The 88,983-nt window shown below is 65.0% G+C and carries 78 protein-coding genes, 1 tRNA gene, 1 rRNA gene, 1 pseudogene and 1 riboswitch; of the genes and pseudogenes, 22 read left to right on the forward strand and 59 right to left on the reverse strand.

Annotated elements, in window-relative coordinates:
* Positions 1 to 151 precede the first annotated feature (151 nt).
* The 4 genes from ACXR2W_RS11490 to ACXR2W_RS11505 are packed head-to-tail and all read right to left on the reverse strand — an operon-like array spanning position 152 to position 6,909.
* Entirely contained in the window at positions 152 to 1,480 is a 1,329-nt protein-coding gene (locus ACXR2W_RS11490; RefSeq protein ID WP_458815970.1) for a Wadjet anti-phage system protein JetD domain-containing protein, read from the reverse strand.
* Positions 1,477 to 4,866 carry an ATP-binding protein gene (locus tag ACXR2W_RS11495; protein WP_458815968.1) on the reverse strand — a complete coding sequence of 1,130 codons (3,390 nt, stop codon included), beginning with the start codon at positions 4,864 to 4,866 and terminating at the stop codon, positions 1,477 to 1,479. The genes ACXR2W_RS11490 and ACXR2W_RS11495 overlap by 4 nt, the downstream gene beginning before the upstream one ends.
* Positions 4,859 to 5,485, reverse strand: coding sequence for a DUF4194 domain-containing protein (locus ACXR2W_RS11500; RefSeq protein WP_458815966.1), 627 nt, complete (start codon positions 5,483 to 5,485; stop codon positions 4,859 to 4,861). Before ACXR2W_RS11500 ends, ACXR2W_RS11495 begins: the two co-directional genes overlap by 8 nt.
* Positions 5,482 to 6,909 (reverse strand): DUF3375 domain-containing protein, encoded by a 1,428-nt coding sequence (locus ACXR2W_RS11505; protein ID WP_458815964.1) that lies wholly within the window; start codon positions 6,907 to 6,909, stop codon positions 5,482 to 5,484. Before ACXR2W_RS11505 ends, ACXR2W_RS11500 begins: the two co-directional genes overlap by 4 nt.
* On the opposite strand from ACXR2W_RS11505, the gene ACXR2W_RS11510 reads away from it, so the two are divergent.
* Entirely contained in the window at positions 6,893 to 7,153 is a 261-nt protein-coding gene (locus ACXR2W_RS11510; protein WP_458815962.1) for a hypothetical protein, read from the forward strand. The two genes, ACXR2W_RS11505 and ACXR2W_RS11510, sit on opposite strands and share 17 nt — an antisense overlap.
* 111 nt (positions 7,154 to 7,264) lie before the next feature.
* Here ACXR2W_RS11510 and ACXR2W_RS11515 read toward each other — a convergent pair whose 3' ends face one another.
* The 3 genes from ACXR2W_RS11515 to ACXR2W_RS11525 form a co-directional block, all read right to left on the reverse strand.
* Positions 7,265 to 8,476, reverse strand: coding sequence for a HipA domain-containing protein (locus ACXR2W_RS11515; RefSeq protein WP_458815960.1), 1,212 nt, complete (start codon positions 8,474 to 8,476; stop codon positions 7,265 to 7,267).
* Positions 8,473 to 9,087, reverse strand: a complete 615-nt coding sequence (locus ACXR2W_RS11520; protein WP_458815958.1) for a helix-turn-helix domain-containing protein — start codon at positions 9,085 to 9,087, stop codon at positions 8,473 to 8,475. Before ACXR2W_RS11520 ends, ACXR2W_RS11515 begins: the two co-directional genes overlap by 4 nt.
* 63 nt (positions 9,088 to 9,150) lie before the next feature.
* Positions 9,151 to 9,501 carry a substrate-binding domain-containing protein gene (locus ACXR2W_RS11525; RefSeq protein WP_458815956.1) on the reverse strand — a complete coding sequence of 117 codons (351 nt, stop codon included), beginning with the start codon at positions 9,499 to 9,501 and terminating at the stop codon, positions 9,151 to 9,153.
* Here ACXR2W_RS11525 and ACXR2W_RS11530 point away from each other — a divergent pair.
* A complete protein-coding gene (locus ACXR2W_RS11530; protein WP_458815954.1) occupies positions 9,482 to 9,946 on the forward strand; it encodes an FGGY-family carbohydrate kinase in 465 nt (154 codons plus the stop codon). The genes ACXR2W_RS11525 and ACXR2W_RS11530 overlap by 20 nt on opposite strands.
* 55 nt (positions 9,947 to 10,001) lie before the next feature.
* Here ACXR2W_RS11530 and ACXR2W_RS11535 read toward each other — a convergent pair whose 3' ends face one another.
* The 9 genes from ACXR2W_RS11535 to ACXR2W_RS11575 all read right to left on the reverse strand — a co-directional run bounded on the left by ACXR2W_RS11535 (position 10,002) and on the right by ACXR2W_RS11575 (position 19,567).
* Entirely contained in the window at positions 10,002 to 10,883 is an 882-nt protein-coding gene (locus ACXR2W_RS11535; protein ID WP_458815952.1) for an ATP-binding cassette domain-containing protein, read from the reverse strand.
* Positions 10,880 to 12,910 carry a dipeptide/oligopeptide/nickel ABC transporter permease/ATP-binding protein gene (locus tag ACXR2W_RS11540; protein ID WP_458815950.1) on the reverse strand — a complete coding sequence of 677 codons (2,031 nt, stop codon included), beginning with the start codon at positions 12,908 to 12,910 and terminating at the stop codon, positions 10,880 to 10,882. The genes ACXR2W_RS11535 and ACXR2W_RS11540 overlap by 4 nt, the downstream gene beginning before the upstream one ends.
* A complete protein-coding gene (locus ACXR2W_RS11545; protein ID WP_458815948.1) occupies positions 12,907 to 13,854 on the reverse strand; it encodes an ABC transporter permease in 948 nt (315 codons plus the stop codon). Before ACXR2W_RS11545 ends, ACXR2W_RS11540 begins: the two co-directional genes overlap by 4 nt.
* An 83-nt stretch (positions 13,855 to 13,937) precedes the next feature.
* A complete protein-coding gene (locus ACXR2W_RS11550; protein WP_458815946.1) occupies positions 13,938 to 15,485 on the reverse strand; it encodes an ABC transporter substrate-binding protein in 1,548 nt (515 codons plus the stop codon).
* Positions 15,486 to 15,614: 129 nt separating this feature from the next.
* Positions 15,615 to 16,013, reverse strand: coding sequence for a RidA family protein (locus ACXR2W_RS11555; RefSeq protein WP_458815944.1), 399 nt, complete (start codon positions 16,011 to 16,013; stop codon positions 15,615 to 15,617).
* A 5-nt stretch (positions 16,014 to 16,018) separates the two neighbouring features.
* Positions 16,019 to 16,942 (reverse strand): fumarylacetoacetate hydrolase family protein, encoded by a 924-nt coding sequence (locus ACXR2W_RS11560; RefSeq protein ID WP_458815942.1) that lies wholly within the window; start codon positions 16,940 to 16,942, stop codon positions 16,019 to 16,021.
* The gene (locus tag ACXR2W_RS11565) at positions 16,939 to 17,409 is read right to left on the reverse strand and encodes a YybH family protein (RefSeq protein WP_458815940.1); all 471 of its coding nucleotides are present in this window, start codon (positions 17,407 to 17,409) and stop codon (positions 16,939 to 16,941) included. Before ACXR2W_RS11565 ends, ACXR2W_RS11560 begins: the two co-directional genes overlap by 4 nt.
* The gene (locus ACXR2W_RS11570; RefSeq protein ID WP_458815938.1) at positions 17,406 to 18,704 is read right to left on the reverse strand and encodes an FAD-dependent monooxygenase; all 1,299 of its coding nucleotides are present in this window, start codon (positions 18,702 to 18,704) and stop codon (positions 17,406 to 17,408) included. Before ACXR2W_RS11570 ends, ACXR2W_RS11565 begins: the two co-directional genes overlap by 4 nt.
* Positions 18,705 to 18,757: 53 nt before the next feature.
* Entirely contained in the window at positions 18,758 to 19,567 is an 810-nt protein-coding gene (locus ACXR2W_RS11575) for a dienelactone hydrolase family protein (protein WP_458815936.1), read from the reverse strand.
* A gap of 296 nt (positions 19,568 to 19,863) precedes the next feature.
* Between ACXR2W_RS11575 and ACXR2W_RS11580 the strand changes: the two genes are divergently transcribed.
* Both ACXR2W_RS11580 and ACXR2W_RS11585 read left to right on the forward strand, forming a co-directional pair.
* Positions 19,864 to 20,913 (forward strand): amidohydrolase family protein, encoded by a 1,050-nt coding sequence (locus ACXR2W_RS11580; RefSeq protein ID WP_458815934.1) that lies wholly within the window; start codon positions 19,864 to 19,866, stop codon positions 20,911 to 20,913.
* Between the two features lie 25 nt (positions 20,914 to 20,938).
* Positions 20,939 to 22,243: a DUF3500 domain-containing protein gene (locus tag ACXR2W_RS11585; protein ID WP_458815932.1), complete on the forward strand. Its 1,305-nt coding sequence runs from the start codon at positions 20,939 to 20,941 to the stop codon at positions 22,241 to 22,243.
* A 115-nt stretch (positions 22,244 to 22,358) separates the two neighbouring features.
* Here ACXR2W_RS11585 and ACXR2W_RS11590 read toward each other — a convergent pair whose 3' ends face one another.
* Positions 22,359 to 23,030: a GntR family transcriptional regulator gene (locus ACXR2W_RS11590; protein WP_458815930.1), complete on the reverse strand. Its 672-nt coding sequence runs from the start codon at positions 23,028 to 23,030 to the stop codon at positions 22,359 to 22,361.
* A gap of 68 nt (positions 23,031 to 23,098) precedes the next feature.
* Positions 23,099 to 24,031 (reverse strand): LysR family transcriptional regulator, encoded by a 933-nt coding sequence (locus tag ACXR2W_RS11595; protein ID WP_458815928.1) that lies wholly within the window; start codon positions 24,029 to 24,031, stop codon positions 23,099 to 23,101.
* Between the two features lie 123 nt (positions 24,032 to 24,154).
* Between ACXR2W_RS11595 and hpaD the strand changes: the two genes are divergently transcribed.
* Entirely contained in the window at positions 24,155 to 25,150 is a 996-nt protein-coding gene (hpaD, locus tag ACXR2W_RS11600) for a 3,4-dihydroxyphenylacetate 2,3-dioxygenase (RefSeq protein WP_458815926.1), read from the forward strand.
* 9 nt (positions 25,151 to 25,159) lie between these two features.
* Here the strand turns inward: hpaD and ACXR2W_RS11605 are convergent, their stop codons facing one another.
* From ACXR2W_RS11605 to ACXR2W_RS11625, 5 genes are read right to left on the reverse strand one after another with little or no spacing between them, the layout of a single operon-like run.
* Entirely contained in the window at positions 25,160 to 25,534 is a 375-nt protein-coding gene (locus ACXR2W_RS11605) for a cupin domain-containing protein (protein ID WP_458815924.1), read from the reverse strand.
* Positions 25,531 to 26,757 carry an alpha-hydroxy acid oxidase gene (locus ACXR2W_RS11610; protein WP_458815922.1) on the reverse strand — a complete coding sequence of 409 codons (1,227 nt, stop codon included), beginning with the start codon at positions 26,755 to 26,757 and terminating at the stop codon, positions 25,531 to 25,533. Before ACXR2W_RS11610 ends, ACXR2W_RS11605 begins: the two co-directional genes overlap by 4 nt.
* A gap of 57 nt (positions 26,758 to 26,814) precedes the next feature.
* Positions 26,815 to 27,579: an amino acid ABC transporter ATP-binding protein gene (locus ACXR2W_RS11615; RefSeq protein WP_458815920.1), complete on the reverse strand. Its 765-nt coding sequence runs from the start codon at positions 27,577 to 27,579 to the stop codon at positions 26,815 to 26,817.
* The gene (locus tag ACXR2W_RS11620) at positions 27,576 to 28,514 is read right to left on the reverse strand and encodes an amino acid ABC transporter permease (protein ID WP_458815918.1); all 939 of its coding nucleotides are present in this window, start codon (positions 28,512 to 28,514) and stop codon (positions 27,576 to 27,578) included. The genes ACXR2W_RS11615 and ACXR2W_RS11620 overlap by 4 nt, the downstream gene beginning before the upstream one ends.
* Positions 28,515 to 28,523: 9 nt before the next feature.
* Positions 28,524 to 29,303, reverse strand: coding sequence for a transporter substrate-binding domain-containing protein (locus tag ACXR2W_RS11625; RefSeq protein ID WP_458815972.1), 780 nt, complete (start codon positions 29,301 to 29,303; stop codon positions 28,524 to 28,526).
* Between the two features lie 297 nt (positions 29,304 to 29,600).
* Here ACXR2W_RS11625 and ACXR2W_RS11630 point away from each other — a divergent pair, with 297 nt between their 5' ends.
* Together ACXR2W_RS11630 and ACXR2W_RS11635 are read left to right on the forward strand one after the other, a co-directional pair.
* Positions 29,601 to 31,235, forward strand: a complete 1,635-nt coding sequence (locus ACXR2W_RS11630; protein ID WP_458815916.1) for a PucR family transcriptional regulator — start codon at positions 29,601 to 29,603, stop codon at positions 31,233 to 31,235.
* Between the two features lie 141 nt (positions 31,236 to 31,376).
* Positions 31,377 to 33,179 carry a hypothetical protein gene (locus tag ACXR2W_RS11635; RefSeq protein ID WP_458815914.1) on the forward strand — a complete coding sequence of 601 codons (1,803 nt, stop codon included), beginning with the start codon at positions 31,377 to 31,379 and terminating at the stop codon, positions 33,177 to 33,179.
* 165 nt (positions 33,180 to 33,344) lie between these two features.
* Here ACXR2W_RS11635 and ACXR2W_RS11640 read toward each other — a convergent pair whose 3' ends face one another.
* From ACXR2W_RS11640 to ACXR2W_RS11655, 4 genes are all read right to left on the reverse strand, one after another.
* Positions 33,345 to 34,529 (reverse strand): NAD(P)/FAD-dependent oxidoreductase, encoded by a 1,185-nt coding sequence (locus ACXR2W_RS11640; RefSeq protein WP_458815912.1) that lies wholly within the window; start codon positions 34,527 to 34,529, stop codon positions 33,345 to 33,347.
* A 38-nt stretch (positions 34,530 to 34,567) separates the two neighbouring features.
* Positions 34,568 to 35,371 carry an amino acid ABC transporter ATP-binding protein gene (locus ACXR2W_RS11645; protein ID WP_458815910.1) on the reverse strand — a complete coding sequence of 268 codons (804 nt, stop codon included), beginning with the start codon at positions 35,369 to 35,371 and terminating at the stop codon, positions 34,568 to 34,570.
* Positions 35,364 to 36,122, reverse strand: a complete 759-nt coding sequence (locus tag ACXR2W_RS11650) for an amino acid ABC transporter permease (RefSeq protein ID WP_458815908.1) — start codon at positions 36,120 to 36,122, stop codon at positions 35,364 to 35,366. Before ACXR2W_RS11650 ends, ACXR2W_RS11645 begins: the two co-directional genes overlap by 8 nt.
* 98 nt (positions 36,123 to 36,220) lie before the next feature.
* Complete coding sequence (locus ACXR2W_RS11655; protein WP_458815906.1) at positions 36,221 to 37,150, reverse strand: ABC transporter substrate-binding protein; 930 nt, start codon at positions 37,148 to 37,150, stop codon at positions 36,221 to 36,223.
* 110 nt (positions 37,151 to 37,260) lie between these two features.
* Here ACXR2W_RS11655 and ACXR2W_RS11660 point away from each other — a divergent pair, with 110 nt between their 5' ends.
* A complete protein-coding gene (locus ACXR2W_RS11660) occupies positions 37,261 to 38,079 on the forward strand; it encodes a MurR/RpiR family transcriptional regulator (protein WP_458815904.1) in 819 nt (272 codons plus the stop codon).
* Between the two features lie 2 nt (positions 38,080 to 38,081).
* Here the strand turns inward: ACXR2W_RS11660 and ACXR2W_RS11665 are convergent, their stop codons facing one another.
* Positions 38,082 to 38,723 (reverse strand): LysE/ArgO family amino acid transporter, encoded by a 642-nt coding sequence (locus ACXR2W_RS11665; protein WP_458815902.1) that lies wholly within the window; start codon positions 38,721 to 38,723, stop codon positions 38,082 to 38,084.
* Positions 38,724 to 38,817: 94 nt separating this feature from the next.
* On the opposite strand from ACXR2W_RS11665, the gene ACXR2W_RS11670 reads away from it, so the two are divergent.
* Entirely contained in the window at positions 38,818 to 39,708 is an 891-nt protein-coding gene (locus ACXR2W_RS11670; protein WP_458815900.1) for a LysR family transcriptional regulator ArgP, read from the forward strand.
* Between the two features lie 114 nt (positions 39,709 to 39,822).
* Positions 39,823 to 40,398 (forward strand): nitroreductase family protein, encoded by a 576-nt coding sequence (locus tag ACXR2W_RS11675; RefSeq protein ID WP_458815898.1) that lies wholly within the window; start codon positions 39,823 to 39,825, stop codon positions 40,396 to 40,398.
* A 146-nt stretch (positions 40,399 to 40,544) separates the two neighbouring features.
* On the opposite strand, the gene ACXR2W_RS11680 is transcribed toward ACXR2W_RS11675, so the two are convergent.
* The 8 genes from ACXR2W_RS11680 to ACXR2W_RS11715 all read right to left on the reverse strand — a co-directional run bounded on the left by ACXR2W_RS11680 (position 40,545) and on the right by ACXR2W_RS11715 (position 47,264).
* Positions 40,545 to 40,961, reverse strand: coding sequence for a hypothetical protein (locus ACXR2W_RS11680; protein WP_458815896.1), 417 nt, complete (start codon positions 40,959 to 40,961; stop codon positions 40,545 to 40,547).
* 2 nt (positions 40,962 to 40,963) lie between these two features.
* Positions 40,964 to 41,755, reverse strand: coding sequence for a uroporphyrinogen-III synthase (locus tag ACXR2W_RS11685; RefSeq protein WP_458815894.1), 792 nt, complete (start codon positions 41,753 to 41,755; stop codon positions 40,964 to 40,966).
* Positions 41,756 to 41,930: 175 nt separating this feature from the next.
* The gene (locus ACXR2W_RS11690) at positions 41,931 to 42,188 is read right to left on the reverse strand and encodes a DUF3618 domain-containing protein (protein ID WP_458815892.1); all 258 of its coding nucleotides are present in this window, start codon (positions 42,186 to 42,188) and stop codon (positions 41,931 to 41,933) included.
* The gene (locus ACXR2W_RS11695) at positions 42,185 to 42,646 is read right to left on the reverse strand and encodes a phage holin family protein (protein WP_458815890.1); all 462 of its coding nucleotides are present in this window, start codon (positions 42,644 to 42,646) and stop codon (positions 42,185 to 42,187) included. Before ACXR2W_RS11695 ends, ACXR2W_RS11690 begins: the two co-directional genes overlap by 4 nt.
* Positions 42,643 to 43,002 carry a YtxH domain-containing protein gene (locus tag ACXR2W_RS11700; RefSeq protein ID WP_458815888.1) on the reverse strand — a complete coding sequence of 120 codons (360 nt, stop codon included), beginning with the start codon at positions 43,000 to 43,002 and terminating at the stop codon, positions 42,643 to 42,645. The genes ACXR2W_RS11695 and ACXR2W_RS11700 overlap by 4 nt, the downstream gene beginning before the upstream one ends.
* Before the next feature lie 86 nt (positions 43,003 to 43,088).
* Positions 43,089 to 44,591, reverse strand: a complete 1,503-nt coding sequence (locus ACXR2W_RS11705) for a hypothetical protein (RefSeq protein WP_458815886.1) — start codon at positions 44,589 to 44,591, stop codon at positions 43,089 to 43,091.
* Entirely contained in the window at positions 44,584 to 45,756 is a 1,173-nt protein-coding gene (locus ACXR2W_RS11710) for a CPBP family intramembrane glutamic endopeptidase (RefSeq protein WP_458815884.1), read from the reverse strand. The genes ACXR2W_RS11705 and ACXR2W_RS11710 overlap by 8 nt, the downstream gene beginning before the upstream one ends.
* A 122-nt stretch (positions 45,757 to 45,878) precedes the next feature.
* Positions 45,879 to 47,264 (reverse strand): glycine--tRNA ligase, encoded by a 1,386-nt coding sequence (locus ACXR2W_RS11715; RefSeq protein ID WP_458815882.1) that lies wholly within the window; start codon positions 47,262 to 47,264, stop codon positions 45,879 to 45,881.
* A 120-nt stretch (positions 47,265 to 47,384) separates the two neighbouring features.
* On the opposite strand from ACXR2W_RS11715, the gene ACXR2W_RS11720 reads away from it, so the two are divergent.
* Complete coding sequence (locus ACXR2W_RS11720) at positions 47,385 to 48,704, forward strand: MFS transporter (protein ID WP_458815880.1); 1,320 nt, start codon at positions 47,385 to 47,387, stop codon at positions 48,702 to 48,704.
* 324 nt (positions 48,705 to 49,028) lie between these two features.
* On the opposite strand, the gene ACXR2W_RS11725 is transcribed toward ACXR2W_RS11720, so the two are convergent.
* The gene (locus ACXR2W_RS11725) at positions 49,029 to 50,405 is read right to left on the reverse strand and encodes an NAD-dependent succinate-semialdehyde dehydrogenase (RefSeq protein ID WP_458815878.1); all 1,377 of its coding nucleotides are present in this window, start codon (positions 50,403 to 50,405) and stop codon (positions 49,029 to 49,031) included.
* 131 nt (positions 50,406 to 50,536) lie between these two features.
* Entirely contained in the window at positions 50,537 to 51,487 is a 951-nt protein-coding gene (locus ACXR2W_RS11730) for a 2-hydroxyacid dehydrogenase (protein WP_458815876.1), read from the reverse strand.
* A gap of 48 nt (positions 51,488 to 51,535) precedes the next feature.
* On the opposite strand from ACXR2W_RS11730, the gene ACXR2W_RS11735 reads away from it, so the two are divergent.
* Both ACXR2W_RS11735 and ACXR2W_RS11740 read left to right on the forward strand, forming a co-directional pair.
* On the forward strand, positions 51,536 to 51,736 hold the full coding sequence (locus ACXR2W_RS11735) for a hypothetical protein (protein WP_458815874.1): 201 nt from the start codon (positions 51,536 to 51,538) through the stop codon (positions 51,734 to 51,736).
* A gap of 155 nt (positions 51,737 to 51,891) precedes the next feature.
* A complete protein-coding gene (locus ACXR2W_RS11740) occupies positions 51,892 to 52,446 on the forward strand; it encodes a hypothetical protein (RefSeq protein ID WP_458815872.1) in 555 nt (184 codons plus the stop codon).
* A 123-nt stretch (positions 52,447 to 52,569) separates the two neighbouring features.
* On the opposite strand, the gene ACXR2W_RS11745 is transcribed toward ACXR2W_RS11740, so the two are convergent.
* Positions 52,570 to 54,078, reverse strand: a complete 1,509-nt coding sequence (locus ACXR2W_RS11745) for an APC family permease (RefSeq protein ID WP_458815870.1) — start codon at positions 54,076 to 54,078, stop codon at positions 52,570 to 52,572.
* Between the two features lie 95 nt (positions 54,079 to 54,173).
* On the opposite strand from ACXR2W_RS11745, the gene ACXR2W_RS11750 reads away from it, so the two are divergent.
* A complete protein-coding gene (locus ACXR2W_RS11750; protein WP_458815868.1) occupies positions 54,174 to 54,635 on the forward strand; it encodes a tRNA (cytidine(34)-2'-O)-methyltransferase in 462 nt (153 codons plus the stop codon).
* On the opposite strand, the pseudogene ACXR2W_RS11755 reads toward ACXR2W_RS11750, so the two are convergent.
* Positions 54,615 to 55,155: pseudogene (locus ACXR2W_RS11755) on the reverse strand (transposase); the annotation flags it as partial. The gene ACXR2W_RS11750 and the pseudogene ACXR2W_RS11755 sit on opposite strands and share 21 nt — an antisense overlap.
* Positions 55,156 to 55,460: 305 nt before the next feature.
* Between ACXR2W_RS11755 and ACXR2W_RS11760 the strand changes: the two are divergent.
* Positions 55,461 to 57,359 carry an N-6 DNA methylase gene (locus tag ACXR2W_RS11760; protein ID WP_458815866.1) on the forward strand — a complete coding sequence of 633 codons (1,899 nt, stop codon included), beginning with the start codon at positions 55,461 to 55,463 and terminating at the stop codon, positions 57,357 to 57,359.
* A gap of 32 nt (positions 57,360 to 57,391) precedes the next feature.
* On the opposite strand, the gene ACXR2W_RS11765 is transcribed toward ACXR2W_RS11760, so the two are convergent.
* Both ACXR2W_RS11765 and ACXR2W_RS11770 read right to left on the reverse strand, forming a co-directional pair.
* Positions 57,392 to 58,483 carry a hypothetical protein gene (locus ACXR2W_RS11765; RefSeq protein ID WP_458815864.1) on the reverse strand — a complete coding sequence of 364 codons (1,092 nt, stop codon included), beginning with the start codon at positions 58,481 to 58,483 and terminating at the stop codon, positions 57,392 to 57,394.
* A 531-nt stretch (positions 58,484 to 59,014) separates the two neighbouring features.
* Positions 59,015 to 59,095: transfer RNA gene (locus ACXR2W_RS11770), tRNA-Tyr, on the reverse strand.
* Between the two features lie 91 nt (positions 59,096 to 59,186).
* Here ACXR2W_RS11770 and ACXR2W_RS11775 point away from each other — a divergent pair.
* Entirely contained in the window at positions 59,187 to 59,684 is a 498-nt protein-coding gene (locus tag ACXR2W_RS11775) for a GNAT family N-acetyltransferase (protein ID WP_458815862.1), read from the forward strand.
* A gap of 6 nt (positions 59,685 to 59,690) precedes the next feature.
* Here ACXR2W_RS11775 and ACXR2W_RS11780 read toward each other — a convergent pair whose 3' ends face one another.
* The 5 genes from ACXR2W_RS11780 to ACXR2W_RS11800 all read right to left on the reverse strand — a co-directional run bounded on the left by ACXR2W_RS11780 (position 59,691) and on the right by ACXR2W_RS11800 (position 67,593).
* Complete coding sequence (locus ACXR2W_RS11780) at positions 59,691 to 63,608, reverse strand: proline dehydrogenase family protein (protein WP_458815860.1); 3,918 nt, start codon at positions 63,606 to 63,608, stop codon at positions 59,691 to 59,693.
* A 177-nt stretch (positions 63,609 to 63,785) separates the two neighbouring features.
* A complete protein-coding gene (locus ACXR2W_RS11785) occupies positions 63,786 to 64,577 on the reverse strand; it encodes an ABC transporter ATP-binding protein (protein WP_458815858.1) in 792 nt (263 codons plus the stop codon).
* 4 nt (positions 64,578 to 64,581) lie between these two features.
* Positions 64,582 to 65,601, reverse strand: a complete 1,020-nt coding sequence (locus ACXR2W_RS11790; RefSeq protein ID WP_458815856.1) for an ABC transporter permease — start codon at positions 65,599 to 65,601, stop codon at positions 64,582 to 64,584.
* Positions 65,602 to 65,858: 257 nt separating this feature from the next.
* Positions 65,859 to 66,884, reverse strand: a complete 1,026-nt coding sequence (locus ACXR2W_RS11795; RefSeq protein WP_458815854.1) for an ABC transporter substrate-binding protein — start codon at positions 66,882 to 66,884, stop codon at positions 65,859 to 65,861.
* A 148-nt stretch (positions 66,885 to 67,032) separates the two neighbouring features.
* Complete coding sequence (locus ACXR2W_RS11800) at positions 67,033 to 67,593, reverse strand: YbhB/YbcL family Raf kinase inhibitor-like protein (protein WP_458815852.1); 561 nt, start codon at positions 67,591 to 67,593, stop codon at positions 67,033 to 67,035.
* Between the two features lie 68 nt (positions 67,594 to 67,661).
* Between ACXR2W_RS11800 and ACXR2W_RS11805 the strand changes: the two genes are divergently transcribed.
* Together ACXR2W_RS11805 and ACXR2W_RS11810 are read left to right on the forward strand one after the other, a co-directional pair.
* Complete coding sequence (locus ACXR2W_RS11805) at positions 67,662 to 68,495, forward strand: FadR/GntR family transcriptional regulator (RefSeq protein ID WP_458815850.1); 834 nt, start codon at positions 67,662 to 67,664, stop codon at positions 68,493 to 68,495.
* A gap of 49 nt (positions 68,496 to 68,544) precedes the next feature.
* Positions 68,545 to 70,047 (forward strand): carboxylesterase/lipase family protein, encoded by a 1,503-nt coding sequence (locus ACXR2W_RS11810; protein ID WP_458815848.1) that lies wholly within the window; start codon positions 68,545 to 68,547, stop codon positions 70,045 to 70,047.
* Between the two features lie 126 nt (positions 70,048 to 70,173).
* Here the strand turns inward: ACXR2W_RS11810 and ACXR2W_RS11815 are convergent, their stop codons facing one another.
* Positions 70,174 to 70,968, reverse strand: coding sequence for a MerR family transcriptional regulator (locus tag ACXR2W_RS11815; protein ID WP_458815846.1), 795 nt, complete (start codon positions 70,966 to 70,968; stop codon positions 70,174 to 70,176).
* Positions 70,969 to 71,214: 246 nt separating this feature from the next.
* Here ACXR2W_RS11815 and ACXR2W_RS11820 point away from each other — a divergent pair, with 246 nt between their 5' ends.
* Positions 71,215 to 72,150 (forward strand): tRNA uridine(34) hydroxylase, encoded by a 936-nt coding sequence (locus ACXR2W_RS11820; protein ID WP_458815844.1) that lies wholly within the window; start codon positions 71,215 to 71,217, stop codon positions 72,148 to 72,150.
* 201 nt (positions 72,151 to 72,351) lie between these two features.
* Here the strand turns inward: ACXR2W_RS11820 and ACXR2W_RS11825 are convergent, their stop codons facing one another.
* From ACXR2W_RS11825 to ACXR2W_RS11870, 10 genes are all read right to left on the reverse strand, one after another.
* Positions 72,352 to 73,125, reverse strand: a complete 774-nt coding sequence (locus ACXR2W_RS11825; protein WP_458815842.1) for an ABC transporter ATP-binding protein — start codon at positions 73,123 to 73,125, stop codon at positions 72,352 to 72,354.
* Positions 73,122 to 74,006: an ATP-binding cassette domain-containing protein gene (locus tag ACXR2W_RS11830; protein WP_458815840.1), complete on the reverse strand. Its 885-nt coding sequence runs from the start codon at positions 74,004 to 74,006 to the stop codon at positions 73,122 to 73,124. Before ACXR2W_RS11830 ends, ACXR2W_RS11825 begins: the two co-directional genes overlap by 4 nt.
* On the reverse strand, positions 74,003 to 74,944 hold the full coding sequence (locus tag ACXR2W_RS11835; RefSeq protein ID WP_458815838.1) for an ABC transporter permease: 942 nt from the start codon (positions 74,942 to 74,944) through the stop codon (positions 74,003 to 74,005). The genes ACXR2W_RS11830 and ACXR2W_RS11835 overlap by 4 nt, the downstream gene beginning before the upstream one ends.
* Positions 74,941 to 75,903, reverse strand: a complete 963-nt coding sequence (locus tag ACXR2W_RS11840) for an ABC transporter permease (protein ID WP_458815836.1) — start codon at positions 75,901 to 75,903, stop codon at positions 74,941 to 74,943. The genes ACXR2W_RS11835 and ACXR2W_RS11840 overlap by 4 nt, the downstream gene beginning before the upstream one ends.
* A gap of 6 nt (positions 75,904 to 75,909) precedes the next feature.
* Entirely contained in the window at positions 75,910 to 77,424 is a 1,515-nt protein-coding gene (locus tag ACXR2W_RS11845) for an ABC transporter substrate-binding protein (RefSeq protein ID WP_458815833.1), read from the reverse strand.
* 131 nt (positions 77,425 to 77,555) lie between these two features.
* A complete protein-coding gene (locus tag ACXR2W_RS11850; RefSeq protein ID WP_458815831.1) occupies positions 77,556 to 78,374 on the reverse strand; it encodes a DUF1684 domain-containing protein in 819 nt (272 codons plus the stop codon).
* A gap of 149 nt (positions 78,375 to 78,523) precedes the next feature.
* Positions 78,524 to 80,896, reverse strand: coding sequence for a bifunctional hydroxymethylpyrimidine kinase/phosphomethylpyrimidine kinase (locus ACXR2W_RS11855; protein ID WP_458815829.1), 2,373 nt, complete (start codon positions 80,894 to 80,896; stop codon positions 78,524 to 78,526).
* Complete coding sequence (gene thiM / locus ACXR2W_RS11860; RefSeq protein WP_458815827.1) at positions 80,893 to 81,732, reverse strand: hydroxyethylthiazole kinase; 840 nt, start codon at positions 81,730 to 81,732, stop codon at positions 80,893 to 80,895. The genes ACXR2W_RS11855 and thiM overlap by 4 nt, the downstream gene beginning before the upstream one ends.
* A riboswitch (TPP riboswitch) is annotated at positions 81,722 to 81,815 on the reverse strand. It overlaps the preceding gene by 11 nt.
* Before the next feature lie 35 nt (positions 81,816 to 81,850).
* Positions 81,851 to 83,200 (reverse strand): DUF4232 domain-containing protein, encoded by a 1,350-nt coding sequence (locus tag ACXR2W_RS11865; RefSeq protein ID WP_458815825.1) that lies wholly within the window; start codon positions 83,198 to 83,200, stop codon positions 81,851 to 81,853.
* 46 nt (positions 83,201 to 83,246) lie between these two features.
* On the reverse strand, positions 83,247 to 85,259 hold the full coding sequence (locus tag ACXR2W_RS11870) for a M13 family metallopeptidase (protein WP_458815823.1): 2,013 nt from the start codon (positions 85,257 to 85,259) through the stop codon (positions 83,247 to 83,249).
* Positions 85,260 to 85,345: 86 nt separating this feature from the next.
* Here ACXR2W_RS11870 and ACXR2W_RS11875 point away from each other — a divergent pair, with 86 nt between their 5' ends.
* From ACXR2W_RS11875 to nucS, 3 genes are all read left to right on the forward strand, one after another.
* Positions 85,346 to 86,698 carry an MATE family efflux transporter gene (locus tag ACXR2W_RS11875; RefSeq protein ID WP_458815821.1) on the forward strand — a complete coding sequence of 451 codons (1,353 nt, stop codon included), beginning with the start codon at positions 85,346 to 85,348 and terminating at the stop codon, positions 86,696 to 86,698.
* Between the two features lie 140 nt (positions 86,699 to 86,838).
* Positions 86,839 to 88,083 (forward strand): MFS transporter, encoded by a 1,245-nt coding sequence (locus ACXR2W_RS11880; RefSeq protein WP_458815819.1) that lies wholly within the window; start codon positions 86,839 to 86,841, stop codon positions 88,081 to 88,083.
* Between the two features lie 9 nt (positions 88,084 to 88,092).
* Entirely contained in the window at positions 88,093 to 88,785 is a 693-nt protein-coding gene (gene nucS / locus ACXR2W_RS11885; RefSeq protein ID WP_458815817.1) for an endonuclease NucS, read from the forward strand.
* 109 nt (positions 88,786 to 88,894) lie between these two features.
* Here the strand turns inward: nucS and rrf are convergent.
* Positions 88,895 to 88,983, reverse strand: a 5S ribosomal RNA gene (rrf, locus tag ACXR2W_RS11890); the annotation flags it as partial.

An 88,983-nucleotide genomic window follows, 5' to 3' on the forward strand; every position in this document is an offset into this window, starting at 1 on the left:
CTGCCCACTTGACAAATCGATCTCCATATCAGGATGACCAGGCGGGCCGTCGCGCAGGATGACCAGGCGGGCCGTCGCGCAGGATGACCCGGGCCCTATTCGCGCGAACTTTTAGTACGCCTAAATATTTAGGAAACTAAATTTAGGAGTGCTAAATCTGTGCGCCTGCGAGGCGGGCGAGCGCCCACGGCCAGTCGATGCGCTCTTGCTCGAGCCGCAGCGCTGGCGCGTAGCGGTCGGTCACGAGGTCTTCATAGAGTTCACGCTCGGCCTCCGTCAGGTGCGGCAGCGACACGTTCGCGGGCGACGTCTCGCTGCCCCACCGCGCCTCGTGGGCGAGCAGCGTCTCACGATCCATCAGCACCGAGCGCACACCGGGCAGTCGCCCCCGCACCCGATTCAAAATCGCGAAGCCGTGAGTGTCGAGGTCACCCCAGTAGAGCACATCACCGCGCTCTGCTGCGGGTTCGAGCCACGCCAGCGACGCGGGGGTCGCGGCGTCGTAACCCTTGCCCCACAGCACGACCCCGCCCGCGGGCACCGGCGCACTCAGGTAGCTCACCTCGTTCTCCACGATCAGCGCCCGCGTCACCTGCGCCCGCACCCGCGACAGCTCGTCGAGCCGCAACGACGCTTCGGTAAGCTCACGCGGCAGTCCCAATAGATCCGGATCGAAACGCAAGCGCACAAAGCTGGGTTTGGCCGCAAGCCCCAGCGCCGTCGTGAAGCCAGCCGCGCTCGCGGGCACCGCGAGCAGCTCGGCGAGGAGGCTGCGGTGCCGCTCGATCAGTTTGGTGTCGACGCCCGCCGCATCGACCTCGCGCAGGTACTTGCCCGAGCCGCGGTGCCAGTCGAGCCAGTCACGCGCGCGCAAGATCGCGGGCCACTCGTGCGCGATCTGCGTCGCGCGCAGCGGGTGCGCCAGAGCCCACGCGTGTGCCTCGGGCACGTTCGCGGCCAGCCGCAGCACCTCACCAAACGCTTCGACGGTGTGTCGCTGCTCGAACCCGGCAGTCTGCGCCTGCGCGAGCACGCGCCAGGCCTGATCGTAGCTCTCGATGATCGCGCGGCCGGGCAGGCTCGTGCGGCCGAGGCTGCGGCCGCCGACCACCGTCGTTTCGACCCTAAACGCGCGTCCGCCGTCTGCGGCGCGTTCGATGCGGGCGGCCCAGGCTCGCGCCGCCGACAGGTGCTCGGCAAGGCCTTGCGCCTGTGGGCCCTTGAGCGGCACCGCGATCGGGGTGAAGGGCGCGCCCATTGCGTGATCGTGCAGCAGCCGCCCGGTCTTCCACACGCGCTGCACGCGCGCTGCGATGTCGGCCGGCGACGTCCATGACACGGGGTCGGCGCTCGCGGCACCGGCTGCACGGGCTCCGGTGGCACGGGCCTCGGCGGCAGGGGCCGCGCCCGCGGCCCGATCCGCCGCGTTGCCTGCGCCACGCGCCCCGCCGCCCACAGACGCCCCGCCCACGGCGGTCATCGCTCGCTGGCCCCGCGCTTCGCCCGAAACTCTTCGACCGTGAGCGTGTGCACCCGCGACGCCGCCCCCTCGGGATTGTCGACGAAGCCGATCGAGTGCACGTAGGGCTCGATCACGTGCACTTTTTGCAGCGGTGTGACGATGAGCAGCTGCAGCCCGAGCTTCGCAAACAGTTCGAGCGCGTAGCGGGTCGACTGGTCAGAGCCGCGGCCAAACGCCTCGTCGATCACCACGAACCTGAAGTCCTTCGACTTGGTGACGCCCCACTCGAGGCCAAACTGGTACGCGAGCGACGCCGCGAGAATCGTGTAGGCGAGTTTCTCTTTCTGCCCGCCCGATTTGCCGTCTGAATCGGTGTAGTGCTCATACGTTTCACGGGTCTCACGGTCGCGCTCTGACGCCGCAAACGTGTACCAGTTGCGCACGTCGGTGACGCGGGCCGTCCAGGCGCTGTCGGCCTCGGTGCGGCCCTCGCGCCCGCGAAACCGCTCGATGATACCGCGCACCCGCTCGAACCGGGCCCCGCCGTCGTCAGCGCCCTCGTCGCCGCCGATCAGGTCGCCGGTCGCAGCGCGCAGGTCGGTTTTGAAGTCGCGAATCTCGGTGTTGACGGTGGGCTCTGCGACGAGCTCGATCACGCGGCCGGGGTTGTAGTCGATCGCCCCGAGGGCCTCGTTGATCGTCGCCACGCGCCCGCGAATCTCTTCGGCCTGCCGTGACAGCCAGTGGTTAAACCCGGCCAGGTCATTGATCGCCTCAGTGTTGAGTTGCCGTTTGAACTCGGCCTCAAACCTGGGCAGATCATCGTTCTTAACGCGCTCGTGCACCCGCCGAAACTCGCCGATCGCGGCGACGCTCGCGTCCATCTCGGCCGCGAACTCGGGCCACCTGCGCAGCACCTCGCTCATCTGCTGCTGCACGCGCGTCGTGTGCCCGTTCATCTCGCGCTGCGCCGCATCGATCGCCTGCGTCAGTTCACGGCCCAGCTTGGTGCGCAGCGCGTCACACTCTTCAACGGTGCCCACGCTGCGCTTGCCGGTGCGGCCCCGCAGCTGCGGGTATCGTTCGCGCGCGGCCGCCATGGTTTCGTGCCCGATGCCCGCCAGCTGCCCCGTCTCTTGGCGCAGCCGACCCCGCAGCCGGTCGAGCTCGGCTTCAAGCCGGCCGATGCGTTTCACGACCTCGTCATAGGCGTGATCGAGGCGCGCCTTCTCGGCGGCAAGCTCGTCAAGTTGCAGATCGATCTCTTTGAGCCGCGATGATCCGGCAAGAATGCGGTCACGCTCGCCCTGCAGCGCCGTGACCCGAGCATGCGCGCCTGCCACATCGAGCTCGGCCCACGAGGCGTACTCCTCGAGCCGCGCGAACGCCTGGATCGCATTCGACAGCGCGCGCTCCTCGCCGTCGAGCGTTTCGAGCTGGGCCGCGGCCGCTGTGATGCGGTCTTGGAGCTCGGTAAGCTCTGCGCCGAGGGCAGCGATCTTACGTTCGCTCGAGCGGCCGAGCACCCAGCGGCGGGCGTCGCCGACGCGATAGCGGTCGTCTTTCTCGTGCCGGTCGCGGTCGCGCACGAGCCCCTCGCGGGTGACGGCGCGATCTTCGCGGGCGAGCGCCTGCGCGCCCTGCACGAGCCGGTGCTCAGCGCGGCGCGCGAGCTCACCGCGCAGGTAGCCCGCGAAATCGCCCGGCTCAATCTCGAGCACGTCGAACAGCCTGAGCGCCCCGCCCACCGCCTCGGTGGGGGTGGCGCGCACCTGCCGCTCGGGCACGCGCAGGTAGACGAGCCGGGCGCCCAGATGCTGCTCATTCACCCACGCCGACACCTCGGCGTAGCGCGCCTGCGGCACGAGCATGCTGAGCGCAAATGGCCGCAGCACGCGCTCGGCCGCGCCCGTCCACTCGGTGTGCTCGGGCTGTACTTCGATCAGCTCGGCCGCAAACGGCAGCGCCTGCTCGTCGAGCCCGAGCGCCGCGCACAGCGCCTGCCGCACGCGCACGAGCTCGGGCGGCAGGTTGTTGCGCCGTTGTTCAAGGCTCTCAATTTCTTGCCGGATCTCGTTTCTGCGCGCACTGTCTGCCCCGTGTGCAAGCACGATCGGCCGACGCTTCTCAGCGACGAGCTTGCGTTCTTCTTCGGCGCGGGGCTTTGCCGTGGCGGCGAGCGTGAGGCGCTCACGAAAGGCCTGCTCGTTCGTGACCGCGTCGAGGCCCGCGTCTTGGAGCAGCCCCGCGAAGCGGTCGTGTTTGCGGGTGCAGTCACGCAACTGGGCTTCGGCCACCGGCAGCTCGGCATCGATCGTGCCGAGCCGGTCGCCGCCCGCCTGCATACGTTCAAGCTGCAGCGCCTCGCGCTTGGGAGTGATTGCCGTGCGGCGGGCATCAAGCGAGCCCTGCTCGGCCTGGGCGCTCGCGAGCTCGGCGTCGCCCGCCGTGATCGCGTCGGTGAGCACCTGTTGGGCGAGCTCTGAGATGTAGATCGCAAGTGCTTCGCGCTCGGCCTCGTGCTGGGCACGACGTGCGGCGGCCGCCTCATAGTTGCCCGCCGATTCCATCAGCGGGTCGAGCAGAGCGAGCTGTTCGGTCGCCTTCTGTACGGCCTCGTGTGACCGGGTGAGGTTCTCGAAGTGCTCGACGATCGTCGAAATCTTGCGGCTCGCATCGACCTGTTCGAGCATGTGGCTGCGCACGAAATCGTTGAGGTTGCCCACCGATTTCATCGACACGGTCTGGTGAAACAGCTCCATCGCCTGCTCTGACTTGATGCCGAGCAGGCGCCGCATGCGCCTGGCGTAGTCGGGGAACGTGGTGTCGATGTCGGCACCACCCTTGCGCAGCCTCGCGCGCAGCTGCTTCAGATCACTGCCAAAGTCGCTGAAGTCGCCCGCGACGCTCATGCGGCGCCCCTGGGTGACGTAGAACCGTTCGGGCTGCCCCGCCCGATCCTTCTGATGGAACACCTGCGCGATCGTGACCTCTTGGCCGAAGCCCTCGTTCACGAAGACACCCAAGATGACCGAGTACGAGCGGTGATCGCGCAGCCCCACGGGGCGAGAAGCGCCCGTCGCTTCGTTGCGCTCTGAGCGGTAGTGCCCCTCAACATAGCTGCGGAGGCTGCGCTCTTTCGTGCCGGCGCCCGCGGCCTTGTTGTACGAGATCTTGTTGGCCGGCAGCAGCAGCGTCGTGACCGCGTCAACGAGGGTCGACTTACCGCTGCCAATATCGCCGGTGAGCAGCGACGTCGCACCGTTCGGGCCGAGGCTCCACACGCGCTTATCGAACGTGCCCCAGTTGAGCACCTCGAGCTGGTGCAGGCGGTACCCGGTGCGGCCGGCGCCTCCTGCCTCGGGGGTGTCGAGCTCGAGCGACGAAAACAGGGCGTCAGTCATCGGTGTCTCCTGTCGTGGCGGCGCCCGCCAGTTCGCTGGCTACCGAGCCCGCCGCGTATTCCTCAAGCTTGGCTGCAAAATTGGCCATGGTTTCGGTGTCAACGTAGGCCTTGAGAATACGTCGCACCTCGAAGGATCCGGCGCCGTGTTTGCCGCGTAGCTCACGCAAGAAGCCGAGCTTCTCGACCTGCGAGATCGTTTGATCGACCTGCTGCAGCACGCGAGCTTCGTTCGTCGAGTCGGCTAGAAACAGCCGCAGCATCTCGAGGATCTGCTCGCGTTCGAGCACGAGCTTGCCCTCGCCGCCGCCCGCCTCAAACTCGACGAGCCGCTTGCGCATGAGCAGCAAGAGCAGGCTCACGGGGTAGGTGAGCGCGCGCCGCTTCACGAGCCGGGGCAGCGCGTCTTGCCCCTCGTCGACCTCGGCCGTTTTGAGGAACGCGTAGCCCTCGAGCGGGTCGATGACGACCCGCACGTCGATCGTGGCGAAGTGGTCTTGCACCTGCGCCTCGTGGCGCTCGAGCGTGCGCCACGCGTCTTCGTGGGTTTCGCGGTAGACGACGCCCTGCATGAGCTTGACGATGGCCGTCGAGACGGCCTGCTCCTCTGGTGCCCTCATCGCACGCTCACCGTCGCGCGGGGCAGCGTGACGCGTTTGGCCGCGCCTGCGAGGTCGGTGTAGTCGATGGTCATCTCCTGCTCGTCGTGAAGTTCGATGGTGAGGTCGTCGTCGCTGAGCGCGAGGTACCCGAGAATCTCGGCGATGCCCTGCTCGATCGGGTACAGCGCGAGGATCTCGTCGAGCTCGGCAGTCGCGCGGGGCGGCACGACGGCGCGAATGTTGCCCGCGAGGCGGGCCGCGTCGACGAACTGCTGCGACAGCAGCGCGTCGTACTCGACCGTCTCTTCTTCTACCGGCGCGAGCAGGCTGTCGACCTGCGCCTCGGGCTGCTTGCTATAGAGCGGCCGCTCAAACGGCAGATCGACCGGCAGGCCCGGCAGATCGATCTCGAGGCCCAGAGAGAGGGGCGGATCGGCCCGCACCTTAAGCGCCGCGACCTCGGCCGCGCGCACCAGGTCGAGCACCCGGCGGCTCTCAAGCCACTGCTGGTCTTCAAGAAAGCGGCGCAGCTGCTCTGAGAGGCTACGCACGGTTTGTTGGGTGCGCTCGGCCGCGTCGGCCCAATCGTGGTGAATAAACCTGATGCGCCGGTCGGCGTGCACCTGCGGCATGCCCTGCACCGACGTAACAAGCTCGGCGAGCTCAGACTGACGCTGCTCTGACAGCAGAAAGTCGTAGAAGGCGCGAAAGCTGCGACCCTGGTCTGACGCGGCGATGTCGGTGCGGCTCGCCATCAGTTCGTCGAGCAGTGCACCCTTGCTGCCCTCCCAGCCTGTAATGCGCTCGCGCGCCGACCGGTCGAGGCCGCGAAAGTTCTCTTCGACCTCGCGAAAGTCTGAGAGCAGTTCGCGCGCCGTCGACGAGAACAGCTGGTAGCGGTCACGCACGGCCGATTCGTCGAGCAGCTCGGCCCGGCCGTCTTTCACGGCGGCGATCTCTGCGTCGATTTCGACGCGACGGCGCTCGAGCTCGGCGATGCGGGCGGCCGGGTCGGTTTCGCTGCCGTGCACGATCTGGCGCAGCAGTTCGAAGAGTGTGTGCAGGCGCGACTCGGTGCCCACAAAGCTGCGCTTCTGCAGGTCTTGCACCCACCGGTAGGCCTTCTCAACCGCGGGGGTCGCGTCGTAGTGCACCTCTTCTGAGTCGACGGGGTAGAACTTGCGTAACCACCCGCGCTCGGGGGCCGCCCAGTCGTTGAGGTAAGCCTCGGGGGCGCGCGGGTACGACTCAGCATCGACCTGGTGAATCGCATAGAGGTGCTCATCGAGCGCATCGATGAGGCGGCTCGCGGGCGTCGCCCCGGCGTTCTGTTCGACGAAGTGTTGCCCCAGAAACGACAGCACGAGCGGCGCGCTGCCGGCGCTGAGCAGCCGCCAGGCCGGGTGCTGATCACGCAGCTTCGCGATGTCTTCGAGATTCACGTTCTCAGGGTATCTGGCACGTGCGACACGGCGCCACGCGGCCCGCGACAATGCGCACGATGGCAGCGACATTGACATTCTCGTTGAAATGGATCCGGCCGATGGCAATATCCTCATGCGCGCATCCGGCCTCATGGAAGAAGCACGGTTACTCTTTGGCCGGGACGACCTCGACATCTTTCCTGTTCAGCTGCTCAAGCGCCCAATTTCACAGGCTGCACTCTCTGACGCGGTTCGATTGTGAGCCGCAGCAATGAAGAGCGCGCTGCAGACATGCTGCAGGCTATCTCCCGATGCCAGCGGCTAACCCGACATGGCATTGCTCAGGAGACGTAGAGCACGAATGGCTCGTGGCCTAGCTCGAGCCGAGTATGCGGTCGACATTGCGCGATACGAATGCACGGGCGTGCTGCGCCTGATCGTGGTCGAGTTCGTTCCATGCGTGCGCATTCTGCTCGCCCACACGCTGAGCAATTGATCTGACACGAGCCTGCAGCTCATCGGCGTCCAGTCCGTTTACCATTGCGAATTTTCTCCAGTGTGGCAGGTTCACCGCTTGGGAGAAGCTTGCCCCCGCTATTTTCATGGCGAGTTTTTGGTCCACTTCTGGGTATAGAAACAGCGGCACGACATCGTAGATTGGCGCTATGGCACAGCCCCCTGGGCGCAAGAGAAGCGAATAATTCTTTGCGTGCGCGTCTGCGTTGCCCAGCAACACGTTGAAGATCAACTGATCCAAGAAAGCACGACGGAGCGCACCCTGCGGGTCCAGGCGCGCCAATAGGGCGAGAATCTTCGAAGCCGGTACTCCGTACTTGCGTTCAGGTGCCACTCCCAGGCTCTGGGCAAGATCTTCGACGTGTAGACGCCGCGCGAGCGGCGCCTGACCAATCAGGCGGTCGAAGCGGGTCACGACAAATGCGGTCTGTTGTTCATGGGTCTGCACCTCGGCCGTCGGTGCGTCGATCCCCGCGCGTTGAGCGAGGCGTAAGGCGGCGCATTCAGCTGCCTCAATTCCCCTAAATCTAGGGCTTCCCGGCTTCACAATATGGGTGGATGGCACGCTCTCATTGGGCCAGTACCAGTCACTCTCCACACGCGCGAGCGCGAACTTACCCTGCGCGCCGGCGAGTGAGAACCGCGCAGGTACGCCGCTCGGCACGGCGTCTGATGAGTCACGCTTAATGGCGGCGATGCGCTGCGCAATGTCACGGGGCAGTGCGGGAGCAAGATCTGCCGCGGCGATCTCGGGCTCTCGCCCCTCTGGGAGAAGCATGAGCCCACCAGCCAGGTCACCGCCTGCCTTGCTCAACAGCGCAAACAGTGAGGTGTTCGCAGCCCCGTACACGCTCGCCATGCGCGCACGGGTTTGCTGCTGCTCGGGTAGCAAGTTTTCGAGGAATCTCTGCGCAGCAGATCGGCTCGCTGGCCGTTGATCTCGTGGAAGCGAGAGAGAAATGGGGATTTGTGGCGCATTAGCGTCGTACACAAACGACACCCCACCACCTTCAAAGGTGAACCGACCCGCGTAGGCCCCTTCGAACCAGGCCTCCAAGTGTTCGCTCATGCGAGCGCCATCTCGGGTAACGAGGTTGCTTCGATGTTGAGCGCCCTCAGTACGCGCATGACCTGGCCCGGCGAGGAAAGCGGCTTCACTGATTCAATGTCGCTCACGAAAGGTGGGGTCACATCAGCCAATTCGGCCAACTCGCGCCGGCTGAGGCCTCGCACCGCGCGTTCTGCGGCGACAACCTGGGCAAGGTCTTCACCTCGGTGCAGGTACTCTGTGGGGCGCCGCAGCATGTTCCGCAGGTATGTATCGTCGCCACGGGTCGCGTGTGCGAACAGAGTGTCGCCCCACAAGTCTTGCTCTGCGTATTTCGGTCGCCAGTCGCGAAGCAACTGCGAGGGGGATTGAGCCTCGCGCAGGCTCCGAATTCGCGCGGCCGTACGCGCCCGCGCTTGCCCGGCAAGCCCCTCAAGCGTGCGCAGTTTGAGCGCGGTCGTCAGGCGCCGCCACGAGGTTTCAGAGAGCGCCCTACTACGTTTTGGTTGCGCCAGCTCGTCGATCACCCAGCGCGACCCCGCGCGTCGTGCAGTGATTCGCCCGTCGGCAATCATTGCGCGCACCCTGCGTGGTGTCACACCCAAGCTCATCGCAGCCTCGCGCACATCCATGACACAACTATACCGCAGTTTCAGCCGCGACCGCTCCGGTGGCAACAGAGCCTTGCGGCAGCGTCACCCCGCAGTCGAAGCCCGCACCACGAGCTCTGGTACAAACTCAATCTGCTGCTGTGCAATCGCGCCGAAGCCTGCGCCCGCACCCGCCGCGCCCGCCGCTTCGCGCAGCAGCAGTTCTACCGCGGTCGCGCCGATCTGCATCGCAGGCTGGCGCACCGAACTGATGGGCACGACGGCGGCACGCGTGAACTCAATGTCGTCGTAGCCGAGCAGCGCGATATCGTCTGGCACGCGTAGCCCGCCGGTCATCGCAAGGGCCTGCAGCACCCCCATCGCGATCAGGTCATTCGCCGCGAACACCGCGTCGGGCCGCTCACGGGGCGCAAGTGTGCTGGGCGAGCTGCTCACCGACGCCGCCCGCATCAGGTTCACGAGGCCAGTGTTCGATGTGAACGACCCCGTGTTCATGCCGCCCGGCAACATTCCGGGCCGGATCACGGCGTGGTACACCGATCGCGGTGAACGCCCACCCGGGTCTCCCGCCGAAATGGTGCGCTGCATCGTCGAGAGCCTCGCCCAGGCGTTTGCAGACGCGGTAGTCACGGCCGCGTCTCTCGCCGACCGCTCGGTGTCGGTGATTCACATTTTGGGAGGCGGCTCGCTCAATGCGCTCCTGTGCCAGCGGTTGGCCGACCGTGCGGGGCTGCCCGTGCTGGCCGGCCCAGTCGAGGCCACCGCGATGGGTAACCTGCTGGTGCAGGCGCAGGCCCTCGGTCAGATCGCTGACGGGCTGCCCGCGCTGCGCGCGGTGGTGGGGCGGTCGTCGCAACTCGTGACGTACACTCCGCGGTAGGGTGCGCGGTAGGTGCCCGCGACGACGGGCACCTACTTACTACGCCGCACACCCGCTACGGCACCGGCAGCTTGCCCGCGGCGTGGGCGTCGGCGAAATCTCGGCGCATCGCACGGCGTTCGGCCCGCCCCACAGGGGTATCGGCCGGGGTCGCCCCCAAGAGCCGCTTCGTGTACGGGTGCCCCGGGCGCTCAAACAGTTCGTCGGCCGCGGCGATTTCGACCATGCGGCCCGAACGCATCACCGCGATCCGGTCAGAAATATGACGCACGATCGCGAGGTCGTGCGCGATAAACAGATAGCTCACGCCGGTCTCTTGCTGCAGATCCATGAGCAGGTTGATGATTTGGCTCTGCGTAGACAGGTCGAGCGCGCTCACCGCCTCGTCGCACACGACGAGCTTGGGTCGCAGCACGAGGGCACGCGCGATGGCGACGCGCTGCTGCTGGCCGCCCGAGAGCTCACCGGGCAGCCGGTCGAGGTGGGCCTGCTGCAGCCCCACCTGGTCGAACACCTCACGCGCACGCCTGGCGCGCTCGACGCGGTCGCCAATGCCGTGCCGTGCGAGCGCGGTTGTGAGCGCCGCCTGCACCGGCTGGCGCGGGTTAAGCGACATGGACGGGTCCTGAAACACGGCCTGCACGTCGCGGCGGTACGACAGCGGGGTGCGTTTGCCGAACGAGGTGATGTCGGTCCCCTCGAACTCGACCGTGCCGGAGGCGGCGGGCAACAGCCGCAAGATCACGCGGCCGGTGGTCGATTTGCCCGAGCCCGACTCCCCCACGAGGCCGAGGGTTTCGCCCGCGCCAATGTCGAAGCTGACCCCTTCGACGACGCGCTTCTCGGCGCCGCCAAACAGGCCGCCACCGCCGTACGAAATCGCGAGGTCGCGCACCCGTAAAAGCGGGGCGCCTGCCTGCTGTTGTGAAGCACTCACTGTGCGGCCTCCAGTTCGTGGGTCAGGTCGAGCTCGGCTGCGCGTATGCAGCGCACACCGTTCTCGAGCGGAATCGTCGCCACCCGGCACTCCTCGGTGGCAAACGCGCACCGGCTCGCAAAGTGGCACCCGACGGGCCACTGGCCCGCGAGCGGCACGACGCCGGGAATTGTGGGCAGCCTGTCGCTCGGGCTGCGCGGGCCGCTCGCGGCACCGCTGCGAGTGGGGTTCGCCGACAAGAGCGCCGCCGTATAGGGGTGATGCGGGCGAGCGAACAGCCCCTCCACCGTGGCGGTCTCGACGATCTCACCGGCGTACATCACGGCGACACGATCGCACGCCTCGGCGGCCACCCCGAGGCCATGTGTAATGAGCAGAATCGACAGCCCAAACTCGTCGCGCAGGTCGAGCAGCAGGTCGAGCACCTGCGCCTGCGTCGTCACGTCGAGCGCGCTCGTCGCTTCGTCGGCAATGATCAGGTCGGGCTGTGACGCGAGCGCGATCGCGATCGCTACGCGCTGCGCCATGCCGCCCGAGAACTGGTGCGGGTAGTCGTTCAACCGCCGCTCGGCGTTCGCCACGCCCACGCGGGTGAGCAGCTCGGCCGCCCTGGCACGCGCCGCCGCCCCCGTCATCTTGAAGTGCACGCGCAGCGGCTCCATCAGCTGCTTGCCGATCGTGTGCACGGGCGACAGCGACGCCATTGGGTCTTGAAACACGGCGGCGAGGCGCGTGCCACGCACGGCGCGCAGGTCGCGCTCACCCAGCCCGGCGATGTTCTCGCCATCGAGCCGGATCTCGCCCGCACTCACCCCGATTCCTGCGGGCAGAAGCCCCAGGATGGAGCGCGCCAGCATCGACTTGCCCGACCCCGATTCGCCGAGCAGGCCGACAATCTCACCGCGGCCGATCGTGAGCGAGACGTCGCGCACGAGCGGCACGGGCTCGCCACCCGCGTAGAGCGCGACGCCCAGGCCGCGCACGTCGAGCACGGGCACGGCGAGGGCCGCGTCTGCTGCGGCCGGATCCGGAACAGCGGTTTCACGCACAGCAGCGGTCTCAGACACAGCAGCGGCGGCGAGCGCAGCGGGCGCCTCGCGCTTGCGGGCCTTGACCGGTTTGATGCGCTTGCGCTTGTCGCCGGCGAGCGCGTCATTGATGCCGTCACCGAGCATGTTGAAGGAGAGCACGGTGAGTACGATCGCGACGCCGGGGGGAATCGCGAGGAACGGCTGCAGCGCGAGCTTGGCGGCGGCGGTGCCCAGCAGCCCGCCCCAGGAGGGCACAGCCGACTGCAGACCGATGCCGAGAAAGCTTAGACCCGACTCGATGATGATCGCCGAGCCCGTGAGAATGGCGCCCTGAATGACGAGCGGCCCGAGCAGGTTGGGCAGGATCTGTTTGAACACGATCGCGCTCTCGCGCAGGCCCGACACCTTGGCCGCATCGATGTACATCTTGCCGCGCTCGGCGAGCGCGATGGCGCGCGACATGCGCGCGAAGTTCATGCAGAAGATGAGGCCGATCGCAAGCATCAGCGACGGCAGACCGCGCCCCAGAATCGCGATCACCGCGAACGCGACGAGCATGCCGGGCATCGCGTCGATGATGTCGACGAAGCGGGTGCCAATGCGGTCCCACCAGCCGCCGCGGTAGCCCAGCAGCAGGCCGAGCGGCACGCCAATGAGCATCGCGACGAGCACCGAGCCGATGCCCACCGCGAGCGCGATGCGTGCGCCGTAGAGCATGCGGCTAAACACGTCGCGGCCGTTGTCGTCGGTGCCGAACCAGTGCTCGGCAGAGGGCCCCTGCAGCACCTGATCGGGGGTGAAGTTGTTCTCGAGCGGGTCGTACGGGGCGATTGCGCCCGCAAACACGGCGCAGAGCACCACGATCGCGATCCACACGAGTGACAGCACGACGGTGGGCTGCCCCAGCAGGCGGCCAAGAAACTTCGACTTGCCGCGCGGCGCTTCGCGCTTGGTGAGGCGCAGCACCTGAGTCTTGGGAGGGGTGGGGTTACTCACTGGGGCCTCGCCTTCGGGTTGATCAGGCCGTAGCTGATGTCGACGACCAGGTTCACGGCGATGATGATCACGGCGATCACCATGACGGTGCCCTGCACGAGCGGAAAGTCTTTGCCGATGACGGCGTTGAGCAACATCGTGCCCACGCCTGGAAATGAGAAAACACGCTCCATGACGAGGCTCGTGCCAAACAGAATGGAGACGGCGAGCGCGCTCGAAGCGAGCACGGGCACCATCGCGTTCTTCAGCGCGTACACCCAGATGATGCGCAGCCTGGGCACACCGGCCGCGGTGAGCGTGTCGGCGTAGCGCGACTCTAAGGCCTGCGCGATCGCGGTGCGAGTCTGCCGCGCGATGAGCGCCGAGGCGCCCATGCCGAGCGCGATCGCGGGCAGCACGAGCCCTCTAAGCCATGCGGCCGGGTCTTGTTCGGGCGGGGTCCAGGCGATCACCGGCGCAATGTTGAATTGGATCACAAACACCAAGATCAGGATCAGGCCGAGCCAAAACTCGGGTACCGACTGCATGAACGAGGTGAAGGCGGTCACGCCGCGGTCGACCGCGCCGCGAGCGTGGGTGCCGGCCAGCACTCCGAGGGTGAGGCCAATGAAGATGGCGACGACGAGGCCGCCGGCCACGAGCGACAGGGTGGCGGGCAGCCGCTGCGCGATCAGTTCAGAGACGGGGCGCCCGTTTTGCAGCGAGACACCAAAGTCGCCCTGCACCGCGGCGGCGAGCCACTCGACGAGCCGCACGAAGAAGGGGCGGTCGAGGCCGAGCTCGGCCTCGACGCGCGCAATCTCCTCGGGGTTTGAGCCCGCATCGCCCAGAATCATGGCCGCCGCGCTACCCGGAATCAGGTAGACGAGCAAGAACACCAGCACTGAGACGATGACGAGCTGCGGCACGACAAGCGCGAGGCGTGATGCAATGAGTTTCAGCACGTATGCTCCCTGGCCCGGTTCGCTCGTGGTGCCATGTCGGTTCTCTCCTTCGAGTGTGGTGCGTGGGGGTGGGGCGGCGCGGGTTACGCGCCCGCGGGCTTGATCGCGTGGTAGTCGATCAGGTTCTGCTCCCACACCTGGGGTGCAGTTTGTACGTCGGTGACGGTGTCGGTGTTGTACCCGACTGCTTTCTCACCGGCGAGGAAGTTGCAGGCGAGCGCCTCGTCAGAGATCTGCTCCATCACGGCCTCCCATTTCGCGTCGGCCTCGGGGCCGCCGCCCGCCTTCTGTGCCTCGACGGCGAGGCCCTTGAGCTCGCCGCTCACGACCTTGGAGGGGTTGGCCGGGGCGGTCTCAGAGAACCAAGCACCGTACCAGTCGGCCGGCGTGATCTGCGGGTTGTTACCCATACCGAGCGCGTACTGTCCGCTGTTCCAGGTCGACAGGTACTGCGGCACGGTCAGCTCCTGCACCGTGATCGTCACGCCCGGCAGCTCGCTCATCTGTTCGGCCCGGATCACGGACTCCTGTTTGTTGAACGGCGCCGCGCCGATCTCGGCGTTCACCGTCGGGTTGCCGAGTTCTGCCCACAGTTTCTTCGCCGCGTCGAGGTCCTCCTGAAACCCGGTGATGTTGGCGCTGTAGCCGGGCTCGCCCTCCACAAAGTGCTGGTTGTGCGCGACGCCGCCCTTGAGGTCGCTCACCACGTTGGCGTCCATCGCGAGGCACAGCGCCTGGCGCACCTTCGCGTCTTCGAACACCCCGCCTTCGCCGCGGTCGAAGAAGGTGATGTTGTTGCGAATCGCTTCGTACTGCAGGTAGTCGGCGTTGGGGGCCGACTCGAGGCGCGGAATCTCGTCGTCTTCGATCGCGCTGACGTCGAGATCACCCGACAAAAGCGCCGCGGCAGAGGCCGTCTCGTCGACGATCGCGTCGACCTCGATGTTGGCGAAGTACGGCTTCTCACCCCAGTAGTCGGTATTCTCGCCGAAGAACGCCTTGGTGCCGGCGACCGACTTCGATTCGTCGTACGCCCAGGGGCTCGTACCCACAGGGTTTGTCTCGATCGAGCCGTCGGCGATCGCGGCGGGCGAGGCGATGGGCAGGTTGCGCTGACTCAACAGCGCGAGGAACGTGCCGTAGGGGCGTGTGAAGTTGAACTTCACGGTGTGATCGTCGACGACTTCGACCGACTCGACGCCGGCCTTCAGTGGGCCACCAAACTGGCCGCCCACCACGTCGCTCACGTACTCGGTGTTGGTTTTCACTGCTTCGGCGTTAAACGGGGTGCCGTCGTGAAAGGTGACGTCGTCGCGCAGCTTCATCGTGAGGTTCATTGCGCCCTCGCCAAACTCCCACTCGGTCGCGAGATTAGGCGAGATCGTACCGTCCTTGTCGCGCAGCACGAGCGTCTCGTATGGCACGCGCATGTGGCCCGGCTCCATCTCCTGGGTGCCCGGCGCCCAGCTGTCGGGCAGCGCCCCCCAGTTCACGCGCAGGGTGTCGCTTGCGGCCGCGGCACTTGATCCGGAGCCGCCGCTTGAATCACCGCCGCCGCTGCAGCCCGTGAGCAGCAGGCCCGCGACACTGAGCGGCACGAGAGTCTTCATGAGGATGGTTTTCTTGGACATGGACGCCTCCTTGCGTCTGGCTGTGCGAGTGGCACATCACCGCTGCACATTATTGCGAATATCGAACTACAGATGTTTTGAGTGTTGAGATCTATGAAGATTCTGCGGCGTGTTGTTCGTGGGGGCCGGTCAGAGAGCGCCCTCCCCTGCGAGCCATGCGACGAGGTCGCAGTGAATAAGTGCCCCGCCGTCGAGCGTGGCATGCATCACCTGGCGCGCCGGTCGCTGCGCCGGGTCAGGGAACATCGCCTCCCACGCGCGGTTGATCGCGTCGCGGTCGCGGTAACGTGCCACGTAGAACGTAAGCTTCGCGATGTCGTCGGTGGTGCCGCCCACCGCGCGCATCAGTTCGCGCACGTGCGCGAACACGTTTTGGCACTGTGCTTCGAGCGTCTCGGGCATTTCATTGCTTGCCGGATCGCGCCCCGTGAGCACCCCCGAGTGCACCAGCGGGCCAATCTTGCTGGCCACCGGCACCGGGTTCGCGTGCGCGAACCCGGTGAGGTAAATCGACTCGCGGCGTGCCATGGTCGCTATGCCTTTCGCTCGCTGTGTGCGTGGGGCTCGTTGGGCTCGTTGACGACCGTGTTTTCGATCGTGCCGAGCAGTTCGATCTCGGCGCGCACGACGTCGCCCGCGCGCAAGAAGTTACCCGTGGGGGCGCCAATGCCCGCTGGTGTGCCCGTCGCGATGATGTCGCCCGGCATGAGCGTCATCACGGTTGTCAGCTCGGCGATCTGCGCGGCGATGTCGTAGATCATGTCATCGGTGCGAAAGTCTTGTCGCACCTCGCCGTTGACCGTCAGCGTCATGCGCAGATTCTGCGGGTCGGGCACCTCGTCTGCCGTCGTCAGCCACGGGCCCATCGGCCCGTGGGTGTCGAACGATTTGCCGAGCGTAAACGTGGGCGAGCGCTTTTGCAGCCAGTCGCGCACCGACACGTCGTTCGTCACGAGATAGCCCGCGATCACGTCATAGGCGTCTTCTGCCCGTACGTGACGGCACTCTTTGCCGATCACGACGCCCAGCTCAATCTCGTAGTCGAGCGCGTCAGACACGAGCGGCTTCTCGATGTTGGCGTAGGGGCCGGCAATGCACGAGACCTGTTTGTTGAACCAGAACTGGTTGGTGGGAATGGTGATGCCCGCCTGCCTGGCCTCTTCGGCGTGCTCGCGATAGTTCATGCCGATCGCGAGGTACTTCTGCGGCGCGTCGATGGGCGCCTCGAGGGTCACGTCGGCGAGCGCGAAGCGTGCGCTTGCCGCGTTCGCGGCGGCTGCGGTAATCGTCGGGCGCACGTCGTCTAGCCGCGGCAGCAGTTCGCGCAACGAAGCGCCCACGCCGGGCACGAGCGACAGGTCGATGATCTCGTCGCCCTCGACGAGGCCGACGCGTGCGCCGGTGGACTGGGCCCCTGTGGACTGGGCGCCTGGCGGGGTGAATCGTGCCAGTTTCATGCTGTTGCCCCCTCTGCCGTCACACGCTCCTGCGCGGCCCGCTGTTCTGAGGGCAGGTCGCCCCAGGCCTTCTCGCCGTAGGGGGTCATGTGAAAACTCACGAACCTCCAGGCGCCATCGTCGCCGCGCACGAGCACCTGGGTGACCGGGCCGCTGAGCGTGCGCTCGCCCCCGCCCGGGGCGCGCATACGGTTGGTGAGGGCGCCGGTGATGATCGCGGTGTCGCCGGCGACCCGCAGCGTGAGCTCGCCGCGCGTCATCTCGAGGTACGGCCTGCGCACTTCGACGTGCTCGAGCAGCTCTGTCTTATTCTGTACGACGCCCGGGGCGTGCACGTGCACAATGCTGTCGTCGAAGATGTCGCGCAGCGTTTCGAGGTCACCGTCGATGAGGGCCTGCTGCCTGCGCCGCTCAACCTCGAGCAACTCAGCCCGCTGCGCTGGGGTGGCCGTGTCGATTTGGGTCACGCCAGTGCCCCCTCTGATGCAGCCTGCGTCTCCCACGTGCGAAACCCGCTCGAGTAGGTGTCGTGGCCCGGCCGCAGGGGCTGGCCGACGAGCCGGTGGTAGTTGCTAAAGATCTCGTCGGCCTCAGCGATCGGCAGCACCTCTTCGATCGCCTCGCGGTTGGGCAGCGGCTGGCCGTCGGTGCGTTCGGCGACCATGCGCCGCACCACCTCGTAGCCCTCGCCACGCATGTTCATGATGATGCGGTTGACGGGCACGCGGCGCTCGTCTTCGAAAGCGATGAACGCTTCGTGAATGTTCTCGTGGCGGGCGAGCTGCTCGGCCACGACTCGGGCGTCGAGAAAGGCCTGGCACACGCCGTTGCCGCCGCGGGGGTACATGGCGTGCGCGGAGTCGCCCAGCAGCACGACCCGGCCGTCGACCCACGTGTCGAGGGGTTCGTGGCGAATGAGGGGAAAGAGGTAGACCTCACGGGCGTCGCGCATGAGCTGCTGCACGTCAAACCCTTCGATCTTGACCGTGTCATACAGCGGCAAGAGGTCATCGACGGTGCCGAGCTGGTTCCAGTCTTCGATGGCCTCTTCACCCTCGACTTCGACCACCCAGTTGATGAGCTGTTTGCCCGAGCCCTCAAAGTCGTCGGCGATCGGGTAGATGATCATGGTCGAAATGCGCGGGTCTCCCACGTGCAGAATCGTGTGCCCGTCAAAGATTGGCTCGCGCAGCGTCGTGCCACGGTACATGGTGATGCCCGAGTAGTGCGGCTTCGCAAGATCTGGGTGCATCTGTGCGCGCACGGCCGACTTGATGCCGTCGGCCGCGATGACGCCCTCGTGGCGCACCTCTTCGGTGCGGCCGTCGCGGTGCTCAATGTGCAGGGTGACGCCGTCATCGTCCTGTGTGTAATGGGTGACCCGCGCACCCAGCACGACGGCGTCTTCGCCGAGCCGCTCAATCACCTTGCGGTAGAACATGAGCTGCAGGTAGCCGCGGTGCACAAACCGCTGCTCGTGCTGGTACCCCATGTGCACGCCGCACTTCTCGGCGTAGATTTCTTGTCCGTAGTGGTTGAAGAAGATCGAGTCGACGGCGTCGACCGACATCTCGCGAAACTCTTCGAGCAGGCCGAGCTCTTCGAGCTCTTTGACGCCGTAGACCTTAATGTCGACGCCCACCCCCAGTGGTTTCAGCTCGGGCACGGTCTCATAGATCTTAACCTTGATCCCCTGCTGCTGGAGGCGCAGTGCCGTGATGAGTCCGCCGGGGCCGGCGCCGACGATAGCGATGTCGTGCATGTGGGTTCTAACCTTCTTCTTCTCGGGGGTGCGTGTGGCGTGCGCGGTGCGCCCTAGCCAATCGGCACCAAGTGTGTGCGGGCGTGCTCGGATTCGAGTTCATCGAGAAACTCGAGGCTGGCGCGCCACGCGCGTCTGGCCAGCGCCGCGTCGTATGAGATTACGTGCGGTGCAGGTGAGTTCTTGGCGTTGATGCTGGTGAAGGCGTGCACGGCGTGCGCGTAGAGCTGGGTTTGCCAGTTGGCGCCCGCGGCGCTCATCGCCCGCTGCAGCAGCTCACGCTGCTCGGCGGTGGCCATGGGGTCGGCGTCGCCCGTGCACAGCAGTACGGGTAGGGCGTGCGCCTGCGTCCAGTCGAACTCGATCAGGTCGAGCCCCGCGTGAATCGCGATGACGCCCTGCAGGGGTGCACCGGTGCGGGCGAGCTCGAGCACAGAGGAGCCACCAAAGCAGTAGCCCAGGCCCACGACACGAGCGGGGTCGATCTCGGGCTGCGCACACGCCGCCGCGAGCGCCGCGGTGAGGCGGTCATGCCAGCTACTGCGGTTGCCCGCCATCGAGGCGATGAGCGGCCCAATCTCGTCTTGACTTGTGGGCGTGATGCGCTCAGACCACACGTCTGCCAGAAACACCGGGTACCCCTGGCGTGCGATGCGCTCTGCGGTGGCGACCATCTCGTCGCTAAGCCCAAACGCGTCGTGCACGAGCAGCACCGCGTGCGAACGCCGTGACCCTGCCTGCGCGATCAGCATGCCCCGCATCGAAACACCGTCGCCCGCATAGGCCACGTCGCGGCGCATGAGCGCCCGGCCCGCCGTGGGGGCGGTGCCCGCTAGGGCGGGGCTATGAGATACGTCGACCATGTGTGTCATTCCTCCTTGAACGCTGATCGGTATCGTACGCAGAATCGCACACGATTTCAACTGCGATTATGCAATTTATTCGAATGTTATCCAAAATCACACCAGGCCCATCCCCTTGTCGGCGGTGCGCGATCATCCAATCAACCAGGGGTTTAGCCACCACCACGCCACCACAACGCGACCACCCCTACCTTCCTGCCCCAAAATCACGTATGATTTCACACACGATCAGTTCGCGCTTTCGCGTGGAATTGCTCATCGGACCGCAACGAAGCAGCACCTAAGGAGCACTCGACATGACCGTTGTCGACATCAACATTCACCACCTCCCCGAAGACCTCTTCTCGAACGAGAAGATTCTGAACGGGTTTCTGAACAGCGCCCCGCGCGGGTTCGGCGAGATCGCCACCGTTAAGACGATGGAGAGCGGCAAGCAGCAGCTCATCCTCGAAAAGCCCCGCGGCTATCAAAACCTCAACTACGTCGAGGGCGACTACTCTGCCGAGGCGAAGCTCGCCGCGATGGACGAGGCCGGCGTCGATTACGGCATCATGCGCGTGCCCGTGTGGCAGGAGTGGCTCGACCTCGAGACTTGCAAGGCCGTCAACGACAACGCGGCCGACATCGCCGCCCGTTCAAACGGCAGGCTCTTCACTACCGCGTGTGTGCCACCGTGGGGTGGCAAGGAGAACATCTACGAGCTCGAGCGCAACGTGAAAGAGTTGGGCGCTGTTGGCGTGCAGCTCGCCTGCCACTACGGCCAGCTCTACCTCGATGACCCCGTATTTGAGCCCTACCTCAAGGTCATTGAAAAGCTCGACATTCCGGTTGTCGTGCACCACACGCCGCTGCCCGTGGAATACAAGTCGGTCATCGACTACACGAACCTGCGCCGCGAGTACGGCCGCGTCATGGACCAGGGCATTGCGGTCGGTCGCGAGCTGTTCAGCGGCATGTTTGACCGCATGCCCGGGCTGCGCTTCATTCACACGATGATGGGCGGCAACTGGTTCGCCAACCAGGCGTTGCTCACCCCGCACAAGACCAACAAGGCCGAGGCGATGCAGCGCCTCGACCCCACGGGCGGCGAAAAGATCAAGCAGTACCTCGAAGAGAACATCTTCTTCGACATGACGCACCCGCACTCGTGGGGCAAGACGCAGGTCGAGGCTGCGCTCGAAATTGGCGGCGCCGATCACTACCTCTTCGGCTCCTCCTTTCCCGTGTTCTACAGCTGGATGGGCCAGGGCGTCGAGTTCTTGAAGAACGAGATCGAGGTGAGCGACGCCGACCGCGAGCTCGTGCTCTCGGGCAACGCCAAGCGTCTCTTCAACCTGCCGATCTAACCCCGCCGAACGAAAGGACGCGATCGTGGCTGAGCCCCAATCCCCCAACGACATCGACGAGTTCTTCTCTACCGCGCGCACGAGCGCGCGTGACGAAGCCCTCGCGCTCTCGCAGCACGGCTTTCGTGAGTACCTGTACGACCTGGGGGACGACGTGCTCGCCCCGTATCGCGGCATGAGCTACGAGGAGTTCACGGCCGACCGGTACCAGGCGCCGTTCTTGCGCGAGCTGCTCGACTACTGGCGCGGGCTCTACGACGAGCCCTTCACCGGCATCACGACCGACGGGCGCGTGCGCGAGGGGCTCTACGCCCCCGCGCCGCTCGCGGCCGACGCCGCTCGGCCTGCGGGCGATCCGGATCCCTCGCACGCGGCCCGTCGCGTGCTTGACCTGCTCACGCCCGAGGCGCGTGAGCAGGTGCAGTACCCCATCGATGCGCCCGAGTGGCGCAGCTGGTCGAACCCCGAGTTTGTGTTTTTCAGAACCGGGCTGCGGCTCGAAGATCAGCGGCCTGAGGTCGTGGCGGCGGTGCACGAAGTGCTGCGCGCGAGCCTCAGCGAGACGGGGTATGCGCGGGTGCGCGAGGCCATGAATCTCAACGGATTCTTGGGCGAGCTGGTCGACCTTCCGACGATCATGAACCCCGAGAGCTACTGGTTCGCGTTGTACGGTGACCCGGAGCAGGAGGCCTGGGGGTGGCAGCTGTTTGGCCACCACGTCGCGCTCAACTTCGTGAGCGTGGCGGGGCGGCATGTCCTTGCACCCGTGTTCATAGGCGCCGAGCCAGCGCTCACCGAGGGTGAGCGCGAGCCGCTGTTTGACGAGCGCGAGCAGCTCGCGCTCGAGCTCGCCGCGTCCCTTGACGCAGATCAGCGGGCCCGGGCCGTCGTCTACGACTCGGTGCTCGACCCTGCGATGCCCGAGGGGCGGCTACACCCCGCCGACGAACGGCACGTGGCGGGCGCGTTTCGCGACAACCGGGTGGTGCCGTACGAGGGGATCCCGGCGTCGGCGCTCGACGCGGGGCAGCGGGCGCTGCTCGTCGGCATCGTCGCTGACTTCTTCGCGCTGCTGCAGCCCGAGCAGCGTGACCTCGCCGTCGACGAGGTCGTCGCTCACCTCGACGAGACGCACCTCGCCTGGTACGGCGCCACCGATGGCTCGCAGCCGTTCTACTTTCGCGTGCACGGGCCAACGGTTCTCGCCGAGCTCGATCACCACGCCGGCGTGTGGCTGGGCAACCGGCTGCCCGAGCGGTTTCACGTGCACACGACGCTTCGCCTGCCCAACGGCGGCGACTACGGCAAGGCGCTTATCGCGCTGTCGTAGGGGCCGAGGAGAAACCCCCGCCCAACGCCCCAGTGGGGCCACGGGTGGGGGTTATGCGTACTCATAACCCCCATCCGTGGCCCCGCGAGTCCCGCGAGTTAGCGCGGTGACCCGCTCAGGGCAGCGTCGAGTCTTCGGCGTGACGCTGGTCGTCGTGCGCACGCACCGCCTCGAGCGTGTTGATCTCGTGCCTGCGAGCGGCCGTCTCAATCATCTCGGCGTCGGCCTTCGCTTCGATCATGTCGAGCAGCGCGTCGTGCTCGGCAAGCGACGCGATCGCGCGGCCCGGCGCGTACCAAAACGCCGAGCGCCGAATGATGTCCATGCGGGTCCACTCGGCGTCGACCATGCCGATGAGCCGCTCGTCGTCACAGTGCGAGCAGATGAACTGGTGAAACTTGCGGTTGATGCGACCAAATCGGTTCGTGTCAAAGTTGGCGAGCGCGTCGCGCATCTCGTCATTGAGCGCGCGAGCCTGGGTGATGTGCTCGGCCGTCATGTTCTCTGCGGCGAGCGCGGTGGCGAGGCCTTCGAGCCTCGCAAGCAATCTGATTGTGCGCTTCCAGGCGTGGGTGTCGAACGTCTTCACGGTGGCGCCGGCATTGGGCACAATGTCGACCCAGCCTTCGGCCTCGAGCCGGCGCAGTGATTCGCGCCACGGCACCGAGCTGATGTCGTACTCGCGCGACAGCTGATCGATGACCAGTCGGTAGCCCGGTCCGTATGTTCCGTCCATGATCTTCGATTTCAAGATCGTGTAGCACTTCTCTGCTTTGGTGATTGCCATGCGTCGTTCTCCCGTCGCTCGATCTCACGGGAGTGTTCGATCTCAGCCTGCGATTATCCTATCTAATTTCACACACGATTTGGGTGTTGGTTTGTAATGATCCGGATCATTCTGCCGATCTCGGGTCTGGCCGCAGCTCCTTTGCGCGTGAGCACCAGCGCTCGTAGCGCGTCGGGGGCGGGGGTTAGAGAGCGGGTTTCGACGCGAAAGCGGGTGAGGCTCGCACGGTCGGCATCGGGCACGATGCCCCAGCCGAGGCCGGCCTCGATGAGTGACATGCCACTCTGGATCGTCTCGGCGACGCGCACCGTGGCGGGCTTGACGCCGTGCCGGGCGAGGGCCGCATCGACCGCCTCGGGTGCGCTCGGCACCGCGGCCGTGCGGTGCGGCTGCACGAGCGTCTGGCCAGCGAAGGCACCGAGCGGCAGCGGATCGGGCAGCTCGTGCAGCTCGGGCGGCAGTGCGGCAACGAGCGGAATGTCACCCCAGTCATAGATGTCGAACTCGGCCCGGTGCTGCCGAGCGAAGTGTGTGGCGTCTGCCACCGCGAGCGCGGCGACGTCGACCGTGCGGGCGTGCAGCATGTCGATTGCCTCCCACGGCGGCGGATCCCCCAACCGCACCTCAATGTGCGGCGCCTCGCGCGCGAGCTCGCGCAGCAGCGTAGGCACTCGCTGCCACATCAGGATCGGCACCGAGGCGACCGAGATCGTCCCCTCGAGGCCAGACGAGAAGCGGCCGATCGTTTCGATCATGGCGTCGACGTCACCGAGCATCTTGGACGCGGCACCCAGCAGATAGCGGCCGGCTGCGGTGGGGCGCACGCCGCGTGACGAACGGGTGAGCAGCTCGACCCCCAGCTGACGCTCGAGCCGCGAGATCGCGACGCTCAGCGACGGCTGCGCGATCGAGAGCGCCGTGGCGGCGGCAGTCAGCGAGCCCGCTTCGGCGGCGGCGACGAAGTATTTGAGGGCCCGGATCTCTAGCTCTGGCGTGACCATTGACACCCTTCCATAGCGTGCGTCTATGGCAAGGGTAGGCAAGATCGGGGTTCCGCGCCAGCGCCCCGCGCACGATGCTGAAGTGACATGCCCGCTTTGCCACCTCATGAACAGGAGTCACCGATGCTTCCCGTCACCAATGACCACCCCGAGTTTCAGATCACCCGCGCCAGCCACGTGTCGCTCGGCGTCACCGACCTCGAGCGCAGCCGAGATTTCTACCGCGATGTGGTGGGCCTCGTGGTCACGGCAGAGACCGATGACCGCGTGTATCTGCGCGGGCTCGAGGAGGCCGCGCACCACAGTCTCGTGCTCGAACGCTCTGACACGGCGCAGGCTCACCGCATTGGGCTGCGCGTGCGCACCGACGACGACATTTATGCGGCAGAGAAGTTTTTTGCTGCGGCGGGCATCTCGCACGAACGGGTGGAGGTCGACCACCAGGGCCCTACGCTGCAGTTTCGCGACCCCGTGGGCACGCTCATGGAGCTCACCTCGTCGATGGACGTCGTCGAGCGTCGCATGCAAAACTTCGACCAGTTTGTGGGCGGTGCACCGCAGCGTCTCGACCACTACCAGGTCGTCACCTACGACGTGCAGAAGGCGACCGACTTTTGGACGGGCCTCGGCATGCGCATGTCTGAGTACACCGCGAAAGACGGCACCGACGAGCTGTGGGGCTCGTGGATGGAGGTGAAGGGCAACACGCACGACCTCGTCTTCACAAACGGCCGCGGGCCGCGCCTGCACCACTTCGCGTTCGCGGTGCCCGACGGCTCGTCGCTGCTGCACGCGGCAGACGTCGCGGGGGCGCTGGGGCACGGCGACGAGATCGACCGCGGCCCCGGCCGCCACGGCATCAGCAATGCGCTGTTTCTATACTTGCGCGACCCCGACCAGCACCGGGTCGAACTGTTCAACACGCACTACCAGTTCATCGACCTCGAGACCCCGCCGATCCGCTGGGACATCTCGAACCCGCGCCGCGCCCAGCTGTGGGGCATGCCGGCCTCCAACCGCTGGTTCTTCGAGGCGAGTGAGTTTCCGGGCGAAGAGGTGCACGAACCGCTGCTCCAGGCGTCACCCGAAACACTCGAAGCTTACCTCGGGCTGCACTAGCGACCTGCACTAGCGGTCATCCACCGTGATGTAGAGCTTCCGCGTGGGCTCGTGCAGCTCCCAGCGCCCCACCCATCCTGACGGCATTGCGACGGTGTCGCCTGCCCGCAACTCGATGGGTTCAGCCCCCTCGGTGTGCAGTGTGGCGTGCCCCGCAATGATATGGCACATTTCGGTGTACCCGTCACGCCGCGCAGGAAATCCCCCCTCGGTACCTTCCCAGTACCCAAGCTCGATGCCTGAAGCCACACTGGTAAAGAACGGTCGATCCGCTTCGCGCATGTTAGGGGTGAGCGCGTTAGCGCGCTCACGAAACGGTCCGAGCCCGATCAGCTGCGGCTGATGGATCGCGGTCGCCACTGGGGTCTCGAGCTGTGCGCTCATGCGATCACCCGCTCAAAGGAGTGATCCATGTCGTTGGCCAGACGCCCCACAGCAGCCGGCGGGCTCACGGGCACACCGCGGCGGCCTGCTGCGCTATCGCGCAGCACATCGGCCGTAATCTCAGGGATGCGGGTTGCCCCGAGGAAGCCCATGGCGGCGCGCAGCTCGTCGGTGAGAATGTCGAAGGCCCCCGCCGCGCCGCGGCCTGCCGAGGCCGCGAGCCCGTAGGCGAACGGCCGCCCCGCCGACACCACATCGGCTCCCAGCGCGAGCGCTTTTGCGATGTCGGTGCCGCGGCGCACGCCGCTGTCGAACACGACAGTGCCGCGCCCGTTCACCGCGTCAGCAACCTCGGGAAGCGCCTCAATAGTGGCGGGCTGCGAGTCGAACTGGCGACCGCCATGGTTTGACACAAACACGCCGTCGAGCCCCAGTTCCATCGCAGTATTTGCGTCTGCGGCGCCCATCACCCCCTTCACGAGAATCTGGCCGCTCCAGCGCTTACGCAACCGGGCAATGTCGGTCCAGGTCGCAGAGGGGTTCTCGTTCGCCGCCATCCACGGGTCCATCTCGCGCATGCGCATGCGGCGCCCGCTCACACTGTAGGTGCCGAATGTCATGGGTCGACCAGTGACGAGGTTCCACAGCCAGCGCGGGTGCAGTGCCACATTGATCACGTCGCCAAACGGCGGCTTGGGCGGCATCCCGATGCCGTGACGCAGGTCTCGGTCGCGTTTGCTCGACTCGGCGACATCCCCCGCAATCACCAGCGTGTCGACCCCGAGCGCCTTTGCGCGGTCGATGTGCCGTTCCGTCTCGGCTTCGTCTTTCCAGAACGCAATCTGCGACCATACGCGGCCGGGCGCGGCCTCGACGACCTCTTCAAGCGAACAGCCCGACCATGGGCTGTGCGTAAAAATACTTTCAGCTTTTGCCGCGGCGCGCGCGATGGCCACGTCTGCCTTCGGGTGCATCAGTGTGAGCAGCCCCATGGGTGACACGATGAGCGGTGTCCCGAGGTACGTGCCAAACACGCTCGACGACGTGTCTCGTTCTGCGATGTCGACCATCACGCGCTGCTGCAGCATGATCTCATCGAGCGCCGCTCGATTTCGGTCAAGCGTCAGCTCATCGAGCGCGCCACCGTAAAGAAAGTCTGAGACCATCTTGGGTAGGCGCCGATGCGCAACCCTGCGCAGGTCCTCAATGCTGTGAATTTTCATACGAAATCGGTTTCCTTAGATTTCTGATGTTCCGGATCGGGTTAGCGCGTATGCGGGTTAAATGAACCGCGACAGAAAGGCTTGGGTGCGCTCGTGCTGCGGGTTACCCAGCACCTCTTCTGGTGGGCCCTGCTCAACGACAACACCGTCTGCCATGAACACGACCTGGTCGCTCACCTCGCGAGCGAAGCCCAGTTCGTGGGTAACGACGATCATCGTCATGCCGTCTGCGGCTAGGTCGCGCATCACTTCAAGCACCTCGCCCACGAGCTCTGGGTCGAGCGCGCTAGTGGGCTCGTCAAACAACAGCAATTTGGGCTTCATCGCGAGTGCACGCGCAATCGCGATGCGCTGCTGCTGGCCACCCGAAAGCTCTTGCGGGTACGCGTGCGCCTTATCACTCAGCCCCACGCGCTCAAGCAGTACGAGCGCCTCAGCGATCACGTCGGCTTTCTTGCGTTTCAGTACCTGCACCGGGCCCTCAATCACGTTTTCGAGGATGGTGCGGTGGGGAAAGAGGTTGAACCGCTGAAACACCATGCCCGTTTGGCGGCGGCTCTTCGCGATCGCTGTTTCTTTTGCTTCGACCAGGTGATCACGGTGGCGGGTCGCGCCCACCATATCGCCGTCAACGAGGATGAACCCCGCGTCAACGGTTTCGAGTCGATTCACGCACCGCAGCATCGTCGTCTTGCCCGAACCCGAAGGCCCCAACAGGCAGGTGACCGAACCTACTGGCACGTTGAGTGACACGTCCTTGAGTACCACGTTGTCACCGAAGGCCTTACGCACACCCCGAATTTCAACCATGTTCGCGTTCATGCTGCGATTTCCTTTCGCTTCGCGGAGCGCTGCTTACGCGGCGTAAATCCGCGCCCGTAGCGTTCTTCAAGTCGCGACTGCACGGCGCTGAGTGCAGTCGTCAGGGCGAGATACCAGGCACATGCCACCAACAGCAGCGGAATCACTTGGTAGTTGAGCGCATAGATCGACTGGGCCGCATAGAGCAGGTCAGAGATCGCAAGCACACTCACGAGCGAGGTGCTCTTGAGCATTGAAATCACCTGGTTACCCGTGGGCGGAATCACGACACGCATGGCCTGTGGCAAGATGACGCGGTTCATCAGCTTGCCACGGGTCATTCCGATTGCCCGGCCGGCGTCCAGCTGTCCCTCGTCGACCGACGAGATGCCACTACGAATAATCTCGGCCATGTAGGCCGCTTCATTCAACGCAAGCCCCAAAAATGCCGCCACCAGCGGGGTAATGAGCACGTTGGCTGAGCCCAGTTCAATACCCGGCCCACCAAACGGCAGCCCCAGCACGATCATCGGGTAGAGCGCCGCGATGTTGTACCAAAAGATCAGCTGTACCAGCAGCGGTGTGCCCCGAAAGAACCAAATGTAAGCGCGACTCGTCCATGCAAAGATTGCGTTGTTTGAAACGCGCATCACAGCGAGCACAACGCCTAGCAAAATACCGATTGTCATTGAGACGACCGTCAGCGCGATCGTCAGCAGCACACCCTGCAGAATCTGTGGGTTGAACAAATAGTCGAGCACGACCGGCCAACCAAAGTTTTCGTTAGTGAATACGTCTGCGACTACAAGGACTGCGATGAGGATCACCAGCACGCCACCGGCGAGCATCACGTTATTGCGTCGTTTACGTACTTCGAGCGTGCTCAGCGTACTCTGAATCTGGGTCGATGGACCCGCTTCAGAAGAAGCTACTTTTGAGAGTGTTGGAGTAGTCATTGCCCCGCCCTAGGCCTGTGGAGCGTTGATCAGAGCGTCGTCGATTGCCATCGATTCGAGCCCGTACGAGGTCAGCATGTCGAGGTATTCCGGCGACTCGATCACTGCGTTCATAGCTGTCGATACCGCATCGAGCATGTCGGTGTCCTTGGGAATACCAATTCCGACATTTCCAAAGGCATTCTCTTCCACGACTTCAAATCTCGCATCTTGGTCGGCCGCATACGCGATGATGGGGGCATCCGCGAAGACCGCGTCTGCCCGACCGCTCAAAACCGAGGACACAGCTTGCTGTGTGTCAGGAAACTGCAACACCTCAAGGGCACCAGCGCCGCTTTTAGCGCACTCCGCTACCATCTCAGGAACACGCGCTGTGAGCTGGTAGGACCCCTTGAGCACGGCCACACGCTTGCCGCACAGTGCATCGAACGCAACACCCTGTGGGTTGCCCGCTTGTGCCCCAAGGCCGTTGCCGACGCGCACATAATCGACGAAATCGAGCTGCTTAATACGCTCAGAAGTCGGAGTCATTGAGGAGACCGTGAGGTCAAAACGATTTGCGCTCAAGCCTGGAATAATGGCGTCGAAGTTGGTGACATCGATTTGAAGGTCAAGATCCAGCGCGCCTGCGAGCAATCGCGCAATGTCGGGGTTGAGCCCGGTCATCTCCTTCGTACCTTCGCGGTAAAACTGCGTGGGTGGCTCGTTAGTGGGAATAGCAACGACGAGCTGGCCCGTGTCGCGAATGCTCTGCGGCACCAGGGCCGCTGCAGCCTCCACTGGCGCCATCGTGGGTTCTGAGCTGGCCTGAGCGGGCTCGTCAGTGGGCGCTGTTGAGCAGCCTGCCAGCAGGGCGACAGCTCCAAGTGCTGCGCCAATAGTGGCGATAGCGCGCCGCGTTGCGCGCTGTCTGTTGGGAGTGTGAGGATTCAAGAGGCTCTCCTTTGAAATTCTCTTCGTTGAGAAAAGCGGTGGCCTTTCCCGCTTGCCCTAATCAGGGCAGCAACATCAGTGTTCCAAGAGGGGACACCAGAACCGATGGAGTATTCTCCAGCAGAAGCATCGAATAATTATCGAGGAGCACAAATGCGTCGTTTGTCGCACGCCGTACCCAGCTCGTTGGCCGACCTCATCGAGGCGCTGGCTCCTTACTTGAGCGCAGCTGAGCACAGCCCCTCTCACCTCGAGACGGGCTTCACCGGAGTCGCGTTTGTTGAAGCATCATTGCTTGGACCGCGGGCTCCCTCAGTGAGGGGTCAAGTACTACTCGCCCCCGGCCTCAGCGCGGCAGACATCTTCACCACTGCGTCTCAGCTTGCCCACTTCGGTGCGGCAGCTCTCGTCGTACGCGCACCAGGCTCTTCCGAGCTGCACAGCGAGCCGCCCGCACTGCCAGTACTTACCCTCGACGATGCGGGCGACTGGGGCCAGCTCTACTCGACCGCCCAGAGCATGATCCGTCCACGAGTGGGGGAGTATGTGGCGAGTGCGAAATTGGGCGACTTGTTTAGCGCGGCCAACTCGCTCGCGTCCATCGCGTTTGGCGCGGTCAGCTTCGTTGATGATGCTGGTCGAATTATCGGATATTCCACCCACGCTGACCAACCCATCGATGACACCCGGCGCGCGAGCACGCTGTCTCTTCGTGAGGCTGTCGCTCCATCGAGCGATGCCGAATATCGTGAAGTGATGCGCTCTCCGTTAGCGCTCCACTTCGCTGGCGAGTCAAACGAATATGGCAGGGTCGCTCGGGCAGTGCGCTATGCGAATGAGATGCTTGGCACGGTGTGGGTCGTGCAGATAGACCCGGCCTTGGCAGCCGTGACCATGGCACTTCTCGATGACGTTGCCCCGGTGGTGACCCAGCACTTTCTCCGCGCAAGAAATGAGGAGCTTGATGGGGGCCAGCGCAAACGGCAGCTGGTGCGCGCGATCCTCGAGAACTCAGCTGATGCTGCCACCGCGTACGCGCAGCTCGCACTGCCACCCAGCCAAGACACGGTGGTCGTGAGTTTTGGTGTGCGCGATGATTCAGAGGCCCACACTCAGTTTGGGCTACGTCGCTTGTTGCAACTGGTGAAGGGCAACGCTTCAACAGCCTTTGCCTTCTACGAGTGCGCGCTGCTCGAGAACCGTGTCGTGATTGTCATTTCGGGCGCTTCTGAAGAGCACATTATGTCGTTCGCTACTTGGGTCTGCCGCGCTGATGAGACCATCGCCGCAGGTATTGGGTCAGTCGCAGCGGGGCATTCACAGGTGCCACGCTCGCATCACGAGTCTGAGCTCGTTGTGTCGGCGCTCCTCTCAAGCACTGCCACGCTTGCAAGCCCGACGAGCCCCACGGGCGCTACTGGCCCGCTGAGCCCGTTACAAAGCGATGCAACGACACGCATTGCGACCTTCCGTAACGCACGCAATACGATCGCTTTGAGCCAGGTGGCCGAAGCGATGACGACGATGTCAGTGACGAGGGGAGACGCATTCGAGGCAATCACCCGTCACGATCGTCTTCACGGTACGCAGCTGCAGCTCACGTTGCGCACGTACTTCGACTGCGGCGGCAGCGTGCGCGACGCGGCTGCCACCTTGCACGTGCACCAAAACACGCTCCGATATCGGCTCACGAGTGTGACCGACACTTTGGGTATCGACATCAATGACGCCCACACTCGCTTATGGTTGTGGCTGCGCCTCACGGCCACGACATTCACCGGCAAGTAGGTTCCCGGTACACCACTTTACGGGGCACTACTCCCGCCCACTCCAATGCGTCGACGCTCACCTGTTGTCAATCGCAGTATCCTAACTTCGTGCACCGTGCGTGCCACGGTGAGAACGTCAAATGACCTACGGAGCGAACTGTTGCCTGACACCCCTACGTTAGTTTTCCTCCATGGAGTCGGAGATGGAGACCTCGACAATACCTGGCGCACGCGTCTCGACGCGTCGCTCGAACATGCTGGTTACCCCAGCCTCGAAGAAGTTCGCGTCATCACCCCCAAATACCCCTACACTCTGAAGGGAATAGACGACGAGCACGAACTACCGCCAGTCACCGTATCCACGCCTTCTCGCGATGCGGCCCGCCTCAATCGCCGTGAATTCGAGCGCCGCACAAGCGCCATCGAACACCGCATTCAACACATGAATGCCGGCAACGGCTATGTTGGCGCAGAGACCGTAGTGGGCGGTGGCCTGAGAGTGCTCAACCAGGCTCAGAATTATCTGAAGAACGACAATGTGCGCGCCGCTGTCCTCAACCTTGTACTTGCCGAAGTTCCGGCTTCTGGCAACATTATTATTGTTGGTCACAGTCTGGGCTCAGTGATCGCAGCCGACCTGCTTCGCAGACTTCCCGACAGCGTCACAGTCACAGCCCTCATCACGCTCGGTAGCCCTCTAGCCCACAACGAATTCGATGTCGACAACCTCAGAGCTCTCCTGAAGGAACCACCTGTCAACCTGGGGTGGTGGGTCAATTATTGGAACACCGCAGATTTCGTAGTTGGGTACCGCGGCCTTTCCTCGGTGTTCACGTGGATGCTAGATTCAAGTTATACATCCGGGTTGTTTCCCGCCTCGCACTTTGCTCAGAACTATCTCTCACAAGCTCGAGTTGCCGAAACCATAGGTTTTGCTCTCTTCGGGTCGCGATCGACTGAGCTCGTGAAGTCAGTGACAACCACTGATCTTGCACTCCAGCCAGAAGAGATCTCGCTGCTCATGTCGTTGCGCTTCGCGCACCTCATATCCATGCGAATGAAAGGCGACCGGGAGAACCGGTTCGCGGGAGCCTTGCGCTCGACCCAGGCGGCTGCAATCGATGCACTCAAGAGTCGCTATAGCGAAACGAAACGCCCCCTCCCCAGTGCCATTGCGGCGCTCACCGTTGACCTGGCCGACCCCGATTCCGTCCCTCCCATGCCGGCAGCGCACTCTCACCTCACGCGCTTCAATGCTGCGGTACTGTTCACGGTACTGGCCACGGAAAATCCAATTCGCCCCTTTGAGATCGCAGTCCCCAAGTCTGTACTACATGACTCATTGCGGGTTTTGGCTCGCGAGATGCAACTCCCTAGCAAGTTCGCGGACGACGCGGTATCCAACCTGAAGCTCGCGCGAGAGACTATAGCCGGGGGCCGCGCCGCCGCAATCATCAAGTGGAGTGCTGTAAGCCTTGGCGCGGTCGCGCTAGTGGCTGCCACGGGTGGGCTGGTGCTCGCTGCTGGAACCGGCCTTGCGGGCGCTGCAGCGATCACAAGTGCACTTGCGACCTTCGGGCCTGGCGGGATGATCGGTGGCCTACTTACCGCTGGTACCCTTGCGACCGCAGGCGGCGGTGGCATCGCGTTTGGGCTCGCCAGCCCGAGCACGTCGACGGAAACTTTCGAGCAGTTTTTTGCCAGCCAGCTGGCCAAGGAACTCCTCCTGAAGGACCAAGATATCGAAACCGATGGCGTGCTCTGGGACAACCTAGTTCAGACAGAAATGCAGGTACGACGCCAGTACGAGCAGCTCGACGAGTTCTCTGACAGTGGGTCACCGTTCCTCAAACAACTGAACGAAAAGCTCAGTGTCATCAAGCGAACCATCACTCTTCTAGAGGAGCACGAACTCTCGCCTGTGACCGACCCAGACCTCGACGAGAAACTTGGGAGCGTATAGCCCAAGCTGCGGCAGAGTCAGCTTTGCTCGTGGCCGAGCCTTGTGACCTCCCGGCGCATGGTGCCACCGTACTGCGGCCACACACAGCGAGACCACCTGGAACCTGTGCCTTCAGGTGGTCTCGCCATCTACTCGGTCCCCGTGCGCTGCGAAGCGGGCGGAAGCTCAGCCCACAGTTAGCTCTACACGCTGGGACGGCGCAACAAACTTAACGGCCGCGTCGAATCTCGCCAGGTGGAACGGCTCGAGCAGCGCTGGCTTCTGCCCGGTCTCGCACCACTGGGCAATAAGCTCGGCCACCGCAGGAGCTATCGCAAAGCCGTGACCGCTCCAGCCAGTAGCAAAAATTACTCCAGGCGCCGCAGGCACTGCATCAATTACTGGAATATCATCGACGCACTGCGTTTCGATGCGCGACGCATCTGTGAATGCAACCTCGGCGTCGGCGAACGCACCATAGATGCTTGCGGTCTCGCGCACAGAGGACTGCGCGTTGCCTGGCCGCGGCTGACCTGATTCTTCTCTTTGGTCCCAGATCCCACCCCGACCGCCTGTGAGCATAACCAGCCCATCTTCGATCGTCTTTGCCGCAAACGGCAGGGACTGATGCCCCATGAGGTGTGTGAAGGTGAAGTCTGTCTTTGTTTTGACCGCGGTCGCCTGGTAATTGTGCCCTGAAATAGGCAGCTCAACACCAAACAATCGGCTGAGGATCTGAGGAGTCTGATAGTTAGCGAGCAGCAGGACACGACCATCTGCCACAAACTTTTCTCCACTGGCTGAGACGACTTCGTAGCCGCTCGCTGTTGCCGCAATATCAACGACAGTGACGCCCTCACGCACGTCTGCGCCGTACAGCTGTGCGGCCCGTGCAAAGCCACGCGTGACTTCATTGTGTTCTGCTGTGCCGTCAAGCGCGCAATAGATTGCACCAGCAACGCTCTCCGCTGCCCCCGGCTCTAGCTCATCAAGAGCTTCTCGATCTAATAGCTCAGTCGGGATGCCAAACGCGCACTGTATTGCGACCCTGGTGCGCACGGCGTCAAGCCGACTCTGCTCTTCAAAAGTTTCGGCTCCCAGCAATTCAATACCGCCCACTCTGCGGTACCCCTCGTCCAGGCCAAGCTCATCGTTGAGCTCAGGCCAGATTTCGTAGGCCCGTCGCATCAGTGGGAGCTCTCGAATGTCACGCCCATTCGCGCGTACACCCCGAAGGCCGACACCCCCCGAGGCACCAGACGCCAACGTGTGCCGCTCGAGTAGAAGCACCGATGTGCCTCCCTTTGCAAGGTAGTAAGCTGCCGCGCAACCGTGAACGCCGCCCCCGACAATAATGTGGTCGTATCGCATGTTTTTTCTTGTCCTTTTCTGTTAGCGCACAACGCGCATTAGTGAATCCGAGAGATGAACTGTTGCGTTCTTAGCTCAACCGGATTTTCAAGCACCTGCTGCGGGCTACCCGTTTCTACGATTCGCCCGTCGGCCATGAAGACCACGACATCTGCGACCTCGCGAGCAAAACCAAGCTCGTGAGTCACAACCAGCATCGTCATACCAGAGCGCGCCAGCTCCTTCATTACGACCAGCACATCGTCCACAAGCTCGGGATCAAGCGCAGAAGTGGGCTCATCGAACAACATGACCTCTGGTCCCAGCGCAAGCGCACGAGCGATCGCGACTCGCTGCTGCTGACCTCCAGACAGTGACTGCGGATACACCTTCCCTTTATCGCCAAGCCCTACACGTTCCAGCAGCCTCGCAGAATTCTCATGCGCTTCTTGCGGCCGTCGACCCAAGACGTTGATCTGCGCAAAAGAAACGTTGTCGCGAACCGTGAGGTGAGGAAAGAGGTTGAACTGCTGAAACACCATTCCTACGTGGCGGCGCTGCTTGGCGGTACGAAACTCCGAAAGTTCGTGGAGCCCCGCCTCGTCTCTGCGGTAGCCGATGTATTCCCCACCGACATGAATCGAGCCACCGTCGATCGATTCAAGGTGATTCACGCAGTTGAGCAGCGTGCTCTTGCCTGAGCCTGACGGCCCAATAATGCACACGACCTGCCCACGGGCCACGTCGAGCGACACGTCATGCAACACCTGCAATGAGCCATACGACTTGGAAACCCGCTCGATCCCCACCATGACTTCGTCGTCAACACGAAGATCGACCTTCGCCGCTTGCTTGTTAACCATGGCTGTAATGCCTTTCCACAAAGTACTGCCCGACTGACAGCACCGAAACGATGACCAGATACCAAAGTGTGGCCACAATGAGCAGCGGGATCGTTTCGAACGTTCTCGAATAGATCAGTTGCGCAGAGTAGAGCAAGTCAGCGAGCGCAATGGTACTCACAAGCGCCGTGCCCTTCACCATCGAAATCAGTTCATTGCCAATCGGTGGGATGATGACACGCATTGCCTGCGGCAGCACAATTCGGAAGAACGCTAGCTGGGGCGACATTCCAAGTGCCTTGGCCGCGCGCAGCTGGCCAGCAGGCACAGCCTTAATGCCTGCGCGCACCACCTCGCCCGTGTAGGCTGCCTGACTCAGTCCGAATCCCAAGATCGCAGCGCTCCACGGCGTGATCAATGTGTTCGTGTCCCACGCAAAAAGCTCTGGTCCGAACGGCACCTTGACGACGATGTGTCGGTACAGCGCCGCAAAATTGAACCAGAAGATCAGCTGCACCAGCTGCGGCACGCTGCGGAAGAACCAGGTGTACACCCAGCTCGCACCCGATAGAAACGGGTTACCTGACAACCGCATAATGGCTAGTGCAACGCCAAGCACAAGGCCGATCGTCATGGCCACCGCAGTTAGCAGGACTGTGCGCCCGAGCCCCGAAATGATCTGAGGATGAAAAAAGTACTGCCCGACCACTGCCCACTGAAAGTTGGGGTTACGGAAGACGGAGCTAAGAGCGAGGCCACCAATCAGGATCACTACCCCGGCTAGTATCCAGGTCAGTCGCGACCTCTTCGGGAGTATCTTGAGCGGCTCGCGCTCTGTCTCTCGTTGCAGCATTAGTTGCACCATGATTTCTATTCGCTCTCAAGTTCGGGGTTCACCGTTGCCTCGGGAATCGCGTTGCCCTCGAGCCCCCACTTCGCCATAATTGCGTCGTAGGTGCCGTCATCGAGCAGTTGATTGACTGCGTCAGCAAATGGTTGCGATAGCGGTGATGCCTTTGGCAGGGCTGCCCCCATCGGGTAGGGCTCCAAGTACTCGCCGACGAGCTTCGCCTTGCCGTTGCTAACAGCCACAAAGTAGTTGATCGACGTGGCGCCGTTCCAGCTCACGTCTGTTCGGCCACTGAGCATTGCCATGTTCGTTTTATTACCATCTTCGTAAACCTGAAGGTCCACTGTTTTTCCTCCATCAGCAACGCACTTGTCACTCTGCTCTAGTGCAAAGTCTTGCTGCCTTGAGCCACGGTTCACTCCTACACTGAGCCCGCAGAGATCATCCAGGCTTTCAATCTTGATGTCTGATTCTGCGGGGGCTGCGATCCCCTGGTTTGTGAGCGCTGTGCCCACCTGATCCATAACTTCCATGCGTTCCCCGGTAATGCCGATCTGACCAAAGGCGATGTCGTATCGCTCCCCCTTCAGGCCAGGGATGATCGAGTCAAAGGAGATTTCATGAAACTCAGGCGTGAGACCTAATTTGTCGAATGCCGCTCGGGCGAGATCGACTTCCCACCCAACCAGTTTTCCGTTCTCGTCATGGAAGTCGTCAGGCGCAGACCCAACGGAGACGGCAATGCTCACTGCCCCGGAGTCGCGTAGCTCTGCTGGCAACTGCTCGGTCAAGGCATCGTCAACTTCAACGACGAAGACTTGGTCTGGGACCGGTGCCAGATCTTGCTCCGCGGCCCCGGCCCCTTCACTGCAGCTCGCCAGTAGTAGCGATGCGACCGCCGCCATGCCCACCGTTGACCCAACTCGTGCGAGTCGTGTTGTCACCCTCATTGGTGCCTCCTAGTTCATAAAATTTCGACACCCTTGTCGATTGGTGTAGCAATCATTACATAGATCGATAGAATGTAGCAATGACTACATCGCAACATTTCTCTGAGCGCGTGGCCGATGTCATAAACGACCTCACTCCGGCGCAGTCAAAGGTGATTCGCTACTTTCAAACGAATCCAACGTTGACGCTCACCCTGTCCACAGATCAACTTGCCGAGCGCCTGGGCGTGAGCTCGGCATCAGTAATTCGCTCGGCGCAATCACTCGGCTATGCCGGCCTGCCTGAGCTAAAACGCGACCTAGCCGTTGAGATCAGCCATAAAGGCGTGAGCCCTGGCACCCAATGGGAGGAGCGCCTCTACCAAAACGGCAAGGCCCCTAATAGACTCTTCGATCTACTCGGAGAAACCATCGGCCTCCTCGAAGAGGGGATAGCTGCCATCGACGCCACCACCTGGGCAAGAGCCGCCAACCGGCTCGCTTCTTCGACTCGCACCTTCGCCTACGGGTTCGAAGAAGCTGGCCACGTTGCTGACTTCCTCGCGCACGAGCTTCGATCATTTGGCTTCGATGCCATCGCCAACAACGCCACTGGCTTATCATTCGCGCCGTTCGCGTCTCTCATTCGAAACGCAGACTGTGTAGTGGTCATCTGCCCGTTGCGCATCATTCCTGAGGTGAAAGAGCTACTTCGAATCACCCATGAGGCTGGGGTCGACACGATCGTCATCACGGAAACGGTGGACTTGTCATTTGCTCATGAGTCTTCGATTGTTCTGCAAACCCCAAGCACGGTCCTGCGCAACAGTTCAAACGTCATCTTGCCGCTGCTAGTCGCATCATCGCTCGCACAAGAAGCGGCGGCTGCCGCGCCGTCGACCGCTGTCGCGGCGTACAACGAGATGCTCGACCGCCGCGACCGGCTGTAGCACTACACCCCCATGCCACCAAACGCGAGGCGGGCGGCGATGACCAGCATCACGGCGGCGACAATGCCGTCGAGAATCTGCCACGACCTGGGCGTCGCAAAGAACCTCGTCAACATGCGCGCGCTGTAACCAAGCACGAAGAACCACACGATGCTCGCGAGGGCGCCGCCCAACGCAAACCACCATTTTTCAGGATCACCCTGCGCGTTACCGATCGACCCCATGAGCACCATCGTGTCGAGGTACACGTGCGGGTTCAGGTAGGTGATCGCGAGGCACGCGAGCACCACGCGCTTCAGCGACCCCGAAGACCCAGCGGCTTCAGAAGCACCCGCACCGCCCTGGTCGACGATCATCGCCTCGGGCTTCATCGCCCGCCGCACCGCGGTCCACGCGTACCACAGCAGAAACGCGACCCCGCCCCAGCGCACAATCTCGAGCACGAGCGGCGCTCGCTCGACCACAAACCCAATGCCGGCAACGCCCAGCGTCTCAAGCACCGCATCGGTGAGCCCGCAAATCAGCACGACCGGCAGCACGTGCTCGCGCCGAATCCCCTGCCGCAGCACGAACGCGTTTTGCGCACCGATCGCCATAATCAGCGACAGCCCGCTACCAATACCGATGAGAATGGGAAGGATCACTCTCGTACGCTACGGCCCGGCGGCCCCCAACGCCTAATTGAGCGGCCCTAAACTTACTGAAGCTGCATTAGTATTGCTTCACTTAGGAGTCGCCGTGGACCTACCGATCGAGCACCTCGCCACCTTCGCCGCCATCGCGCGCGAGGGCAGCTTCGAGGCCGCCGCCGCCCGGCTGCACATCACTCCCTCCGCCGTGAGCCAGCGCGTTCGCGCAATGGAGCAGCGCGTCGGGTCCGTGCTACTGCAGCGCACACGCCCCGTGCAGGTCACGACGGCGGGCGCGACGATCTTGCGCCTCGCACGGCAGTTCGAACTGCTCGCGAGCGACGCTGCGCGAGAGCTCGGGGGCGATCCCGGCTCCGGATCGCCCATCGCCGTCGTCGTCAACGCCGACTCCCTTGCAACCTGGTTTGTGCCCGCCCTAGCGCGAGCGTCGCACCTCACCGGGGCGCGGTTTGATGTGCTGCGCGCCGACGAATCAATCTCAACCGATCGGTTGCGCAGCGGTGAAGCGATGGCGGCGCTCACCGCTACCGCCGAGGCCGTGCCCGGCTGCACCTCGACCAGGCTCGGCGTCGTGCGGTACCGCGCTGTCGCGAGCCCCGAGTTCGCGGCCGCGCACTTCACCCAGGGCACCGTGAACCGCGAAACCCTCGCGTCGGCGCCCATCGTTGAGTTCGACCGGTACGACACCTACCAGCGCAGGTTCATCGCGCTGGTGACGCGCGCCCAGATCGACCCGCCGCGCCACTTCATCCCCTCCTCTGCCGAGTTCGCGCTCGCAGTCGAACACGGCCTCGGTTGGGGCATGCTGCCCGACCTGCAGTGTGCGCAGGCACTTGCCGCAGGCCGTCTCGTCGAGCTCGTGCCAGGAAGAACGTTAGACGTGCCGCTCTACTGGCAGCGCTGGAACTTAAGCTCCCCCATGCTCGACACCCTTACCCGCGTGGTCGAAGAAGAGGCAGGGGCGGCGCTTGCGCCGTGATCCGGAGCGAAGAAACCGGGGAAGACACGCGGCCAGTGAACGGCCGCGGGAATATTATGCCGACCGGGGCGTTACATTACTCGGCATATTGTTTTGACACTCATAAGGAGCCACGTGAACCCGCGTATCGCCCAGACCAGCGCCCCCGTTCTGCCCGTTCTCGCCGAGCGCTGGAGCCCCCGCGCCTTCGACGACAGCCACACGCTGCCCGAGGGCGCACTGCGCGGCATCTTTGAGGCTGCGCGCTGGGCACCGAGCGCTGCGAACACGCAGCCGTGGCGATTCATCCTCGCGCGGCGCGGCACCGAGAGCTTCGCAAAGATTGAAGAGCAGCTCATGGGCTTCAACAAGGCGTGGGCTGGCAATGCCGCCGCGCTCATCGTGAACGTCGCCGAGATGCTCGACGACGAGGGCAAGGAGCGCACGTGGGCCGAGTACGACCTCGGCCAGGCCGTCGCGCACCTGAGCGTGCAGGCGCAGAGTGAGGGCCTGCACCTACACCAGATGGGCGGCTTTGATCGTGACGGCATCGCGGCCGCATTTGACCTCGACGCGCGCTTCAAGCCGGTGTCGATCACCGCTGTGGGGGCGCTGGGTGCCGCCGAGTCGCTGCCCGAGCCGCTGCGCGAGCGCGAGCTTGCACCGCGCACCCGCTTCGAACTCGAAGACATCGTGATCGTGCGCGACTAGCGCGCTGCTCGGGGTGCTCGGAGTACAGTAAGTCACTTCAGGCACCATTCACGCTTCAAGCATCAATACTTCACGAAAAGTGATGCTTGAAGCGTGATTGATGCCCCGGGTGCGGGCGCGAGGCGCGGCTGCGAGGCGCAGGCGCACTAGCCCGCGGTAAAGTCAGCGTCTGTGTCTTCGAGGCGCAGTGCGCGCACCAGTTCGGCCGCGTGCACGGTCGACAGAATGACGCGTGAATACTGGTCGAACTCACCCACCCAGCCGCGCTCTTCATCGGGGTGCTCAGGCCGCTCGAAATCGATCACGACGGCGTCGCGCCCCGCGCGAGCCAGTACAAAATCTCGGCCGGTGAGGTTGCGCCAGGTGCCGGCAGCGTACTTTCCGGGCACGTGCGTGCCGGGAGCTCGCACGCCGTGAATCCAAATCCACGGGTCGTCGGTGATGACAGCCGAAGCAATTGCAGCGCGCTCGAGCGTCACATCACGGCGACGCATCGTCGCCACCTTCTCGGCCGTGGTGAGCTTCACCACCACCCGGTCTTCGTAAACCTCGACGCGCGCCATCTCTAGTCCAGCGTGTCGCTCTGGTCGATGACCGACTCAACCGCCGCGATCATGGCACGCTTCGTCTCGTACAGCGGGTGCCCCAGCTCGTCGGCTTCCACCGGCAGGCCGAGCGCTGCAGCGGCTTCGACGGTGTTCTCGCCCACGCAGGCGAGCAGCGTGTCGTCGGGCAGCGTCGGAAACTGTGCAGCCACCTCTTGTGCGATCTTCGCCGACGCGACAACGATGGCGTTGATGCGCCCCGATTCGATGTCCTCGCGAATGTGCACCGAGGCGGGCACGCCAACCGTGCGAAACGCGAGCACCTGCGTTACATCGTGCCCGCGACCGATGAGCCCCTGTGTGAGTACCGGCACCGCGACGTCTGAGCGCAGCGTGAGCACGCGCAGCACCTCGCCCGTGTCGATCTCGGGCCACTCGCGCAGCAGCGCGTGGGTACTGTTTTCTTCGCTCGGCGTGCGGGTGATCCCGTAACCTGCAGCGCGAAACGCGACCGCGGTGGCCTCGCCAACAATGGCGATCTGCGTATCGGGGTGAATCACCGCGTTGTGGTGCTGCAGCACGTCGGCGACCGTCGAACTCGTGGCGGTCATCCAATCGAATTTGCCCGCTTCAAGGTCTTTCAGCGCGGCAACGAGCTTGTCTTCCTCGCGCGTGTGAGCGAAGTCAACGAGCGGCGCGATGACAGTGTGCGCGCCCTGCTCTCGAAGCGCTTTCGAGACCAGATCGCCCCAAGTTCCTCCGCGCGGGACCAGCACTCGCAGGCCACTGAGCGGTTTCGCCTCAGCCGACATAGACCCCACTCACTCGACGTTGTACATTGAATTCAGCGGTCATAAACAGCTACAACTGACCCGGCTGACGACGGAAATCCGTTGTCCCTATTCTTACCCTGCCGACCCGTTCACGCAAAACTGGGGCACGCCGAGCGTCAAACAGTAGCCGAACCGTGACCTCTCACACTGTGAACTATACGCGCTTAGAGACCGCGCGTACGACTCCCCACACCCCGAGCCCGACCACAGCTGCGACCCCCGCAACCGACGCAGCGAACACGACGGGGCGCGATCGCTTCACCTCGGCCATGCGGCGACGCGCATCGTCGATCGCTTCGTCGACGCGTCGCGCGTAGTTGAGCTGGTGGGTGAGCTGGCCAAGGGTGTTATAGAGCTCTGCCCGCGCTTTGGCGGCGTCGGCGATACCCTGCTGTTTCTCGTGCGCGTTCATCGCCAGTTCCCCTCACCATTGGCATGCGGCATATCGCCGCGCGACGCTGCCGTGTCTGCTTCAGAGTTGACGCGCACCTGCGCGAGCGCCGCCGCGTCACCCTCGAGCCGCCCGAGCGTCTCGCCCGGCACCGGGTTGCCCCGCTTGATCAGCCACACGCCACCCGCGATCGCGGCCGCCGCCAGCAGCAGCAGCGCCGCTGCGACCGTGAGCGCTGCGAGCCACCACGGCCACACGAGCGCAAGCGCTGCGATAGCTGCGATCACGAGCGCCTCGAGCATAAAGAACACGAAGAACAGCGCAATGATGATCGCGCCAATACCGATTCCGGCTTTCTTAGCCTTCGAGACAATCTCGCGCTTTGCGTTCTCGTACTCAACCTTGGCGAGGTTGATGATCTGCTGTGGCAGCCGGGCCAGCAGTTCGAAGGTGCCCGGTTCACCCTTCTTGCGGCTCACGCGTCACCCGCTTCTGTCTTGGTGGGCTTCGCCTGCTCGGCGGGTTTCGCTGACTCGGCGGGTTTCGCTGGCTCGGCGGGCGTCGCCCGCGTCGCCGCAGCGCCCGGCTTCGCAGCCCCGCCTTCTTGCATGAACGCGTTGAACGCACCCTTACCGGCGCGCGCCGCGGCAGCCTTCACCGCATCAACGCGCTCCTGTGCGGCCTCGCGCACGATGCCCACTCCGCGCTGCACCGGTGCCGTCTCCCACACAGCCTGTGCACCGCGCTTGATCTGCGCGTAGCGTTCGCGCCCTGCTCGCGTGCCCAGCACGTAGCCAACCGCAGCGCCAAAAACGAATGCGACTTTGCCCTTCATAATGCCTCCCGCCAATGGCGTTTCGTGAGTTGCAGCCAGCCTACTCGCCCAGCCTCGGGCTCGCATGCCAACTACGGAATATGTACTTACTCGGCGATTCCTGTGAGCCTTCGGCGCAGCTGCACGCTGGCCTCACGCGCGTCACCGACAGCTTCGGCAAGGGCGCCCGCGTGCACACCGCGCCCGACGAGCAGTTGCCACGGGCTCGCATCGCGTCCCTCGGCAATCTCTGCCGCGGCCGCGTCGCGCTCGGCGGCCTGCGACCACGGCGCGAGCCGCCACGACGACTGCGCCTGCGCGAGCGCTGGCACCTGCCGCCGCACGGCATCCACGCTGCTCGCCTGCGCTGCGGTAGCCTCGCTGCGCGCGAGGCCGGCGGCACCCGCGGGGCCCGCCGCCGTGACGCGCCAGCGATCCGGCGCGAGCTGCTCGTAGCGCACGGTCCAGTCACCCGCAGGGCCCTCGAGCGCTTCGATCGCTTCGATACCCGCAGTTCCGGATCCGCCCGCAGCATCCTCGAAAGCCGCAGCCGCGGCCTCAGCGAGATCGGCGGGCACTCCCGCAGCGCTACCGGTTACAGTCGCGGCAAGCACCTGCCGCCAGCGACCCTTCACCTGTGCGTCTTGAGCCACTCCGTCGTCACCCACCACGATGGCGGCCGCTTCGTACACTTCACCCTGCCGCTCGGTCACGCGCCACCGCGGCTCACCGCCGTGGCCTCCGCTCGCGGCCGCATCAGTCTGTGCGGTAGGCAGCGGAGCGACCTCTACAACCTCGCCGCCAAACTGCACGCCGTAGAGCGCAAGCCGCTCGAGCAGGGCGTCACGCAGCGCCGCCCAGCCGCCCGCGGGGGCCACCAGCGTCTCGCGCGCAACGTAGTCTTCCGCCGTCGCGAACACGGCCCCCGACAGCGACCCCGCGGTCGTGAGCGCGCCGTTGAGGCCCGGCGCTGCAATCGCTACGTCGAGCTCGCTGGCAGCGACGCCAAAGCGGTCTCGCACAAGCGGATCGACTACTCGGTCGAGCATCTGCTGCCCCATGCGGCTGCGCACGAGCGCCCCTAGTTTGGGGGTCTGGCCGATCGTGAGTACGGGGCGAATGCGGTCGACAGTGGCGCGCAGCGCGCCACGGCCTCCGAGCAGTGCGATCGAGTCGCTCGCCATCGGAACCGCGGGCAGGCCCCACACGTTCGTCGCGGGCAGTGGCAGCCAGCTTCCCGCCGCCCCGCGCAGCAGCGTGTGCGCGGGCGGCGTTGCGACAGGGGCGGCCGCCGGGAACCCGGCTGCTGTGACGGCATCCTTTTCGGGGGCGATGGGAGCAGCGACGTGCTCGAGCAGTGCGCGCAAGAGTCCCTCGGGGTCGCGCACGCCACGATCCGGAGTTGACGCAGCCGCAGCATCGCCCGCAGCCGCAGCATCGCCCGAAGCCAGCGAGCCATCGCCCGAAGCCAGCGAGCCTGCCGCCTCGGCAGGGCTCACGGGCGCGGGCCCTGCGTGCGGGGCGACGCGCACGCGCAGCCCCACCTCGGCGAGCTCGAGGGCGGCGGCGAGTTCGGGGATCCCGTGGCCTAAAACGTAGGCGTCAAGCATGGTGAGTTCCGTTCTGTGACGAGGTGGCGGCGACGGGCACCTGCACCTTGATCAGGTCGATGCGTTCGCGGCCGTGCCCGCCCTTGGTAAAGATGCGCTCGGTGAGCCAGATAAACAGGGCAAGGCCCGCCACCTCACCGATGACCCCGCCGGGGCCACCGCTCGCTTCGGTCTGCGCGGTTGAGCCGGCGAGACCCGAGGCCATGAACCCAAACGCGATGATGTTGTTGACGATGTGAATGGCCATCGCGGCCTCGAGGCCACCGGTGCGCCAGGTGAGCCACGCGGCGACGCCGCCCATCAAACCGACAGCGGCGAGACCCCAGATGTCGTAGATGTGCGCGAGCGCGAAGCCGATCGACGGCAGCAAGATGGCGAGCCACGGCGTTTTGACCCACGCTCCCAGCACCTGCATGAACAGGCCGCGAAACACGACCTCCTCGGCCGTCGCCTGAAACGGCACGAGCAGCACAACGAGCGCCATCGAGATGGCGGCCATCTGCCAGCTGTAGGAGTCGGGCAGCCCGGCGTCTGCCGCCCCCGCGACGGGCGGTTCAAGCGCCAAGCCCGCAGCGATACCCACTACGTTCATCGCGATCACCGAGAGAACGGCAGCCCCCATTAGCCTGCCCAGCAGCCCCCAGCGCAGTCGCCCGGCCACCGACCAAATGCGGCCCACCGGCTTCATGCCGAGGGTGAGCATGCCGAGAGTGACGGCGGGAATCATCACGATGATCGAAGCCATCGCAATGAACACCGAGACCGGCCGCTGCGTGTCGAGCACCGCGTCGGGGTTTACGACGATGTCGTCGAGGTAGGTCGGGTCGAACGCGAAGATCAGCGGCAGCGACAGCAGCACCACCGCGACACTAAACACGCCGAAGTAAACGCCCGACACGATCAGCAGCACAAGCGGCTTCCACCACCGGTAGTTCTCGATGCCGCGCAGCAGTCGGTGGTATTCGAGCGGCTCGGTCTCGCGGGTCTGCCACGTGAACCTTTGCGCCCAGGCCCACCGGGCCTGCTGGAGCCGCTCAACCTTTGGCGGCATCGGCGCCGCGGGCTGAAATGGCTGCGCGGCGGGCTGCTGAGGCTGCTGGGGTGCCGGATCGGGCTGGGCGGGCTGATGCTCGGGCGCCGGGTCTGCCGGAGTGCTGCTCGTCATAACGTCAATCTTCTCACCCGCATCAGGTGTAGCGGGTGAGAAGATCGGCGTGTGCCCGGTTCACGGGCGTGGCGTTACGCGTGACACAACGCGTGGCGTTACGCGTGACGCAACGCTTGGCGTTACGCGCCGCGCAGGCGCTCTGCCAGGTAGGCGTACAGGTTTGCGACGGGCACGCGCTCCTGCTGCATGGTGTCGCGCTCGCGCACGGTGACCGCGTTATCGTCGAGCGAATCGAAGTCGACCGTGACGCAGAACGGCGTGCCGATCTCGTCCTGGCGACGGTAGCGGCGGCCAATCGCGCCCGAGTCGTCGAAGTCGATGTTCCAGTCCTCGCGCAGGTCTGCGGCGAGCTCGCGCGCCATGGGCGAAAGCTTCTCGTTGCGGCTCAGCGGCAGCACGGCGACCTTGATGGGCGCAAGGCGGGGGTCGAGGCCCAGCACGGTGCGCTTATCGGTGCCGCCCTTCGCGTTGGGCACCTCTTCTTCACGGTACGCATCAACGAGAAACGCCATGACCGAGCGGGTCAGACCCGCCGCGGGCTCGATGACGTAGGGCGTGTAACGCGCATCGTTGGTCTGGTCGAAGAAGTTCAGGTCTTTACCCGAGTGCTCCGAGTGCGTCTTGAGGTCGTAGTCGGTGCGGTTCGCGATGCCCTCAAGCTCGCCCCACTCGCTGCCGGTAAAACCAAAGCGGTACTCGATGTCGGTCGTCTGCTTCGAGTAGTGCGACAGCTTCTCTTTCGGGTGGTCGTAGAAGCGCAGGTTCTCGGGGTTGATGCCGAGGCCGGTGTACCACGCCATGCGCTCGTCCATCCAGTACTGCTGCCACTCGTCGTCGGTGCCGGGCTCGACGAAGAACTCCATCTCCATCTGCTCGAACTCGCGGGTCCTAAAGATGAAGTTGCCGGGCGTGATCTCGTTTCTGAAGCTCTTGCCGATCTGGCCGATGCCAAACGGGGGCTTCATACGCGACGCCTGCAGCACGTTCGCGAAGTTCACAAAGATGCCCTGCGCGGTCTCGGGGCGCAGGTAGTGCATGCCCTGCTCGTCGTCGACGGGGCCGAGGTAGGTCTTCAAGAGGCCCGAGAACGCGCGCGGCTCGGTCCACTGGCCACGAGTGCCGCAGTTGGCGCACACGATGTCGGCCATGCCGTTCTCGGGTACGCGGCCCTTCTTCTCTTCGAAGGCTTCAAGCAGGTGGTCTTCACGCTGGCGCTTGTGGCAGCTCAGGCACTCCACGAGCGGGTCGCTAAACACCTCGACGTGGCCCGAAGCCTCCCACACCTTCTTCGGCAAAATGACGCTCGAGTCGATACCGACAACGTCATCTCGCTTCTGCACCATCGTCTTCCACCACTGGCGCTTGATGTTCTCTTTCAGCGCGGTGCCGAGCGGGCCGTAGTCCCACGCCGAGCGAGATCCACCGTAGATCTCACCCGCCTGAAACACGAAGCCGCGGTGGCGGGCGAGGGCGATGACCTTATCGAGGCGGGACTGTTCAGCCATGTGTTTTATCACTCCAAGGGGCAAGCGGGGATCTTGGGAACGCGCGCCGAGACTTCGGCGCACTCCCGGTCAAGTCTACCCGCGCGCGCTCATGCCCCTGGGTATTAGCATGGAAGGCCCATGAGCACACCCATCGGCCGCATCCTGCTGCGCTTCGCACCCGCGATCTACGGCCCCACGGTGCTGTTCGCCGTGGGTGAGGGCGCCATCATTCCGGTGCTGCCGGTGCTGGCGACGCGGCTCGGGGCCGACGTCGCCCTCGCGACGCTCATCGCCGCGATGCTCGTGATCGGCCAGCTACTCGGCAATCTGCCCGCCGGATGGGCCGTCGCCCGCTTCGGCGAGCGCCGCTCGATGGCCGTATCGGGTGTGCTTGCGCTGGTGGGCACGGCGGGCGCGGCTGCCGCCCCCACCCTGTTTTTGCTCGCTGCCTCAACGCTTGTTATCGGCCTGAGCGCTGCCGTGTTTGGCCTCGCCCGGCACGCCTTCTTGACGATCCACGTGCCCGTGCAGATGCGGGCGCGCGCCCTCGCGGTGCTCGCCGGCACCTTTCGTTTTGGCACGTTTACGGGCCCGTTCATCGCGGCGGGGCTACTGGCGACAATGGGTAGCCCCGCATGGACCATGTGGTTCTTCGCGGGGTGCCTCGCGCTCACGATCGCGCTCGTTCTGATCGCGCGCGAGCCCGACATGCCGCCGCAGGCTCGGGGGCAGGCTGCCCCCGCGATTCTCGATCCGGATCACGCCTCGCCATCGCCGCAGCATCGCCCGCGCGCGAGCTCCGAGCAGGCAGCCGCCGTCGCGGGTGCGCCCGTCGGCCCCGAGCCTGACAGCCCAGAGCCCACGGGCGTGTTTGCGACGATGGCGCGCCACCGCGGGGTGCTCGCCAGGCTCGGGCTGTCGGCCGCGGCGCTCGCGGCGCTGAGGTCGGCGCGGCAGGTGCTGATTCCAGTGTGGGGCATTGCGATCGGCGCAGACGCCGGCACCATCGCGCTCGTCACCGGGATCTCGGGGGCGTGTGATTTCGCGCTGTTCTACGCGAGCGGGCAGATCACCGACCGCTTTGGCCGGTTGTGGGCGACGACGCCCGCGATGGTGTTGATGGGCGCAGGTCTCATCGTGCTCGCCTTCACCGCCGACCTGGCGAACGCGACGGGCTGGTGGCTGGCGATCGGCGCCGTGCTGGGCGTGGGCAACGGTCTCTCAAGCGGGCTGCTGCTCACCCTGGGCTCAGACCTCGCGCCGCGCGGCAACCCTGCCCCGTTCTTTGGCTCCTGGCACACGATCAGTGACGCGGGCGGCGCGGCAGCTCCGCTGATCATCGCGGGGGTGGCGGCCGTGTCGCTGCCCGCCGCGGCTGCCGTGATGGGCGCCGTGGGGCTGCTCGGTGCGGTTGGATTCTTGCGCTGGATCCCGCGCTACGTGCCGCGCCGCCGGTAGCGGCCGGTAGCCGGCGGTTGTCGGGCGCCGGCCTGGCCCGTGGCTCCTGGCCGCCGCCGAAAATATGCGCGACAATTTCCGTCTAAGGCAGGGCGTAAAACGGAACTTGTCGCGCATATTTTCGATGGTGGACGCTGCTGCGTGGATTCAGCGACTCCCCCGTCGCGCAGAATGACGAGAGGGGGTGAGACCATCGCGCAGAATGACGAGGGGCGCCCGCCCCTCCCCCGTCATTCTGCGCGAAGCGAGCCTGCACACACCCACCCGTCATTCTGCGCGGAGCGAGCCTGCGAGCGCAGTCGCAGAATCCAGAACCGAGAGCGGCTACTCGGCGACGAAGTACATGCGCTTATTAGCGAACTCGCCGATGCCCAGTGGGCCCATCTCGCGGCCAAAGCCCGAGCGCTTCACGCCGCCGAAGGGAATTTCGGCGGCCTCAGCGGCGATCGTGTTGACGTGCGACATGCCCACCTCGAGACGCGAGGCGATGCGCGCCGCGCGTGCCTCATCGGTCGAGAACACCGAGCCGCCCAGGCCCAGTGCGCAGTCGTTCGCGAGTTCAAGCGCCTCTTCGTCGCTCGATACACGGTAGACCGTGGCGACGGGGCCGAAGATCTCTTCGCGGTACGACACCGAGTCGCGGGGCACGTCGACGAGCACGGTCGGCGAGTAGTACGCCGCGGGGCCGTCTGACAGCACGCCGCCGGCGAGCACGCGAGCGCCCTCTTCGACAGCCTTCCTGACCTGCGCGTCGACCGTCTCGGCCGCGGCGCGGGTCGACATCGGCACGTACTCGCCCTCGCTCAGGTTCAGCTGGTCGCCGGGCGTCAGGCCGTCAGCGAGCTTCACGAGCTCGGCCACGAACTCGTCGTAAATGTCGTCCATCACGATCATGCGCTTGTTCGAGTTGCACACCTGACCGACGTTGTAGGTACGAAACTCCCACGCGGTCTTGGCGATCTCGGCGACGTTGTCTGAGTCGAGTACGACCATCGCGTCGATGCCGCCGAGCTCAAGCACGGCCTTCTTCAGGTTCGCACCCGCCTGCGCGCCAATGATCGAGCCCGCACGCTCGGAGCCGGTGAGCGAGACGCCCTGCACGCGGGGGTCTGCGATCATGGTGGCGATCTGGTCGTGCGAGGCAAACAGTGCCTGGTAGCCGCCGACGGGCACGCCCGCCTGCTCCATGATCTCTTGCATCACAAGGTTCGACTTCGCGCAGATGTCGGCGTGCTTGAGCAGAATCGTGTTGCCCAAGAGCAGGTTGGGGGCAGCGAAGCGTGCCACCTGGTAGTACGGAAAGTTCCAGGGCATGACGCCCAGCAGCGCGCCCACCGAGACGTGCTCGATGATGGCTTTGCCGGGGATCGTACTGGGAATCTCGTAGTCGGTGATGAGCGCGGGGCCGTGCACCGCGTAGTACTCAATAATGTCGCGCGCAAACTCGACCTCGTCGATCGACTCTGCGATCGACTTGCCCATCTCGAGCGCGATGATGCCCGCAAGCTCGTCCTTGCGCTCCTCGAAAATCTCGGCGACGCGCTTTACGACCTGTGCGCGCTCCTGCACGCTGCGCTCGCGCCACTCGCGGTAGACGGCGTCAGAACTGGCAAGCGCCTGCTCGATCTGCGCGTCGGTAGCCTGTTCGAAGGTCTCGACAATCTCGCCCGTAGCGGGGTTTTGAACTCGATACTTCGCCATTGTTTATCGTTTCCTGTCTCAACTGTGACAGCGCACGGTCATCGTGGCTGCCCCTCTATCGTGACACCACAGGCTAAGAAATGGCAGTGCGAAAGCATCGTCGGGGCGTCGATTCGCTACGAATCCGTGCCCTAGTTGCCGAGATCAATGAGGTTTTCGGGGGTTTCGCCCGCCTTCAACCGTTCAATCTGGCGCACAATCAACGCAGACATGCGCGGCATCATCGCGTTCGAATCGCCGCCAACGTGCGGTGTCACAATGAGCCCCGGGCAGTCCCACAGCGGGTGCTCGGCGGGCAGCGGCTCGGGGTCTGTGACGTCGAGGGCCGCGCGCAACCTGCCCGAGTTCAGCTCGGCGATCAGCGCGTCGGTGTCGACAACCGGGCCGCGGGCCACGTTTACGACCAGCGCACCGTCGGGCAGCGCGGCGAGCTGCTCGGCGCCGACAAGCCCCTTCGTGTCATCGGTGAGCGGCACCCCAATGATCACGATGTCGGTGTCGCGCAGCCGCTCGGTGAGCTCGCTCAGTGGATACACGGGCACGAGCTCACCCGCGGGACCGGGTTGCTGGCGCGCCGAGCGCGCTACTCGGATCACCTCGACCTCGAAGCCCTGCAACCGGGCGTCAACCGCCTTACCCACCCCGCCGTAACCGAGGATCATCACGCGGCGATCGGCGAGGCTGGGGAGTGAGTGCAGCTGCCAAGTGCGCTTGTCGCCCTGGCGAATAAACGTGTCGAGCCCGCGCTGCGATGCGAGGGTGAGCGCGAGGGCGAGCTCAGCGGTCGATCCCTCGTGCACGGTGGCGGCGTTCGCGAACGGCAGCCCCGCGGGCAGGTGCCGCGCGACTCCGTTGTAGCCGATCGACTGCCACTGCACGAGACGCGCCTTAACACTGCCGAGGTTCGCCAACCTGCGCGCGCCGCCCCAGTAGGGCGGCACAACGATATCGATGTGCGCCTCGGGGGCGGGGCCGTCGACATTCCACTCGATAAACCGCACTTCGGGCGACTCCCCCAGCCGCTGGTGCAGGGCCTCGACAAGGCTCGGATCGCTCGGCAGTGACACGACAAACTCGCTCATAAATTTGAGTCTACCGACCTGCTCTGTTGATCAGGTATTCTGGTGGTTATGGATACATCGAGTTTTCACCGTCTCCCCGAGAGCGTGCAGCGCCTCGTCACCGATGGTCTCGACAACGAGGTACAGGGTGGGCTTGAACGCCTCGACAAGGCTAAGAAGTCAGGCACGTTCTCAGAAGAGCAGGTCAACTCGCTTGAGGGCGACATTCGTCACGCGGCTGAACTGCTCGGCCGCTTCACAACCGACTAGGTGACCTAAGACCCTTCGTTTTTCTACTCACCAGACCCCCTTGTCACGCGCTTTTTGCCCGTGATAAGGGGTTTTCTGTTACGATCCATCGCAACTGTCTTCTGATTTGCCCTGCGTGGGCTGTGCGCCCTCGCTCTGACTGAGATGAGGATCTCGTGCACGCTGTCATTCGTTTCGAGCAGGTTCCACGGCGGCCGAGACCCACCCGTTTTGTCGCTGCGGTGTTCGGTGCCTGCGCGCTTCTCGCGCTCGGCCTGTCTGGGTGTGCACCCGAAAGCGTCACGGACGCGGCCCCCGGCGATCACCCCGAAACATCAGACGGTGCGAACACGCCGGCCACATACGAGATCGGCACTGCCACGTTCGCAGTGGGCGATGTCACGTTTACCGCTGACCTCGAGTTGTGCTCGCTGTACGACGGCAACGACGCCCTGTTTGGTGGGCCCGTACACGACGACGGTGGCGAGGTGATCGGATACCTAGACGGAGATTTCACCAACAGCTCTGGCGAGCTGAACGGAGAGGCGCGCATTGATCTCGGCGCCACGAGAAAGTTACAAAGCACCGACATGTTCGTGGCGATGGGCGCGCCCATGGGCCCGATCGACGTGACCGAGTTCACCAGCGACAACTTAGCGCTCACCGCCACAGCGTGGGACGATGAAGGCGCAGACCGAGGCACAGCCACCTTAAGCGTGCGCTGCGCCTAGCCTCGCAGCTCAAACCAACCGAGCTGCGAAGCCAGGAACGCGACGCCATCCACGCGACGACGCCCGCATGCCGGGCGAAAGCTACCACGCGGGCATTACCGCACGGAATCTACCGCAGGGAATCTACCGAACGTCGATCTGGCCCGTGCGCCTGCGAATCTCGTCGGCGACCTGCTTGGCGTCGCCCTGCGGGGCGTCAGACTTACGGTCTGGGCGTGCCACAAACAGGTAAATGAACCCCAGCACCAACACCACGACAAGACCGATCAGTACGACGTGATCTGCAAAGAAATCACCCGATTCGCCCGGGGTCGCCAGCAGCACCATCGCGAAGATGCCATAAGCCAGAGCCACTACGTTGACCACGAAGCCCATGCCCCGCAGGTTGAACGGCCCCGCCGGTCGCCAGCCCTGGAACCGCTGCTTCAGGCTCGCAAACACGACCATCTGGAACGACAGGTAGATGCCGAGGATCGCAAACGACGTGACCGCCACGAGAATGCCATCGTTGACGTAAATCAGCACACAGATCAGCGCGGGCACCGTGCACGCGACGATGAGCGCGTTGGTGGGCACCTTCGTGGTCTCAGACACCTTCGACAACCAGGTGTGACCCGGCAGCATGCCGTCGCGTGCAAACGAGTACAGCAACCGGCTGGCGGCAGCCTGCAGGCTCAGCACACACGAAATGAACGCGAGCACCGCGACCACCAAGAACACCTTCGCGCCTGCCGCACCCAGCGTCGCCTCGAGGATCGCGGGGATCGGGTCGGCGACCTTACCATCGACAATATCTTGCAGGTTGGGGGCGGCAAGCACGTACCCACCAAACGAGAACAGCGCAGACACCGCGCCCACCAGAATCGTCATCATCATGGCCTTCGGAATACGGCGAGCGGGGTCAGAAACCTCCTCGGCCACGTCGCCGCACGCCTCAAACCCGTAGAACAAGAACAGGCCGGCGAGCGCAGAGCCCATGAACACCGGCAAGTACGACCCGTCGCCCGCTTTGCCCATCGTGTCGAAGAACACCGAGAAGTCGTGCACCCGCTGAAAGAGCAGCAGGTACAAGCCCAACCCAATCACGCCAATCAGCTCTGCAAACAACCCGAGACGGGCGATCCGGGCCAGCCATTTGGTGCCCGTAAAGTTGATCGCGAGCGCGAGCAGCAGCAACCCGAGTGCGGTGAGCAGCGTCGAAAGAGGCGTGAGTTCGATGCCCAGCAGGCTCGTCACGAAACCGGCGCCGAACTCGGCGACCGACGTGATCGTGACGATCAGAGCCCAAATGTAGACCCACGCTGCCATCCACGCGTAGCGCCTGCCCCAGAGCCTGCGCGCCCACGGATAAATGCCGCCGTGAATGGGAAATTGCGACACGACCTCGCCAAATACGAGCGAGACGAGCAGCTGGCCGCAGGCAACGATCACGATCCACCAGATCGAGGGCGGGCCGCCCGTTGACAGCGCGACAGCAAGCAGCGAGTAGACGCCCACGAGGGGCGAAAGATAGGTGAAGCCGAGCGCGAAGTTCGCCCACAGGCTCATTGAGCGGTCGAACTTGCCCTCATAGCCGAGAACGGCGAGGTGTTCATCATCGGCCAGATGGGCCGGTTTGGGGGTGTCAGACATGATCTTCCTTTCGGATCAGCGTTGATCCATGGGCACGCGACGTTGCGTGCTTTCGTCGAAAGCATAGTCCTTATGACGCGCGGTAGGCTCGTGTGGTGACTCGCGTACTTTTCTTTGAACCCCGGATCGCCGGCAACACCGGCAACGCCATACGCATGGCCGCGGGCAGCGGTGCCGAGCTGCACCTCGTGAGCCCGCTGTTCGACTTCGAAGACGCAAAGCTCAAGCGCGCAGGCCTCGACTACCACGACCTCGCCGTCGTCACCGTGCACGACTCCTTCGACGCCGCGCTCGAGGCGCTTGGGCCCGCGCGCATCTTCGCGTTCACAGCTCGCACTGAGCGCCGCTACACCGATGTCGCCTACGAGCCGAGCGACGTGCTGCTGTTTGGGCCAGAGCCGACCGGCCTCCCCGACGAAATTCTGCACCACCCTGCCATCACCGACTCACTGCGGGTGCCCATGGTGCCAGGTCGCCGCTCTATGAACCTCGCCAACTGCGCGGCCGTGGCCGTCTACGAGACCTGGCGCCAGCAGGGCTTTCCCGGAGCGCAGTAGGGCGGGTCGCCGGTCGCGGAGAGCCCTGCACCCACCTCGCCGCTCCAACGCAGCCGTGTTGATGACACAGCCGCCCTCACACACCTTCATGGTGGGAGCGTCACGGGCCACAAGCGTGAACGGGCCCGCATCGTTCAAGGATCGGGTGCGAAACTCGCGTACGTGCTCGTCCAGATCGGTCGCCATGCGAGAGACCTGTGAGTTCGAGGGCGAGTGGATACCGAGGGTCTTCACGAGTTTGTCCACACGGCGGGTAGAGACACCGGCGAGGTAGGCGAAGACGGTCATCATCGCGGCTGCTGAACGTTTGCGGCGTTCGAGGAGCCATTCAGGGAAATAGGTGCCCTGCCGCAGCTTAGAGATGGCGACGTCGATGGTGCCGACGCGGGTGTCGAGTGCCCGGGTTGCGGTATCCGTTACGAGAGTTCACCCCGTTAGGGGAAGGCGCACCGTATTCTGCGCCACAGATTTGATCCACCGCGTCGGAGAGGAGCGCGTTGATCCTGGTTTGCAGGAGTGCGTATCGGCGCGACCACTAGGAAGGAAATTGAACTCTAGCGGCATGGCTGCATTCCTCTGAGCTATCGGCATTGGGTACGTCTCGTTGAGCTATGTCGCGAGGTTTCTCAGTGCAGCAATACGCCTAGTGGTTCAGACTATGTACTGAAATGTTGTTGTGGTGGCGCGAGTCTGAGTGGTGAGGTGAACTGAGCGACTGGGAATTCATTACGATTGATCTGGACAACGCGACTGAACTCAGGCCTGGTGTCGGGTGTCGGGGGTGTGTGATTCCATTGGAAATGGAACTTAAAGGAAGGTCAAATTTTGGCTGAACACCGTGAAATTTACCGTGATCTAAGAAACTACCTGGCGGGACAGCAGGTCGGAGCGACCCATGATGAAGCACTTCTGCAGTTGGCGCTGAAAGCGCTACTCTGCAGCAGCTACATTCAAGCAGGACGGGTTGAAGCTTTTGGGATCATTGAATCATACAGGCGGGCTTGGCTCCTAGTTCGGGGAGACTTTCCAGACCTTTTTGGACCTGATGATGAACTTGAACTTACCGACGAGACCATTGTCGAGGTTGACAAGATGGTGTCAAGATTGAATGTCCATTCAGGCCAATATGATCCCTTTGGTGACCTTTACGAGGTGTTTGCGAACGGTACCTTTCGGGGTCAAGCAGGTCAGTTCTTTACTCCGCAAAATGCTGTGAATTTGTTGATCGATCTGGTCCAGCCGGCACGCGATGCAGTAGTTATTGATCCCGCCTGCGGCGCGGGCGGGTTCCTCGCGGCCGTTGCGCTTCGCCGAATCGAGGATGGTGTTGAGCCAACCGAAGCGACTAAAGGGCTTGTTGGTATCGACAAGGACGCTTACTTAGCCAGATTAGCTGCTGCGCGCTTAGGACTTATTTCTGCTTCTGACCCCGTAATCGTCGAAGCTGATTCAGTTGCTTGGGACGAAGCAAGGACAAAAGAGCTTCCCCTCCTCGGGACCGCGGATGTTGTTCTAACGAACCCGCCATTTGGTGCAAAGATTGTCGCAGCGAATAAGGATGTTCAAGCCGCATTCGAACTGGGCTATGTGTGGAAGATGGATAAGAAGACCCAGGAATTTGTTCAAGGCAATCGGTTGCAGGCATCACCGTCGCCACAAGTACTTTTTATTGAACGAAGCCTTAGCCTTTTGCGGCCAGGGGGAAAACTGGGAATCGTCGTTCCCGAAAGTTTGATTTCCTCGCGTGGCCATCGGTACGTCGTGGAGTATCTCCGAACCCGTGCTGAGATCGAAGCGGTCATCGGCATGCCAGAAGAGCTCTTCAAGACTTCGGGTAGCGGGGGGACTCACACTAAGACGTGTTTGGTTGTGGCACGGAAGTACGAAGCGGGAGAAGTGGGAAGACTAAGTAGCATCTTCATGGCCGAAGTTAAGAAGTGCGGGAACGACAGTCGGGGTAGAAAAGTGTTCCCTGATGAGCTGCCGACCGTGGCTGAGCGATGGGCGAAGAGGGATACGAAAAGCGGCCCGACGGACCATTTGGGGTATGAAGTCGAAATCTCGGACATCGTTGCAGGCAATCTTGCACCTCGGTATTACAATCCTGAGATCGCAGCCGAGTTGGATGCTCTTTCGAAGACTCATGATCTAGTCAAGATAGGTGATCTGATCGAAGCAGGCGCGCTCTCCACGTCAACCGGGAACGAAGTAGGAAAACAGGCGTACGGCACCGGCACAATTCCATTTGTCAGGACTTCTGACATCTCGAATTGGGAAGTGAAGCTGGATCCCAAGCATGGCGTTTCTGAGGAAACTTATGAGACTTACCGTCAGCGACAAGACGTTCAAGCCGGAGACATTCTAATGGTCCGTGACGGGACCTATTTGATCGGTACCTGTGCGATGATTACGGAATATGATACGAATATTGTCTATCAGAGTCACCTTCTGAAAATTCGCGTGCATGATCAGGGCGTGATTGATCCGTATCTGTTGCTTGCCGCGCTAAGCTCGGCTCCCGTGAAGAGACAGATCACAGCGAAGCGCGCTACCCAAGATATTATCGACACTCTGGGAGACAGATTACCAGAAATTGTTCTGCCGCTTCCTAAGTCTCCAACTAGACGAACTGAAGTGGCTAACACTGTTCGACGGGCCGTGATGGATCGTATTGAAGCTCGAGAATTGGCCCGCAAAGCGGTCCTAGATATCGTCGGATATTAGTGCGGCAGGGAACACCCGCCGCCGTTGAGAAACTAGGTGAGCACGGCGTAGTTTTCGGCAATGCGATAGAGCATCGAGCGCACCTCATCGATGCTTAGATGACCTTGGATTCGATTTCCGTCTTGTGAGATCCAGGAGACATTCTGTGCCGTGTGGCCCCGACCGAGATTGTGATCAGGGCTCCCTTTCAAGGGGTTCATATGGCCCACTTGAAAAGATGAGCGACCATGATCCGCATCGAGCATTTCTGCTTCAAATTCGGTCCACTTCAAATGATCAAGAGTGATGGGACACCGTTGCGGTTCGCGATCCGGCTGAGCCAGATTGGTCTCGAGTAAATAGTCTCGAAGGTTGGTCGGGAGTCCGCTCAAATGACAGAGCTGAGCGACAAGGACCCGTTCAATCCGCATACAATCTCCACGGAACGCAAAATGTACGGATTCTGGATGGACTTCCCAGCGAAGTTCACGGTTAGTCTTATGGGAGCCAGTAAGTACCCGATCGGTCTTGTATGTTTTGACACGAAGTTTTGCGTAGGCTTTCTCGAAAGTTCCATGTGCTGGATTTGTTTGACGATCAAGCAAGGCACTTCGTTGTTCGACAAGATCATATCCAAGCTTGGACTCCAAAAGCACAATGTTGTCGGCGGCATGAAGTCGGGGAATAAAGCGCTCGCGATAGTCAATCGGAAGACCATCCTGTATGCGATTTGCTTTCGCCAGCTGTTCCAGAACGGCACGGCCTCCCTCAAGGGCCATGAATTCCACGATGAGTTGTGCAGAATACTCTAAGATTTGCATGCACTCTTCGGGGGAAGCGAACCGGGGATCACTCTCGCCAAGTACTGGAGTCCACCGGACGTGATACCAGGTTGTGGTTATGTCTTGGGTCACAAATTCGCCGAACAACGCAAAGCGGACAAGGCACTTCTGGACGTATTTCTCCGCTTGACGAGAAAGCAGCGAGAGGTGAGTGAGTGTAGGCGCCAGCTGTTTAAACTCATCATCTAGGAGCAAACGTTCTGTGACCCGATTCAAATTGAATGAGACCTTGCGTTCCTTCCCAGAAGGATCGACGCGGAAATCGACTTTCGCCGCCAATTCACAAATATCTCGAACGCCCATTATTCACCCTTCAAGTTCAAGCAGAACTATCAGTATGCCTGATTCAAGGAGGCCGAAGGATTCTTTACAGTTCATTACTTAATTAGTGCCTGTAGTGGTGCCCCGTAGAGTGGTGTAACGGGCCCGGACAAACCAGTCCCGCTGAAAGACCAGCGTGGCCACCGGGGAACCCTTCGAGGAAACCTTCACATCCCACTCGAAAGGATCACACCGGTGACCACTCCCTCTATTGTCGACCCTGCCACCCTGCTGGCCCAAGCCCTGGGCGACGCGTCGCCAGATTTGATGCGCACTGGCGCCAGCAGGGCTTTCCCGGAGCGTAGTAGGGCGGGTCGCAGGTCGTCAGCCGGCGGTCGTCAGGTTGCCGGTCGTGACGAGTCGGCATCGAAACGACGAGTCGGCATGGTAAAAGCGTATTTTCGATGCCGTCTCGATATTTCGATACCGTCTCGTCGATACGGCAGCAAGTACGGCGACAAACACCGCCCACGAATCACAAAACCCCCGGGTCTAAGACCCGGGGGTGATATGTGGCGGATGCGAGATTCGAACTCACGTAGCTTGCGCGGCTGATTTACAGTCAGCTCCCTTTGGCCGCTCGGGCAATCCGCCTTTGTTCATGCGAACACGAACAAGAATAGACACTACCGGCTCGCATCCAAGAACGGAAATCGAGCGCGCCTCGGCGTGGCACACTGGCTTCATGAGCACCCCACGCCCCCAAAGCACCACCGACCAGGCGCAGCTGCCCGCAGGCCTTACCCTGCGCACGGTCACGAGCTTCGACGACCTCAGCGCGCGCACATTCCACGCGATCGCCCGCCTTCGCCAAGAGGTATTTGTGCTCGAGCAGAACTGCGTCTACCTCGACCTCGACGGCCGCGACACCGAGCCCGACACTGTGCAAATGTGGCTCGAGGAGCCGGCGGGCGAGGTCGCAAGCTCGGTGCGCGTGCTGTGCGAGCACCGAGACGAACCCGGCCTCGTGAGCATCGGTCGCGTCGTCACCGCGCCCGCCTGGCGCGGGCGGGGTGCGGCGGCCGCTCTCATGCGGGCCGCGGTGGCACGCTGCGGCGAGGCACCGATCCGGATCCATGCGCAGGCCCACCTCACCGCCTGGTACGCGCAGTTTGGGTTTCGCCCCGTGGGTGACGTGTTCTTGGAAGATGATATTCCGCATCAAGCAATGCGGATCAGATAGCCGCTGCTAGTCGAGCCCGGGCACCGGCACGGCGACGCCGTGACGGTGCGCGCGGGCCGACACTGCCTGTTCGCGCACGAGCGCGAGTAGCTCGACGGGGCCCGCCATGGTCACGGGCTCGGCCCACATTGAGACGCGGTCACGCCCGCCAAACCATTCGGCGGTGCGCACCGCGTCGCCGCCGATGAGCCGCAGGCGCCTTGCAGCGCCAAGCCCCGACGCCGCGACGCGCTCGAGCCAATCGTCGTCACGCTCAAGCGACACCTCGATGCCGAGCTTCTCGAGAAACTCGGCGAATTCCTGAGGCAGCACCTCTCCCGTCGAAATCGTCACGTCGGCCCGCACCAAAAGCGCCGCCGCGGTCACGCGCGCGAGTTCGACAATGGGTGCCCCCTCGGCGAGCCGAATCTGCGTGTCAACGGGGTGATAGCGCAACAGGTTGCGTTCGATGCCGAGGCCCGCGACGTCGCGATCGGGCGCGAACGTCGTGCGCCAGGTGAGCGAGTCGGCGAGGGCTGCACGGCGCAGCTCATCGAAATCGGTGTACGACATCGCGGGCTGCAGCACCTCGATGAGAGCCTTCACCTCTGGCTCGAGGCCGCGCAGATGCAGCGTGCTGCTGGGGGTTCCCTGTCGCAGCCGCCACGATCCCAGCGTCACGAGGCGGTTCGGGCCCGCGGCGAGCGCTGCGGTGCCCAGCGCTGCATCGTTCCATGCACCCACGGGTTGCCGCTCGACGCGCACGTCGCTCGTGGGCCGGTTCAGTGCGAGCGTCGCGGCTTCGGCACTGCCCTGCCACTGCTCGATCTCTCCCGCGGCGGTCGCCTGCAGGCCCGCGACCGCGCCTGTGCCGCTGTCATTTTGATGCCGGATCGCTTCTGTCAGCGTGTGCGCATGGGTGACGCTGATCACGGGCAGCCCCGGCAGCGCGTCAGCCGTTTGAGTCGCGGTGCGCTCGGCGTCGAGCCCGCGAGCGCCGAGACCGGTGCGCCCCGCACTGAGGCTGGCGCCGATACTGGTGGCGAGGCCTGCCAGGCGCACGCCTGGGCGCCACAGCTGGCCGCGTTCGTCGAGCTGCAGCGGTGGGAGTGCCCAAAGGTGTCCGCGGCCCGGCTCGGTGAGTGCGCGCAGCTGCGCGGGGGTGGCCGGCGCTGGCAGCGGACCCACTTCGATCGCGATTGGGCACACCTCGATCTGGGCATCGATTCCGAGCGTCGGCGCCGTGCTGCGCGACGGGGTCGCATCGCGCTCATACGCTCGGTCGTTACTCGGCTCTGCGCCGGGTGAGACGCCGGTGTCGCCGATGCGCAGGGCTGCGACAGCGTCGGTGAGCGCCGCCGTGAACCGGCGCACGCGCCCCACGCTGCCCACCACGATCACATTGTTTGCCCGGGCGAGCGGGGAGCCTTTGAATGCCGAGCTGACCACGTCTTCGACCGCGCTCGCCAGCTCGGCTGTTGGCGACACGATAATGCTGCCGCGTGCGAGAAATCTGCCGTCGATGCTGAGGTCTGGGCGGCGACGTGCGACCGCACGCGCGATGGTGCGATCGCCCAGCACGATCGCGCGGTCCACGTCGTGCGTAATCGCGAGGTCGATCGCGTGGTCGTTGCCGACGCCGACCTCGGCCTCACCTGCGTCGCTCACGGTGACGCTAGGTTCGGCAGCGTCGACCCTAGCAGTGGCTGTGATTTCAGCCCCAGGATCCGTTCCGACCTCAGCTTCAGCAGCCAAATCTCGCACGGTGAGCGTCACGCTCCCCACCGGAAGCCCCGCCGCCGCCCACTCTTCAACGAGCGCCCGAGCCGCCCCCGCGAGCGCGGCGGGCGCACACCACAGCACGCCACTGCCCGCTCCCAGCGCGGCGAGCACGGCCTCGGCGTGCGCGGCAAGCCCCGCCCACGCATCGCCGGCGACGAGCGTGAGGTCACCCGGGGTGAATGTTGCTCCGCGTACGGCGGAGAGCCCCTCAGCTAGCTGCCCGGTGTAGCGTGCCGCATCGACGATGCGGCCGACCTCGGCGTCAATTTCGGGCACGGGCGCGCCCGTCTCGGCAACGAGTGTGCGCAGCAGTCGATCGCGCGCCGCTACGGCGCCGAGCGCGAGCCTGCGCAGGTGGATCGCTCGCTGACCGTGCCCGAGGGCACGCCACCGCGCTGAGCAGGCCAGCACCGACGTGCTCGGCGCCGACACGGCATGATCCTGCGCTCCGGGCGCAGGGGCGTTGGGAGCAACGGGCACACCGCGTTCGGGTGATTCGGCATGATCCGGATCGAACGCAGCAGCCGCGCCGCCCAGCTGCCGGGCCGCGGGTGCTGCCGTAGAGACGTCGTCACGGGCGAGCGCGACGAGCCTGCGCGCCCAGTCGCGGTTCTCGGTGAGCGAGGCGTCGGTGTCGGGCTCGTTCGCGAACCCCGTCTCTGACACGAATGGAATCGCACGGTTTGGTGCGACCTCAGTGAGTTCGACCTCGCCGGTTTCACCGCGGGTGAGCCCGAGCACCGCGGCGGTGAGCCCGCCGGTATCGAAGCGTGCGGGCTCGTCGGGGGCGCGGTAGAACAGCGCGCTGTCGAGCTCCGTCGGATCCCACTCGCGGCTGCGTGACTGGGTGCGGTGTGTCGACGCGGGGCCCTGGCCGGCGAGCGCCGCGGCCGCGCGAAGTACGCGTGCGGCCTCAGCTGCGTCACCAGGCCGAGTCGCGGTCTCGAGTGCGAGCGGCACGAGCAACTCGATCGCGCCGTCGTACTCGCGGGGGCGCACGACCGGCAGGCAGACCCGCACCTCTGGCAGCTCACCCACCAGCTGGGCCGCGAGCCCATCGGCCACGCCCGCCCGCAGCCTGATCGAATACAAGTGGCTCGCGCCGAGCTTGTGCGCGGCCGCCACGGTCGCTGCGACGATGAGTGGCTCTTCGGTGGCAATGACCGGCCGCAACGCGGCTGCACGTCCGGGGTGCAGCGCTAACTCTATGAGGTTCAAGACCTGTGCGGTGAGCGTCGGTTCGTCTTCGATCACGGGCACGGGCAACCCCGCGCGCACCGCTTCAATGCGTTCTCGCGCCGCCACGCCGCCGACACCGATCACGGCTTCGACGGGAGCCCCGCCGTCGGCTACGCGGCGCAGCGCCCAGCGGCTCACACGGCTGTAGAGCTCGCGCGACTCGGGCAGCTCGGCGAGAAATGCGGCCCCCACCTGCACCCGGTCAAGCTCTTGATCGGCGAGCGCGAGTTCAAGGATCTCGGGCACGAGCCGCGCCCAGCGCACGCTTGTCGGTTCGACGAGCACCGTCGTGTAGTGCTCGGCCGCGGCATCGAGCACGGGGCGCAGCGTGTGGGCGGCCTGGGCAACGTCTGCGTCTGCGCTCCAGTCGCTGCCACCCGGCACGAGTCTCGCCGGGTCGACGATCAAGTGTGTGACGCCGGGAGCTTTGGCGAAGGTCACCAGCCGTTCGACTTCACGGGCGACGCCAGCGGGGCCGAGCACGCGCTCCCCAATCGGGCGCACCACCGGCATGGTGCCAGACTCGGTGTGGCGGCGCAGCGCCTCGGTGAGCGTCGCCTGCGACTTCGACGACAGCACGATGTGCGACAGTCGGTCGCGCAGCCAGCGCTTGGCGACGGGCATCACGGCCCAGGGCAGACCGAGCGATACTTTGCCGCTCGCCTGTAATAGCAGCCGGTCTGGCGTCCGCATCGACGTAGGTGCCTCATGTGCGAGCTGTTTGAGTTCGAGCGCCGCCGACACGGCGTCTGCGTCGCCGAGCACGAGTTCGAGCAGGCGCCTCGTGAACTCGGCCGACGCGGGGTCGGCGCCAATGCCATGCAGGAGGCCAGTTTCGACGCCGCCCCACTCGGCCGCCCGCGCTTGGGCGCCAGCCACAAGATCGTCCCAGAACGGTTCGGCAGGAATCGAGACTGGGGGCATATGCCCACTGTATGACGCGCAGCCGCAAACCCGCTTGAGGCGCGCGTCGTTCCGAGCGCCCTCGCTAGGGGAACTACAAAATATGCGGGGGTAATTCTGCTTATGAACCAACCTAAAGCAGAATTACCCCCGCATATTTGCGCGAAGCTGGGCGAAGCTGGGCGAAACTACGAGAAACTACGCAAGCAACGCGCGGTCGTCGAGCTGCGCACCCTTAATCTTTGCGAACTCGGCGAGCAGCAGTGGCACGGTGAGCGCCTTCTTCTGCTCGGCCGACGCCTCAAACACAATGCGCCCCTCGTGCATCATGATGAGGCGATTACCGAGACGAATCGCCTGCTCCATGTTGTGCGTCACCATGAGCGTGGTGAGCCCGCCCGCCGTCACGATGCGGTCGGTGAGCTCGGTGACGAGCGCCGCGCGCTGCGGGTCGAGCGCCGCCGTATGCTCGTCGAGCAGCAGAATGCGCGGGTGCGTAAACCCGGCCATCAGCAGCGACAGCGCCTGCCGCTGACCGCCCGACAGCAGCCCCACCTTGGCGGTGAGCCGGTTCTCAAGCCCGAGCTCGAGCGTGGCGAGCTCCTCGGCAAACCGCTCGCGCAGCGGCTTCGACAGCGCAGGCCCCAGCCCCCGGCTCTTGCCGCGGCGCACCGCGAGTGCCAGGTTCTGCTCGATCGTCAGCTCGGGCGCTGTGCCCGCCATCGGATCCTGAAACACCCGCCCAATAAACTTCGCGCGCTGGTGCTCGCTGAGCCTATTAACCCGCGTGCCATCGATCTCGATCGTGCCCGCGTCGACCGAGTACCGCCCCGAAATCGCGTTCAAGAGCGTCGACTTACCAGCGCCATTCGACCCGATAACGGTGACGAAATCTTTCTCCTCGAGCTTCAAGTCGAGGCCCGCGAGCGCGCGCCGCTCGTTGATCGTGCCCGGAAAAAACGTCTTCTCAATGTGATCAATGTTGAGCATGTCTCTACCTCTCGCTCGCACGATCGGGGGCGGCGGCAGGTGCTGCCGCAGCTTCCTGGGCCGTAAGTGCCGGATCCGGAGCTGCAGTCGCAGCCTGGGCCGTGCCGTTCTCAAACACGACACTGCCGCCGCGCCTGCCGAGCTTGGGGAGCTTGCGCAAGAAGCCCCAGCGCGGCAGCAGCAGCGCCGCCACCACGAGCACCGCGGTGACGAGCTTCATGTCGTTGGGGTCGAGCCCACCGCGCAGCGCGAAGAAGATGATGAGGCGGTAGAGCACCGCGCCCAGCACGACGGCGAGCGTCGCGACCCAGATGAAGCGCTGGCCGAAGATGGCCTGGCCGAGGATCACCGAGGCGAGGCCGACGAGAATCAGGCCGACGCCCATGCTGATGTCCGAGAAGCCCTGGTACTGGGCGACGAGCGCGCCGCAGCCGCTCACGAGCGCGTTCGACAGCGCCAGCGTAAGAATCTTGGTGCCGTCGGTGCTGACGCCGAAGCTGCGAATCATCGGGCCGTTGTCGCCGGTGGCCTGGATCGCGAGGCCCAGGTTCGTCGACAGGAACCAGTCGACGACGAGCTTGAGCACGAGCACGCCCGCCGCGATGATCGCGACGCCGCCCCAGGTGCCGAGTAGTCCAGCGTCGCGCAGCGGCGTGAACACGGTGTCGGCGCGCAAAAGCGGCAGGTTTGCGGCGACCGCGGAGTTCTCTTTCACCGTGCCCATGATGCGCAGGTTGATCGACCACAGGGCGATCATCGTGAGAATACCGGCGAGCAGACCGTCGATCTTGCCCTTCGTGTGCAACAGGCCCGTGACGGCGCCCGCTACAAGCCCCACCGCGGCACCCGCGAGCGTAGCGAGCACGGGGCTCTGGCCGGCCGTGATGAGCGCGGCGGCCGTTGCCGCGCCGGTCGTAAAGCTACCGTCGACCGTGAGGTCTGGAAAGTTGAGCACCCTGAAGGTGAGATAGACGCCGAGCGCCATCACTCCATAGATGAGGCCTAGTTCAAGCGCACCGATCATGCGTGTATGTGTTCCTTGCGTTCATTCGCGTTACTGCTGTGGGCTGATGGCCCCAGCTTAGCTTTTGCATGCTGCCGCCCGTCAGCGGGTTGCGCGCCCGTCATTCCGCGGGAACGGCACCCTCCCCGTCATTCTGCGGGAGCGGCACCCTCCCCGTCATTCTGCGGGAGCGAAGCGAGTCGCAGAATCCAGCGTGGATCCTGCGACTCCTTCGTCGCGCAGGATGACGGAGGGTGTGTCGCTGCTAAGCGTCGGGGTTACTCGACGATCGTGGCCTTGTCGAGAATCTCCTTGGGGATCTCGACGCCCATGCGCTCCGCAGCGGCCGGGTTCACGACGTAGCTGAGCTCGCTCGGGGTCTCGACCGGCGTGGTTGCCGGGTCTGCGCCCTCGAGCACGCGAATCGCCATCTCGCCGGTCTGCTTGCCGAGCTTCGTGTAGTCGATGCCGTAGGTCGCGACCGCGCCGCCCTCGACGGTGCCGGGCTCAGCGCCAATCACGGGCGTCTTCGTCTTCTCTGCCACCTGCACGAGCGAAGCGATACCGTTCACGACCATGTTGTCGGTGGGCACGTAGATCGCGTCGACGTCACCGAGTGCCTCGGTCGCCTGCGCAATGTCGTTTGCCGTGGTGACCGTCTTCGTGACGATCTTCAGGTCGAGCTCCTTCGCGACCTCTTCGGCCGCCTTCACCTGCACTTCAGAGTTCACCTCGCCCGAGGCGTACACAATGCCCACGGTCTTGGCGTCGGGGTTGAGCTCTTTCACGAGCTCGAGCTGAATTTTGAGCGCGTCGGCGGGCACCGCGTCGACCGTGCCGGTGACGTTGGCGCCGGGCTTCTCGTTTGAGTCAACGAGCTCTGCAGCAACCGCGTCGGTGACGGCGGTAAAGAGCACCGGCTTGTCGAGGATCGCCTGCGCGGCAGCCTGCGCGGCAGGCGTTGCCACGGCAAGCACGAGGTCTGCGTCAGACGAAGCAAAACTCTGCGCGATCGTGACCGCGGTCGACTGCTCACCGTTGGCGTTCTGCAGGTCGAAGTTGACCGTCTCGCCCTCGACATAGCCCGCGTCAATGAACGCCTGCTTGAAGCCCTCGGTTGCCGCGTCAAGCGCGGGGTGCGGTGCGAGCTGGCTAATGCCAATGTTGACCGTCTCGACGGCGTTGCCGCCGGCGTCTCCCTTGGAGTCGGCGGGGGCCGACGAGCAGGCGGTCAGTGTGAGGGCTGCAGCCGCGGCGATACCCGCGAAGGCAAGCGCGCGGCGGCGAAACGAGGTCTGGCGCATGTGCTATCGAATCCTTACGATGCTGGCCGCGGCTGCTGTGCCGCGGCGATACGGGAAAACGGCGCAGCAATACGCCGTTTCCAGCATCGTAACTGGCGCGCGACCGTTTCACCCAAACGTGTGGCGGTTCGTGACCGAGCTGTTGCGGTTACGCCGCCCCGCCAAACTCGCCCGTCGACACAATGATCGCGCGCGCGAGCACCGCGTCACGCATCATGAACCCGAGCACGGCAGGAGTCGCCTGCGGGTCAATGTCGATGTGCGCCACGTCGAGCGCGTGCACCACAAACCAGTAGTGGTGCACCCCCGTGTGCTCAGGCGGGCCTGCCCCGGTGAACGCCGGCTCGCGCATCTCGTTGGGCATCGTGATCGCCCCTTCAGGCAAGAGCTCGATGGCGCCCGCGGCGCCCGCACCCGCCGACAACTCGGTGACGCTCGCCGGAATGTTCGCGACGGCCCAGTGCCAAAAGCCCGATCCCGTGGGAGCGTCGGGGTCGTACGCCGTGACCACGAAGCTCTTCGTCTCGGCCGGAAATCCCGACCACATCAGGTGCGGTGAGCGGTTCGCCCCGCCCGCGTAGTCGGCGTATACCTCGGCCGGCAGCGGTTCACCGTCTTGAATGTCGTCGCTTGTCAGCGTAAACCCGGGCACCTGCCGCATACCCGCGTAGGGGTTCAAGGCGCCGCGCCCCAGTGTCTCGTGTGCCATATTCGTTCCTCTCTCGTTATACTCATGAGCCTAGGCTTCGGCGCAATTTAGCGCCAGACAGGGGCAACATGGCTGGCACCACCGGATCAGAGCGCGCACGCGCGACCCTCGCGTACCTGCGCCGCAAGATCACCACCGGTGAGTGGGAGGTCGGCAGCCGGATCCCGATCGAGCCAGAGCTCGCTGAGCAGACCGGCGTGGGTCGCTCGACCGTGCGTGAGGCGGTGCGGTCGCTGGCGTCGGTGGGCATGCTCGAGACGCTGCCGGGCCGCGGAACGTTCGTGCGCTCGGCCGCGCCCACGAGCGCGCTGCTCAACGAGTTCTTGAGCGACTTTTCACTCGAGGAAATTTTGAGCTATCGGCGCGCCCTCGAGATTGAGGCTGCCCAGCAGGCGTCGATTCACCGCACCGACGAAGACGTGCTGGCGCTCGAGCAGGCCGCCGCTGATGAGATCGGTTGCACCAGGTGCCCCGTGCTCGGCTTTGCGGGCGGCGAAGACAACGCCTTCGACAGCAAGTTTCACCGTCTCGTGTTTGACTCGGCCAAGAATCGACTGCTCTCGTCGCTGTATGCGGGCATCAACGATCAGCTGCGCACGCCCGAGCACCGCGGCCGCCTCGCGAATGTCGCCACCGGCGCCGAGATGGAGCGCGACCACGCCCGAGTACTCGACGCGATTCGTCGCCGCGATTTTATCGACGCGGTGCACGCGATGGTCGATCACGTCGACCACGACGTCGTGATCGTCAACGACCAACACGAAGTGGTGCCGCCCCTCACCCGTACGCCCGAGCAGCAGCAGCGCATCGAAGACGCGTGGGAAGCACAAGAAGCACAAGAAGCACAAGAAGCACAAGAAGCACAAGAAGCACAGCAATCGCAGGGGCAAGAGAAGGCGTAACCCCAGCGATCTCTTCCCTTGAGCCACCCGCGCTCGATAACATGCAGTCATGTACCGCTGCGATCCGTGTGATCCCGAGGCGCCTGTCGCGCTGACGCCGCTGGGCCGCGCGCTAGGCACGTGGCACGAGGGAGCCGCAGTGTTTCGTGGCATTCCCTACGCGGTCGCGCCGGTGGGGCCGCTCAGGTTCGCGGCCCCCATGCCGCGCGGGCCGTGGGCGGGCATTCTCGATGCGACCGCGTTTGGGCCGACCCCGCAGCGCGGCGAATCGGGCATGACCCTCATCCCCGAGCACTCGATCGCGGGCGGCGACACCCTCAGCGTCAACGTGTGGACCCCGGCCCCCGATCCGGCCGCGAAACTGCCCGTGGTCGTGTGGATTCACGGCGGCGGATTCATCTCGGGCTCCCCGGCGAGCCCCTGGTATGACGGCACCGCGTTCGCGCGCGACGGGGTCGTGCTCGTCACGCTGTCATACCGGCTCGGGTTCACCGGCTTCGGCTGGATCCCCGGCGCGACGCCCAACCGTGGCGTGCTGGACTGGGTCGCCGCCCTCGAGTGGGTGCAGCAGAATATCGCCGCGTTTGGCGGCGATCCCGGGCGCGTGACCATCGCGGGCCAGTCGGCGGGCGGCGGCGCGGTGCTCACTCTGCTGGGGGTGCCCGCGGCGCGCGGCCTATTTCACGGCGGCTATGCCATGAGCGCGGCGATCGCTGACCCCTCGGTCAATGCCGCTCTCGAGCGCACACGGCGGCTCGCGAAGCTCGCTGGCGTGACTCCGGATCGCCGCGGGTTTGCGTCGTTATCTGAGGCGCGCGTCCTAGAACTGCAGCCCCACATCACCTCACCCTCGGCGCCGCGGCTCGTGCGCGAGATTCACGGGCTCTTGCGCGACGGTCTGATGCTCGGGCCCGTCGCCGACGGCAGCACCGTCACCTGCCCGGTCGACGTGGCCGTCGCGCAGGGTCCGAGCGCTGCGGTGCCGCTCGTGCTCGGCACCGCCGACGGCGAGCTGCTGGGGCTGTTCAAACCAGGCACCGTGTTCGACCGGGTGCCACGTCGGGCCGCGCTGCGGGCGCTCGGCGCGTCGGCGCTCGTGGCCGACAGGTGGCTGGCCGGGCCGCTCGCGCAGTCGACGGCGAGCACCGTGGTATTGCTTGGCCGTTACGCCACCGACTCGGTGTTTCGTACGTGGGTGCCGCGCATCGCCGCCGCCCGCACCGCCCGCGCCGAGGCCGGTGCGACGTGGAGCTACCGTTTTGCCTGGCACGCAGACGAGCCGCCGCAGGCGGGGCACTGCATCGACGTGCCCTTCGTGTTCGACCGGCTCGACGCACAGGGTGTTACACGTGTAGCGGGCGAACACCCGCCCGAGCAGCTCGCACGAGCGGTGCACGGCGCACTCGTGCGCTTCGCACAGCGTGGCGATCCCGGCTGGGCGCACGATGTCGGCGGGCAGGGCCCAAGCCGCGTGTTCGACGTGCCCGTGCGTGACATGCCCGACGCCTATGCGGGAGCGCGCGCCCTGATGCCCGCCGCGGTCGAGGCTTAGCCTTCGCCGACCGCTGGCCGCTGGCCCCGACCCCTGTGTATAAAATATGCGCGACCAATTCCGCTTAATACTCATCCATAAGCAGAAGTAGTCGCGCATATTTTTCGTTCCCGCCGCGGTCGAGGCTTAGCCCGCATCGAGGTGGGCCAAGAGCGCCGCCCGCACGAACTCAGCCCCCGCCGTGCCACCGTAGTTCGCGGCGAAGCGTTCGTCTTGTACGTACATGTCGGCGAGCCCTCGCACGTAGCCCTCAAAGTCGGCCGGGGTGCCGGGCACGCTGCGCAGCCAGTCGAGGTGGCGGGTTGCAAGCGCGCGGGCCACCGCAGAGTCTGGCGACGCACCCTCACGAGCAAGTGCCGACCAGTCGGTGTTCAACGCGTGCACGCGATCCTGCATTGATTCTTGCTCGTCGGTCGTTTGGGATTCCCACCAGCTTGCGCTCCGGGCGTAGGCGTCGGCGCCCCAGCGCCGCTCGACCTCGTCGCGGTGCTGCGTGTGATCGAAGCCGTCAAAGATGTTCTCGGTCATGATGGTGTGTTCCTGTTCTGTATGCGCTGATGTTGCCTCGCCTGCGGGGGCGAGCGCCACGATCGTGCGCTCGACGGAGGCGATTTGGGCGGCGACGCGAGCGGCCTCGGCCTGCAGCAGCGTGAGGTGCGTGCGCAGGATCCGCGCCTCTGCAACAGGGCCCGCGCCGCCCGCGTCTTGCGCGTTGAGCACCTCACCGATGGCGCCGAGGCCGAGCCCGAGCTCGCGCAGCAGCAGCACCCGCTGCAGCCTGACGAGGGCGCGGTCGTCGTAGTAACGGTAGCCGTTGGCGCCGATGTGGCTGGGCGTCACGAGGCCGAGCTGGTCGTAGTGGCGCAGGGTGCGCGCGGTGGTGCCGGCGGCCTTTGCGACCTGCTGGATGGTGTGCTGCATAGTGCGTCTCTCGTGTTGGGTTGGTGGTGGGTTGGTGTTGGCGCGTTGTTGGCGGCCGCATTCTCACTCTAAAAGTTGACGTTACGTTAATGTCAAGCCCTCACTCCCTGTCCATTCGCTGCACGGTGAAACTACTTGGTCCTTGTTGCGGTTTTGGGCCCGAGAAACCACAACAAGGACCAATTACTTTGGCTGCCTTCTCGACCGCTCAGCGAAGCCAGGCTCTGTGGCGCGTACGATGGTCGGGTGAGCCACCCCAAGATCTTGCTGTACTACGTGTTTGCCCCCGTCGCCGACCCCGAGTCGGTCATGCTGTGGCAGCGTGAGCTGTGCGAGTCACTCGGACTGCGTGGCCGCATCATCATCTCGAAGCACGGCATTAACGGCACCGTCGGCGGCGAGATTGATGCATGCAAGCAGTACCTCAAGCGCACCCGCGAATTCAGCGCGTTTAAGGGCCTCGAGGTGAAGTGGAGCGACGGCACCGGGTTTGACCCGGTCGCACCTGAAACCATGAAGGGTATCGACCGCACTGTGCCGTGGCGGCGCATCAGCGATTTTCCGAAGCTCAGCGTCAAGGTGCGTGACGAGCTTGTCGCGTTTGGTATCGCCGACGAAACGGTTGTCGACGCAGACGGAGTCGTCGGTGGCGGCCAGCACCTGTCGCCCCAGGCGGTCAACGAACTCGTGGCCGATCGCGGCGACGAGGTTGTGTTTTTTGACGGCCGCAACGCATGGGAGGCCGAGGTCGGTAAGTTCAAGGGCGCGATTGTGCCCGACGTCACCACCACGCACGATTTCATCACCCAGATCGAATCGGGCGCCTACGACGACCTCAAGAACAAGCCCGTCGTCACGTACTGCACGGGCGGAATTCGCTGCGAGATTCTGTCGGCCGCAATGATCAAGCGCGGTTTTGGCGAGGTGTACCAAATCGACGGCGGCATCGTAAAATACGGCGAGGCCTACGGCAACGACGGCCTCTGGGAGGGCTCGCTCGCCGTGTTCGATGGCCGCGAGGCCACCGACTTCGCGCCGGGCGCCGCCGTGCTCGGCAGCTGCTTTGTGTGCGGCACCGCCACGAACCGGCTCGATAACTGCGCCGACCAGACGTGTCGCGTGCGCGTCGTCGCGTGCGCAGCCCACGCGGGCTCGGCCTGCCCCGAGCACGCGGCCGCGTAACCCGCGGCCCCGCGATCCAGGCTTGGGTGCTGCGACTCGCTTCGTTCGAGCAGCCGGACGGGGGAACACCGCGGCCCCCACACCGCGAAACGCATCAATCACGCCAATGGCATCAGTGTTCGCGAATTATTGATGCTTGACGCTGGATCGATGCTCGAGACGCTGGCTCTGCCCGCTGCCTGCACTCGGCCGGAGGCGCGGCTACGCGGGCAGGCGGGGAATCGCCGAGATGAGCGACCGCGTGTAAGCCTCGCGGGGTGATACCAGCAGCTCGCGCGTCGGCCCCACCTCGACCAGTCGACCCTTCTCGAGCACCGCCGTGCGGGCGCAGGTCGCCGCGACCGAGCCGAGGTCGTGCGACACCATCACCAGCGCGAGCCCGTGCGTCTCGCGCAGCGAGTTCACGAGTTCGATCACCTGCGTGCGTGTGCTCACGTCGAGCGCGCTCACCGGCTCGTCGGCGATGAGCACGCGCGGCGCCACCACCGTCGCCCGCGCGATCGCGATGCGCTGCCGCTGCCCACCCGAAAACTCGTGCGGGTACCTGTTGCCCGCGTCTGCGGGTAGCCCCACCGATTCGAGTGCGGCCAGCGCCCGACTGCGGGCGGTAGCACCGCGCGCGAGTCCCAGGGACTCGAGCGGCTCTGACACGATGCGGTCAATGCGTTGCCGCGGGTCGAGCGACGAGTACGGGTCTTGAAACACGGCCTGCACCGACCCGCGAAACCGCCGCATCAGTGCACGATCACGCAGGTTGAGCGGCGCCCCCTCAAACAACACTTCGCCACGGCTGGGAGCCGCGAGCCCCAAAAGCAGCGCCAGAAGCGTCGACTTGCCCGCGCCAGACTCCCCCACGATGCCCACCGAGTCACCAGCGCCAATCGCGAGGTCGATACCCGACAGTGTCAGCTGTTTACCGTACGAAAAGTCGACCCCGCGGGCCTCTATCAACGGCTGGGCCGCAATCGTGGTCATCGTTCCTCATCACCCTCTGCATCAGTGTTCCCGGCAGCTTCGCCCGCACCAGCGTCACCCGCCGCATCACCAGCAGCTACCCCGTCGAGGGCTGCATCGAGCGCCCGCGCGTGCGCCACGAGCTGCGCGGTGTACGGGTGCGACGGGGCCCGCAGCAGCGCGCCCACCGCCCCCTCTTCGACCACGTCGCCGCGCTGCAACACGAGCACGCGGTCGGTCATGCGCGACACCACCGCGAGGTCGTGGCTCACAAACAAGAGCCCCATGCCGCGCTCGGCCACCAGCCGATCGAGCAGGGCGAGCACCTCGGCTTGCACGGTCACGTCGAGCGCGGTGGTCGGCTCATCGGCGACGAGCAGGCGCGGCCCAGCAGCGAGCGCAATAGCAATCGCGACCCGCTGCCGCTGCCCGCCCGAGAGTTCATGCGGAAAAGCCCGTGCGAACCTCGGCTCAAAAAGACTCACCTCGGCGAGCGCCTTCGACACCGCGGCGCCGAGGGCGGCACCGCGCAATCCGAGGTGGCGGCGCATCGGCTCAGCGATCTGTTTGCCCACCCGCATGAGCGGGTCGAGCGCGGTGAGTGGTTCTTGAAATACCATGCCAGAGACTGCGCCCCGCAGCGGCTTCAGTGCGCCCTCCGAGGCGCCCACGGTTTCGACGCCGTCGAGCCGCACCGACCCGGTGGCGGTGAGCCCGGCCGGCAGCAGGCCGGTCAGGGCAAGCGAGGTGAGGGATTTGCCTGATCCGGATTCGCCGATGAGCCCCACTCGCTCGCCGGGCGCGACCGTGAACGACAGTGAGTTCACGAGGCGGGCCGCGCCCGCATCGATCGAGAGGCCGTTCACCCGCAACAGTTCGGGCGGAGTTGCAGCGGCGCTCATGCGGCACTCCCCTTTCGGCGGGTGGGGTCGGCGACGTCGCGCAGGCCGTCGGCTATGAAGTTCACGCCGAGCACGAGCACGACGAGCGCGATTCCGGGTGCGATCGCGGCGGCGGGAGCCACGAGCACGGTGCCCTGTGCCTCCTGCAGCAGCCGCCCCCATGAGGCGTTGGGCGGCGGCGCGCCGAGCCCCAGGTACGACAGGCTCGCCTCGGCGAGTACCGCGGCGCCAAACTGCAGCGCGAACGTGACGTACAGCGTGGGCGCCATGTTGGGCAGCAGGTGCCGGCGCACGATGCCCCAGGTCGAGGTGCCGCTCGTGCGGGCGGCCGTCACGAACTGCGCCGACACGATGCCCTTCGCGAGGATGCGGGCGATGCGGGCGACGACCGCCGACATGGCGAGGCCGATTGCGACGATCGCTGATCCCAGCGACGGCGGCTGCAGCGCGACGATAAGCATGGCCGTGAGCAGCACCGGGAAGGCGATCGCGACGTCGATGAACGCCGAGATGGCGTCGTCGACCCACGCGGTTGCAAGCGCCGCCACGAGCCCAATCGCGACACCCAACACGGCCGCAATCGCGACCGACCCGGCGCCGACCGCGAGCGCGATGCGGGCACCGACCATCAGCTGGCTCGCGAGGTCGCGGCCCAGCTTGTCGGTGCCGAACAGGTGCTCGAGGCTGGGGCCCTCGAGCCGCCCGCCCGACGTATCGTCGAGCGCGTACGGCAGCCACACAAGCGACACGAGGGCCGCCAGCACGACGAGGCCCACCATCGCGGCGCCCGCCCACAGGGTGATGCTGCGCGGGCGCTTTTTTGATCCGGATCCCCCTGCCGCGATGCCCGCGGCAGCGAGGGAGCTCACGGCGTGCTGGCCCGTGGTGCGCTCGCCCGTGGGGCCCGTCTCGCCCTGGCCAGTCATGGGCGCGGTCATGCGCTCACCCCCGCGGTCTTGCGCAGGCGGGGGTCGACGAGGCGCTGCGCGAGATCGGCGGTGAAGCCGACGAGCAGCACCATGAGCGTGGTCACCACGAGCACTCCTTGGATAGCGGCGAAGTCGTGCTTGGCGATGCCGTCGACGAGGTAGCTGCCGAGCCCCGGCAGCGCGAACACGCTCTCGACGACGACCGCGCCCAGCAGGGTTGACGCGAGCTCGATACCGAGAATCGAGATCACCGGCACCGAGCCGTTGCGCAGGCCGTGGCGCCACAGCGCCTCACCAAACCCCGATCCGTGCGCGCGGGCCGTGCGTAGGTAGTCGCTGCCGAGCACGTCGAGCGTGGCCGAGCGCACGTACCGGGTCAACGATGCTCCCATGACGATGGCGATCGAGATGGCAGGCAGTGCGAGCGATGAGAGCGCGTCTTGCGGGTAGGCCCAGTCGTCGGTCGGAAACCCTCCGGTCGGAAACCAGCCGAGCATGAGGCCGAAGATCCACACGAGGATCATGCCGATCCAAAACACGGGCACCGCGATGCCCAGCTGGGCGACGCCCGAGAGGGCGACGCCGTACCAGCGGTCGGCGCGCACGGCGCTCGTAACACCCGCGACGAGGGCAACGATCACCGCCCCCACGAACGCGATGAGTGTGAGCGGGATCGTGACCTGCAGCCGCGCCGCCACGTCGGGGCCGATCGCGGCGCCGGTGATGACCGATTCACCAAGATCGAAGCGCAGCATTTGCGCTGCCCACGCACCGAACTGCACGAGCAGCGGCTTATCGGAGCCGACCTGTGCCTGGGCGGCCGCGATCTGCTCATCTGTTGCGCCCACCGAGAGCAGCGCGTTGGCGGGGTCGCCCGGCAGCATGCGCAACAGTACAAAAATCAGCACCATTGCGATGGCGAACGACCCCAGCAGCAGCGCGCCGCGCCGCAGCACGTATGCGAGCATAGGCGACTACTTCTTCACAATGTCGTACGCGAAGAACTGCGAGTTGAGACCGTTGACGGGATACCCCGACACTTTGTCAGACGCGACGACGATCTGCGGGTAGAGGTACAGCCAGACACTCGCCGCGTCGGTGGCGATCTGACGGTTGGCCTTGCGCAGCAGGTCGGTCTGCTCAGCCTCGGTGGCGGCCTGCTCGGCCTCGCTGATCCACTTGCTCACTTCAGCGTTGTCGTAGCCCCAGTAGAAGTCGGGGTTGCCGTACCAGACGACGTCGCGGTCATTGACGTGCTCTTGCAGCGTCGCCTCGAAGTCGCGCTCCTTGAACACCTTCGTGTACCACTCGTCGGCGCTGATCGTGTTGATCTTGACGTCGATGCCCACCTTTTTGAGCTCTGACTGCAAGAGCTCTGCGACCGCGGGGTGCGGGTCATAGCTGGGGGTGTCGAGCGTGAACTCGAAGCCGTCTGGCAGGCCCGCTTCTTTGAGCAGCTTTTCTGAGCGCGCCGGGTCGTAGGGGTTGAGGTCGTTCAGGTCTTCATACCAGGGGTCGCTCGGCGGCACCATCGAGCCGATCAGGGTGCCGTAGTCGCCCCAGATCGCGTTCAGCAGCTTCTCGCGGTCGATCGCCGAGTAGACGGCCTGGCGCACCTTGGCATCGTCGAAGGGCGCAACGCGGTCGTTGAACGCGAGCAGCTCCTTGGTGGTCGACTGGCCCTCGCTGATCGTAAACCCGCCCTCTTGCTCGAACTGCGGCAGCGAGTCTGGGTTCTGCACGCTCGTAATCAGGTCGACGCGGCCGCTGCGCAGCGCGGTGTCTTCGGCCGTTGCGTCGGTGAAGTAGTTGAACACGACCTGCTTGTTGGTCGCTTTGTCGCCCCAGTAGTCGTCCCAGCGGTCGAGCGTGAGGGTTGAGCCGCGCTTCCACTCACCGAGCGTGTACGGGCCGGTGCCGTCGGCCTGCTTCTCAATGTCGGTGGCATCTGCGTTAATGATCCACACGTACGAAAGGAGGTACGGCAGCGAGATCGACGGCTGGTCGAGCGTAAACACGACCGTGTGCTCGTCGGGGGTTTCGATGCCCGTGATGACCTCGAGGCTTCCCTTGCGCGCCGACTGCGAGTCGGGGGCGAGTACGGCTTCGATGCTGGCCTTCACGTCTTCGGCGGTGAGGGCCTTGCCCGACTGAAACTTCACGTCGTTGCGCAGCGTGTACGTGTAGGTGAGGCCGTCATCGCTGACCTCGTGGCCCGTCGCGAGCAGCGGTGTGACCGTGCCGTCGTCGTTCAGCTTTGACAGGCTCTCGTACACATTGCCGGTGAGCGCCTCGGTTACGCCCTGGCCGCCGCCCGCGGTGTTACTCAGGTTCACCGGCTCGTAGAGTGAGCCGATCGAGATCGTGGCGTCTGGGCCGATCGCCCCGCCGCGGTCTTGGCCGCCTGACCCTGCGCAGCCTGTAAGGGCGAGCGCCGAGACGGCGAGCACGCCTGCTGCGGCGAAGAGGTGCTTCTTGAACGAGGGCATCGGGGTTCCTTTGGAGTGCGTTGGGTTTGGGGCTTGGGTGACTGCGGCCTGGGTGACTGCGGCTGCTTGCTTGGGCGCTGCGACGAACGAGCCCCGTTCCGGATCAGGGCCTGCGCGTCAGATGAAGCGCGTCACACCAGCGCGTCGTAAATGTCGAAACCGCCCGAGAAGACGGGCAGCTTCTCGCCCGCGGTGACCGGCCAGGGGAGGCGGTTTTGCGGGGGCGGCATGGGGCAGTTGTACTGCGCCGAGAACCCGCACGGGGGCACGAAGGCGCGGTTGAAGTCGAGCCGCACCGGGCGCGCTGACGCCCGCGTGATGGTGTTGGCGTCAGCGTCAGCTTCAGCTTCAGCTTTCGTCTCGCCATCGGTGAACTCGACGAACAAGAACCGGCCAGAGCCGTACGTCTGGGTGTCGTCGGTCGCGGTGTTCGTGGGGTCACCGAAGACGAGTAGCAGCGTGCCGTCGTCGTCGAAGGCAGCGAGAGTGAAGCTCTGCCCGTCGCGCTCAAACGTAATATCGCCGGGCACCACAAGGTCGCGTGTGCCACCGGCATCGCGAATGTGCTCAAACGGCACGGTGCGATCGGCCGCAACGGGGGTAAAGGTCGCGTCGACCACCCAGTCGGGGTTGTAGTCAAACGTGTCGACGTGCTCGAAGGCTCGAATCGCCTGCGAATGCGCATCCCAGACCCGCAGGCCGTACTCGGGTTCGCCGGTGCCGATGTTGCGGCGCGACAGCTCAGTGACAGTGACGGCGTCAGTCGTGCGCGCCTGAGCCACCTGCGCGGCCGCGTCTTCGGCGGAGGTGCCGGTGGGCAGCCACCGCGTCAGCGTGAGGCTCAGGTTGCCGGTGGGGGCGATCAATGCTTCGTGGCGACTCTCGCGCCATACATCGTGCGCGGCCTGGGGTGTAGCGGTCGTCAAGTCGGTGTCCTTCGTCGCGCTCATTACTCGATTATTGCAATACGAGCTATTCACTTACTGAAAGCATGGCGCATAACCCCTACCGCGCACGAATCGGCCGCACCACACCCGACACACAGCGTCACACAGCTGGCGGTCGCCCCGCCAGCTGTGTGTCAGCCCTCCAGTATTGATCAGCGGGCCCGGGTTTGCCCAAAGAAGTCGCGCTCCCACTCGGCCGACACGGCAAACGCACGCCACGCTTCGGCCCTCGTCTGCTCGTGTGCAGCGGTCACTGCCGCAGCCACGTAGCTGATCGCTTGCTCGGTGGCGACGGCAAATGCGGGGTCATCGTAGGTGTCAAGCCACTCGGCGTACGGGTGATCGCTCGAACGCGCATACTCGCCGAGATGCCCGCCCTTGAGGCGCGTGCCAATATCGGTGTACATCCAAAAACACGGTAGCGCCGCCGCTGCGGCCACCGCGTACCCCCTCGTAGTGGCCGCGAGCAGATGCGAGATGTAGCCGTCTGTAACGCGCGAACGCTGGGTCGCTCCCCCGAGTCGAGTCGACGTGCCGGCCTGGGCCACCCCACCCGCAACCGGTTCGCCAGCAGCCACGCCAACACCGGCAGCAACACCGGCAGCGACACCGGCGCTCAGCCGCTCCTCGTGCAGCGCATATTCACCCGCGATTGCGCCCTTGGCGCTGTCGGCCCAGAACTGCTGTTCTTGCGACGACGGCGCCAATGCTGAGATGCGCGCCAGCACGCGGGCATACTCACGCAAGTACAGCGCATCTTGCGCCACGTAGAACAAGAAGTCTGCGCGGTCGAGAGTGCCGTCGGCGAGCTGCGTAATGAATCCGAGTTCGTCTGTCTCTTGACGCACCCGAGCGATGCCCTGCCACCAATCCTCCCGCAGCCGCTTAGTGGCGACCCCGCCAGCCCCACACTCAGACCCACCAACACCAACGCCAACACCCACACCCACGCCCACACCCACGGTCGCCAACCCGCCGCGCTGCCACATCCCGGCGAAGTGGTGCACGGGCCCTGCCCCGCCGCCAACGTCGAGTGAGTCAGCGGCTTCGATCGCCTCGCGTAACCACTGTTTTGACTCGGCGACAGCGTCGCTCCAGTCGATGCCCCGGGCCGCTCGGGCCGCGATGCCCGCCGACAGCGAGCACCCGGTGCCGTGGGTATTGCGGGTCGCGATCCGGCGCCCCGCATACTCCTGCGCCGCCCCCGATGGCAGCACAAGCGCGTCGGGCACCGCGTCCCCCGCGAGGTGCCCGCCCTTCGCAAGCACGCGCACGCCACACTGCTTCGCCAGTTCTGCGGCCTGTGCGAGCGCCGCCGCCCAGTCTTCTGCTTCAGGCTCGCCCACGAGCACTGCCAATTCGGGCAGATTCGGAGTCACCAGGTCTGCCAGCGGCAGCAATCGTCGCAGCGCTGCTACAGCCTGCTCGTCAAGCAGCGCGTCACCGCTCGCTGCGATCATCACGGGGTCAATCACCACGCGCGGCGGCCGCACCCGCTCCAGCCACGCCCGTACCGTGTCAATCACGGCGTCGTTCGCGAGCATGCCAATCTTGACCGCATCGATGCGCACATCGTCACTCACGGCGTCAAGCTGTGCCGCCAAGAACGCTGTGGGCGGGATGTGCACCTCACGCACGCCCCTGGTGTTCTGCGCCACGAGCGCCGTCACCACGGCCATGCCATAGCCGCCGCCCGCCGCAATCGCCTTCAGGTCGGCCTGCACTCCAGCACCGCCCGTCGGGTCGGTGCCCGCGATCGACAGCACGTTCGGCGTCGAACTCGCTCGCGCACGCTTCGTGGGCCCCGCGGCAGGCAGCGCCTGCTCGCGCAGCGCTTCTGCGGACGGTTCCTGCTCGCACCGCGGAGACGCGGCCAACTGCCACGCGCGTACAAACTGCCGTGCTGCCGCCTCGGCATCGGGCGCGGCCGCGATCGCCGACACTACTGCAAGCCCCGCGGCCCCCGCGCGCCGCAGTGCGGCGGCGTCCCCTACTTCAACGCCGCCAATCGCCACACACGGCAGACCCAGCTGCGCAGCGCGGGCCGCGAACCGTTCAAACCCACTCACGCCAAGCGGCTCAGGGTGATCGGGCTTCGTGCTGGTGGGCCGGATCACGCCCACCCCCAAGTGATCAACAGTTCCCGCGGGCAACGCGGCTACCGCGTCGAGATGCTCGGGGGCATTGGCGGTGAGTCCAATAACGGCGTCGGGCCCGAGCGCCTCACGCGCGCCCAACACAGCGGTGTCGCCCTGCCCCAGGTGCACACCATCGACGCGGATTCCACGCTTGCGCGCTTCGAGCACTACATCAAGCCGGTCGTTGATGAGCAGCGGCACTCTACCCGCGATGGCAGCGGCGACCCGCTCGGTTTCGTCAAGCAGCTCGTCAAAGCTTGCGTGTTTATCGCGCAGCTGCACGATCGTGGCCCCTCCATCTACCGCCTGACGCACCGTTTCAGCTACGCCGCGGGGGCCGCTCAGCGCTCTGTCGGTGATGAAGTAGACGTCGAGTTGCACGTTCACGCTGCCACCTCAAATCGAGCCTGCGCGGCCACTGCTGTGGGCGTCACTGCGGCGAGCGCGTCGAGAAAGTGCGCGGCGAATGTGCCGGGACCTTCGCACGCGAGCGCGGCATGCTCGGCAGCAACGCTGTAGACGGCGTGCGCGGCCGCGACCGCAGTGAGCGCAGGTATGTCTGCCCGCACCCCCAAGAAGGCCGCGATCACCGAACCGAGTGCGCAGCCGCCTCCCGTCACCCGCGTGAGCAGTGCGCTTCCGCCCAGTACGCGCACCACGGTTGCACCGTCAGTGATGAGGTCACGGTCGCCCGATACCGCAACGACGGTACCGGGCTGGCGGGTGGCGATCCGGAGCGCTGCGGGCAGTGCCTGATCGACGTCGTCAGCTGCGTCGGTGCCGCGCCCGCCGTCGCCGAGCCCCGCGAGCGCAATGATTTCTGATGCGTTGCCGCGCACCGCCGTGGGGCCGGCCGCGAGAAGTTCGTGGGCGAGGGCCGTGCGAATGGGCAGTAGGCCCACCGCGACGGGGTCGAGTACCCAGGGCGTGCCGCCTAAAGCGGCGCCCGGCACGGCTTCGGCGATGGCGCCGCGCTGCTCGGGGGTCGGTGTGCCCAGGTTGATGAGCAGACCATCGGCGACCTCGGCGAACGCTCCGGCTTCGCCCACGATGTCGACCATGGCCGGGGCCGCTCCCAGCGCCAGGAGCACGTTGGCCGTGAAGTTGGGCACCACATTATTGGTGATGGAGTGGGTGAGCGGGCTGCGCCGTCTCACCTCCGCCAGCAGCTGGTGGGTGGCCGTGGCCAGGTTTGCGGGTGTACAAAATAGACGATCGCTCACGCGACATCCCTTCGCTAGTACGAACTAGATCAGGTTCGACGGGTGTGGTCTCAGCCGCTTACGCGGCACCCCGTGTCACTTGCAGTGTGAGCCTATCGCACGGTGCGCGTCGACCGCATCAATCAGGCTGCGGCCCGTCGCTGGGCTCCCAGGCGCTCACTGCCACGCTCGCTCCCGGCACGATGTCGAGCGGCGTGCGCGGCGGCCATGCGTGCCGTTCGTCTCCCGGCACGAGCGCGCTGTACACCTGAGCTGCCACGAGCTCACCCTGCGTCGAGTTCGCATTCCAACCGATGCCGCTCGATGCCCAAGCTCCTGGCTCGAGCGTGATCGCCGCGGGCCCCGCATCTTGCCGCATGAAAGAGCCCCCGCGTGACAGCTCTGCATCGAGTAGGTGGCCATTTTGATCGGCGAACGCAATGTCGGGATACCCCTCGAGCACGCACGACTCCTCACCGCCGTTCACGACGCGCAGCGTCAATAGGCGATGCCCCGTCGCTGCATCGGGGCCATCGAACATGAGCGTCGTGTCTGCGGCGCTGCACCACGCTGGGTCGCGCGGTGGCGCGCCCTCGTCGCGGCTGGGCACGGGATCTCCCTCGGCAGTCGAATCTGGCAGGGCACCAACGCTTAAAACCCCGGCTGCTTCTGCCGCGTCTCGCTCTGCTTGGGCCAGCTCGGCCTGCGTGACCCGCGTGTGCACGCGCGCGCCCTCGCTCGACACCGCCGTGTACGCGACGGCGAGCGCTACCGCCGCCAGCACGGGCAGCACCGCGCCCACAAATGCGCCGGGGCGGCGCGGCGGCGCGATGTTTCTGGGCCCGGGCGCTCCAGGGGCTCCGGGCCTTTCACCGGCACCGGCACCGGGCCCTTCGCCGGCACCGCCGCTGTTCACCTCTTGATCCGGATCAAGCCCAGCGCCCGCAGTAGCCTCGAGCTCCGCCTCGAGCTGTGCCGCCCGCACCGCCTCGCGCAGCGTGACCCGATCGAGCGACCGGGCCACCAGCGCCGCAACCCACCCGTAGAGCACCCCAAAGTAGGCGCCCAGTGCAGCGTACGAGCCGAGGCTGGCGATGGATAGCTGAGACCTGAGCCCCTCCCCCACGCTGGGGATCGGGCCAAAGCCCAGCAGCACGCCTACGTCGGTCGCGATGCCCACGACGGTCGAAGCCAGAATCATCGCGAGCCAGGCACGCCCGGCCCCCACCCAGCCGAAGGAGGGGCCGCGCGCCTGCAGCAGCAGGATCGCGGCGGTACCAATGCCGACGGCGAGCGCGCCGAGCAGTGCGCTGGTGTAGCCCCACACGCCGGGCCACATCCACACGGCGCCGGGCATCGTGTGCGGCACCACCGCCTGTAGCAGCCACCCCACGCTGGTGAACCAGGTCAGCGCCTGCGCGACGCCCCCAACCACCAGCCACAGGAGGCCCGCGGTTGCGCTGGGCCAGAGGACGCTACGCCGCATCATGTTCATCGTCGCCCTACATCACCAGGTCGGGATCACCAGGTCTGGATCACCAGATCGAGACGCGCTCGGCCTCGTCGAGCCACAGCCCATCGCCGGGCTGCGTCTCGAACGCGGTGTGAAACGCCTCGAGGTTCTTGACGATCTGGTTGCAGCGAAACTCGTTGGGCGAGTGCGGGTCGATCGTGAGCAGTCGCACGGTCTCTGCGGGGCGCGACTTCTGCTGCCACGCCTGCGACCAGGCAAGGAAGAAGCGTTCGGCTCCCGTGAGGCCGTCGATCACCGGCGACTCGGCCCCGGCGAGCGAGCGCAGATACGCCTTCCACGCGATCTCGAGGCCAGAGAGGTCACCGATGTTCTCGCCGATGGTGAGCTCACCGTTGACCTTCTGGCCGTCTGCGCCCTCGGGTGACAGCTCGTTGTACTGCTCGATCAGCGCGCCGGTCAGCTTCTCGAACGCCTCACGGTCGCCCTCCGTCCACCAGTCGACGAGCTTGCCGTCGCCGTCGTAGCGCGAGCCCTGGTCGTCGAAGCCGTGACCGATCTCGTGCCCGATCACCGCACCGATCGCGCCGAAGTTCGTCGCCGCGTCCCACGCCACGTCAAAGAACGGCGGCTGCAAGATGGCGGCGGGGAACACGATCTCGTTGAAGCCCGGGTTGTAGTACGCGTTGACCGTCTGCGGGGTCATAAACCACTCGTCGTGGTCGATGGGCTTGCCGATCTTGGCGAACTCGCGTGCGAACTCATACTCAGCGACGTGGCGCGAGTTGCCCAGCAGGTCACCCGAGTCTGCGGCGAGCGCCGAGTAGTCACACCACTTGACGGGGTAACCAATCTTGGGCGTGAACTTGTCGAGCTTGTCGAGGGCGCGCTCGCGGGTTTCGGGGCTCATCCACGACAGTGAGGTGATCGAGTCGCGGTAGGCCTCGATCAGGTGGCCGACGAGTTCGTCCATCGCGCCCTTCGAGTTTTCGTCGAAGTGACGCTCAACGTAGAGCTTGCCTACCGCCTCGCCCATCGCCCCCTCAACAAACGAGACGCCACGGCGCCAGCGGTCGCGCTGCTCGGGTGCACCGGTGAGCGCGGTGCCGTAGAAGTCGAAGTTGGCGCGTGAAATCTCTTGCGACAGAAGCGCCGCGGCCCCGCGCACGATCGACCAGGTGAGCCAGGCCTTCCATGCTTCGAGCTCGCTATCGACGAGCAGCGCAGCAAGCCCGGCGAGGGCCTCAGGCTGGGCGGCGACGACCTCGGCGAACGCAGACTCGGGGGCGCCCATCGCGGCAAGGTAGGTGGGCCAGTCAAGCTCGGGAGTGATCTCGCCGAGCCCCTCGAACGTGCGCAGGTTGTACAGCTTTTGAATGTCGCGGCTGGCGACCTTGTCCCAGTGAGACTCGGCGATGCGCGCTTCGAGCCCGTAGGCGAGCTCGGCGACGCGTTCGGCGTCAGCCACGCCCGCGAGCGCCAGCATGCGCGCAATGTGGGCGCGGTACTGCTCGCGAATCTCGGCGAACTGCTCTTCGCGGTAGTACGACTCGTCGGGCAGGCCAATGCCGCCCTGCATCACGAACACGATGTAGCGCTCGGGGTTACCCGGGTCGTTGTCGATGAACATACCGTAGAAGCCGCTGAGCCCCTGCCGCTCGAGCTCGGCCACGAGCGCCACCAGCTCGGTGATTGAAGTGACCTCGGCCGCACGCGCGAGATCCGGCGCGATGGGCTGGGCCCCCAGTGCGTCGACGCGCTCCGTGTCCATGAAACTCGCGTACAGGGCCGCGACCTTGTCGGCCTCGGTCTGGGCGGGGGCGCCGGCCGCGGGGGCCTCAGTGCCGGTGATGATGTCGCGCACAGCGGCCTCGGCGTTCTCGGCGAGAACGGCGAAGGAGCCATAGCGAGCCTTATCGCCGGGAATCTCGGTGCGGTCGATCCAGCGGCCGTTGACGTGACGATAGAGATCGTCTTGCGGGCGGGTCGCGGGGTCGAGTTCTGCGAGGTCGATGCCTGAGATTTGACCTGAGATGCTGCCTGATACGGGGCCGGAGGCGGGCGCTGCGTTGCTCATGCGTCAAGCCTAGCGGGCGCCCCGGGCCGCGTGGCGAGAGTCAGCTGGCGGCGTAGCGGCGGGCGCAGCCCGGTAGCGTTGCGTGTATGCCCCGCACGCCCCAGTCCCCGCGCGACCGCGCTCAGCGCGCCGTCATCGACCGCCGGATCGCGCACCTCGCGCTCCCCGCGCTCGGCGCGCTCATCGCCGAGCCACTGTTTCTCATTGCCGACTCGGCGATGGTGGGGCACCTGGGCGCCGCCCCGCTTGCGGGGCTCGCGGTCGCGAGCGCGATTTTGCAGACCGCGGTGGGGCTGATGGTGTTTCTCGCTTACTCGACGACTCCGCTCGTCGCCCGGCGGCGGGGTGCGGGCGATCTCACTGGTGCAGTACAGGCGGGCATCGATGGGCTGTGGCTGGCGCTCGGCATCGGTGTCATCGTGGGCGGCGTGCTGTGGCTCAGTTCGGGCCCCCTGGTGACTGCCTTTGGAGTCGACGCCGAGACCGCGGCCGCGGCTCTCGCGTACCTCAAGATCTCGTGCCTCGGTGTGCCCGCGATGCTGCTCGTGTTCGCAGCGAGCGGGCTGTTGCGCGGGCTCATGGACACCCGCACACCGCTCGTCGTGGCGACGATCGCGTTCGCCGCGAACGTCGGCCTCAACTGGATGTTCATTTACGTGCTCGGCTACGGTGTCGCGGGCAGCGCTATCGGCACGGTGATCGCGCAGTGGGGCATGGTTGCCGTCTACCTCGCCGTGATTGCGCGGCACGCGCGCCAGGCCGGCGCGGGCGCCTGGCCCCGGCGCGACGGACTCGGGCACGCTGGCCGCAGCGGCTGGTGGTTGTTTGTGCGCACGCTCGGGCTGCGCGCGGCCCTACTCGCGACCGTGTTTGCAGCAACGAGTCACGGCACCGCCGCCACCGCCGGGTACCAAGTTATCTTCACCGTTTTTTCGACCGCCGCGTTCGCGCTCGACGCGCTCGCCATCGCCGCGCAGGCGCTCGTGGGTGACGCGCTCGGCGCCCGCGACGCCCCCCGCGCGAAGGCGATCGTGCGGCGTTGCGTGTTCTGGGGCGTCGCCTGCGGCGTCGCGATCGGCGCGCTGCTCGCCGCGCTCAGCCCGGTGCTCGGCCTCGTATTCACGAGCGACGAGCGGGTGCTCTCGATCTTGCCCGCCGCGGTGCTCACGCTGGGTATCTCACTGCCGCTGGGCGGCTTCGTGTTCGTGCTCGACGGCGTGCTCATGGGCGCGGGCGACGCCCGCTACCTCGCGTGGACGAGCCTCGTGAACCTCGCGTTCTACCTGCCCGTGCTGTGGGCGATCACGGTGCTCGTGCCCACCGGCACCGCCGCGCTCGTCGCGCTCACTGCCGGGTTTACGCTCGTGTTTATGCTCGCCCGCGCGCTCACCCTCGGGCTGCGCGCTCGGGGCGACCGCTGGGTGGTGCTTGGGGCCTAAGCTCCGGATCGTTTCAAGCTGCCGCACCCCGCCCCCGCACACCCGGTGGCCGCGCCATCGCGTGCTCGGTGGCTTTGCGCCTGGCCGCGTTGGTACGCTGAATCGTCGACCTTATCGGGTCGCGCGACCACAGGAGTATCGTGCATCACCAGGCCTCAGGCGACACCCGCTTCGCTGCCCGCTGGACCTACGGCGTCCTCGCCATATTCGCTCTGTTGGGCACCGGGTTTGGCAGCTGGTTGAGTCGTTTGCCAGCGCTGCGCGACCACCTCGGAGCGTCAACGTTTGAGATGAGTCTGATCGGGCTCACGCTCGCGCTGGGCTCGGTCACGGGTCTCGTGCTGTCGGGCCGCACCGTGTCACGGTTTGGCGCGCGCCGCGTCCTCGCCGCGTTTGTCGTCACGCAAACCGTGATGCTGCCGCTCGCCGCGACGTTATTTTGGCTGGGGCTCGTTGTACCTGCGATCATCGCGCTCGCCGTCTTTGGGTTCACGTTTGCGACGAGTGACGTCGCGATGAACGTGAGCGGCGCCGGCGCCGAGCGAGCACTCGGCAAACCCCGCATGTCACTGTTTCACGCCGGATACAGTCTCGGCAGCGTGACGTCGATGGGTCTTGGTGCCCTCGCCGAAAGCGCAGGCGTCGCCGTGCCGGTACACCTGGGCATCATCTACCTGATCGTGCTGGTGGGCGTTTTCGTCGCCCTGCGCGTGCTACCCGGCGGGGTCGAGCTCGACCACGAGGCTGTCGCCGCTCCCACACCCGCACCTGCGTCTGCTCCTGCGTCCGACCTGAAACCACAGGACGGGTACACGCCGTGGCGCGACCCGCGCATTCTCGTGATCGGTCTCATCGCCATGAGCATGAGCCTTGCCGAGGGCACAGCAAGCGACTGGCTGCCTCTCGCTCTCGCAGACGGCCGCGGCTTCCCTAACGACACCGCCGCTCTGCTGCTCGCTGCCTTCTTTATTTCGATGACGCTTACGCGCTTGTCTGGAGCCTGGGTGCTGCCTCGCTTTGGCCGCGTCACGGTGCTGCGCGCCGGTGCCGTGCTCATTGCCATCGGTGTTGCTGCCACCATCCTCGTGCCCTCCCCCATCGCGATCGTGGCGGGTGCGGTGCTCTGGGGTATGGGTTGCGCGTTTGGATTTCCCGTCGGTATCTCGGCGGCGGCTGACGACCCTAAGACCGCTGTGAAGGGGGTCGCCGCGGTGTCTGCGATCGCCTACACCGCGTTTCTACTCGGCCCCATGCTCATCGGCTTCCTCGGTGAACACCTGGGCCTGCTGCCCGCATTCTGGCCACTCGTCGGGTTTGCTGTTTTCGTGTTTATCGCCTCAGGCGTTGCTCGTGAACGCGGGGTACCAGCAGGTGCGAACGGCTAGACTGACGCGGTGCGTATTGTTGTTGCTGATTGCTCCGTTGACTATGCAGGGCGTCTCTCTGCTCACCTACCCCGCGCGAAGCGTGTGCTCATGCTGAAGGGCGACGGCAGCATTCTCGTGCACTCTGACGGGGGCAGCTACAAGCCGCTGAACTGGATGAGCCCACCGTGCTCGCGCACCGTGCTCGAGTTAGAGGACGACCACAGGGCCGCCGGCATCATTGAGCTGTGGCAGGTGACGCAGAAGAAGACGGCCGACAAGCTCGTAGTCTCACTGTTCGAGATCCTGCACGACACCTCCTTCGATTTAGGGGTCGACCCCGGGCTCATCAAGGACGGCGTCGAGGCACACCTGCAGGAGCTGCTGGCAGACCAGATCGAGCTCGTGGGCGACGGCCACACGCTCGTACGTCGCGAGTACATGACCGCCATCGGCCCGGTTGACATTCTGGCGCGTGACGCGCTGGGCTCCTCGGTCGCAATTGAGATCAAGCGCCGCGGTGAGATCGACGGTGTCGAACAGCTCACCCGCTACCTTGACTTGATGAACCGCGACCCCCTGCTCGCACCAGTGGTGGGCGTCTTTGCGGCCCAAGAGATTAAGCCGCAGGCTCGCACGCTCGCAGAAGACCGCGGTATTCGATGCCTCGTGCTCGACTATGACGCGATGCGCGGCATGGAGGATCAGAACACACTGTTCTGAGGGTGGATCCTGCGACTCCTTCGTCGCGCAGGATGACGGAGGAGCTCGTTGCGGGGATAAAAAAGGGGCTGGTTCACTTGATCGTGAACCAGCCCCTTTATAAAAAGGTGTCCGGCGGTGTCCTACTCTCCCACACCCTCCCGAGTGCAGTACCATCGGCGCAGTCAGTCTTAGCTTCCGGGTTCGGAATGTGACCGG

The sequence above is a fragment of the Leucobacter faecis genome (assembly GCF_054456695.2).

Bases quoted from the DNA above. Each gene is read 5' to 3' on its own strand.
- ACXR2W_RS11790 (WP_458815856.1), bottom strand. From the start codon at position 65,601: ATGATCGGTGCGCTTGAACTAGGCCTCATCTATGGAGTGATGGCGCTC.
- ACXR2W_RS11645 (WP_458815910.1), bottom strand. From the start codon at position 35,371: ATGGTTAACAAGCAAGCGGCGAAGGTCGATCTTCGTGTTGACGACGAA.
- ACXR2W_RS11865 (WP_458815825.1), bottom strand. From the start codon at position 83,200: ATGATGCGGCGTAGCGTCCTCTGGCCCAGCGCAACCGCGGGCCTCCTG.
- ACXR2W_RS11830 (WP_458815840.1), bottom strand. From the start codon at position 74,006: ATGAGCGCCGCTGCAACTCCGCCCGAACTGTTGCGGGTGAACGGCCTC.
- ACXR2W_RS11575 (WP_458815936.1), bottom strand. From the start codon at position 19,567: ATGGTCGACGTATCTCATAGCCCCGCCCTAGCGGGCACCGCCCCCACG.
- ACXR2W_RS11730 (WP_458815876.1), bottom strand. From the start codon at position 51,487: ATGAGCGAGTTTGTCGTGTCACTGCCGAGCGATCCGAGCCTTGTCGAG.
- ACXR2W_RS11780 (WP_458815860.1), bottom strand. From the start codon at position 63,608: ATGCCCCCAGTCTCGATTCCTGCCGAACCGTTCTGGGACGATCTTGTG.
- ACXR2W_RS11705 (WP_458815886.1), bottom strand. From the start codon at position 44,591: ATGCTTGACGCCTACGTTTTAGGCCACGGGATCCCCGAACTCGCCGCC.
- ACXR2W_RS11800 (WP_458815852.1), bottom strand. From the start codon at position 67,593: ATGGCACACGAGACACTGGGGCGCGGCGCCTTGAACCCCTACGCGGGT.
- ACXR2W_RS11785 (WP_458815858.1), bottom strand. From the start codon at position 64,577: ATGCTCAACATTGATCACATTGAGAAGACGTTTTTTCCGGGCACGATC.
- ACXR2W_RS11490 (WP_458815970.1), bottom strand. From the start codon at position 1,480: ATGACCGCCGTGGGCGGGGCGTCTGTGGGCGGCGGGGCGCGTGGCGCA.
- ACXR2W_RS11550 (WP_458815946.1), bottom strand. From the start codon at position 15,485: ATGTCCAAGAAAACCATCCTCATGAAGACTCTCGTGCCGCTCAGTGTC.
- ACXR2W_RS11840 (WP_458815836.1), bottom strand. From the start codon at position 75,903: ATGCTCGCATACGTGCTGCGGCGCGGCGCGCTGCTGCTGGGGTCGTTC.
- ACXR2W_RS11870 (WP_458815823.1), bottom strand. From the start codon at position 85,259: ATGAGCAACGCAGCGCCCGCCTCCGGCCCCGTATCAGGCAGCATCTCA.
- ACXR2W_RS11615 (WP_458815920.1), bottom strand. From the start codon at position 27,579: ATGAACGCGAACATGGTTGAAATTCGGGGTGTGCGTAAGGCCTTCGGT.
- ACXR2W_RS11680 (WP_458815896.1), bottom strand. From the start codon at position 40,961: ATGGCGCGCGTCGAGGTTTACGAAGACCGGGTGGTGGTGAAGCTCACC.
- ACXR2W_RS11625 (WP_458815972.1), bottom strand. From the start codon at position 29,303: ATGGCGCCAGTGGAGGCTGCAGCGGCCCTGGTGCCGCAGAGCATTCGC.
- ACXR2W_RS11850 (WP_458815831.1), bottom strand. From the start codon at position 78,374: ATGAGCGCGACGAAGGACACCGACTTGACGACCGCTACACCCCAGGCC.
- ACXR2W_RS11555 (WP_458815944.1), bottom strand. From the start codon at position 16,013: ATGGCACGCCGCGAGTCGATTTACCTCACCGGGTTCGCGCACGCGAAC.
- ACXR2W_RS11735 (WP_458815874.1), top strand. From the start codon at position 51,536: ATGGATACATCGAGTTTTCACCGTCTCCCCGAGAGCGTGCAGCGCCTC.
- ACXR2W_RS11495 (WP_458815968.1), bottom strand. From the start codon at position 4,866: ATGACTGACGCCCTGTTTTCGTCGCTCGAGCTCGACACCCCCGAGGCA.
- ACXR2W_RS11810 (WP_458815848.1), top strand. From the start codon at position 68,545: ATGTACCGCTGCGATCCGTGTGATCCCGAGGCGCCTGTCGCGCTGACG.
- ACXR2W_RS11520 (WP_458815958.1), bottom strand. From the start codon at position 9,087: ATGGATGTGCGCGAGGCTGCGATGAGCTTGGGTGTGACACCACGCAGG.
- ACXR2W_RS11710 (WP_458815884.1), bottom strand. From the start codon at position 45,756: ATGACGAGCAGCACTCCGGCAGACCCGGCGCCCGAGCATCAGCCCGCC.
- ACXR2W_RS11590 (WP_458815930.1), bottom strand. From the start codon at position 23,030: ATGGCAATCACCAAAGCAGAGAAGTGCTACACGATCTTGAAATCGAAG.
- ACXR2W_RS11605 (WP_458815924.1), bottom strand. From the start codon at position 25,534: ATGAGCGCACAGCTCGAGACCCCAGTGGCGACCGCGATCCATCAGCCG.
- ACXR2W_RS11690 (WP_458815892.1), bottom strand. From the start codon at position 42,188: ATGAACGCGCACGAGAAACAGCAGGGTATCGCCGACGCCGCCAAAGCG.
- ACXR2W_RS11655 (WP_458815906.1), bottom strand. From the start codon at position 37,150: ATGAGGGTGACAACACGACTCGCACGAGTTGGGTCAACGGTGGGCATG.
- ACXR2W_RS11835 (WP_458815838.1), bottom strand. From the start codon at position 74,944: ATGACCGCGCCCATGACTGGCCAGGGCGAGACGGGCCCCACGGGCGAG.
- ACXR2W_RS11765 (WP_458815864.1), bottom strand. From the start codon at position 58,483: ATGGGCGTTCGAGATATTTGTGAATTGGCGGCGAAAGTCGATTTCCGC.
- ACXR2W_RS11775 (WP_458815862.1), top strand. From the start codon at position 59,187: ATGAGCACCCCACGCCCCCAAAGCACCACCGACCAGGCGCAGCTGCCC.
- ACXR2W_RS11825 (WP_458815842.1), bottom strand. From the start codon at position 73,125: ATGACCACGATTGCGGCCCAGCCGTTGATAGAGGCCCGCGGGGTCGAC.
- ACXR2W_RS11725 (WP_458815878.1), bottom strand. From the start codon at position 50,405: ATGGCGAAGTATCGAGTTCAAAACCCCGCTACGGGCGAGATTGTCGAG.
- ACXR2W_RS11805 (WP_458815850.1), top strand. From the start codon at position 67,662: ATGGCTGGCACCACCGGATCAGAGCGCGCACGCGCGACCCTCGCGTAC.
- ACXR2W_RS11630 (WP_458815916.1), top strand. From the start codon at position 29,601: ATGCGTCGTTTGTCGCACGCCGTACCCAGCTCGTTGGCCGACCTCATC.
- hpaD (WP_458815926.1), top strand. From the start codon at position 24,155: ATGCTTCCCGTCACCAATGACCACCCCGAGTTTCAGATCACCCGCGCC.
- ACXR2W_RS11720 (WP_458815880.1), top strand. From the start codon at position 47,385: ATGAGCACACCCATCGGCCGCATCCTGCTGCGCTTCGCACCCGCGATC.
- ACXR2W_RS11620 (WP_458815918.1), bottom strand. From the start codon at position 28,514: ATGACTACTCCAACACTCTCAAAAGTAGCTTCTTCTGAAGCGGGTCCA.
- ACXR2W_RS11515 (WP_458815960.1), bottom strand. From the start codon at position 8,476: ATGAGCGAACACTTGGAGGCCTGGTTCGAAGGGGCCTACGCGGGTCGG.
- ACXR2W_RS11845 (WP_458815833.1), bottom strand. From the start codon at position 77,424: ATGCCCTCGTTCAAGAAGCACCTCTTCGCCGCAGCAGGCGTGCTCGCC.
- ACXR2W_RS11875 (WP_458815821.1), top strand. From the start codon at position 85,346: ATGCCCCGCACGCCCCAGTCCCCGCGCGACCGCGCTCAGCGCGCCGTC.
- ACXR2W_RS11500 (WP_458815966.1), bottom strand. From the start codon at position 5,485: ATGAGGGCACCAGAGGAGCAGGCCGTCTCGACGGCCATCGTCAAGCTC.
- ACXR2W_RS11580 (WP_458815934.1), top strand. From the start codon at position 19,864: ATGACCGTTGTCGACATCAACATTCACCACCTCCCCGAAGACCTCTTC.
- ACXR2W_RS11510 (WP_458815962.1), top strand. From the start codon at position 6,893: ATGTCTTCGAGATTCACGTTCTCAGGGTATCTGGCACGTGCGACACGG.
- ACXR2W_RS11815 (WP_458815846.1), bottom strand. From the start codon at position 70,968: ATGCAGCACACCATCCAGCAGGTCGCAAAGGCCGCCGGCACCACCGCG.
- ACXR2W_RS11560 (WP_458815942.1), bottom strand. From the start codon at position 16,942: ATGAAACTGGCACGATTCACCCCGCCAGGCGCCCAGTCCACAGGGGCC.
- ACXR2W_RS11570 (WP_458815938.1), bottom strand. From the start codon at position 18,704: ATGCACGACATCGCTATCGTCGGCGCCGGCCCCGGCGGACTCATCACG.
- ACXR2W_RS11715 (WP_458815882.1), bottom strand. From the start codon at position 47,264: ATGGCTGAACAGTCCCGCCTCGATAAGGTCATCGCCCTCGCCCGCCAC.
- ACXR2W_RS11745 (WP_458815870.1), bottom strand. From the start codon at position 54,078: ATGTCTGACACCCCCAAACCGGCCCATCTGGCCGATGATGAACACCTC.
- ACXR2W_RS11595 (WP_458815928.1), bottom strand. From the start codon at position 24,031: ATGGTCACGCCAGAGCTAGAGATCCGGGCCCTCAAATACTTCGTCGCC.
- ACXR2W_RS11610 (WP_458815922.1), bottom strand. From the start codon at position 26,757: ATGAAAATTCACAGCATTGAGGACCTGCGCAGGGTTGCGCATCGGCGC.
- ACXR2W_RS11795 (WP_458815854.1), bottom strand. From the start codon at position 66,884: ATGCGCCAGACCTCGTTTCGCCGCCGCGCGCTTGCCTTCGCGGGTATC.
- ACXR2W_RS11685 (WP_458815894.1), bottom strand. From the start codon at position 41,755: ATGTCGGCTGAGGCGAAACCGCTCAGTGGCCTGCGAGTGCTGGTCCCG.
- ACXR2W_RS11700 (WP_458815888.1), bottom strand. From the start codon at position 43,002: ATGAAGGGCAAAGTCGCATTCGTTTTTGGCGCTGCGGTTGGCTACGTG.
- ACXR2W_RS11640 (WP_458815912.1), bottom strand. From the start codon at position 34,529: ATGCGATACGACCACATTATTGTCGGGGGCGGCGTTCACGGTTGCGCG.